This is a genomic window from Paenibacillus sp. sg306046 (assembly GCF_059821225.1).
Genome location: NZ_JCAMRT010000017.1, coordinates 1 through 115,343, shown reverse-complemented (window position 1 = coordinate 115,343; position 115,343 = coordinate 1). Strand labels below are relative to the sequence as shown.

The window sequence follows — 115,343 nt, the reverse complement described above, 5'->3', positions numbered from 1 at the left end:
TGATTTTGCTGCGCAATCTGATGAAGGAAGGCGAGCAAGGCAATCTGCGGGTGCGGATGAAGCCTAGAGGCAAGGATGAAATCGGTCAGCTCAGCGTCAGCTTCAATGAAATGATGGAGAAAATTACGCAGCTGGTGCAGCAGACGAACGTCTCGGCGCAGGAAGTGCTGTTGACGGCAGAGGAGCTGTCCGACGCTTCCAAGAAGACAGCGATGTCGGCGAAGGATATCGCGGTGGCGACCGAGGAAATTGCGATGGGCGCGAGCAGCCTGGCCGTCGAATCGGAGCGCGGCAACGAGCTGACGCAAGGCATCGGCGTACAGATGCAGCATGTCGTCTCCACCAATGTCGTGATGGGTACGGCCGCCAGCGATGTGCAGTCATCGAGTAAGCAAGGGATTACGTACATGAATGAGCTGATCGGCAAAACAAATGAAACCGAAGCGATGACCCGTTCGATGGTTGAGAAGGTTGATAATCTGAAGGACAGCACACGTTCGATTGTCAAAATTCTGGATGTACTGGGCAATATCTCGAAGCAAACGAATATTTTGTCGCTGAATGCGACGATTGAGGCGGCGCGGGCGGGCGCAGCCGGGAAAGGCTTCATGGTCGTTGCTGATGAAATTCGCAAGCTGGCCGATCAGTCGCGCCAATCCATTGATATCGTTGGACAAATTACCGAGAAAATTCAACGTGAGATCGAAGAGACGGTGCAGGTGCTGTCCAAGGCGTACCCGATCTTCCAGCAGCAAATCGGTTCGGTCAAAGAAGCCGATTCGATCTTCAAGCTGGTGGATGCGCAGATGGGCGGCTTTATCGAACGGTTGTCGGAGGTTACGGAATCCATCAGCCAGCTGGAAACGTCGCAAGTCGTCTTGAACGAGTCGATGACCAATGTCAGTGCGGTAGCGGAGCAATCGTCAGCCACGTCGCAGGAGGTTGCTTCCCTGAGCAATGAACAGTTGAACATTTCAAACAGTTTGGTCCGGCTGTCGGACAAGCTGGAGGAGCTGTCCACTTCCTTGAAACAATCGCTTTCCAAATTCCAGGTGTAACGGATACGCCGAATACGGACAGAGAAGACTCCATAACCACGTGACCTGTGGTGTGGGGTCTTCTTTGTTTACAGCGAACGCTGAAAACAGACGCTTGCGTGCAGCAGAGGTTTGGACGATTCCGGTTAGGCGCATACTGGTATGAACAGCCAGCGCAGGAGTCATCCGTCTTCAGACGGCATGGACCGGACGCTGCAGCATTTATCTGGAGACGGGGCGAAGCAGCGATGAAGGACATACGAGAGCGCGGACAAAGCCGGGTGCGGAAGCATCGCCTGTTCATGATGCTGATCGGGGTGATCGGGGTGCTGATCATCTGGAATTTGCGGTTATTCTGGATTCAGCTGGCCGCCAGCGGGAGCTGGACGTTCCGGCAGCTTGATTTGGTGGAAAATTCGGTGCTGCAGCGTGAGCAGGGAATGGTGCTGGATAGCGGCCGAGGGGATTTTGTCGACCGGCACGGCGTGCCGCTTACCGGTATTGCACAGCAGACGCTGACCGTGTTTCCTGTTCGCAGCGAACCGGAGCAGAGCGGGGAGCGGCAGCGGCTGCTTGCGGAGGCGGCTAGCGTGCTGGGCGTGCCGCTTGCAGGCTTGCGCCGCTTCCAGCAGGCGACCCTGGCTCCTCGCATGTGGCCGGGGGCGGATGGCAAGCCTTTGCCGCTGCAGCCGGATCAGGCCCGCAGGTTGACCGCGCTGGGGCTGGAGGACCTTCGAGTGACCGATTATCGGCAACGATACGGTCCGCAGCAGCCAGCCGCACAGCTGATCGGGTATATCGGGCAAAATCCGGAACGAATAACCCGTCAGTTCACCGACCAGGTGCACAGCGGCGAATTGCAGCTGACGAGCCGGATCGGCAATGCAGGCTTGGAGAAATCGTTTGAGCCTTGGCTGCGCGGAATTGGGCCGACCTCGGTGTCGCTGTTCACGGATGCGGAGAAGCGGCCGCTGCCCGGGCTTGATTTTCGCACGGTTCGACCGGCCAATCCTTATTATCCGCTGCGTATGATGACGACGCTGGATCGCGGCTTGCAGGAGCAGATTGAGCAGAAGCTGGAGCAGGCGGCTGTTCGCGACGGCGCAGTCGTTGTGCTGGATAGTGCGACGGCTGATGTGCTTGCGATGGCCAGCAGGCCGTATTTTCATCCGGAGCATGTAGACTTGTCCGGCAGCGGCTGGAGCAATCATGCGCTGCAGGCGGAGGCTCCGGGCTCCATCTTCAAGACGGTGACGGCCATTGCCGCGCTTGAGGAACAGGTGGTAAAGCCGGGAGAGAAATTTCATTGCGGAGGGGAGCTGGGCCATTACGGGTTCCGCTGCTGGAAGAAAGGGGGGCACGGAGCATTGACTGTGGAGGAGGCATACGCCGAATCCTGCAATCTGGTGTTTGCCCAATTGGCGCAGCGGCTTGGCGGGGCGAAGCTGGAGCAATATGCGCAAAGGCTTGGCGTGTCGAGTCCGGTTGGCTGGACCGGCCATACGATCGTCGATGAGCAGTTCAAGCAATGGGATGCCGAGCAATCCGGCCAAACGTATGCCGCAGCAGCTGACCGTTCCGACCCGGGAGCGCTGCTCCAGACGGCGATTGGTCAGCGCGATGTGCGGATGACGCCGCTGCAGGCAGCCAATCTGGTCGTTACGCTGCTGCATGGCGGTCAAGTGCTGTCTCCGCGCGTCGTCCAGGAGGTTCGGTTCGCCAATGGCCGATTGTATGAACGATTTGCTCCCCATGAAGCTCAGCTGGTACAGATGTCATCCGACCGCGATTCTGCGGTCCGGATTCATCCGGAAACAACGAAGCGGCTGCTTGACTGGATGAGCGGGGTCGTCAAGCACGGAACAGGCTCCGCCCTGCAATCGGCGTCCTGGCCGCTGGCCGGCAAATCCGGTACGGCTCAGGTTACGCTGGAGCAAGGCGGAGCCGGGGAAAATCACTGGTTTATCGGCTATGGACCGACGGATCAGCCGCAGGTCGCCGTCGCCGTGCTGATCCGCCATGTTCCTGCCGGAGGGGCGAATCAGTCGCTCCGGCTTTTCCGCGAGGTGATGAATGTGCTGGCGGCCCGCTCCCGCTAGTGGTAGCTGGATGGCTGCAGCATCGGCAGCAGCAGCGTGAAGCAGGTGCCTTTACCGCGCTCGCTCGTTACGTCAATCCGGCCTTGAATGTTCTGAATGACCCGGTAAGTCACCATCATGCCGAGTCCGGTGCCTTTGCCCCTTGTGGAGTAGTAGGGCGTTCCGAGCCGGCCGATTTCATCCGAGGTCATTCCGATGCCGGTGTCGATAATGTCGATGCTGACTGTAGAGCTTTGAATCGCGCCGATGATGCGCAGCGTGCCCCCTCCGGGCATGGACTCTATGCCGTTTTTGCACAGATGTACGATACATTGGGTAAATTTATCCGCATTGGCGCTGATCATCAGCTTGTCCTGCAAATCGGCGGAAATGGTTACATCACGAAGATTTGCAAACGTTTCCAGTGAATGAAGAGCATTCATAATAAGCTGTTTGGCGTCCAGCAGCTCGATGGATTCCATTTGCGGCTTGGCAAATGATAAATAATCGTTAATAATGCTCTGCGACCGGTCGATTTCCTCCAGCACCATCTGGACGTAAACCTGTCGTTTGCCTTCGGAAATTTCCCCTTGCTTGATCATCTGGACGAAGCCTCGCGCGACAGTTAGCGGATTGCGTACCTCATGAGCGAACGACGCGGCCAGCTCGCTCAGCATATGCATCTTTTCATGATGCTGAACCTGCTTGCGCGCATTGATATTGACGACGATTTGCTTGACCAGCCGAACCATCAGCATAGCCGTTATCATATGCGTTGCGGCGTAGACGGCATAGAAGCCCAGCAGCTGGAGCGTAAACGCATGACCGTTCAACAGGTAGTACGTAGTTGAAATGGAGCTGGGCAGCAGCGCCAAGGTCAGCGCGACCAGCGCGGCTGTCTGCGGCTCAAGAATGCGGTGCTGATCCAGCAGCTTGGAGCGGATGCCTTGCAGGTAAGCCAGAGCGAGCAGGAACGCGAGTGCTGTCAGGTAAACGCCCGGCCCCCAGCCCTCGGACAGCCGGTACGCTAACGTAACGGCGGCCACGATCAGAGCCGGAAACGCGCCTGCGTACATAAAGCATGCGCCAATGGCGAGGATGCGCAGATCAAACTGGAAGCCCTCCGCCAATTTAAACGGATACGTCATGCACAGGACGGACGACAAGCTGCTGACGGCTGCAGCGAGAAATTTGGACCGGTAATTGTCAGGGGAACGCAGCCGGTCGATCCAGAGTAATTGAACCAGCGCAATCGGTGTAATAATCAGGATCATGTTGAGCAGGAATTGGGCAATAAGAGTCACAGTTCATCACCTTTGTCTCGTTGAATCAACTCGCGTCGTCAAGCCTGGACAGGTACTGTCCACTCCGAGCCGGGAATCCAGCTTTTGGTTGTAAATTCTCTGCCCTTCACGACTACCTGATGCGGGAACACCTGGACATACATGCCTTGGATCGCCAGGGCGCTGCTGTTGGCGCTTGGCCGCGTTTTGCCGACGGAAGCATTGTTGAACCAATGAAACGTATTCTCGGTGTTGTAATGATTTTCACTGAGAAAATTGCGGTGGGTATGACCTGAGAAGACGAAGGTATTGCGGTACGGCTGCAATATTTCCCGGAACCGCTTCGCCCGGATCAACCGGTGGGTTCCTCCATCCGTGCCCGCAGCAGGCAAAGGCTGATGGATGAAAATATAAGCGGGCTTGCCGTCGGCATGCGCCTTCATTTGTGTCTCCAGCCACGCGAGCTGCTCGTCGGAATACCAGGCGCCTTCCCCGACATCGGGCTTCTCCTGCACGTACAATTCCTGCGACAGCAAAATCAGATGAACGCCGTTTATCCACACATCGGTGTAAGGCTTATCCTTATAGCCGAAAAATTTCATAAAGCGTTCCCGGCACATTGCATCGGTTTTGCCGTTGGGTACGGTTTCCGTCGAGAAGGCCCCCCGGCTCGTCAGCCAGATGTCGTAATAGTCGTGGTTGCCCATATTGGCGTAAATCGGCGGAAGCTTGTAGTCGTCAAGAATACCTTTGAGCTGCTTGTATTCGATGTCTCGCCCGAAGTCGGTCACATCGCCGCCGAACAGGATCGTGTCGACAGGTGATTCGAACTTGCTGATATCCTTCAGAGCTACATGCAGCTTATCGCCAATCGTCGTATCGGCTACGGAAATGTGCAGATCGCTGAGCAGGAAAAACGACAGCAGCGGCTGATCAGAGGGAATCGGCTCCGGCGGCGTTTGGGGGGCGGCGGCAGGCTCCACATCCGGAGCAGCGGCTTGCTCCTTGCCCAGGTAGCGATCGGATAAAGCCGCTCCGCCTGTGGCGAGGGCAATCAAGGCGAGCAATTGCTTGATGAATATACGTCTTGTAATCATGCTGAACTCCCTCCGGGAACGATCGAAAATATAGGAATGGTTATCGTATTAGCTTCATTATAATGGAATCCGTGGCAAAAAAAAATATGTGGCCGGAGGAAGCGCCAAAGTCAGGTACGCGCAGGACGAGAAGGGGTAAGGTACTAGGAGAAGTTAGTACTTACCCGTTGCGCAGCAGCTGGTATACTGAAAGTATCAGGACCTCCTAAGCGGGTTCAGGACAGAGGTGAATAAGCCATGAGCAACAAATGGGTCGAACGTGAAGCTCCGGCATGGGTAGAGAAAGGGATTATCACGCAGGAGCAGGCTGGCCGCATTCTGGATTTGTATGCCGATCGCAAGCAAGGCATGCCGATTCTCCCGCTGCTGGGCCGTATTTTGCTCGCCTTAGGGATATTAAGCTTTGTCGCTGCCAACTGGCAGGACATTCCGCAGCTGGCGCGGCTGTTATTAATCGTAGCGGTGATGTGCGGCTGCTACGCAGGCGGCGAAGCCTTGATCCGCCGCGGCGATGCGAGACTGGGCGTTGGGCTTGTCAGTCTTGGCGTCATCAGCTTCGGGGCTGGGATTATCCTGATCGGCCAGATGTTTCATCTGGTTGCCTACAACGCGGTTTCATTTATACTATGGGCCGGGGCAGGCATCGCGATGACGTATGTGTACCGCAGCCGCTATTTATATTTGATCGCGCTGCTGCTGGCGCATACGGCGCAGGTGTACAGCGTATCTTCGTTTGATACGTTCAGCTATACGGCTTTCGGACTGATGGCGGTCGGACTGGGCTACTATGCGTGGCACAGCCGCAGCTCGCTGTTAATCTGGAGCTTCGGTTTAAGCGTAACCTTCCATGCCTTGCTCTGGACATTATCCAGCGAGCTGCCGTTTATGTGGATGTTTATACCGGCGATGGCACTGTATGCGCTCGGTGATTGGCTGGGGGAGCGCCGCCTCGGATACGCGCTGCAGGCCGGCCCGCTTGCCGCCGCTTACGTATTCGGCGTATTTCTTGTATTATCCAGCGGAGAATGGTCGGAAACGATGCTGCGGGAGGAAATTCGCCCTGCAGGAGTCATGTACCTGGCGGCGCTGGCTGTGCTGTTTGTCTTGTCGGCAGCAGGTAAGCTGCGCGGCGGCAAGCTTTCCGGAATCGTGGAGTGGGTGCTGCTGATTCCGTTTGTGTATTTGTCCTCCGGCGTTGCGCTGCTGGTGCTGCTTGCTTTGTTTATGTTTTCGCTGTATGTGCTGTGGCGCGGATATGCGGAAAGCTGGCGGTTCAAAATTAATTTTGGGACGTTTTTGTTCATTTGCAGCACGCTGGTTGCTTATATCAAGCTGACGTGGGATTTCATGGACAAATCGCTGTTTTTTATTGTAGGCGGCGTACTGCTGATTGGATTGAGCTGGTTCCTGAATCGGAGAAATAAACGATTGCTGCAGGCAGCGGGGGAGGAAAACCGTCATGAATAATCGGGAAACCGGGAAAGCGGCTGGACTTCTGACGAAGCGGAGCCGCGGGAAGCTGGCCGCCGTGCTGATCGCCTTGCAGGTGCTTGTGCTGGCTGGCATCACCGTATCGTATTATGCCGTCAGCTGGTACGGACAAGATATCCGGGTCAAAACGGTTCCTGTTGATCCGCGGGATCTGCTGTACGGCGATTACGTGACGCTGAGCTACACGATTAGCGAGGTGTCGGCTTCCCAGTGGAAAGGCGCGGCAGTCGGGGCCAAGCAGGGGCAGGCGGTTTATGTGGTAGTTGCGCCAGGCGCTGACGGCAATTACGAGCCGGTCGGAGCTTATGCCGAGAAACCGGCGTTATTCGAGCAGCAGGTAGCGCTGAAGGGTCGAGTTGCGTATGACTGGCAGCCGGACAATTTCAACCCGCTTCGCGTCAAATACGGGATTGAGAAATATTACGTCCCAGAGAACACCGGCAAGGAGCTGGAGGATAAAGCTTCGCAGCTGGTCGTTCACCTGAAGGTTGCTCCTTGGGGCACGACAAAGATCGAAGGGCTGGAAGGGTAGCGGAGCGAGCCGGGAGCCAGGTCAATGGTATGGGATGATTGGGGCCGGGCCTAATCGTTCCCGGAGCACATTGGGTTTCGATGTATTCTTGATCGGAGTTGCTGCGGCAGCTCCTTTTTAGGTAAGATAGCGGTAGTCCAACGACCGCTTGTCAGCAGCCGGACTTCGCCTGATAGGGATGCGATGGCTTGCATCGTCTGATCGCATCGGCTTGCAGGCGGCGAGTGTGCTGAATGCGGGAGTCGAGAGGGGAAGCTAGTGTTGAATCAGGAGGATACCGTGCAGACAGACGGATTAGACGACCTGCTGCTGCTGGACCGGAGCTGTGATTTCAGCGAGCCGGACATTTTATACCCATTTGCGCTGGAGGAGCTGCTGTGCCGCTATGTCGGAGAGGGCGGTCCGCCGATGCTTCATATTTGGAGGCACCCGCGCGCTTTCGTGATGGGGCTGCGCGACAGCAGGCTGCCGCAGGCCCGAGCGGCCGGGCAGCGGCTGGAGCAGGACGGGTACAGCGTCGCGGTCCGTAATTCGGGAGGCGCCGCGGTGCCGCTTGATCTTGGCGTCGTAAATGTGTCTTTGATCGGGCGCAAGCCTGCGGGAGCGATTGATTTCCACGATGATTTCGAGCGGATGTATGCGCTGATTGCGCTGGCGCTGGAGCAAGCCGGACAAGGCGTGCGCAAAGGAGAAATTGCCGGCGCTTATTGTCCCGGTGATTTTGATCTCAGTATCGGAGGCCGCAAGTTTTGCGGAATTGCACAGCGCCGGCAGCAGCACGGCTATGTCGTGCAAGCCTTTATTGTCGCGGAAGGTCTGGGAGCCGAGAAAGCGGCGCTCGCCCGCCGCTTCTACGACCAGGCATCGGCAGGCACGCCGGGCGCCGCATATCCGCGCGTCAGCGAGGACAGCATGGCGAGCCTGAGCGAGCTGCTCGGTTCGGCTTTTGGAGGGGAGTCCGTTCAGCCGCAGGCGGGAACGGCGGGGTCGGAAGCTGCCGTTCCCGCTGCCTCGGCGCTTGACATACAAGCTGCCTCGGGCGGTCCGGCGCTAACCTTTATCGAAGCGGTCAAGCGCGTCGTACGCGACCGGCAGACAGCTGCCGGTCTGGCAGCAGCTTCGTCCAGGCTGTGGCTGCCGTCTCCGGCCGAGGTGCGGAGGATGGCGGATCAGATGCGGGAGCGCTACGGCTTTTCACAAAAACCGCTTTAGCATCAAGGGCAGCTCTTGCTGCCATAAGCCCCATACATGCTTGCCGGGCTTCTCTTCATAAACGACGTCGCAGCTCCTCTCCGTGAGGAGCTGTTTGCTGATTCGGTTTGCCTCAAGAAAGTTAAAGCTGCCCCGCTCTGTATCCACAGCCAGTTCATCAAGTCCGATGACCATCGACAGCTCCAGCCACGACAAATCGTCCTCAAGCCGCAGCCGCTCCTGGGTAGGCAGCAAAAAAGCGCCCGACAAGGATAGCACACGCGTAAATAGGCTAGGATAATCTAAGGCAAGATGCAGCGATACGGTGCCGCCAAGCGAGTCGCCGGCGAGCAGTCGCTCGTCGGGCTCGCGCCGCACAGGGTAATGGGCCTCCACGAAGGGCAGCAGCTCCCCGGCAAAAAATCGGCAGTAGGCGGAGAAGCGCTCACCGTCAGGCGAATATTCGCTTGTCCGTATACGTTTGTCCACATCAACGCCGACGATGATGGCGGGCTCCGCATTTTCATCATAAATCAGCCTGTTCATCGACGTCGCGATCCGCCCGAAGTTGAAAAAATCTTCGCCGTCCTGACAATAGACGACAGGATAAGACAGCAGCTCGTTGTAGCCTGGCGGCAAATAAATGCGCAGCGGCCGCGATTCGCCGAGGCTTGCAGAAGGGACAAGCTCCTTGACAATGGTCCGTTTGTAGTAAAGCTCCTGTTCCATAATAAGGGTTACCTCCGGATTGTATTATAATAGTTTTGTGAATTTTATGAATCTGTAATACTCATTTTTAGAAACTGTTATAGTTGATATTCAGCAACAAAAACGTATTTATCTAGATAGTTCTTGTGTTATTCCCGAAAACAGGTTTATAATACTACTATAACAGAAAGTTGTTTGTTGTTCATTGATTGTTCACAACAGCCTTGTATCTTTATTACCCAACTAACCGTAAGAGGTGACTTTTAAGATGAGTAAGCCGCATATTGTTGGCGCACAAGAAGTGAAGCCGCTAAGCGTTCTTTCGACAGACGGACAAATCGTCAATCCGGAGGAAATGCCGAATTTAACCGATGATCAATTACGCGAGCTGATGCGCCGCATGGTGTTCACGCGTACTTGGGACCAACGTGCTGTTAACCTGACGCGCCAAGGACGTCTTGGCTTCTATGCGCCGGTATCCGGTCAGGAAGCGACCATGATCGGCAGCGAGTTTGCTTTGAATAAAGATGATTTTATTTGCCCGGGCTACCGCGACATGCCGCAAATCGTGTGGCATGGTCTGCCGATGTACCAGGCGTTCCTGTATTCCCGCGGTCATCAGCATGGCGGACAAATTCCGGATGATGTGCATGTGCTTATGCCGCAAATCATCATCGGAGCGCAATACTTGCACGCGATGGGCGTTGCCATGGCCTTTAAGAAACGCGGAGAGAAACGTGTTGCGATTACGTATACCGGCGACGGGGGCTCCTCCGAGGGCGATTTCTACGAAGCGCTGAACTTTGCAGGCGCATTTAAGCTTGGCTCGATTTTCGTTGTGCAAAACAACGGCTATGCGATTACAACGCCATTCGAAAAGCAAACGGCCGCTTTGTCCGTAGCGCATAAAGCTGTTTCCGCGGGGATCGTTGGCGTACAAGTTGACGGCATGGACGTGCTGGCTGTCGTTAAGGCGGTACAGGATGCTGCTGAGCGCGGACGCAACGGCGAAGGCGCAACGCTGATTGAAGCTATCACCTACCGTTACCTGCCGCACTCGATGTCCGGCGACGACCCTTCGAAATATCGGACGAAGGAAGAAACGGCTGAATGGGAGCAAAAGGACCCGCTGAACCGTTTCCGCACCTATCTGGTAAGCAAAGGCCTCTGGACCGAGGAAGAAGAAGCCGCGATCGTAGAGGAAGCGAAAAACACGGTTGCCGAGCAGATCAAAAAGGCGGAAACCGTCGAGAAAATGACAGTGCCGGGCCTGATCGACAGCATGTTCGAAACGACCCCGCAGCATCTGGAAGAGCAAAAAGCGGACTACTTAGCGTAAGCGTAAAGGAGAGGAACATTCAGCCATGGCTCAAATGACAATGATTCAAGCGATAAAAGACGCAATGCGCGTCGAGCTGCAGCGCGACCCGAACGTCGTCATTTTCGGGGAAGACGTCGGTAAGGTAGGCGGCGTATTCCGGGCGACGGAAGGACTGCAAGGCGAATTTGGCGAAGAGCGCGTTTTTGATACGCCGCTGGCCGAGTCCGCAATTGGCGGTATGGCGGTCGGTATGGCTACGCAAGGCTTCCGTCCGATTATGGAAATTCAATTTATCGGCTTCATCTATGAAGCATTTGACCAAATCGCGGTACAGGCTGCGCGTCTCCGTTACCGCTCCGGCGGCCGCTACCAAGCGCCGATTACGATCCGTACGCCATTCGGCGGCGGCGTAAAGGCTGCTGAGCTGCACACCGATTCGCTCGAAGGCTTGATGGTGCAAACGCCGGGGATCAAGGTTGTTGTGCCTTCGAACCCGTACGATGCAAAAGGCTTGCTGATTTCGGCGATTCGCGACAATGATCCGGTATTTTTCATGGAGCATCTGAACTTGTACCGTTCGTTCCGCGCCGAAGTGCCAGAGGGCGAGTACACCGTGCCGATCGGCAAAGCAAACGTGGTTCGCGAAGGCTCGGATGCTACCATTATTACGTACGGCGCGATGGTTCATACGTCGCTGAAGGCTGCCGAGGAAATCGAAAAAACTCGCGGCGCGAAAGTCGAGGTTATCGACCTGCGTACGCTGATCCCGCTGGATATTGATACGATCGTCGAGTCGATCAAGAAAACGAATCGTGCGATTGTTGTGCAGGAAGCGCAAAAAACGTCGGGGATTGCCGCGGAAGTCATTGCGCAAATCAACGAAAAAGCGATTCTTCATCTTGAAGCGCCAGTTTTGCGCGTAACGCCGCCGGATACCGTGTATCCGTTCGCCCAGGTCGAGGATCAATGGCTGCCGAATCCGGCTCGCATCGTAGCCGGCTTGAACAAAGTGCTTGATTTTTAATTTGACGAAGCAACCAGGAGGGTGAGTTTTCGATGGCCATTTTTGAATACCGGTTTCCGGAGCTCGGCGAAGGCATCCACGAAGGCGAAATCGTCAAGTGGCATGTCAAGCCTGGCGATACTGTAAATGATGAAACGATCCTGATGGACGTTCAAAATGATAAATCGACGGTGGAGGTTCCTTCTCCGGTAGAAGGTAAAATCGTCGAGCTGAAGGTTAGCGAAGGTACGGTTTGCACGATCGGCGATGTGATCGCTGTGATAGATGTAGTTGGCGAGATTCCAGAGCAAGCGGGCGGCCATGGACATGGCGAGGCGGCAAGCTCGTCTGCAGCAGTGGAAAAGGACGCGGCTAAGGGCGGCGCTGACGTTCCGGCCAGCGGCGTTGAGCCGGTTGGCAGCGCGGTAGCGGCGAATGTTGCGGCTTCCAAGCTGGACACGCCGCTTGCAAACGGCGCAGCAGCGGGCGGAGCTTCCGCTCCGACTTCGTCGGCGGGCAGCGTATTGGCTACACCAAGCGTGCGCAAGCTGGCGCGTGACAAAGGTGTTAATATCGCGCAAGTAACGGCGACAGGGAAAAACGGACGTATTACGAAGGAAGACGTGCTTGGCTTCGCGGCAGGCGGCGGCGTTGCGGCTGCTCCGGCAGCAAGTGAGGACGCCGCAGCTGCGCCTGCGGAAACGGCTAAGGCAGCAGCATCCGCACCGGCGGCAGCTTCGGCTGCAGGCGCTGTCAGCGGCGAACGTATCGAAGAGCGCGTGCCGCTGAAGGGCATCCGCAAGGCGATTGCCAATGCGATGGTGAAGAGTGCTTATACGGCTCCACATGTAACGCTGATGGACGAGGTTGACGTAACCCGTCTGGTCGCTCTGCGCGAAAAAGCGAAGCCGGTTGCCGAGAAGAAGGGCGTCAAGCTGACGTACCTGCCTTTCATCGTCAAAGCGCTGGTTGCTGCCGCTCGTCAATTCCCGGCGATGAACGCGATGATCGACGAAGAAAAGCAGGAAATCGTCTACAAGAAATACTACAACATCGGGATCGCGACCGATACCGACAATGGCCTGATCGTGCCGGTTATTCAGGACGCGGACCGCAAAAACATCTGGACGATCGCTTCAGCCATCAAGGAACTGGCAGCACGCGGACGCGACGGCAAGCTTAGCGGCTCGGAGCTGCGCGGCTCGACGCTGACGATTACAAACATCGGTTCCGCTGGCGGTATGTTCTTTACGCCGATCATCAATTTCCCGGAAGTGGCGATCCTTGGAACAGGCCGCATCTCCGAGAAGCCGGTTGTTAAAAACGGTGAAATTGTAATTGCTCCGGTCATGGCATTGTCGCTCAGCTTCGACCATCGCATTATTGATGGCGCTACAGCTCAACACTTTATGAACTACATCAAACAACTGCTCTCTGATCCAGAGCTGCTTGTCATGGAGGTGTAATCCGCTATGGTAGTAGGTGACGCATCTGTAGAGATTGACGTATTGGTCATTGGCGCAGGCCCCGGCGGTTATGTTGCGGCGATTCGCGCTGCGCAGCTTGGCAAAAGCGTGCTAGTCGTGGACAAGGAAGAGGTTGGCGGCGTCTGCTTGAACCGCGGCTGCATTCCGTCCAAGGCGCTGATTTCGGCGGCCCATCAGTATGAGCTGGTAAGCCATTCCGAAGCGATCGGCATTACGGCTGACAACGTTCAGCTTGATTTCAGCAAGGTGCAGGCGTGGAAGGACGGCATCATCAAGAAGCAAACGGGCGGCGTCCAAATGCTGCTCAAAGGCAATAAAATTCAGTATTTCAATGGGGAAGCGCTGTTCATAAATGAGCATGAAGCGCGTCTCTTCAACGATAACGAAACGGCTCGCTACAAGTTCAATCATTGCATTATTGCAACAGGCTCCCGTCCGATCGAACTGAAAGCATTCCCTTACGGCGGCCGCATCTTGTCTTCGACCGAAGCTTTGTCGCTGCAGGAAGTGCCTAAGAGCCTGATCGTGATCGGCGGCGGCTACATCGGTATCGAGCTGGGTCAGACGTATGCGAAGCTTGGCTCGAAAGTAACGGTGCTGGAAGGCTCGGATTTCATCCTCCCGGGCTTCGAGAAAGAGCTGACCAAGCTGGTTGAGCGCAATCTCAAAAAGCTGAACGTCGAGATCGTAACGGAAGCGCTGGCGCAGTCTTGCGAAAAGACTGCCGACAACGTCACTGTAACGTATACGGTGAAAGGCGAAGAGAAGCAAGTAACCGCCGATTACGTGCTTGTTACGGTTGGCCGTCGTCCGAATACGGATGGCGAGCTGTCGCTCGAGCTGGCTGGCGTTGAGCTTGGCGAGCGCGGGCTGATCAAGGTTAACGAGCAGTGCCAGACGAATGTACCGCATATTTATGCAATTGGCGATATCGTCGCAGGTCCGGCGCTTGCGCATAAAGCTTCTTACGAAGCGAAAGTGGCTGCTGAAGCAATTGCCGGCTTGCCGAGCGTCGTTGATTACAAGGTCATTCCGGCTGTCGTGTTTGCTGATCCGGAAATTGCCGGCGTTGGCTTGAGCGAGGCGGAGGCAAAGGCGAAAGGAATCAATGTCGTGATCGGAAAATTCCCTTACGCTGCCAATGGACGCGCACAATCCATGAACGCAACCGAAGGCTTTGTGAAGCTTGTCGGCGACAAGGATAGCGGCCTGCTCGTCGGCGGATTTGTTGTCGGAGCGGAAGCTTCCAACCTGATTTCCGAGCTGACGCTTGCAATTGAAATGGGCGCAACGCTTGAGGATATCGCACTGACGATTCATGCTCACCCTACATTGGGCGAAATTACGATGGACGCTGCCGAAGGCGCGCTGGGTCATCCGATTCACCAATTGGGCAAATAAGCAATCAAGGCAATACCCTCGAAAACCCGCCGTCAGGCGGGTTTTTTGGCGTGGTGAAGCGTTGGTTCAGCCGGCAGAAACTGGTCGTATTTTTCTTAACTATGGTATACTTAATAGAAAAAAAGACCAGGAGCCTGATTTTCTATTGACCGAAGCTATGGAGTTGCATTTTATAGAATATCCCAAATTTAAAGCGGCCCCCAAGGACTTAGCTAATCCGCTGCATCGCTGGTTATTATTTCTTGATGAGAAGCTGCCTGAAGCCCAATTGGAGGAGTTGATCAGCATGGACCCCGATATTCGGAAGACGGAAGCAAGGCTGGAGTGGCTGAGCGGAGACGAGGAGACGCTGCGGTTGTATGAAGCGCGCGAGCATGCGCTGATTGAATTTAACAGCTTGATGGCTGAGGGCAGAGAAGCGGGGAGAGAAGAGGGTAGACTAGAGGGAAGACTAGAGGGTCAGGCGGAAATTGTACGCAAGCTGCATGCCAAGGGTCTGGACCGCGCCGCAATTCGTGAGCTGACAGAGCTGTCGGAAGACGAGCTGGACCGTCTGGCGGCCTACGACAATTAAGTGTCAAGCCTGTTCAAGCAAGGCTGCTTCTTGGAAAGCGTGCCTTTGCTTGAACAGGCTTGATGATCATGTCTATGTCAGGCCGATCAGGTAGGACTAGCGCCTATTGAGCTGCCTTGGCCCGGTCTTTGCCTTTATCGGACTCGCCTGCATTTTCATTGGCTGCAGATCGGTCTTTTTGCATGTCGGCCACTGATTTTACAGGCAGGCGGGCGGCGCCCTGGTAGCCTTCACGTGTGGCTATCCGCGGCTGTGTGGCCAGCCTTTGCTTGGCTGCTGTGATGGCTTCGGCATATTGCGGCAGCCAAGGCTCGCCAGCCACAAGCATTTCATCGACCATTTGCCAAATTTCCTTCGGATTGCAGACAGCGCCGACGAGCGGGTCCATCATAAATGCTTGACGCAGCAGGTTGATATCGCCATGTACAGCTGCTTCAACAGCCAGTCGCTGGACTGAAATGCTGACGTTGCAGACGGCAGCCGGGCCTAGCGGCAGATCGCCGACGGTTGGCATCGAAACCCCGTTATAATCGACATACCCTGGCGCTTCGATGATGGCATCGGCGGGCAGATTGGAAATGATTCCTTTATTCTCCACATTAAAATGTCCGCGGTATACACGTCCTGTTTCCAGCGCTTCGATGATGTACGAGCCATGCTCGTGACCGCGTTTCTCCGGCACAAACTCCATCGCAGGGTCCTTCATCCAGTTCGGAAAGTCCGTTTCAAACCAATTGCGTCCTTCGGTACACACGCGCAGGTAGCCGCCCGTCTCTCCGTTAATCCATTTGCTCAAGTCAATCCAGTCGTTGATTTCCTCCGGACGCTTGCGGTACCAGGGCACATATTCGCTCAAATGACCATTCGATTCGGTGCTATAGTATCCGAAGCGGCGCAGCATATCAATCCGCACCTTTTCGGTTCGGGCAAAATCCTCATGACGCTCGAATGCCTCCAGCAGTCCTTCAGTTAAATCCTTGCCTTTGTGCCGAATCTGGATATACCAGGTTTGGTGGTTAATGCCAGCGCAGATGATATCGATTTCTTGTTGCTCCAGGCCAAATACGTCCGCAATTTGCTTGTGCCCGTGCTGGACGCCATGGCAGAGACCGATCGTACGCACGCCGCCGTATTTGTTGCAGGCCCACGTCATCATCGCCATTGGATTGGCATAATTCAACAATAGGGCATCCGGCGCGGCCACTTCGCGAATGTCACGGCAAATGTCCAGCATCACGGAAATGCCGCGTTGCCCGTACATAATACCGCCTGCGCAGAGGGTATCGCCTACGCATTGATCGACGCCGTACTTCAAGGGAATGTCCACATCATGGGCGAAAGCTTCCAGCCCGCCTACACGAATCGTACACAAAATGTATTTCGCGCCGCGCAGAGCTTCCCGACGGTCGGTTGTCGCGTGGATGGGCACTGATAACCCATTTTCCGCGATATCCCGGCGGCAGAGCTGAGCGACCATATCGAGATTGTGCTCATTGATGTCTGTAAATGCAACTTCAATATTTTTAAATTCCGGCACGGTCAGCAGATCCCGCAAAATGCCCCGTGTAAATCCGATACTGCCTGCCCCGATAAAAGCAACCTTAAATGACATATCAAAATCCTCCATTTTCCTGGAACTGAGTCGATTTGGCTGTTCACAAGCTGATTGTAGCAGGGCGGCGGCAGCTCAGGTTACTAAGATCGTGACCAGCGTGGAGCGGTACTGTCAAAAATCCTCACTTGGTTCCTGGCGATACGCTTCGGCGCGGATGGATTTACGAAACTCGGTCGGAGTCAGGCCGGTCTGTTTTTTGAATAAAGAATGAAAATATTGCCGACTTCCCACACCGACATAATCAGCTACGTCCAAAATGGGAATGTCGGTACGCAGCAGCATTTTTGCTTTTTCCATCCGCAGCTTGGTTAGGTAGCCCATCGGCGATTGGCTGGTGTGCGCCCGGAAAATCCGGTGCAAATAACCCGGATGCAGGTTGACGGCGGCGGCGATGTCCTTGACTTGTATGTCCCGGTCATAGTTATGATGGATGTATTCGGTGGCCTGCCGGACATAATAATCGGCTTGCGGGTGCAGACTATCCTCCGTGCTGCGGTGCAGCCGCGCGATTCGGATCAGCAGCTCCGCGATCTGCAGGCGGATCAGCAGCTTGCTGCTTTTCGGACCTCCATCCAGCTCCAGCACCAACCCCTTCAAGAGATGATACATGTCATCGGGGTCACGCAGCACCAGATGGGTTTTAGCCGTGTGCAGCAGACCGCGCAGCAGCTCATCCTGGGCCGCAAGCACCCGAATCGAAGGGAAAAGGTCTCCGGGCTGGCAGCGGTTAAACCGGATTTCGACGTTCAGCATCCGGCAGGATGTGCCGGCTTCGATCATCAACCGATGCAAGATGCAGGCATTTAGCATAATAAATTCGCCTTTTTTGAGCGAAACGGCTTCAATGCCGTCTCCGCTCTGCAGATCGACCCGGCAGTGGCCGGAAATGATATACATAATTTCGGTATCGGGATGCCGGTGAAAGGGCATCTCGAATCCATCCCATTGCTTGAAATAGTAAGCGGATACATGCGGATGAAAATCATCCTGAAGCGGGTCGGCATGAAATAAAGCTGAATGCTGCAAGACCGTCACTCCCATCTGCGGTGGAGTTGTAGAGGTTCTCCCTAATGATGCAAAATATCGGGATAAAGCACAAGTCGTCTTCGAAAAATAGGCTTGGCAATTTTCGGTGAAATGGTAGAATGAGAGGAGAAGCTACGCGCGTGATTTAGCATCGGGCTTTTAGTTACCTGTTGCTTGTTTTGATGATCCATAGGAGGCAGCCGATGTCTGATTCATTAAATCGTATCGAAGCGTTACTTTCCACCCTTGTCCATGATTTTGCAGGCTTAAAGCAGGATGTCGCAGAGCTGAAGCAGGATGTCTCAACGTTAAAGCAGGACGTCGCCGGATTGAAGCAGGAAATGTCCGAGGTCAGGCAGCAGCTGGACCGCATTGAAGCCAACCAGAACGAAGATGTCATTGGCATGCTGGAGCTTGTTCATGTCAAGCTGGAAAGCTGCGCAACGAAGGAAGAAGTGGCTGCTCTGGCCAGACTGCAGGGCGAAGATCGCCTCAAGCTGGAAATGCTTAGAAAAGCCCAATAAAGGACAGCTGCAGCGTACCTTCGCCTCGCAGATTTGCCAGAAGCCTAAAAAAATGCTGCCTTGACCGGACTTGTCGCAATCGCTATTATTAAAGGAAATGAATAGAACCATGGGAGTCCGGGGGAAATCGGGCTGAGAGTACGGCTGAAGCTGCCGTTAACCATTTGAACCTGTTGGATCATGCCAGCGTAGGGAGAGTGCGGGAAACACACTTTGCTTAGGGCGGAGTGTGTTTTTTTTCAAGCTGCGACCAGGCGCGAAGTCAGGTGTCCGAATAGGACTTTCACCGGATGACACATGGACAACCACATGGCTACTGCCTAAATTCAAGGGGGACTACCAGAATGGAAATCGAAGCAAGAATCGACATGCTGCAACGGGTAAGGGCGCAAAGACCGCTCGTCCACAATATTACGAATGTCGTAGTCACAAACTTTACGGCTAACGGGCTGCTGGCGCTTGGCGCTTCGCCGGTGATGGCTTATGCGCATGAAGAGGTGGCTGATATGGCCAAAATTGCGGGGGCGCTGGTTGTCAATATCGGGACGCTGGATCAAAGCATCGTCGAGTCGATTCTGATTGCCGGACGTTCGGCCAACGCGCATGGCGTCCCGGTTATTTTCGATCCGGTCGGCGCGGGAGCGACTGCGTACCGGACTGAGGTATCGCGCCGTATTTTGCAGAAAATCAAAGTTTCCATACTTCGCGGCAATGCGGCGGAAATTGCCAATGTGCTTGGCGAGCAGGTGCAGATCAAGGGCGTTGATGCCGGCGAGGCGGCTGGCGATCAGGCAGCCGGGCTGGCGCGAAAGGCGGCACGCCAACTGGGTGCTGTTGTTGTTGTCACCGGTGCGGATGATTATGTAAGTGATGGAAGCGTGACGTACCGGATCAGCAACGGCACGCCGCTGCTGACAGCCGTGACGGGTACGGGGTGCCTGCTGACGAGTATAATCGGCGCTTTTGCCGCGGTCGAGCGTGACCTGGTTGCCGCGGCGACGACTGCGCTTGCCTTCTACGGTGTAGCCGCTGAGCTTGCAGTCGAAATTTCCGGCAGCAGCCATCCGGGTACGTTCCAGACGGAGCTGTTGAACCGGCTGCACACGACGACGGGCGAGGATTTGGCGAACCGTGCAAGGATCAAGCTGATGGAAGAATAGGAACGCGGATGGAACGTACTAGAAAGCCAGTGGGGAATCGAATGGAACAGCCGGACAATGGAGCTGAGCTGACGCGAAGCGATACGGAAATGATGGAAACGAAGCAACCTGAACGGCTGCATCCCTTTTTGGCCGAGCTGGTCCAGGTGGAGGAGCTTGCAGCCAACGCTTGGCCTGCCTTCACGCAGCAGTTGTATGGAGGCTGGAGGCTGCGTGCTACGTATGGCACGACCAGACGGGCGAACAGTGTCCACTCGATTGGACCGCTGCCGGCTTGCGCAGATTGGCTTGCGGACCTCGAAGACTTTTACCGGCGGCGCGGCTTGCCGGTCTGCTTTTATGTCAGCGACGCTTCGCCTGCCGGTTTGGATGCACTGCTGGCGGAGGCGGGGTATGTACGGGAGATGCCCTGCTTGCTGATGACAGGTGAGGCGGACGCCGTTGTTCGCTCTGTCGTGCTTGACAGCCGGTTTGATTACGAGTTCGCCGACGAAGCTGACGAGCAGTGGCTGGCCGATTTTTTGCGGCTGGAAGGGTTTGGCGAAGAGCGGCTGCCTGCGTATCGTCATATTTTTTCGGCGATTGGTCCGGTCAAGGCGTTTGTCCGCGTTATGAACGAAGGAGAAACAGCGGCGCTGGCGACGGTCGTCAGCGAACGCGGGTACACCGGCGTCAGCAATGTCATCGTAGCCGCCCGGCACCGCCGGAAAGGCATGGCGGGACAACTGCTCCGCAAGCTGGCGGACTGGTCGCTGCAGCAGGGAGCGCAGCGGCTGTACTTGCAGGTATTGCAGGACAATGCGCCTGCGAGGAGCCTGTACAGCAAGCTGGGGTTTACGGCGCTAGGCCGACATCACTACCGCAGCAAGCAGTTGTAGGCATGCCCTTGCAAGAAGGAGCGTGCGACTGCGTTCCAAAGGCGGGCTTTCTTGACTCTGTTTTCATAAACATGAAAATTAAGGGTGTTACGCAGTAGCCTGAGCTATTACGTAACACCCTTGATTTTTATCTACTGTGTTCTGCTAGCTAAGAAGCCGGCAAGCTGCTTGCCTGGGAGCGTTAGAATGACTGCTATTACTGGGAAAATCCATTCACGATTTGAGCGATGGCTTCCTGGACCGGAGTGACGGGGCGTCCCAGCAATGTCTCCAGATCATCGCTTGGGATATCCAGCTCGCCGTCACGTATGCCGCCCTGGATGGCAACCAGCAGAGCAATGACAGGCTCAGGCAGTCCTGCTCCTCTCAACATGCCGCCGTATGCTTCCTCATCCAGATGTACAACCTGAATATCGCGCTGGACCGCTTGGGCAAAGCTTGCTGCCAGCTCTTCTTGAGTGATGAGCGGACCGGACAATTCATAGATTTTATTTTCGTGCCCTGGCCCGGCAAGCACAGCTGCGGCTGCTTCGGCATAATCGCGGCGAGCAGCCCACCCGGCCCGGCCTGTGCCCGAGGCGATGCTCCATGGCGCACCGTTCAGTACAGCCTGGAAGGTTGCGATTTCATTTTCCAAGTACCAGTTGTTGCGAAGAATGGAATACGGAATCCCTGAATGCCGGATCGCCTGTTCCGTCTCGCGATGATCCGGGGCAAGCGCCAGCTTGCTTTCCGCTGCGTTTGGCGCGCTGGTGTACGCAATGAAGCCCACGTTCGCTTGCTGGGCCGCACGAACAGCGTCAGCTTGCTGTTTTCTACGATTGGGCATATCATCTGTTGAGATGATCAACAGTCGGTCAATTCCGCTGAACGCCGAAACCATGGACTCATACTCATTAAAATTCGCGTAACGCACATCAATGCCTTTTGCGCTCAGCTGCTCGGCCTTTTTCGGATCGCGTACACTGACCGCAATTTGTTCCGGCGCTACTTTTTTCAACAACGCTTCAACGACCAGCGACCCCAGATGTCCTGTTGCTCCAGTGACCAGTAATTTCATAGGAAATCCCTCCGTTTGAATATGAATGGATAGGTTGATCCTGCACATACGTAAGCGGCCAGTGCTGCGGCAGCAAATCGTCTAGGCTTTCATGACCTTCCTTTTCCCCAAAAACACAATCAAGCTTAACAGGAGCAGCACTAGAGGCATAGCGGCAACGCCAAACCCTTGTCCGGCTTTCAGATGCGTAAATACAGCTCCGGCCATCACAAGCGCCAAGGCTCCGCTGCTGGCCAGCACCAGCTTAGGGTTCCAGAAGCCTACTACTAATAACACCGCAGCAAGCACCTCAATCGCGCCAACTACATACATGAAGCCAGTGCCGTACCCGTAGATTTCATTAAATGCTTGAACCTGCATCGGATTTCCGCTTAACTTCATAAAGCCAAACAGGAGGAAGCCGACTCCCAGCAAGCCTTGCAAAATGCGAACAGCCCATTTCATGATGATGCATGTCCTCCTTGAAGTTTTGTTAGTTACAGAGTTATAATAACCGCAAGGAGCATTTACCGGAAGTAGGCACTTCAATTAAACCTGGTATACAAAAGGATACCTTGCGAAGCTCAAGCAACAATTCCACAGGAGTGGTTCAAATGGCTGAAAACTGTAAAGTTGAAACTGCGTTAGGAATCCTGATTGGAAAATGGAAGCCTGTCATCATGTTTCATTTGTTTTCGAGGGGGACGTTGAGATTCAGCGAGCTGCAGAAGGCAATCCCAGGCATCACGAAAAAGATGCTGACAGCGCAATTAAGGGAATTGGAATACCATGGAATTGTGTATCGTCAAATTTATCCGCAAATTCCCCCCAAGGTTGAATATTCCATTACGGCATACGGAATGAAAATTGCTCCGCTCCTGCAGGCGATGAATGAATGGGGCCTGGCGCATGTGCAGCATTTGCATGAGCTGTATGGGGAAGAACAAGCCGTTGAAGCACGTGACTAGCTCGAAAATCGGGCAAAAAGGATCGCAGGCTCCACCTGAAACGGCGGCTGCTGCGATCCTTTTTGATTTAACCTTCAGTCAGCACTCCCCACTTATCTGGTTACTTGCGGGCTCAGCCAAACGGCAGGGCCTTTTTTGCGTACAGCGGTTTTTCTGGCTGTTCGCTTCGGCGGCTTGAGGGTGTGTACCGAGGCGGAGGAGCCTGCTTTGGCCGGTCGGCCAGTCGGGGTCAAGAGCTGCTCGCCTCTCGCAGTAGCTGAACGCGTCCGGCGGTCAACGAGGGACCGCTCCTCGGCCGGTCGTGTCGGCTTGAGCCTGCCTGGGAAGCCTGGTCGCGCAGGCAGGACGCGATTGGCGTGGACGGCTTGAACTCCGGACTGGCTGCGCTCGCCGCCAGACAGCCCGGAGCTGGAGTGATTCGTGACTGCGCCGGAGGAGCCTGAGCCTGGGGCAGAGCTAGAGCCCGAGCCTGAGCCTGAGCCTGAGCTGCCATAGCTAGAGCCAGAGCGATGGCTCAGCTGTTCCGGTTGGTCGACCGCTGTCGGATACGACGGTACTACCGGGAGGTCAGTGGCTGCCGCTGCTGCAGAAGAGCTGAGCGTTAATGTTTTTGTTTTTTGATGATAGGCGAGCATCATGCGCGTACCTGGCACAAGTCCAAGCTTCTTGCAGAGCGGAGCGGTCAATTTAAGCTCATTGCTGATTTCGTTCGCAGGCACGCGGAGCTGCGCCTTCACGCTGCCCGCGCTTGTGCTGAGGGTCAGCACGGGCCGGGTCGTCCGGGGTATGCCAAGAGCGGCTGCGAGAGCCGCGCCGATCGTAATCCGATTTCCTTGGCTCCGATCGGTTTTCAGTACCCTGTGACTGCGGCTAACAAGCAGACGTGTCAGCGTCAGCGTATCCTGCATAGCGTTGTAGTCCATCAAGTACCGGTTCTGGTCCCGCAAGCCGAGCTGCTTGGCGGAAGCCGGATCAATCGCCAGGTACGGAAAGGCGCATTCGTCGCTGTCCCCCTTGAGCAGGCGGGTTGTGTGCGTATGGCTGCCGTTTTTGAGCGTGATGGACGCGTCGTTGGGCAGATCGCTCAAGCCATGGGCGATACTGCTATAGCATTCCAGCACAAGCGTGACGGTTCCGCTTGCCTGATGAGGGGTGATGACGATATCGACGACATCTCTTCCCATAGACGATCCGTTCCTTTCTGTCTTCAGAGTTTCACAGACAACATGCCGCTGAATGGCAGTCGCTCATCCTTAGACGGCCTCGATCAAGGTTTTTTACAAGATCGGCTTCGGTCAAAGGTTTTCTTGCACGTATATCAGTGTATGTCATCGGCCTTCACGGCGTCTGTACAGCTGTCCCGCCTTGCACAGGTTGGGCCTGCGTCTGCACGCCGGCTCTCGTGGAAGCGCCGGGGGCGGGCACTGACGGCTGATTTCTTCGTCAAATCGAGACAAGCTGCAGCAAATGTCTGCAGGAGCTATGTATGTTTTGCGGCAGGGCGCATAACTTGTAGAAGTAAGGTTTACAGGAAGCGGACGTAGTGTCTGACGACAGCTGCCAAAGGCCAAGCCAGATCCAGGCCGGCTGATCCTAGTTAAGATTATAGAATTTGTAAGCTTTCAGCGAAGCTGAACGATTCTATAATCGCAAGAAAAGCTACTGCTAAAACACCGATGTATCTTCATCGAAAGTGCTTCGATCCGAAGTTTTACTTATTTTCAGCAGGCAGTAGAAATTTCGATTTGTTTATGATACGATATGTATCAATTATAAGATTGGGGGCGGTGTCTGAAAGGCGCGTTATTGCAAGGTTTTAGCTCATTTTTATTGGATTTGAAGGTGATGAGTAATGCAACAAACGTTCAAAAGTATACAGAAAGGAGCAAAATCATGAAGCGAAAGGTCAAACCGGTATTTGTCCTCTGGATGAGCATCCTGCTTGCGCTTACCCTCGTTTATCCTGTTTTTGGATCGGCGGTGAGTCAGGTTCGCGCTTTCGGGGCGGAAGCTGCAGCCGAACCGGCGCCAACCGCCAGCCTTGATCAGGGCTCGCCGACGGTAGGGCAGGCTGTTTATGAAGGGGCTTGCGAACAATTGCTTTATAAATCGGAAAATGAACTTCAACAGCTTCTCAAGCCGGTCTTGAAAGCGACAGGCCAGGTGACGTTTGAAATTCCGGACGGCTCCTGTGATTTGCAGTTGTCCTTTACGAGTTACGCCTTCCCGGATAATATCCAACCGGACCGGTTCGGACGGCCGTATGAGAAGCAATATTCGTATTCAAATGTGACGAGAACGTACGGTCCCGGAGTGTATACCGTCGAAGTCGATATGCCGTGCGGCTACTGGCAGCTTGATTTGTACCGAGGGCCCGAGTTGAAGACATTGGGAGTCGGCGGACACACCTCCAAGCTGATGGTGAAAGCGCTTCTTAATTATCAGGTCAACGGATGCCCGCCGCCTGAGCCTAAGGTCGAGCTGGTGGAGGCAGGAGCGCTGTGCGTAAATACGACAGGCATTGTCCGCTTCCAGCTGACGAACCGCAATGAAACGGCAACGACGATTGACTACTCGCTGGGCGGAGCCCAAGGTCAAGTGACGTTGGCGGCTGGCGAGCAGCGGATCGTGGAGCTGGCCTCCGACAGTACGGAGCGTTTGATCGTGACCGTTCACGGCCAAAGCAAGGAGACGGTCGCAGCGGACCGAACGAGCTGCAATCCGCCGCCTGAGCCTAAGGTCGAGCTGGTGGAGGCAGGAGCGCTGTGCGTAAATACGACAGGCATTGTCCGCTTTCAACTGACCAACGGCAATACAACCGTAACTGAGGTGACCTACAGCTTGCACAACGTGAGCGGTCACGTCACTTTACCTGCTGGCGGATCAGCTATCATTCAACTGGCTGCTCCGGCTGACGGAGAGCTGCTCAAGGTAACTGTCGGCGAAGCGAGCAAATTGACCGTCGCAGCTAGTGCCGCGCTATGCGGCAATGGAGGAGATGGCGTCAATCCCGGCGGCGGCGATGATGACGACGATGACAACGACGGACCTCCGTCTACGCCGCCGCCAACCGTCACCATCCCGGATGAACCTGTGCCTGCCGGTCCTGGTATGACGCCTAAGCCGGGAGGAAGCGTCCCGACGCCGTCAGACGCCGTTGTACCAGATCCTGAGCCTGAACCGCTTCCTGAGGAGCAGCCGGAGCAATCGAGCCCGGAGCCGACGGAGATGAATCCGACGACGTTTGTTCCGGACGGAGATATTCCGCTTGGTTATCCGCAATTGCCTCAGACGGGCGAACAGGTGCCGTGGACGTATTACGGCATCGGGGTCTTGCTGATTGCAGCCGGGCTGGCAGCGGCTTTCAAACGACGCAGCTCCGGATCGTAAACGAATGCATGAGGGGACTCCGGTCCCCTTTTTCATTTGACGGCAGAGCACTCGATCAATGGACGGGAGGTGCGCGGATGCGCAAAAAAGGCATTGCCCTTGTTGTCGCCGGGTTATGCTTGATCGCTTACCCGCATGTGCAGCAGGCGCGGGAGGACCGGCAGCAGCAGGAGCTGCTGGCGTCCTTCCAGTCGTTGTCCGTTTGGGCGGACTCTGGCGAAGACGAAGGCTGGCCGCAGGGAACGCTGACCGACGAACGAATGGGGCTGGACAGCGCAGTAGAGATACCCATGGCCGCAGGCCAAGGGACAACGGGAGCGCCGGACAGGCCGGGCCTAACCGGAGCCGAAGCGGTCGGTCCGGGAGCTGGCGCAGGAAGCGCAGCGGACGGCACGGCCGCTCAAGCGGGAGACGGAGAGCCGACAACAGCCGGGCCTCCGTCCGGGCCTGCGGGTTCACCGTCAGCCCGAACCGCTGCGCCGGGGATAGCGCCGGAAGCGGGTGCAGCAGAAACGCCTCGCCAGCCGCCTCCGCAGCAGGCGAAGGCTAAGCTGACGGCAATGGGTGTCATTGAAATTCCGAAAATCGCGACGAAGCTGCCCGTGCTCGCTGGGGTGACCGAAGCCAATATGAAGCTGGGCGCTGTGCATTTCAAAGGAACGGCGCAGCCGGGAGCAACCGGAAATGCCGTCATTGCCGCTCACCGCAGTTTGAGCTACGGCCGTCTGTTTAACCGGCTTGTCGAGCTGACGGAGGGGGACGTTATTACGGTCCGGACAGGCAAGCAGCAAACCGCGTACACGGTGACGGCTACCGCTATTGTGGAGCCGGATGATCTGACGGTGCTGGGGCAGCCGCGCAGCGGAAAGTTTCTTACCTTGATTACCTGCGATCCGATCGACACCGGCACTCACCGGTTTATCGTCCATGCCGTCGCGACCTGACGGGAGCATCAACAGGCTTCCAGTACAACAGCGATCGTCCGGTTCCGGCCGCTTTCCTTGGCCTCATACAGTGCCTTATCGGCCGACCGAAGCAGCGTTTCCGGCGAGTGGCAAGGGGACAGCGAGGTAGCCACGCCGATGGACAATGTGATCGTCTGGCCTGTCGGGTTGGCGCTTGCCTCGAAGGCGGTGCGAATACGCTCGGCGGCCTTGTAGGCTTCTACGTTCTCCGGCTCGGGCAGCAGTACGACAAACTCCTCGCCGCCATAGCGGAAGCAAAGCTCCGGCTGCTGCACGACCGCGACCAGCAGCCGGGCCAGATGCTGCAGCACCTCGTCGCCGACCGGATGTCCGTACGTATCATTGATTAATTTGAACCGGTCAATATCCATGATCAGCAGCGAGAAGCCGGTCGGAGCGACAGCCCAGCCTTGCAGCAGCAGCTCCAGCGCCCGGCGGTTGCCCAGCTCGGTGAGCGGATCAATCTGCGCCTCGCGTGTCAGCTGATCCGTCTGCTTCTCCAGATTGCGCAGCGCTACACTCAGCGCTTTGGTCAGCAGATCGGCCTCCCGGTTCCAATGATGGCGGGCTTCCGGCAGCCGGATCGGCTTTTTGCCGAGCTGTCCTGCCAGATCAGCCAGCGCTACAAATGGCCGCGCCAGCCAATGGGCGAGCCAGCTGGCCACCGCCAGCAGCAGCAGAAACGGCAGCACCGCGTACAGCGCCATTTGCTTCGTCTGGTGCATCAGCTGCCGGGAAACTGCCGCCTCGGGCGACACGACAGCGACCCCCCAGCCGTTGGACGGGACATGGGCATATCCGGCCAGCAGCGGAACGCCTCGTGAGTTCACCTCCTGGACTTTGCCGCTTTCCCCGTGAATGACCTTTTGAATCAGCGGCTGTGCGCTCACGTCCTCGCCGATTCGGCTTCGATCCGGGTGAAACAGCAGGGAGCCTTTGGAGCTGACGACATAAAAATAAGAGCTGGAGCCTTCGGCGGGCTTATGACCGAAAATCCGGTTCAGGATGTTATTTTCCGTGAGGTAAATCGTTCCTCCGAGAAATCCCCGGTACTCTCCTATCGAGTCGATGATCGGGACGGTCATGAATACGATAAGCCGATCCGTATTTGTCGTCATATAAGGCTCGGATAAATAAGGCTTGCGAAAGTCAACGCCCGCATAGGCCGGACGCGAGAGCAGGTAGTTGCCTACGCCGCCGCTCAGCGACTGGGGAGCGACGCTTGTCACGAACCCTTGCTCGTTAATCAGCGCCACCGAGTTGAAATAAGTACTGCTTCGGCGAAACAGCTCCAGCTGCCGGGCGATGTCCGGCTCACTGGCCTGCGGATTGGCGGCAATCGTCTGGGCCGCGTACGTCAGGCTATCGTTCATCGACGTGAACAAGGAATCCATCGTCTGGCTCATATTAGCCGCTGACGCTTCATTAAGTGATAAAGTCGTTTGCAGCAGCGACTGTTTTTTGGATTGATAGGCAAGCACAAGCATCATCGTCATGGTGACGATCACGGACAAGCTCACAAGTCCGGTTAGCAGCACAGTCAGGCTGATTTTATGGTTTTGACCGGATTTGATTGCGATGAAATTAGGCATGGCGACCTCGCCTTCGGACATGAAATTTAGATGGACAGGCAATTGGCAATGCCTAAATATTCGACATTGGCATGGGATTTCCTGTCGAAAAATGTCCTTAAATCTAAAAATTATCCAAACCGATGGACGATCAACCCGATGAGCGGCCAACAAACCAAACCGACAGCGGATGAACCAAAGCTCCAACGCATGAACCAATGCGCCAGAACCGCCAAGCCAGCTCGCCAAATGCCAGCGGCGCCGGGGGGTTATGCCCGGCTTGACGGAACGTCGGCTTGTCCTGTCCACCAACCGATCCACTGCCTTCGTACGCGAATCGTCCAATCCGGATGCATTCGCGTTTTTGTGCATGCGCTGGACAAACGGACAATTGTCGAAGTAGGGGGGAGGGGGTAAGATGACGGTACACAAAGCGAAGGAGGTTCGTGCGGTGGCAAATGTTTCGACGGATTTAGAGCCGGGCGTTGCCGGACTGCGGTCAGGCAATGCCGGGGCTCGCGAGAATCGGTATCTCGCCAACATCCGCAAGCACTGGATTTTGTATCTCATGCTTTTGCCCGGCATTTTGTACTACCTTATTTTCAAGTACGTGCCACTGGCGGGAAGTGTAATCGCCTTCCAGAATTACCAGATCTTCAAGGGGATGCTGGGCAGCGAATGGGTGGGGCTTGCTAATTTCAAGTTTATTTTTACGTATCAGGATTTCTATCTTGTATTGAGAAACACGGCGACGATTGCCTTATACCAGCTTGTGTTTGGCTTCCCGGCTCCGATCATTCTCGCCCTGCTCTTTAATGAGGTAAGGTTGATGCTGATGAAGCGGGTGGTGCAAAGCATGTTTTACTTGCCGCATTTTCTGTCCTGGGTTGTCGTAGGCGGCATTGTGTTCGAGCTGCTGTCGAGCCAGGGGGCGGTGAACATGATCCGCGGCTGGTTGGGTATGGAGCCGATCCTGTTTATGCAGGAGCAGCAGCATTTCCGTACAATTGTTGTCATCTCCGGCATCTGGAAGGAAATCGGCTGGGGCACGATCATCTATTTGGCGGCGATCGCCGGCATCAATCCGAATTTGTACGAAGCGGCCGTCATGGACGGGGCCAATCGCTGGAAGCAAACGATTCATATTACGCTGCCGACGATGCTGCCGACGATTCTGGTGCTGTTCCTGCTGCATATCGGCAACTTCCTGGAGCTGGGCTTCGATCAAATTTTCAACCTGCTGACTCCGATGACGTATTCCGTCGGCGACATTATCGAAACCTACGTCTACCGGGCCGGGGTGCTGCAAGGGCAATACAGCGTCACGACGGCGATCGGCCTGTTCCAATCCGTCATCGGCTTTATCCTGCTGTGGATCTTCAACCGGCTGGCGAGAAAATCTGAACAGGGGCTGTGGTAAATGAAGCTGACTACCGGAGATAAGCTATTCCAGGCGATCAACTATTTATTTTTGGCTGCGGCCGCTGCGACGATGCTGATGCCGCTGGTGCATCTGCTGGCCGTTTCATTAAGCTCGCCGATTGCCGCCGATTCGAAGCAGGTGTTTTTGCTTCCGGTTGAATTTACAACCGCGTCCTGGGTGCATGTGCTGCAAAACAAAGGCTTGTGGACATCGTTTGGCGTTACCGTCTATATTACAGTGGTCGGCACGCTGCTGAGCATGCTGTTTTCGGTGCTGATGGCGTTTCCGCTTTCCCGCAAGGAATTGCTCATTCGCAAGCCGGTTATGCTGGGCATTATTATCACGATGATTTTTAATGCGCCGATGATTCCGTTTTTCTTGACGATCCGCGAGCTGGGGCTGATGAACTCCTTGTGGGCGCTTATTGTGCCGGGCTTGATCGGAACGTTTAATATGATCATTATCCGTACCTTTTTTATGGGCATTCCGTCAGAGCTGGACGATTCCGCGCGAATCGACGGCTGTAGCGACGCCGGTATCCTGTTCCGCATTTATTTGGCGCTGTCCAAGCCGGTGCTGGCTACCGTCAGCTTGTTTTACGCGGTCGGGTACTGGAATACGTTCAGCCGGGCCGTCCTGTTTATCCGCGATCCGTCCAAATGGCCGCTGCAAATGAAGCTGCGCGCTTATCTGCAATCGCCGGAGGAGCTGGCGGCCGTCAATCTGGTGCTGGGCGACTACGATTTCAATACGACGACGCTGAAGGCGGCCACCATTTTGTTCGCGACGATCCCGATTATTCTGGTGTACCCGTATTTGCAAAAATATTTCGTCAAAGGCTCGATGCTCGGCTCGCTGAAGGAGTAGCCGCAAGCGGCTCACCGGCGGGCACGGGCGCAAAGCGGCAAGGCGCGGCATCGGCTGCGCAAAGGCATGAAGTAGACAAAGCGATTGAAAAAAGGGAGGCATTTTGTATGACGAAACGATTATTGGCAACACCGGCCAAGCTGTCGGCGCTGGCTTCGCTGCTGGCGGCTACCGCACTCGCAGGCTGTTCATCCACATCGGGAACCACGTCAGGCGGCGATAACGGCAAGCCGGTTCAGGTAAACGTATTCAAAAGCCACATGGGCGTCGGCTCGATTCCTGACAGCTCCAATGCGCATGTGAAATACGTCGCCGAGAAAACCGGCGTGGAATACAAGCTGACGACGACCCCTCCGGGCTCGGAGCCGACGGAATTTCTGAATTTGATGATTGCGTCCAATGAGCTGCCGGACATTCTCCGGCCAATCGGGGGCATCGAGCAGACGCTGATCAAGCAGGGCGGTGCGCTGCCGCTCGACGACTTGCTGCCGAAGTACGCGCCGAATGTCTGGAAAAACATCCCGAAGGAAGCGTGGGATATTGTCCGCTCCGCGTCCCCGGACGGCCACATTTATTATGTGCCTAAAGTGTTCCTCGTTCCGGAGCGGGCGCCGATGATCCGCAAGGACTGGCTTGATAAGGTCGGTCTGCCTATGCCCAAAACGGCCGAGGACTACAAGGAAGTGCTCAAGGCATTCCGCGACAAGGACCCGAACGGCAACGGGAAAAAGGATGAGCTGCCGACTTCAGGCCGCGAGTTCGGCAAGTGGATGGATCATTTATTCGGCATCTACGGCGTGGCGATGTGGGAAGGCAGTCCGGAATGGGATGTGTATGACGGCAAAATTCAATACGCCGGCGTAACGCCGAATATGAAGGCGTCGATTGCTTTTATCCGCGATTTGTATAAGGAGAAGCTGCTGGATAACGAAACGTTCCTGAACAAGGGCGATGTCTGGCAAGCCAAAATCAACAACAATCTCGTAGGTAGCTGGTATCATCTTCCAGCCAACGTGCGCGACCGCTATACAGCGATGCTCAAAGGCGCGCCGGACGCTTACATCGTTGGCATGCCGGTACCGAAGGTCGAAGGCTTTCAAGGCTTCGTAACCCAGAAAAGCATGGGTGAGCCGGAGTGGATCATTCCGGCCACTGCCAAAAACAAAGCCGAAGCTTCGCTGAAGCTGCTTGATTTCTTCTATGATCAAAGCAATGACGAGTTCGTCCGCTTCGGGATCGAAGGGCTGCAGCATCAGGTTGTCAACGGCAAAAAGGTGCTGCTGCCGCCGGAGGACAGCCGTCCGCTTGCCCTCGGCATGCGTAACTTGACGACGAAGGAAGACATGGATACCCGGATCAAGGAAACGGTGCCGGAGAACATGCAGAAGATGGTGCAGGATATTTTTGTGGTCAGCACCGCTGATGCGCGCCGAATCGCCGGAGATGGCTTGCCGAATACCGTTTATGAAGGATACCCGGACATTCAGTCGCACAAGCTGTTCCAGGAGTACTTGACGAAAATCGTCATAGGCGAATATCCGATGGAGAAGTTCGATGAGTTTGTTGACCGCTGGAACAAAGCCGGGGGCGAGGCTGTAACCAAGCGGGTGCAGGAATGGTACGCGAAGGTGAAGAAATGATGCGGAAACGATACGCGATTTGCGGGGTAAGCGGCCGGGCGCTCGGAATGTTCGCCAAGCCGATTTTGACGACCTTCGCCGGCACCTGCGAGCTGGTCGGGCTGCTGGATCGCGACCCGGCGCGCTTCGAGCTGTACCGGACACGGTATCCGGAGCATGCGGCGACGCCGACCTACGGGGAGCATGAGTTCGACCGTATGGTGGACGAAACGCGTCCGGATGTCATTATTGTGGCGGGGCGGGATGATACGCATGCGCGGTATTTGATCGCCGCGCTGCGACGCGATCTGGACGTGATCACCGAGAAGCCGATGGTGACGACAGGCGAGGACAGCCGGCGTGTGATGGAGGCGGAGCAGGCGAGCAAAGGCACTGTGACGGTCACCTTTAATTACCGGTATGCGCCGATCCACACCCGGATCAAGGAGCTGGTGCTGGAAGGCAAGCTTGGACGCATTACGTCGATTGATTTGAACTGGTATTTGGACACGTACCACGGCTCCAGCTATTTCAAGCGCTGGAACCGGGTGCGCGAGCTGTCGGGCGGCTTGTCGATCCATAAAAGCACCCACCACTTCGACCTGGTCAATTGGTGGATCGGCCAGAAGCCGGTTGAGGTATTTGCATACGGGGCGTTGAATTATTACGGCGCCGAGGGCGAAGCAAATCCGAAGAAGGAGGACGGCCGTTTCTGTACGACCTGTGCGTACACGCGGGAGTGCGCCTACTACGCCCGCTGGAACTCCCGCAGCAAGCATATTCGCGTGCCCGACGATCATTTGGGAGCGCTGGATGCCGCAGGCGGCGGAAAGACGACGGAAAAAAGCGCCTTTCCATATTCGGATTACCGGCCGGATCAATGTATTTTCGATTCGCAGATTGATATTGAGGATACGTACACGGCAACGGTCAAATACAACGGCGGGGCGCTGCTCAGCTATTCGGTTAACTTTTCATTGCCGTACGAGGGCTATCGTCTGGCCATCAACGGGACGAAGGGACGGCTCGAATCGGTGGAGTACCATATGCCGGGGCGCACGCCGTTCCCGACCCCGGTGCAGACGATTGATTATTTCCCGCTGTTCGGCTCCAAGGAAACGATTCATGTCGTCCACCGCGAGGGCGGACACGGCGGCGGCGATCCGCTGCTGCTGGAGGATTTGTTTATGGGCGAGGACCCGACGCGTCCGTACCGCATATTGTCCGGCGCGGAGGACGGGGCGTATTCGGTCGCAACCGGCGAAGCGGTATGGCGCTCGGTGCAGGAGCACCGGCCGGTGCCGATTGCCGAGGTGCTTGGCCTGAGCCTGAGCGGACGGTCAACTGCCGCCGCCTCGCAGCAGCTGGCTGCGGTCGCTGCCGGCGGGCAAGCGGGCAGCGGGCCGGCAGACGCCGGGCACGCAGATCCAGCGGCTGAGCGGCGAAGCGGCGCAGGCGGCGCCAAAGGAGGAAGCGAAGCATGATCAGAGCGGCAGGCGCGTATTTCGATCCTGCGGACCGGATGGCCGGACAAACGGACGGCGCCAGCATTCCGCATGTGCTGGCCGTGATGGCCCAGCGTTATGTCGGCGAGCATCCGGCGCACGCTCCGGTGTACCGGGTGACGCGGGAGAGTGAAATTCGCAAGCAGGAGCACCATCTCTATAAGTTTCCGGTCGGCCGCATGTTTCCCGACATGAAAGCGGGCCAGCAGGTATACGCCTGGGCAAAGCTGTGGTCGGGCGCGCAGCAGGACGCCATGTTCCTGCTGCGCTGCCTGGGTCCGGTGCGGCTGTACCTGAACGGACAGCAGCGGTTCGGCTCCTCGCCCGAGGAGGAGGGCGAGCTGCCGCTGAAGCTCAAGCTGGCGCTGACGCCCGGCTGGAATTATTTCGTGCTGGAGCTGGGGAAACGTCCGGCAGGCGGCAGCGGCGCGGAGTTTGGCACCGGCAACCGCAAAAACCAGCCGTTTCATTTCCTCGTCCCTTCGTTTGACAGAGAGGGAGAAGAGGGCTGGCTGTATACGGCTGCGCTGGATCACCCGCTGGCGGTCATTCCGTCCGCCGTTCAGGCGGAGGCGGCTACCGGCGTGGCCTGGCTGCCCGAGCGGCAGCCGTCGGCGGCGGACCCGTACAGCCTGAGCCGGCTGTACGGGCAGCGGCCGGGCTGGTCGGCTTACGGGTGGACGACGGTCGCGGGCCGGACCGGGACCACGCAACAGGTCACGCTGACGGGGACGGCCAATGGCCCGCTGCGCCTGCTATGGCAGGGGCGGGAGCTGCTGGCCGTCAGCCAGCCGGGCGAATTCGCCGTCCCGCTGACAGTGCCGCCGTCCGGCGGCGAGCTGTTTGTGCAGGCAAGCTGCGGCGATGCGGACTCCGGCTCCGGCGCAGGCTGGGGCTTCCTCGTGGAGCAGCCGGATGGCGCGGAGCTGTCCGTTCCGCGCGGCGTACAGGGCGCGAACGGCGTGTGGCTGCTGCTCGGCCCGTTTCCGCCGGACAAGGCGGTTAATCCGGCCGACTATACGTCGCTGGACCGGGTGGCGGACGCCGGGGAAGCGGGCAGCGTCTTCTGGACGACGGGCGAGCCTGGCGCTCATGTGCGGCCATTTCTGGAAAATGAGCTGTTCGGCCGCTGGAATTACCCGCTGGGCGTGACGCTGAACGGCTTGCTGGAGACGAGCCGGCTGCTGCAGCGCGGCGATTGGGCCGATTATGTGACGCGCCATGTGGAATTTGCCACCGCGACCTATGCGTATTCGCGGTGGGATCGCGAGCAGTTCGGCGCGGCGGGACTGAACAACCAGCTGTCGGATATCGACAGCCTGGACGACTGCGGCTCCTTCGGCTCGCTGGCGATTATGGCCGGACAGGTGCGTCCGCTGCACGGCTTGCGCGAGGTGGCGGACGACATCGCCCGCTATATCATGGAGACGCAGGACCGGATGCCGGACGGGGCGCTGTATCGCCGGGTCGGCGTGTCGCCGAGCATGCACAACACGATGTGGTGCGACGATATGTACATGAGCGTGCCGTTTCTGTGCCGGTACGCCGAGCTGACCGGACAGCCCCGCTATGTGGATGAGGCCGCCCGCCAGCTGCTGCTGTACAAAACGTATTTGTACATGCCGGACCGGCAAATGATGGCGCATGTGTTTGATGTCGCGGCTGGAAAGCCGTCTCAGACGGTCTGGGGACGGGGCAATGGCTGGGTCTTTTTCTCCCTCGCGGTGCTGCTGGGCGTGCTGCCGCAGACGCATGAGCGATATGCGGACATCCTGGCGTTTTACCGCGAGCTGGCGGAAGGCTATCGCAGGCTGCAGGGCGAGGCGGGGCTTTGGCATCAAGTGTTGACCGATCCCGAATCCTACGAGGAGTCGTCCTGCACGTCGATGTTTATGTACGGCTTTGCGCTCGGCGTCCGCCATGGCTGGCTAGAGCAGCCGGAGCGGTATGCGGCGTCTGCGCTGGCCGGCTGGCGCGGACTGTGCGAACGGGCGATTGACAAGCGCGGCAACCTGTACGGCGTATGCAAGGGCTCCAGCTGGTCCTATTCGCATGCGTATTACAAGCATGATCTCGGCTGGAATTTGAATGACACGCACGGCATCGGCATCGTACTGCTGGCAGGCATCGAGGTGCAGCGGATGAGGGAGGCGCTGGAGGCCGTACCGGCGAATGTGGCGGGGTAAACGACAGGACGCGTGCCACGAGGGGCCGACTCACGGTATAATGAGAACATCCTTGGCATAAGGTGGGACTTTAACGTGACACAATCCCTCAAGACCTGGCTGAAGCTGCACCTGGCCCATGCGCAAACGCGGTTCGTGCTGATTCTGACCGTGTCGGTTTTTCTGATTATTCTTGCGGTTAGCCTGACCTCGTATTACACGTCCAAGTCGGTGCTGCAGCAGGAGCTGAGCGAGCCGCAGCGGCAAATGCTGCAGCTGAACATGAGCGTGATCGACGATTCGATCAGGGAAAGCGATCAGATCGCGATTCAGGTAGCGCTTAACAGCAACATTTACAAGTTTTTGACCGCAGAGGTGCAAAATTCGTACGCCAATATTTCCGAGCTGTACCAGCTGCTGGGCACGATGATCAGCAATGCGCGATATATCAAAAGCATCTACGTGTACGACATCGACCGCAGCAGCTTCGTCGCGCTTCCGCAAGGGTACAGCTCCAGCAAGCTGACCTTCGGCGATTCCGACTGGGTGAGCGTAGCCGATGAATTCGGCGACCGGATGACGGTGATCAAGAAACGGCAGGTGCCGGAAGGGGCCGGCGGCAAAGGCTCGAATGTGACGCTGTTTCGCAAAATTATGATTCAGGGCCAGTTCAAGGGCATTGTCGCCGTCAATCTGAAGGATGAGGAGCTGTTTGCGAAGCTGAATCCGCCTGCGCTCAACAATTTGGACCGGATGCGCTTTATTATCGACGAGCGCGATGAGGTGCTGTATGCGTTCTCAAACTACACGTTTGATAACAGCGTTGTCCAGCAGGCGCTGACGATTCTCAAGCGGGAGGGGCAGGGAGGCGGCGATGTGACCTACCAGGGCGGCCAGCTGCTGATGAATCAGCTGGAATCGCCTGTCACGGGCTGGCGTTACGTCTCGCTGGTCGTGCAGGACAGCCTGCTGGCCCAGTCCAAGAAGGTCCGCAATGTCGTGCTGGCCGTGTCGGTGGCCGCGCTGGCGCTGGGCGCCGCCACGATTTTCTATATTAATGCCGCGGCCTTCCGCCCGGTGCGCCGGCTGAAGCAGCTGTTCAGCGATTACGAGCAGCGGACGGACGGCGGCCCGGAAGGGGTCGATCTGGAGAAGCTGGCCGGGGAGCTGCTCAGCAACCACGCCCAGATGTCCCGGCTTGTCCGGGAGACGATGTCGGAGGCGTCCTCCAAGCTGCTGCAGGATATTTACGCCGGCAGCCTGACCGGCAGACGGGAGCTGGAGGAGAAATGGGGCCGCTACTTCGGCGATTGGGGGACTGCGCCAATCACGGCGGCTGTACTGTCCATTGACCGTTATGAGTCGTGGTCGCGAACGTTTTCCGGCGGCGACCAGTCGCTGCTGAAATTTGCGCTGGCGAACATCGTTGCCGAGCTGTTCGAGCCGCAGTGGCATATCGTCTGCGCCGACTTCGGCAAGGACAAGACGGCGATTTTGCTGCAGCCGCGGGACGGAGCCGCACCATCGCCCGACAGGAAGCTTGCCGAGGCGTTGGATGTCGCGGCTTTGCTGCTGAAATTCAGCGTGTCGGCCGGTCTGAGCACGCCGCAGACCGATATTGCGCGATTGAAGCAGGCGCTGATGGAGGCGGAAAACGCGCTGACGTACCGGCTGTACCAGAGCTACGGACAAGCGATTCCGTTTCAGACGGTGTCCGGGCATGAGGCGCGGGAGACGGTGGCCGATGAGGCGCTGCTGGAGGAGCTGACGCGGGCCATCCAGACAGGGGATGTCGCCGGTTCCGTGCAAGCGGTGGAGCGTATGCTGGCGCATCTTCGCGCCGCCTACGGCTACCCGTCCGCGGCTCTGTCCTTTCTGCAGGCGGCGCTGGAGCGGATCGACCGGATTCGTCCGGCTGACGAGGAAGAGGCGAGGCCGCTTTATGAGCGGCTGGATACGCTTAGTCTGGACGACATCGGCAGTGAGCTGAAGCGCCGCGTCATCCCGCTGGCCGAGCAGTTCCATCAGCTGATCGGGAGCAAGGACTTTCATTTGTGCCAGCGGATGATCGACTACATGAAGCAGCATCTGGGCGAGCCGATCGGCATTCCCGAAATTGCCGAGTCGATCGGCATCAGCAGCAGCCTGGCAAGCCAGGTGTTCAAGCAGGAGACGGGCGAGACGATCTACAATTACTTGACCCGGCTGCGAATGGAGCGGGCTGGCGAGCTGCTGGTGAAGACGGATAGCCGCATTTCGGATATTGCGCTGCTGGTCGGCTATCAGCATGAGAACAGCTTTATCCGCAGCTTTCGCAAATTCAAGGATATTACGCCCGGCAAATACCGGGATATGATGAGAACCCGGATGGATGCCGTGCGCGAATAACGCCGCGGGGCCGCATCCGTCTCACACTCAAGGAGGCGCTATGGACAGACGTAAAATTGTAGACCGGCACCAGCCGGAATTGACCAAATGGGACCCGCTGTCCCCGTTTACCGTCGGCAACGGCGAGTTTGCGTTTACCGCCGATCTGACCGGCTTGCAATCGTTTCCCGGCCAATACGAGGTGCCGCTTGGCACCCAGGCAGGCTGGGCGTGGCACAGCACCGGCGGACATCATCGGTACACCTTGCAGGACGCCTCCTATCAGCCGTTTGACACCCATGGCCGTGCGGTCGGCTATCCGATGAAGCCGGGCGACAAGCCGGATGCGTACCATTGGCTGCGGCAAAATCCGCATCGCCAGCAGCTGGGCCGGGTCGCCTTCCGGTTTCTGCTGTCCTCCGGAGCCGAGGCGGAAGCATCCGATCTGACGCCGGTGCGCCAGCGTCTTGACTTGTGGACGGGGCTGCTGGTCAGTGAATTTGAGGTGGAGGGCGTGCCCGTTCGCGTCACGACAGCCTGCCACCCGACACTGGATGCGATCGGAGTGCGCGCCGAGTCCGCGCTGGTCGCTCAGGGACGGCTGCAGCTGTTCGTTCGCTTCCCTGCGCCGGATATGCTGCATACCGCCTGGGCCAAGGCCGTATTTCCAGATTGGGAGCATGATGAACGGCATCAGACCCGGCTGAAGGAAGCGGAAGCCGGTCAAGGCCAGGCGGTGCTGGAGCGCCGGATGGACGACGATTCGTATGAGGTGCGCTGGACATGGAGCACGGCAGGGCAGCTGGAGCAGACGGGCACGCATGAATTTACGCTGCGCCCGCAGACGGCCGGCGATGTGCTGGAGTGCGCGGTCGCTTTTGCGCCGCGTGATCCGCAGACGGCTGCGGTCAGCGACATCTTGACGGCAAGCGCCGCGTTTTGGGAGTCGTTTTGGCTGAGCGGAGCTGCGGTTGATTTTGCCGGCAGCTCCGATCCGCGGGCGTATGAGCTGGAGCGCCGGGTGGTGCTGTCGCAGTTTTTGTGCGCGCTGCATAGCGCAGGCACGATGCCGCCGCAGGAAACGGGGCTGATGTACAACAGCTGGTTCGGCAAGTCGCATCTCGAAATGCACTGGTGGCACGGGGCGCATTTCCCGCTCTGGGGCCGCGCCGACATGCTGCTGCGCAGCATGGACTGGTACACGGACATTTTGCCTGTGGCCCGCGAGCTGGCCCGTTCGCAAGGCTATGAAGGCGCGCGCTGGCCGAAAATGGTCGGACCGGACGGCAGCCCGTGCCCGTCGCCGGTTGCGCCGGGGCTGATCTGGCAGCAGCCGCATCCGATTGCGCTGGCCGAGCTATGTTACCAGGCGGAGCCGTCCGACGCGATGCTGAAGCGCTTCCGCGATGTCGTATTTGGATCGGCGGACTTCATGGTGTCGTTCGCCCATCTGGACGAGGAACTGGGGGTGTACGATCTCGGACCGCCGCTCATTCCGGCACAGGAATGCCATCCGCTCGACGGAAGCAAAAATCCGCCATACGAGCTGGAATACTGGACCTATGCTCTGAACATCGCCACCCGCTGGGCGGAAAGGCTGCAGGTTGCGGCCAATCCGCGCTGGGCCGAGGTGGCTGGAGCGATGGCTCCGTCCCCGCAGGCGGACGGCGTTTACTTGGCCCATGCGCTGTGCCCGGATACATTTACGGCGAAAAATCACGATCACCCGTCCATGCTGGGCGCGCTTGGCCTGCTGCCGGGAGCGGCGATTGACCGTCAGGTGATGTTGAATACGCTGCTGAAGGTCAAGGACGTCTGGAGATGGGGCTCGGCATGGGGCTGGGACTTCCCGATGTGCGCGATGACGGCCGCAAGAGTCGGGGAGCCTGATTTGGCGGTCGATTTTCTGCTGATGGATGCGGCGAAAAACACGTACTTAACGAATGGACATAATTACCAGCGGGCAGGCTTGTCGGCGTATTTGCCCGGCAACGGCGGCCTGCTGACGGCGGTGGCGATGATGGCCGCAGGCTGGCAGGACCGGGAGGGCGGAAACGATTCGCCCAATCCGGGCTTCCCGCAGGACGGCAGCTGGTCGGTGAAATGGGAAGGGCTGAAGCCTTGGCTGTAAAGCAGGCAAGCGCGTGATATCGCGTGATATTCGCGCAAAGCGGACAGAGGGAGGCGTGAAGCATGGCAAAGGGCACGGTATGGCCGTCGGAGCGGAGGACGTACACCGACCGGCTGACGGGACTTGAAGTCACGCAGCTGACGGATTATAAGGCGCACAGCCATCATTTATATTTTACGGAAAGCGGCTGGTATGACGGGGGGCAGCGGCTGCTGCTGATCTCGGACCGCGGCAACAGCACAAATTTGTACAGCTTGCAGGTGGACAGCGGACTGCTGACCCAGCTGACAGATTACCCTGACAATGATTTTCTTGATGCATGCCTGCTGCCGGACGGCAGCGCGGCTTTCATCAAGCTGGGCCGCCGACTGATCCGGCTGGACCTTGGCTCGCTGGAGGAGCAGCTTTGTTACGAAGCGCCGGAGGGCTATCTGCTTGGCAACGCAAGCGTGGCGGCCGACGGGCTGTCTGTGCTGACCTGCGTGCAGGAGGACTTGTCGCATCGCATCCGGCTTGATCTGGGCAATGGCTACGTCGGCCACCGCGAGCTGATGGAAGCGGCGCCGCACAGCATGATCGTGCGCATCGACGCCCGGCTGGGCGGCGCGGAGCAGGTCTATGAAGCGCATCGCTTCATCACCCATATCAACGCTTCGCCGACGCAGCCCTGGCTGCTGACGTTCTGCCATGAAGGGCCGTGGCATCTGGTTGATCATCGAATCTGGGGGCTGGACCTGCGCACAGGCGAGGCGTGGAAAATCCGCGAGCGGCTGGAGCCGCGCGAAAAGGTCGGCCATGAATTTTTTTATCCGGACGGAGTGACGATCGGGTATCACGGCTTTCGTGAAGACGGCACGAACTTTTTCGGTAGCATTCAGTATGACAACACCGGCTGCGAGGAGACGGAGTTCGGGTTCGATACCTGGCACGGCTATGCGGACGGTCTCGGGCAGGCGGTTGTGGACGGCAAAGGCCATGTCAAAACGCTGAGCCTCTGGCGGCGCTGCAGCGATGGCCGGTACGACGGGCCGCGTATGCTGTGCGAGCTGCGCTGCAGCTTTCATTCGCAGAAGGTGCATGCACATCCGCGATTTGATGCGGAGGGCAAGCGGCTTGTATTTACGAGCGATAAAAACGGCTACGGCAACGTGTATCTGATCGACATTCCGGAAGATATAACGGGACTGCCGCTGTTTACCCCGTCATAAAGACTTGGGACGGCGCGAGCATCACCGGCGCGGCGGATGCCGCTGCCGGGCGGTTGGAGGAATCGAAAGGAGCTGAAGGAGCATGCAGGCAACGACGGCAGCAGCCGGAGCCGGGCAGATGTCAGGCAAGGTCGGCGCGGCAATCATGGCGAAAAGCGTGGACGGCTACCATCCGAATATCGCCAATAAATGGGGGTATGTCGCCGGCATGGCGCTAACGGCGCTTGGCCAACTGGGCGATTGGACCGGAGACGGCGCCTACCGGGCATTTGTGAAACGCCATATGGATGTATTTGTCCGTGAGGATGGCTCGATCCGGGGCTACACGCTGGAAGACTACAATCTTGATCATATCAACAAAGGCAAAAACCTGCTTGGTCTGTGGCGGGAAACGGGTGAAGCGAAATACGAGCAGGCGGCGCGTCTGCTGGCCGCTCAGCTGATCGGCCAGCCGCGTACGGAGGAAGGCGGCTTTTGGCACAAAAAGATTTACCCGTTCCAGATGTGGCTGGACGGCTTGTATATGTCGTCGCCGTTTATGGCGGAGTTTGCCCGGACGTTCGGCGAAAACGCCTGGTTTGACGAAGCTGCGCATCAGCTGCTGCTGGTCGAGCGGCAGACGCGCAATCCGCAGACGGGCTTGCTTTACCACGCGTGGGATGAGAGCCGCGAGCAGCGCTGGTGCGACGGCGGCACCGGACGCTCCCGGCATGTCTGGGGACGGGCGATGGGCTGGTACGCTATGGCGCTTGTGGATGCGCTGGAGCATTTCCCGGCGGCGCATCCGAAGCGCGGCCAGCTGATGGGCATTTTCGAGCGGATGGCAAATGCGGTCGTGCGCGTCCAGGATCAGGACAGCGGACTTTGGTACCAGGTCATGGACTGCAATGGCAGGGAAGGAAACTACCTGGAGTCATCCGGCTCGTGCATGCTTACCTATGCGCTGGCGAAAGGAATCCGGCTGCGGTATTTGGCCGAAATCGACCGGAAGGTTGTGGAGCGCGCTTACGAAGGCATCCTGAGCCGCTTTGTGACGGAGGATGAGCAGGGCGTGCATCTGCACCGGATCTGTCAGGGAGCGGGTCTCGGCGGACGCAAATACCGCGACGGCTCGTACGCGTACTACTTGAGCGAGCCGGTCGTCAGCGATATGCTGATGGGCGTCGCGCCTCTGCTGCTTGCCAGCCTGGAGCTGGAGCGGCTGCGGGCGGAGCAGCCTGCGGAATAAATCGGGCAGCCGGAGCCGGGCGCACATCGTAATCGTTTCATCAGGTTGATGGCTTGCGTATGTATGGTAAGGTTCGACTTGTATAGCTCCATGTTGAGTTTCTCACCACAGCATGCCTGTCTCCGGGTTGGAGACGGGTTATCTGTGATGCCTTGGCATGGACTGCTTGGGGGCAATGTCCGCCCGACAGAGAGAAGCTTGACGCGAAGCTGTGATTTTCTGATACAGGAAGGGAGCTTGGAGCTTATGCCGCAACAAACCGAATTATCGCCGCCCGCCTCGCTTGGCGAGCAGCTTGTGATGAACTATCCGGCCTCCTGGTGGCGGAATATGTGGCGGGAGGCGCTGCCTGCGGGCAACGGTGTCGTGGGGGCGTCCGTCTTTGGCGGCGTGCATGAGGAAACGGTGCTGCTGAACCACGCTGGGCTGTGGCACTGGGGGCAGCGCGATGAGCTGCCGGATGTCAGTGACGTACTGACAGTTACGCGTCAATTGATGGATGAGGAGCGGTACGCCGAGGCAAGCTGGAGGCTGGCCGACACGTTGAAGGAGCGGGGCTACGGCACAAGGCTGGCGTCGCGCTTCCCGCTGGCGGCGATTCGGCTGCTGATGCCTTGCGCGCAGGCGTTCCGCGCTTACAGCCGGACGCTGAACATGGCGACGGGTGAAATTACGGTTCGCTGGCAGTACGGTCAGGCTACGATCCGGCGCAAGCTGTTTGTGTCGCGCGCCGATGACGCGGTCGTTTGGGAGCTAAGCGCTGAGCGTACGCCAGCGGGGGCGGATCAAGCGGCACGCGGCGCAACGGAATTGGAATCGGAAGAGGAATCGAAGGCGGAATCGAAGGCGGAATCGGCTGATGCTGGCGGGGCTTCATCGGTCGCGGCTGAGGGTGTGAAGATTTCGTCGGCCCTTACTGATGCTGCCGCCATTCCAGCGGCTCCAGCCGAGGTACCCGGCTCTGTCGGCGTCGCAGGCGAGCTGAGCCTGCTGCTGTACCCAAGCGACCGTTGGGCCGATACGCCGGAGTACAAGGAGCTGGAGCAATCGGTCGAAACCGGCTGCGATGACCGCTTTATCTGGTATGCCGGGACCAATGATGACGGCACTGATTTCGGCGCAGTGCTGCTGGTGCAGCCAGCGGGCGTGGGGGATGCCCGGCTGGCGGGCGACGCCGGCACGATCCGGTTTGACACAGATGGCCCGCTGCTTGTGCTGGCCAAAGTATTTGTCGCCGGGAACCGGCAGCAGGATTGGCCCCGGCTCAAGCAGGAGCTTGCCGCGCTGGCCGTCGACACGTCCTATGAGGCGCTGCTGGAGCGGCATGAGGCGCTGCATCGGCCGCTGTACGAAGCCGCGTCGCTGGAGCTGGAGCCAGAGCCAGAGCCAGAGCCAGAGCCGGGGCTGGAGCAGAAGGCGGCGCAAAAGGTCCGCTCCAACGAACAGCTGCTGCTGGACGCGTATCAGGGGGAAGCGCCGACCGCGCTGATCCGCAGTATGTGGGCGTATGGCCGCTATTTATTTATTAGCGGTACAGCTGACCGGGAGGAAGCCGGGCCGTTTGGCTTGTACGGCTTGTGGGGCGGCGATTACCGGCTCGTCTGGAGTCATCATATGGCGAATGAAAATGTCCAGATGATGTATTGGCACGCCCATGTCGGCGGCTTGGGGGAGCTTGTTCCGCCGTTGTTCCGGTACTATAACGGTATGCTGGACGACTTCCGCGCCAATGCGCGCAAGCTGTACGGCTGCCGCGGCATTTATATTCCGGCAGGCACAACGCCGGGCATCGGGGTGCCGAATCAAATTGTGCCGGTGATTCTCAACTGGACAGGAGCGGCTGGCTGGCTGGCCCGGCATTACGCCGAGCATTTCCGGTTTACCGGGGACCTGGATTTTCTTCGTCGGACGGCGTTGCCTTTTATGCGCGAGGCACTGCAGTTTTACGAGGATTTTCTCGTGGTGGAGCCAGATGGGAGCTACCGGCTGTATCCGTCCGTCTCACCGGAAAATACGCCGCAAAACTATATGCCGACCGACGGCAAGCCGCTGGCTCATCCGATGCCGACCGCCATCAATGCGACAATGGACGTAGCGATTGTCAAGGAGCTGCTGCAGCAGTTGCTGGAAGCCAGCGAGGCGGCTGGCGGCGATCCGGAGGAGGAGCAGCGCTGGCGCGAGATGCAGCGGCTGCTGCCCGCGTACCGGATCAATGGGCACGGGGCGGTCAGCGAGTGGATTCATCCCGGCTTCGAGGACCGCTATGCTCATCGTCACCTGTCCCATGTCTACCCGCTGTTCCCTGGGAATGAGGTAACGGAGGAGCAAGCTCCGGAGCTGTTCGCAGCGTTTGCGGAGGCTGTCCGGCGGCGGGAGATCGGAGCGCAAAGCGGCTGGTCGCTGGCCCATATGGCGGCGATTTATGCCCGGCTGGGCGACGGGGATAGCTCGCTCGAAAGCCTTGATCTGCTGTCGCGCTCCAGCTTGCTGCCGAATTTGTTCACGCTGCATAATGACTGGCGCGGGATGGGGATCTCGATGACGATGCCTGCCGCTCCGATCCAGCTTGATGCGAATCTCGGCTGGGTCAATGCGGTGCAGGAGCTGCTGCTGCAGGTATCGCCGGGGCTGGTCAAGCTGCTGCCTGCCTTGCCGACACGCTTGCCGCGCGGACGGCTCGGCGGCTGGCGGTTTCCGGGCGGACGCGTGGATATCGAATGGAATCGTACAACCGGGTTATTCCGGGCCAGGCTGTCGGCAGAGCGCGCCGTGGAGCTGTCCGTCAAGCTGCCGGACTGGGCATCCGGCTGCCTGATTCATCCGGCTGGCGGGGCGGACGCGGCAGCCTTCGGGCCGGAAGCTGCATATGGCCGGATTAAGCTGCCAGCCGGGGCGTCGGTTTCCTTTTCCAGCGAGAAGACAACATAAGCCCGCTTGTCAAGCCCAAATATTGTCCAATATTCTCATGAATTTCTCATAATCCCCGTTTTGCCGAGCAATGAAAAGGGATTGCGACTTTTCTGGTAAATGGTGGGCATGGTGTTTGTGGTATGGTGATATTGGGTACAGTGACCAGCCGGTTTCAGCGGCGGCTCCCGCAATCCGGCATGGGCTGAACTCACCCAACAGCAAACCAGATCAACATCCTAGGAGGAAGTCATGAACAAAACCAAGAAAAGCTTGATCGGTAAAATCGTAGTAGGCGTCACACTGAGCCTCTCGGTCGCGTTTTCGGGCCATGTGCTGACCGCGCCTCAAACAGCTTACGCCGCTTCCGCTTCGACAACGGCTTCGAAAATTATCCAGACAGGCAAACAATATTTGGGAACCCCTTATCAATTTAGCGCTAAAGCGGGCATTTCCAGCGCTTTCGATTGCTCGTCATTTACCCAATATGTATTTAAAAAACATGGCATCGACCTGCCGCGTTCCTCTCGCGATCAGGCCAAGGTGGGCACCCGGGTCAGCAAAAGCCAGCTGAAGCCGGGCGATCTGATCTTCTCGGACACGAACCGCGACGGCACGATCAATCATGTGAGCATCTACATCGGCGACGGTAAAGTGCTGCATACGTATAGAGTTGGCATCGGCGTCACGATTTCCACGTTTAAGGACAGCACTTGGGACAAAACGTTTGTAACCGCGAGACGAGTGCTGTAACGGAGCAAACGCCAAGCAGCTTTATGTTCTGACAAAATGCGTGCTGTAATTGACCAAACGTCCAGCTTTGCGAAGGGTCTATGAACCGGCTCCTTGCGTGATGCTGCGACATTCGACAAAGGTCCGACCGGCTCTGTTCGCGCGCTTCGTTAGATAGGATGCAGATGGTCAAATAAACCGCCTCCCGGATCTATCCGGCGGCGGCTTATTTGCGTTTCCGGCTCGCCTCGGCCTGGGCGTCAGTACAGATGATGCGGCGCCCAGTCGCCTTGAACGAGTCCTTCGCCCGGCGTTGACTTATACACGTGTCCGCTGGCTTGTGGCGGAAGCGGCTGACGGCTCTAATGTGATGCCGCCTTCCGATTCATCGTAAAAATAAACGATGCCCGCAGGATTAACACGCAGCATCGAAGCATTAATCATACGATCATTAAGGTTATCGGTAACAAAAAATCGATGCGAAAATTTGCCCAGTATTCGATGCCGGATACGACGATAAACATATAAAAATACGATTTGGATGCACAAACATGCTCATTTTGTCGATTTTTTGCCCAATCAGGACGATAAGGCTTCGCTCATAACCTAAATTCTGATATGATAAATAAAGCTATCGGTAACATCGAGATCCCATTATAAACAGAAAAGGCGGGAATAACATGCAGGATATGATCTGGTTTAAGCAGCCGGCGGCGGATTGGAATGAAGCGCTGCCGGTCGGAAACGGCCGTTTGGGCGGTATGGTGTTTGGTCAGGCGGCCAATGAGCGGATTCAGCTGAACGAGGATACGGTCTGGTACGGCGGGCCGACTAACCGCAATAACCCGGATGCGCTCGCTCACCTGCAGGAGATGCGCGAGCTGCTGTTTGCCGGCAGGCTGAAGGAGGCGCATCAGCTGGCGGTGACGGCGTTCTCCGGTACGCCCTGCAACCAGCGGATGTATATGTCGGCAGGGGATTTGCTGCTGTTTTTTGATATACGCGAGACGGAAATCAGCAGGTACAGACGCGAGCTCGATTTGCAGCGCGCGCTGGCGCGGACGAGCTTCGAGCTGAACGGGTACAAGCATACCCGCGAGACGTTCTCCAGCTTCCCGGACGGCGTACTTGTTACCCGGCTGGAGACGGATGATCCGGCGGGTCTGACGTTCCACGCCCGGCTGGACCGCAAGCGCGGCAAATATGTGGATGAAACCGGCCGCGCAGGCGAAGCGGGCGAGGCGATTATTGCGATGCGCAACAGCTGCTTCGGCACAGGCGGCGCCGATTATGCCGTGCTGGTGAGAGCGGTTGCCGAAGGCGGAGAAGCCCGTGTCATCGGCGAGCATCTTGTCGTGAAGGGCGCACGCGCGGTGACGCTGCTGCTGGCGGCCGCTACGACCTTCCGGCATGCGGACCCGAAGGCGGCTTGCCTGGAGCTGCTGCGCCAGGCGGCGGCCAAGCCGTACGAGACGCTGCGGTCGGCTCATGAGCGCGACCACCGGCAGCTGTATGACCGGGTGACGCTGCAGCTCGGAGCCGCCGAGCCGGAGCTGTCCGAACGCTTCGACGCGGTCGAACGGCTGGAGCGGGTGAAGCAGGGCGCGGAGGATCCGGGCTTGCTGGCCTTGTATTTCCAGTTCGGCCGCTATCTGCTGATCGCCAGCAGCCGTCCCGGCTCGCTGCCTGCGAATCTGCAAGGCATCTGGAATGACCATATGTCGCCGCCGTGGGACAGTAAATACACGATTAATATTAATGCACAGATGAACTACTGGCTGGCGGAAACGTGCAACCTGTCGGAGTGCCATGAGCCGCTGTTTGACCTGATCGAGCGGATGCGCGAGCCCGGACGGCAGACGGCGGCGGTTATGTACGGCTGCCGGGGCTTCGTTGCGCATCATAATACAGATATTTGGGGCGATACGGCGCCGCAGGACATTTACCTGCCCGCCACGTACTGGACGCTGGGCGCGGCGTGGCTAAGCCTGCACCTGTGGGAGCATTACCGCTTTACGCAAAATCGTGAGTTTCTGGGCAAGGCGTACGAGACGATGAAGGAAGCGGCGCTGTTTTTTGTCGATTTTCTCGTGGAGGATGCCAACGGGCTGCTGGTGACCTCGCCTTCCGTTTCGCCGGAAAACACCTACAGGCTATCGAATGGCGAATCGGGCACGTTATGTTACGGTCCGGCGATGGACAATCAAATTTTGACCGAGCTGTTCGGCGCCTGCGTCGCCGCTTCGGAACTGCTTGGCATCGACGAGGCGTTCAGAGACGAGGCGGCTGCAGTGCTTGCGAAGCTTCCGCCGACGCAAATCGGCAAGCACGGGCAAATCCAGGAATGGCTGGAGGATTACGAGGAGCTGGAGCCGGGGCATCGCCATATCTCCCAGCTGTTCGCGCTGCATCCGGGAACGGGCATTAGTGTCGGCTCGACGCCGGAGCTGGCAGCGGCTGCCCGCAGCACGCTGGAGCGGCGGCTCGCGCATGGCGGCGGACATACGGGCTGGAGCCGTGCCTGGATTATTAACTTCTACGCGCGGCTGGAGGATGGCGAAGCAGCGGCATTCCACCTGCACGAGCTGCTGCGCCACTCGACGCTGCCGAATTTGTTCGACAATCATCCGCCATTCCAGATTGACGGCAATTTCGGCGGAACCGCCGGGCTGGCGGAGATGCTGGTGCAAAGCCATCTCGACCATATCCGGCTGCTGCCTGCGCTGCCGGCCGCCTGGAGCAGCGGCCGGGTCACCGGCTTGCGGGCGCGCGGCGGCTTCGAGCTGGACCTGGCGTGGGAGGACGGCCGCCTGCAGCAGGCCGAGCTGCGCTCGGCGCTGGGCGGCTCCTGCCGGATCACGACAGGCGGCGTTCGGCTGGAGGGCCGCGACGCAGCCGGCCTGTCGGTCGGGGAAGCGGCGGCAGACGGGTATATGGAGCTGACGCTGGAGCCTGGACAAGCGGTTACGCTGACCGCGCTGCGCAATGCGGCTCGGTAAGCCTGGAAGGAACGAAGGCTTCCGGTCCATCGACTCGGAAGGAAGGGCTGCTTGGGGTCAGACGCTGACTCGCGGGCAGCCCTGTTTGCTGTCTGCCGGGACAGCTGCCGCCGCCATTGCGCCGATCCGTTGACAATAGCTGCACCGGCATTGACAAAAGATGTACTGCGCTTGTGGCCGCGCGGGGGCGGAGCTACAAACGGCCCGCTCCGTGTTCGCCGGGAGGGATGTATGGCGGGAAAAGAAATGTTCCTTTACGCTGCCGGCGGCGATCGGCTACAGTATAGGCGGTAAGCGTTATCATCCGATCAAGGGAGGTCCTGCACATGTACGCATTTGGCTGGTGCAGCGCGATTGAGGAGGCGGACGAGCTGCGGCGGACAGGCTTCGATTATATCGAATGCCCGCTGATCGCCTTGCAGCCGGAGGATGCGGCAGCCAGTGCGGCGCTGCGTCACGTGAGGAGGGAGCTGAAGCAGGATGCGAATCGGAATAGCGGACTACGGGATGAACGTATGGGACGGCGGCTGCTTCGATCTGGAGGAGCGGGCGCTCCAACTGAAGGCGATTGGCTACGAGGGCATCGAGCGCATCACCGTCTACAGCGCGGATGAGGCGCTTCGCAAGGCGGCCGTGCTGCGCAAGCACGGGATCGGCTTTGCGACGGCGCGCGGACCGAGTACCGAGCTGTCGATCCAGTGGACGGCCGGATTGGGCCAAGCTTATGTATGGGCGGACGTAACAGGCAAGACGCTGGATGTGTTGTGCAGGCAGATCAATACGCTGGCCGCGCTCGCAGGACGGTGGGGTGTCCGGGTCGCGCTGCATAATCATATGGGCACGCCGGTTGAGGACCAGGACCAGCTGGAGCATATGCTGCGGCAATGTCCCGATGTCCAACTGGTCTTCGACACGGCGCATTTGGCGGCGATGGGCGGAGACGCGACGGACATCGCTCGGCGGTATGCGGGGCGGCTCCAAGTGCTGCATGTGAAGGATTGGCTGTCCACCGATCCGCAGCAGCCGTTATGGACGAACCGGGGGCGGTTTTGCGGACTTGGAGAGGGAAATATCGGGCTGGATAATTTGTCTGTGCTGCACGAAGCGGCCGGAGCGGGCTTCAACGGCTGGGTATTTGTGGAGCATGACGCGCATCTGAGAAACCCGCTGGAGGATTTGGCTGCCAGCCGGGAATATTTGCGAAGCGGAGGGTTTTGACTATGGCCGCGATTGCGGAAAACAATGCTGTGCCGCCGATCCGGCTCGGGATCGTCGGTCTCGGACGGGCAGGCTGGGATATGCATCTGTCCGAGCTGCAGCCTTACGGGCATTTGTTTCGCGTGACGGCAGCCTTCGATCTGCTGGCGGAGCGCCGGGAGCGGGCCGAGGCGCGCGGCATCCGGGCTTATGCGTCGCTGGAGCAAATGCTGTGCGACCCGGATATCGAGCTGATTGACATCGCCACAAGGTCGAGCGACCATGCTGCCCACGGCCGGTTGGCGCTGGAGGCGGGCAAAGATATTTTAGTCGAGAAGCCGCTCGCGCTGGACTATAACGAAGCGGTGGCCTTGTACGAGCTGGCTTACAAGCGGGGCAGACGTATTTTTGTTCGTCATAACCGCCGGTTTGACCCGGATTTTCTGCATGTGTGCGAGCTGATTCAGTCGGGCTTGCTGGGCGAGGTGTTCCAGATTCGTCTGAACCGCCACCACTACCAGCGGCGAAACGACTGGCAGACGGTCAAGGCGTACGGCGGCGGCCAGCTGCTGAACTGGGGACCGCATCTGGTTGACCATGCGCTGCAGCTGCTGGACAGTCCGGTCAAGTCGGTCTGGAGTCATCTGCGGCGTATTGCCGCTGCGGGAGATGCGGAGGATCACGTTCATTTGATACTGACCGGCTTTAACCGCCGGATTGTAGAGGTGGAGATCAGCGGCGGCATCGCGATTGCTTCGCCGACGTTTCTCGTCTATGGCTCACGGGGCGCGTTGTCGGTGACGGGCAAGACGATTCAGTTGAAAGTTTTGGACCCGGCGGTGCCGCTGCCGCCGCTTGAGGCGGATGTCGGCACGCCGGGCGAGGCTTTCGGCAGCTCGGGCACGTATTCGTCCGGCGAGCAGCTGCACTGGATTGAGCAGACGCTGCCTGTCCAGCCGGCGCAGACCTTTAACCTGTGGGAGGAGCTGCATGCGGCATATCGGCTCGGCTTGCCGTTTCCCATTCGTTCGGAGGAGGCGCTGGAGGTTGTCCGGCTTATTGATCAGGTGAGGAAGGAAGCGGCGCATCCATGAAGGATGAAGCGCGCTGAGCGATATGACCTGCCACTTTCTGGCTGGATGGGGAGCGGCATCCAAAAAAGTTTAAATCCAAGGAGGAGTCAGGCTATGACAGCACGAACCTACAAGTTGGGTGTAATTGGACTTGGCGAGGGGCGCAGCATCATTTCCGCAGCGCTGCAAAGCGACCGCTGGGAGCTGGTCAACGTCTGCGACCGCAATGAGGAAGTGTGCAGGCAGCGTGCGGAGGAGTTCGGGCTGACCCGTTATACGCTGGCGTACGACGACCTGCTGAACGATCCCGACATTGAGGTGATCGCGATTTACACGCCGGACCAACTGCATGGACTGCATATCCGGCAAGCGCTGGAGGCGGGTAAACACGTCATTGTGACCAAGCCGCTGCTGCCTTCGCTGGAGGAAGCCGCCGACCTGCTTCGCGTGCAGGAGGCGTCCGGCAAGCAAGTATTTGTCGGGCAAAGCTCGCGGTTTTTCGAGCCCATGCTGCACCAGCGAGCCGATTTTCTGGCAGGCCGCCACGGAGAGCTGGACACGGTGGAGACGTATTACATTGCGGATTCCCGCTGGTTTCTGCAGAAGGAATGGAGCCGGCAGCGCGGATTCAGCTGGATGTATAACTTTATGATCCATGCGGTTGATCTGGCGAAATGGTATTTGCCCGGCATCGAGGAGGTGTTCGGCTACGGCCACTCCAGCAGCAACAATACGGCGTACGGGCTGACGACGCCCGATACGATGCGCTTTCTGATGAAGGATGGGCAGGGTCGGATTGCCCAGGTGAGCGGCTCGTATACGAAGCCTTCGCTCAAGCAGGTCGATCCCGGCATCAGCTGCACGCTGCGGGGGACGCAAGGCACAAGCCGCGCTGTTTATTCCAAGCTGCTGTATCATACGCATTTTCTGCCGGATAAGCCGGTCACGCATTCGTTTGAGGACAAGTTTCCGTACTATTTCCGGTTCGAAGGGGCCAGCCATCATGCGGGGGAATACCAGAACTATATCGAATATTTCGCCGAATGTCTGGATCGTGGAGAGACGCCGAAGCCGGACCTGCACGAAGGCATTCATACGCTGGCGCTGATGGCGGCGATGGAGCGCAGCATGAAAATCGGCCGTCCCGTGAGGACGGATGAAGTACTCAAGGAATGCGCGCTGCCGCTGCGGGTGCAATTGAGCTGACAGGCGTTCGAACGCAGCGTTTAACGGAAAATGGTTGCGTTTACATGGAGCCGTGATGGGGCGAGACAAGGTGCCGCGATACGGGAGCGGACGATTGGCGCGGAATATAGGGATGAGCAGGCCAAGGTCTGATGACACTCAGCGCAACAAATCAAGCAGGATACGTACAGAAAGGGGAGGTTAAACGGTGTTATCGCAGTTGGAGCTTGAACAGGTTGAAGCGTTGATGATGAGGGGGACTGCGTCTTCTGCACAGAAGCAGGAGGCGGAGCGCAAGCTGCTGGACACGCTGTCGGATGAGCAGCTGGAGGAGTACGCAACGAAAATAAACCGCCATCAGAAAACGTTTGCCTCAAATGACCCGTATTGGTTTTCCTTGCAGGAGGTCAAAAAGCGGATTCATAATGAAAGCAACCGGCGGAAAATCGAAGCGCGGGGGTTGACTTATTCGAACGGCGAGCCGGCCGCGATGAGCGGGGCGGAGCTGGCCTCGATGCTGAAAAGCAATGTCCGCTTCAAAAGCACGGACGGCATCCGGTGCGCGGAGCTGAAGCTGTCCGAGGACGAGCTCGCCTGGTGGCGGGCGGCCAAGCTGGGGATGTTTATTCACTGGGGAGCCTACTCTATCATCGGACGCGGCGAATGGGTGATGAACAAGGAGCAGATTCCGGCGGATGAATACCGGCAGGTTGCGATGTCGTTTGATCCGCAGTCCTTTGACGCCGATAGCTGGGTATCGCTGGCGCGGTCTGCGGGCATGAACTACATGGTGATGGTAACCCGGCATCATGACGGCTTCGCCTTGTGGGACAGTCCGGGCAGCCACGAGCAATTTACAACGATGCAGGCGGCGGCCGGGCGCGATTTTGTCAAGGAGTATACGGACGCCGCGCATCGGCAGGACATGAAGGTCGGCGTCTACTATTCGCCGATGGACTGGCGGTTTCCGGGCTACTTCGAGCCGATCGAGCAATATGACAATGCGCTGCTGATGAAGCAGCAGGCGTACGACCAGCTTGGCGAGCTGATGACGCGTTACGGCGACATCGACATCGTCTGGTATGACGGTTCGTGGCTGGCGCATAAAGGCTCAGACGCTGGCGGAGCCTGGCTGTGGGAGCCGGTTGAGCTGAACCGGATGATCCGTTCGCATAACCCGAAGACCGTCATCAACGAGCGCTCCGGCTGGGAGGGCGACTTCAGCTGCGACGAAGGCCCGCATGATATTAACGGCGGCATTATTCCGTTTCCGTGGGAGAAAAATTTCAGCATCGCAGGCTCCTGGGCGTGGCAGCCGGACAACCGGGCGATGCCGTTCGACAAGGTGCTGGACCTGATCGTGAATGTGTTCGTGCGCGACGGCAACGCGCTGTTGAATGTGACGCCGGACAAGGACGGGATCATTCCGGACGATCAGGTGCAGCTGTTCCGCCAGCTTGGCGACTGGATGCAGGCTAATGGAGAAAGCGTTTACGGGACACGCGGCGGTCCGTTCCAGCCGGTAGACGGAGTATATGGAGCGACGTATCGCGACCAGAACGTCTATCTGCATATTTTTGATGCCGATGCTTTGGCCGGGCTTACCCTGCCCAAGCTGCCGCAGCGGATGATCGGCTGCAGCACGCTGGCGGGCGAGGCGATCCCGTTTGCCGAGCGGGAGGATGGCATCGTCTTGTCGGTGCCGGAGTCCAGCCGGACGCCGGTCGTGACGATTGTCAAGCTGACGCTGGATGCGCCGGTACAAGGCGTGCTGCAGCCGTAGGTCAGGCCGGAAGCAGGCCGGGCAGACGCGAGCCGCTGCTCGGATGGTGAACTTCGGGCGCCGGATATGGTGTCGGATACGGTGCGCCGAGTAGTCCTGAGACCGTTTAACGACATAGAACCTCTTGTCCACTGTGCATGCGCTCAAGTGGGAAAGGAGGTTCTATTTGTTTGCGACGCGCAGCGGACGGATACGGGAGTGGTCGAAATTTAAGACTGCCCGTCGGAGCGGAATAAAGGTATAATAAAGAAACGAGGCTGCGCTTCAACTCTTCACCATTCAATGAGAATCATGCTGTCAACTGTAGAACCTGCAAGGAGGCTGCCTATGTCAAGCTGCCGGGTACGCGGGCTTGCCGTCACAAGTACGCTTGCGCTAACCCTGATTGTCCCCGGATGTGTCCAGCTTCAGCCTGCGCGGCTGCCTGTAGAAGCTGCTTCAGGGGCGTCTTTACCCGATCAGGCGGACGTTCCGCCGGTCAAGGTTACGGTCGTTCAGCAGAGCAAATATGTGCTGCCGCCGAAGAAAAGCTTGTTTGTTACCGAAATTGAAAAGCGCTTTCATATGGACTGGGAGTATACCTCGATTCCGGTTGCTTCCGGCATGGATAAGTTTAATGTCATGTTTGCCTCCGGGCAAGTTCCCGACCTGGTGCTGACGATGAACCAGTTTTCGGCGGTGAAGAAATGGGCGGAAGCCGGGTATTTGCTGCCCGTCGGCGATTATATCGATAAGCTGCCCAATTACCGCAAGCTGTTCAGCGACCGGGAGTGGCAGGATGTGGAGGCGTATGCGGCTATTAACGGAAAGCTGTACATGCTGCCTTCGCGGAAGGATGTGCAGGACCCGATGGCGTGGATTTACCGCCGGGATGTGTTTGAGCGGGCGGGCATTGCCGAATTTCCCCGTACGACCGATGAGTTGTATGCTGCGCTGCTCCGGCTGAAGGAGCTGAATCCGACCTTTGATGGCATCGGCGTGCGCGGGGGTCCGAATACGACAGGCATTCATGCGCTGCTAGCCGGCTTTCAGCATGCGTTCCGGCTGCCGCCTGACTTTGGCGGGGCCGATGGCTGGATGGGCTTCTGGAATGATCCCGATGACGGAGAGCGGCTTGTTTTTGCTCCGGCGACCGCCAAGCAGCGCGACATGCTGGCGTACGCGGCCAAGCTGTATCGGGAGGGCTTGATCGAGAAGGAATTTGCGACGCTGTCGGAGGAGCAGTGGGCCGCGAAGCGCCGCAGCGGCCGCTACTTGATCGACTTCCAATGGGCCAGTCAGGCGGCGGATTTACAGCGGGAGACGGGAGCGGCGTCCGGTGCGCAGTGGGCGTATGCCCGTTACCATCCGCGGGCTTACGAGCAGCCGGGGCTGGAGTTTCGCTCCATCGGCATCAGCTTGTTCGGACCGCTGTTCAGCAGCCGGCTGGTCAGGGATGAAGCGAAGCTGGACCGCCTGCTCCAGTACATCGACTGGGCTGCGACGGATGAGGGCCGGTTGTTTCATATGATGGGACAGGAACAGGTATCCTATGTGCGGGAGCACGGGGAAATTCGCTACATGGAAGGCTACGACCGCAAAAAAGTGGCCCAGACGTTCGGCTTCGACTGGTTTCTGAGCAAAAGTCCGGCGGCGCTGGAGACAGACGCTCCGGCCCGGCATGCGGCGGAGGCGTGGCAAACGTACAGCAGGCTGCCGTATGTCGAGCCCCGGTCGGCTCCGTTGACGGCAGAGGATTGGGAGACGATTGCGATTTATTGGGGGACGGTTCAGGAAGTGGTCAACCGGTTTGCGACGAAGTCCGTCATGGGACTGGTCGATGTGTCGCGGGATGAGGTGTGGTCCGCTTATTTGGAGGAGCTTGAGCGGGCGGGCTTGTCGCATCTTATGCGCGTTTTCGGAAAATATTGGGGATAAGTTCTCTGAAAGGAGAATGCTCGCATGTGGAAGCGGAAGAAGGTCCCGGTCCGGAGGCCGTCGATGTTTGTGAAGTTTATGCTGTCCTATATGGTCATTTTGCTCATCCCGATCCTGATTGGCCTGCAGCAATATTACAAGACGCAGCAGGTGCTGGTCGAGGATGCGGCGGAGATGAATCTGCAGATTTTGAAGATGAGCCAGGATATCGTGGACCGGCTGTTTCTGGAGGTCGATGATGTGGTGTCTGCGCTGTCGGTGGATAACGAGGTGCTGAGCCTGATGCAAAATGTGAGCCCGTCGCCCGCGCCGGAGCACATCTACCAGTTTTCCCTGCTGCGCAACCGCTTGAATCAATATACGATGACGAATAAATTGTTTTTTGATATTTTCCTCACCTTCAACAACAGCAGCTCGGTTGTAACGTCAAAGACGTCGTTGGACCTGCGCGATAACGCGGTTCGGGTTGGCAGCCGGTCGCTGGCGGAATGGCTGGAGGAGGCGTCCAGACGAACCGACCAGAAGCAGTTTTTTAATCTGGACGCCGTTCACTTCGGCTCCGAGACATACAAGCTGATTGCGTATGTCAGTCCGCTGCCAAGCGGCTTTCAGGGGAAGGTGCAGGGCTCGATTGTTGTGTTTATCAACCAGAGCGATATTACGGGACTGTTCCAGCGGCTGGTTATCCAAAATGGCGGCTTCGCGTACATTCTCGATACGAAGGGCCAGATGATCGCGCCGACCTCGACGGCCGATACGGAGATCGGCACGCCGAGTCCGGAGAAGCTGCAGGCGGAGTCAGGCTCTTCCTTTGAAACGATCCACGGTACGGAAATGCTCGTTTCGCACGCCCGCTCCAGCCAGACCGGCTGGAATTACGTGGCTGCGCTGCCGTCCAGCGTTGTGCTCGCGAAGGCTGATTATATCAAACGGATGATTGCCGTCATCACGCTGATTACGCTGGTGCTGGGCGCGGTCGCTGCCCTGATCATGGCGCATCGGAACAGCAAGCCGCTGTCCGAGCTGATGGAGTCGATGAAGGATTTCATCGGGAGGGAGCCGGCCAAGCGGTCCAGCATCTATGACATTATGCAGCATACGGTTTCGGATATTATCGACAGCAACCGGCTGCTGCACAGACGGGTTGAGCAGCAATTGCCGCTTGTCCGGCTGTCGCTGCTGGATCGGCTGCTGAAAGGGTATTACAAGCAGGAGCCGGATATTCAGGCTGCGCTTGCCGAGGCGAAAATTACGCTCAAGGGCAATCGGTATGTAGCGGTGGCGGCCGCTGTATCCAGACGGGATAGCTACGTCGCATCGGCCAACGGGCCGAAGGAAGTGCAGGATGTGCTGCAGCAGCAGCTCCAGCGCATGTGGGAGGGCTGCGATTATATGATCTCGGTCCACGGGGATCACGCCGATCTGCTCGTCGCGCTGCCCGCCGGGCAGGCGGAAGCCCATATGGAGCGGCTGCGGCTGGCGTGGGGGCCGGAGCGCGATAATGAGCAGGACGCCGGGACAGTCCGGCTGTCGGCCGGGATCGGGCGGCTGTACGCTAATCTGCATGAGGTGTGGCGTTCCCACCATGAAGCGCGTCAGGCGCTCGATTACGATGTGTTTGACGACCGGAGCTTTGTGATCTGGTATGAGGATGTGGCCCAAGGCGCCAGCTACTATTATTATCCGCTTGATCTGGAGCTGAAGCTGATTCAGACAGTGAAAAACGGCGACAGCGACGGCTTGGAGACGATTCTGCAGCAGCTGGAGGAGCAAAATCATAACGAACGCCAGCTGAATGCCGCCACGCGCAAGCAGCTGGTGAATGATGTGCAGGGCACGCTGTTCAAGCTGCTGGAGCAGCTGCAATTTGGCTCGGAGACGTTTGCCGAGCTGCAGGCGAAGCTTGCCTTTGCCGATCCGGGCAAGGCGGAGCCGCAGTGGGCGACGGTCAAAAGCGCGCTGCAAATCGTCTGCCAGCATATGAAGCAAAGCAAGCGGCAAAAGCAGCACAAGCTGGGCGATGCGATGCTGGACCTTGTGCACGCCCGTTTTATGGACGCGAGCTTTGGCCTCGCTACGCTGGCCGGTCATTTTAATATGTCGGAAAGCTTGATTTCTCTCCAGTTCAAGGAAAGCGCGGGCGAAAGCTTCTCGGATTATGTGGAGAAGCTGCGTATGGACGCCGCCTGCCGTCTGCTCAAGGAAACGGGCCGGAGCATCCAGGAGATCGCGCTGGAGGTGGGCTACAACAGCGATAAAACGTTCAGGCGCGCGTTCAAGCGGGCGCTCGGCATCCAGCCGACCTCGTACCGGGACTCGGTGAACGCCTGAAGCATCAGAGGCTTACGGAAAGGCGCTGCGCGGCAGCGCCTTTTTGGCGCGGGCGCACAGCATCCCCGCCCGCGCAGCCGGTCTGAGGGACGAAGGGCGCGCGGTTAAGCGACGTTCCCCGGGCGCTGGCGCTCCGCCGCCGCAACAAATGTATGCTGCGAAACAATCGTTCCTGCAGAAAAGCGTGCCGCAAATGAACTGTACCTTTACGCAGAAGGACGGTATACGCTACATTCTAAAAAGTAAGCGCTATCATTTCGGGGCGAAACTGCAGAAGGGCTGGTGAGCGAAACCTATGAATGCAAGCGAACGCGCAACGATGACAATGAAAGCCGCAGCAAGGCGGACAACCGCCAGCGGCGCTTTCTGGTACAAGGTGAGGCAGCAAAGGATGCTGCTGCTGCTGCTGCTGCCAGGTTTGTTATATTTCTTTATTTTTTCGTACATTCCGATGTACGGGGTGCTGATCGCCTTCAAGAAATTTCAGATGCAGGCGGGCGAGTCATTTTTCATGAGTGTGCTGAACGCGCCCTGGGCGGGAGCCTTCGGGCTGGACCATTTCAAAACATTTATTCAGGGACCGTACTTTTGGATGCTGATGAAAAACACCTTTTTGCTCGGCGTTTATTCGATCGTGTTTGGCTTTCCGGTGCCGATCCTGTTCGCCCTGCTGCTCAATGAGCTGCGCAACCGGTATTACAAAAGCTTCGTGCAGACGGTCAGCTACCTGCCGTATTTCCTGTCCGTCGTTGCGATTGTCGGCATGATGAAGCTGATGCTGGCCCCGGAATCGGGGGTGGTCAATCTGGTGCTGACGCGCCTCGGGCTGGAGCCGGTTTATTTTTTCGGCATGCCGGAGTGGTTCCGCGCCTTGTTTGTATCGTCGCATATTTGGAAGGACCTCGGCATGGGGGCGGTCATTTACTTGGCGGCGCTTTCCAAGGTGGATGCGGAGCAATATGAATCGGCCGTGCTGGACGGGGCGTCCCGGATTCAGCAAATGTGGCATATTACACTGCCCGCCATCAAGCCGGTTATTGTCATTACGCTGATTTTGAGTTTGTCCGGCGTGCTGAGCGTGGGCGCGGAAAAAATATTGCTGATGTACTCCCCGCTTACTTATGATACGGCGGACGTCTTTTCCACCTATGTCTACCGTCAGGGGCTGATTGATATGAACTTCAGCTTCGGCGCGGCCGTTGACTTGTTCAACTCGGTCATCAATGTAGCGTTTCTGATTGCAGCCAACTATTTAGCCAGAAAAGTGTCCGGCGAAAGCCTGTGGTAAGCCGGGAAGGGATCGGAAGGGAAAGGAGACGACAAGATGGTAAAGGACAAAACACTAGGCTCCAGGCTGCTTGATACAGCCGTACATGTCGTGATGGCGGTCGTGGTCATTCTGACGTTGTTTCCAGTGCTGCATATTTTCGCCGTGTCGTTCAGCAGCCCGGAGGCGATTTCGGCAGGCAAGGTCGTGCTGCTGCCTCAGGAGTTTAATTTAAGCGCTTACTATGCGATTTTGTTCGAAGACGCGCATATTCCGAAGTCATTTCTCAATTCCGTGTTTATTACGGCGGTAGGCACGCTGGCTAATGTCGCGATCACGACAATTACCGCCTACTCCTTGTCCAAATCGTACCTGGTGCTGCGGGGAGCGTTTATGGCGTTTGTCGTCATTCCGATGTTTTTCGGCGGCGGCATCATTCCGCTGTTTCTGGTCGTCAAGTCGCTCGGCATGGTCAACAGCTACTCTGCGCTGATCATCCCCTATCTGATGAGTCCATGGTGGCTCATTATTATGATCTCGTTTTTCCGGTCGTTTCCGGTGGAAATCGAGGAGGCGGCCAAAATCGACGGCTGCAGCGACCTTGGCTCGCTGATCCGCATCGTGCTGCCGCTGTCCACGGCGGCGGTCGCGACGATCGCCTTGTTTTACGCGGTGTCCCACTGGAATTCGTTTTTTTCCGCCATGATGTTTCTCAACAGCTACAGCAAATACCCGCTCCAGCTCATTTTGCGGGATATCGTGCTGCAAAACTCGCTGGCCGAGCAGCTCGCTTCCTCCGGCAACGTCGCCCTGGCTAACGATGTGCAGTCCAGCCTGACGCCGCAAAGCGTGCAATATGCAACCTTGGTTGTCTCCATCATTCCGATGCTGATCATATATCCGTTTATTCAAAAATATTTCGTCAAAGGCATTATGATCGGTTCGCTCAAAGGGTAAGCGAAGAGACTTGCTTGTACTTCTGAACAGAAAAGGGGAATCGTGATGTCAAAAAAACGTTGGGCAGTTTCCGCTTTGGCCGTCGGGATGTCAGCAGCTGTTGCTTTGTCCGGTTGTTCCACGGCAAGCAGGGAGAACGGGAATGAACCCGGTGCGCCCTCCACGGGCTCCGACAGCAAGGACAGCATCGTCAATCTGAAGGTTGTCAGTCAGACGAAATATGCGCCAAACGCCGTTCCGAACGAATACACGAAGCGCACGGAGCAGAAGTTTAACATGAAATGGGATTACCAGGCCATTCCGCTGTCCGCCGGGATGGACAAGTATAATGTCATGTTTGCCTCCGGCGATTATCCCGATTATATCCCCAATATGAACCAGTGGAACGCAGTTAAAAAATGGGCGTCGTCCGGTTACCTGCTGCCGATCAGCGATTATGTGGATAAGCTGCCTAATTATCGCAAGCTGTACACCGATGAGCAATGGAAAATGCTGCAGGATTTCACCAACGTCAACGGCAAAATGTATATGCTTCCGTTTATTACGACGACGTACGACCCGATGGCGTGGATTTACCGCAAGGATGTGTTCGACAAGGCGGGCGTCACCTCCTTCCCCAAGACGACGGATGAGCTGCTGGAGGCGTTGGTGAAGGTCAAGGCGGCCAACCCGTCCTTTGTCGGCATCGGGGTGCGGGGCGGCTCCGGCAATACCGGCGTGAAGGCGCTGCTGAACAGCTTTGCGAATACGTTCCGCGTACCGGCGGACTTCAATGGCTCAACGGGCTGGACCAGCTTCTGGAAAGACCCGGACGCGGGCGGGCAGGTCGTATTTTCCCCGGCTACGGATAAGCAGCGCGCCATGCTGAAATATTTGGCAAAGTTGTATAAGGCCGGGCTTATTCAAAAGGACTTTGCCACCAGCACGGAGAATCAATTCAACGAGAACCGTCTGAATGGGAAAGATGTGATTGACTTCCAGTGGGTCAGCCAGATCGTATCGCTGAAGAAGCAGAACAAAAACGCCGACTGGGATTACGGCCGCCATTATATTCAGGACAGCGCAGGCAGCAAGCCTCCGCTGATGTTTAAGGGCCCCGATTTTTCCTTGTTCGGCTCCGTGTTCAGCAGCAAGCTGGCGAATGAACCGGCCAAGCTGAACCGGCTGCTTGAATACCTCGACTGGGCGTCCACGCCGGAGGGCCAGCTGTTTAATCAGATGGGCGTCGAAAATGTGACCTATGTGATGAAGGACGGCGTGCCGGTATACAAGGACGATCTGGACCGCAAGAAGGTGCTGGAGCAGTACGGCTTCGACTATTATATTACGAAAGCTGACGTGGCCCAGAAGGCGGACCCGGCGTTTTCGATCACCCAGGAGGCCGCTCCGTTTTTCCGGGAAATGCCGACCGTGCTCGCCCCGTATGCGGCGCTTGGCGAAGAGGAGAGCAACACCGTCAACTCCGTCATGACCGGCGTATGGAACGAGGTGTACCAGTTTGCGACGAAGGCGATCATCGGCGTTGTGAATATTGAAGACGACAAGGTGTGGAATGATCACTTGTCCAATCTGAACAAGGTCGGTCTGGATAAGGCGATGACGATTTACCAGAAAGCGGTTCAATAAAGCAGGTCGGAACGGTTCCGGTCTGTACAAATGGAGGACTGGCATGAGACTCAAGGACAAAGTGGCCGTTGTGACCGGCGCCGCATCTGGCATCGGTCAGGCGATCGCAGCCCGATTCGCCGCCGAAGGCGCGCGTGTCGTGATCAATGATGTATCCGCTTCCGGCGAAGAAACGGCAGCGGGCATTCGCTCCGCGGGCGGCGACGTGTTGTTTGTGCATGGCAATCTGCGCAGCGAGGAGTCGGTAGCCGAGCTGATGCGGGCGGCAAGGGAGCAATACGGAGCGCTGCATATTTTGGTGAACAATGCGGGCGTATCCGGTGGCAAATCGGTCGTCGCCGCCAGCGAGGACGATTGGGACCGGATTATGAATCTCAATCTGAAGGGCGCGTGGCTGTGCTGCAAATATGCGATTCCGCACATGACGGACAGCGGGGGAGGCAGCATCGTCAATATTGCCTCCACCCATGCGTTCCGTACGCAGCATAATCATTTTCCATATCATTCCTCCAAGGCAGGGATGCTGGCCATGGCGAACGGGATTTGCGTGGACTTCGGCTCCCAGGGCATCCGGGCGAACAGCATTTGCCCCGGCTTTATCGAAACGCCGCTGGCGGAAGCGTTTATGAGCAAGTTCCCGAACCGCGAGGAGAAAACCCGGTTTATGCTCGCCTCGCAGCCGCTGGGCCGGTTCGGCAAGCCGGAGGATGTGGCGGCGGCGGCCGTGTTTCTTGCCTCGGATGAGGCGGGATTTATTTCCGGCACGACGCTGGTCGTGGATGGCGGACGTTCGGCCTACCAGCAGGCGGAATAGCCTTGCGTTGAAGCCACGCGATGGCAGGCGAGCAGCGGCGTAGAGGGGCAGCAGTGGGAACAGCGTATGTTGGCCTAGCAGACGGGTAGTAGCGCCGAAGGGCTGGCAGACGAAAGCTGCGAGCAAAGTGGCGGCTAGAAGTGCGCCGGAAGGCGAAGTAAGCGCTTTAAAGTAAGCGTTCTCGGAACGAAATGATTCTGACAGGATAGAGGTGCGAATTTCCGGATGAAAATAATCGATGTAAAGCTGGATGTTGTATCCATTGCGCGGCATACGGGGTTTGTGTGCCAGCATGCGCTGATCCGGCTGTTGACGGATGAGGGAGTGACCGGCGTGGGGGAAATGTCCGATTTCTCCCATCTGCCCAAGTTTTCGATAGATGCCGCCGATCTGACCCGCACACTGAAGCTGCAGCTGGTTGGACGTGATCCGTTTGACCTCGTTGCGCTGAACCGGGATATCGGCGGATTGTTCCCGGAGATGATGCACTATTATGAGAAAGGCGCCTTCGTCCGCTGCGGCGTCGATATCGCCTTGCATGATCTTGTCGGCAAGGCGCTTGGCGTGAATGTCAGCCGGCTGCTTGGCGGTCCGGTCCGCGACCGGATCAAGGTGTGCTATCCGATCTTCCGCAGCCGGACGATGGAGGAGGTCGCCGCCAATGTGGACGTTGTCCGCACGCGTCTGGCTCAGGGCTTCGATGTGTTTCGGCTGTACGCAGGCGTAAATCCGGATGCGGACGAAGCTTTTCTGGATGCGGTCCGCAACGAATTTGGCCAGCGTGTGACGATCAAGTCGCTGGATTTCAGTCATTTGCTGGACTGGAAATCAGCGCTTCGTGTGACGAAGCGGTTGCTGCCGTATGGCTTCCAGCTGGTAGAAAGCCCTGCGCCGTTGAATGATGTCGAAGGGCTGCGCCACTTCCGGCTGGCTGTTGACCTGCCGGTCAGCGAGCATGTGTGGAGCTTCCGGCAGCTGCACCAGCTGATCCGTCACGATGCGGTGGACCTGTGCAACATCGCGCTTATTTTCATCGGCGGCTTCGGGGCGGCCCGCAAGGCGGCGGCGGTAGCCGAGGTAGCCGGCAAAGGGGTGCTGATCGGCACGACCCAGGAGCTGAGCTTTGGCACGGCGGCGCAAGCTATTTTTGGCGCGGGGCTGACGAATCTGAATGCGATCTCCGATCCGACCGGACCTGAGCTGTACGTGGATGACGTCACCGTGGAGAAGGTGAAATACGAGCAGGGCTTCCTGCTGGTACCCGACGCCTCGAAGCCGGGCATTGGACTGGACATCGACTGGGACAAGGTGGAGCGTCTGCGGGCCGACGGATTTACGTGGGGAGATCAGAAGCTGGCGAACCTGCAGGACCGCACCGGCGTCGTCAACTGAGCTTGCGGGAAGGGGAATATGGACCATATAGCAGCATGCCGACGGAGTGTCCACTGAGAAAGGACCTTTGACAAGGTTTTGTCTTTTGTAAAGTGGACATGAGGTAGAGGGTAGTCGGACCGAGCAGGGATGAATTTGAACGCTATATGTAGATGCTCCAGGTGCGACTGACCCTAAATATGGACATGTGGACGGCAGAAGAGAGGGAAGGGGAATGTCCACCTTTTAGAAGACACCTGTCTCTTGGAGGTGGACGTTTTGTTTCGAACAGCACTGGCTGCAGTGTGCTCAGGCCGCAGAAGGGTATGGGGTCGCAGGCCAAGGAAGGCCGTGCTCCCAGACGCCCAGTCTTCCTGACACCGGCGCGCCCGCGCAAGCAACGGCAAGCGCAGCCGAATAAATCAAGCTATACCGGGGAGGAATACACCGATGACTACGATTAGGATGGCGGTGCAGCCTGATGCTGCGCCGCGAATCGTCTTTGGAGCCGCGTTGTTGAAGCAGGCGCTGGAGGAGCAGGGCTATCAGGTGGAGACGGCCGGTCCGTGGTCTGCTTTCGATTACCGCCGCGAGCCGGGGATCAAGCTGTTCGTCGGCAACCGGAAGGAGGCGGAGCTGCTGCGCACGCTGGAGGGGCAGGAGGTACTCAATTACCATACGGCGGAACCGGCGGAGGAAGGCTTTTATTTGGCTGCGCTGCCGGGAGGCTTGACGGTTGTGGCGGGGGGCGGCGACACGGGGGCGCTGTACGGCTGCCAGGAGCTGGCTGCTCTTGTGCGCGAGGAGAAGCGGCTGCCGGACCGGCTCGCCTTCGGCGATTCGCCGGCATTCGTGCTGCGCGGCCCGGCGCTTGGCTTGCAGAAAACGAAGGTCGAGCCGCCCCGCCGCACCTATGAATATCCGGTGACTCCGGAGCGGTTCCCGTGGTTTTACGATAAGGCGCTTTGGCTGGATTTCCTGGATATGCTGCTGGAGCAGCGCTGCAACGTCATTTATATATGGACGGGGCATCCGTTCTCCTCCTTTGTAAAGCTGGACGATTATCCGGAGGCGCTTGAGGTAACGGAGGAGGAATACCGGCTGAATGTGGACACGTTCCGCTGGCTGGCCGAGGAAGGCGATAAACGCGGCATCTGGATCGTGTTGAATTTCTACAACATTCACCTTCCGCTGCCGTTCGCTGAAAAGCACGGACTGGAGCTGCATCAGCCGAAGCCGCTGCCGCTGACCCGCGATTATTACAAGCAATCCGTCGCTGCCTTCGTCCGCTCCTTTCCGAATGTCGGCCTGATGATTTGTCTCGGTGAGGCTTTGCAGGGGCAGCTGTACGGGGGGGAGTGGCTGACCGAAACGCTGCTGGAAGGCGTGAACGCCGGCTTACAGGATGCACAGGTGAAGGAGAAGCCGCCGATTATTATCCGTTCGCATGCGATAAACGCCGAGCGAGTGATGGAAGCGGCCCTGCCGCTGTATCCGAACCTGTATACGGAGGCCAAATATAACGGCGAGTCGCTGACGACCTTTACGCCGCGCGGGCGCTGGCAGGGCATTCACCGTCACCTTAGCTCGCTGGATACCGTGCATATGATCAACGTGCATATTTTAGCGAATCTGGAGCCGTTCCGCTGGGGCTCGACGTCCTTTATTCACAAATGCATGCAGGCGGCCAAATACCGGCTCGGCGCCAATGCACTCCATCTGTACCCGTTGTTTTACTGGGACTGGCCGTATGCGCCTGATCGGACGACTCCAAGCCTGCGGCAGTTCGACCGCGACTGGATCTGGTTCGCCGCCTGGTTCCGCTATGCGTGGAATCCGGATCGCGATCCGCGCCAGGAGCGCGGCTATTGGAGCGGACTGCTGGCGGACCGGTACGGAAGTCCGGAAGCGGGCGAAGCGATTCTGGCGGCGTATGAAGAAGCCGGGGAATGCGCGCCCAAGCTGCTCCGCCGCTTCGGCATTACCGAGGGCAACCGCCAGACGATGAGCCTGGGGATGACTCTTAGCCAGCTGACGAATCCGGAGCGGTACATGCCGTGGAAGGAGCTGTGGGAATGCCAGGCGCCGAACGGCGAGCGGCTGGAGGAGTACGTGCTGCGCGAGCTGAGCGGCGAGTCGCACATCGGGGAGACGCCCGCGGATATTGTGGCGGAGGTGGAGCGTGACGCGGACAAGGCGGTCGCGGCGATTAGCCGCGCGCGGGCGGGCGTTTGCCGCAACGCGGACGAGTTCGAGCGCATCGCGAGCGACGTCGAGGCGATCCGGCTGATGACGTTTGCTTATACGCATAAGGTGCGGGCGGCGATCGACATCTTGACCTACAAGCATACGGCGGCAGGCCGTTATACGGAGCAGGTCGGGCTGCTGGAGCAGGCGGTCGCTCACGCCGGGGAAGGGCTGCGCAGCTACCGCGAGCTTGCGGCATTGACGGACCGCACGTACAAGTACGCCAACAGCATGCAGACGCCGCAGCGCAAGGTTCCATTTCCCGACGGGGATGCATACAGCCATTGGCGTGCGTGCTTGCCCTTGTATGAGCAGGAGCTGGACCATTTGTCCGCGCATGTGCGGCGGCTGCAGACAGGTCAGCTTCCGGCGGCTCTTCGTCGGGTGGAGGGACGCATCGGCGCTTACCGCCCCGCTCCGTTTACGCTGCTGTCACCCAATGCCGAAATATACAAAATCGCCAAACAGCAGTATATTTTCAACGATGGCGACGTATTTATCCAAAGCTTCGCCGAGGAACTGGACGGGCTGACCGGTATCCGGTTCAGTCAGGTGGAGGCTTCGCGCAGTGGAATAAATATCGAGCTGGAGCTGACCGAGCCGTCGCGTATTTTGGTCGGGTACTTTAATTCCGCGGATTCCCAGTGGCTGCAGGCGCCGAATCTGGAAGAAAATACGCATGCAGACGAGCGCGGCGGCTTGATACCTGTGCTGAAAAACGGCGTCAAGGTATACTTTTATCCAAGTCTGAATGTACACGCTTACACCTATGAGCCGGGCACGCATACGCTGGTGCTCGGCAAGGGCGCCTACCTGATTCTCGGCGTCATTGCAGCCGACCAGCCGTTGACGCAGCGGATTGTCGAGCATGACGGGGCGGGAGCGGACACGATGGATTGGCTGTATGAGCCGGAGCCGGAAGCTGGCGAGGCATTGGCGTCGAGGGAAGCGGCGTCAGGGCAGGAGGCTGGCGAGGCGTCGGCGTCGAAGGAAGCTTTGGCGGGGCAGGAAGCAGGCGAATCAGTCCGCTTGGAGAACGCGGCATCAAGGGCGGCCCGTCCGGGAGGTGACGCTTTATGAGTGACAATCTACGAAAGCCGAGGCTGGGTCTGCAAGGTCCGGTGCTCGCTTGGCAGGACCCGTGGGCCGGGGATGCCTCAGACCGGGTGATGCGCACGGGAACCGGCATGATCACGCCTTCCCAGGACCCGACGCCGGAGCGTGCGGCGTATGTGGCTGTTTTGCAGGAGCTGGGTACGGAGTTTTATGTGCATCATCTGTTTCCCGGTCTGGAGGGACAGGCGGAGCTGCTGCATGATCTTCAACAGGCGGGCATGTATGTATGCCTGGGCAACGAGTACGGCAATATCAACGGTCCTTGGGTCGAGGGGACGAACCGTTATGATGTGCCGGATGCGGCGATTGTGGAAGCGGCCCGCACCGGAAGGCTGCTTGGGCTGCTGTATGACGAACCGGAGCATTTGCAGATCAATGCGGCGCAGTACCGGAAGGACGGCTGGTTTCCGCACTGGGCCGACACGCAGGGGCTGAGCCTGGCTGACGCCGAGGCGCGTGTCACCGGGGCTGTGGCCGAGCGGGTGAACCATGTGCGCCGTTTGCTTGACGCCAACGGTATGGACGGGGCGGCTGTTCCGCTGATCTCGGAGCATGTGTTTCCCGTGATGTTCCATCTGTCGGCGCGTGCGGGTATGGCCGTCTGTCCGAAAATTATGAAGGAGTCGTTCCAGTCCTTGCAGCTCGCGACGGCGCTTGGGGCGGCGAAGCAGTACGGGCGGCCGATGTGGATATGCGCAGACCTGTGGGGACCGGATACGGGCAGCTGGTTTACCCGCACTTCCGGGTTTCCCGGCCATTCCCCGGACGAATATGAATCGGCGCTGCAGATGGGGTACTGGATGGGGCCGACGCATTTGTTTACGGAAAATGTAGATGTGCTGCTGTCCTATGACGGAAGCCGGTTCCGGAAAACGGAATTCGGCGACCGCTGGGAGCAATTTGTAAAAGACTTTGTGCCGCGCCATCCGCTGCACTGGACCCATGCTGACGCGGAGGCGGATATTGCGCTTATTCATGCGGATGACAGCAATTACGGGCAGCATGCCCGTTTGTACGGGAACACGGACAGCGGCGCGCCGGAGTCGACAGGCAGCCTGTTCCAGGCCTGGCATTTGCTCAGTCACGGCACCATTCCGGCACATGGAAGCTGTCTGCACATCCCAGGCTACGATTTTCCAAGGCATGAGCTGAAACGAAAGGTGCCGTTCGAGCGCTTTCCGCTGCAGGCGGGTACGTCCGGCATAGAGCTGCAGTCTCCGCCGCCTGTACATCCGTTGTTCCATCCGGTGCGCAATGTGTTGGCGTATGATGAAACGGTGCGCGCCGCACAGCTTGGCAATCCCAGGCTGATTGTGGTTGCGGGCTCGCGGCTGTCGGCGGCGACACTGCAGCTCGTCCGTGACAAGGCGGAGCAGGGGACAGCCGTTGTGATCGGCAGCTGGCTTGTTCCGGCGAATTGGCGGGAAGCCCGGACGTTCGGGCAAGGCTTCTGGCTGCCGACCGATGATTTTAGAGATGACCGGGTACGTGAGGCGGTTCAGCCGTACATCGGCAGCCCGGATTGCTGGGTGCAGCGGTTCGGCGATACCGAAGTGAGCATGTACAGGCGGGATGCAGCCGGATTTACGCTGGATATTGAGGTTGTAAGGCGCAGCTGACTGACAGCCGGATTCTTGAAATGGCAAGGCTAAGCTGCAGCAGAGCGGGTCTGTAACGAAGGCAAGCTTAAGTCGTTCAACAGATGAAAGGAATGAGCCGAATGCTGGAATTTTTACCTTATGACGTACCGGAAAGCAAGAAAATCAGGCTGATTATAAATACCGATGCGAAAAATGAAGCGGATGATCAGTTCGCAATCGTGCATGCGCTGCTGACGCCGCGTTTCGTCCAAAGGGCATTATTGCCGCGCACTTCGGCACGGCACGCACGACAGCCTCGATGCAGGAAAGCTACGAGGAATGCGAGAAGCTGCTGTCGCTGATGGAGCTGACCGGCCAAATTCCGCTGTACCGCGGAGCGGAAGCGGCCATGCCCGATGAGCGGACGCCCGCCCCGTCCGAAGGGGCGGAGCTTATTGTACGCGAGGCGATGAAGGATGACCCGCTGCCGCTGTACGTCATTTTCCTCGGCACGATTACCGATCTGGCCAGCGCGTATTTGGCTGAGCCGGCGATCGCCTCCAGGCTGACGGCGGTTTGGATCGGCGGAGGCCAGTGGCCGCACGGCGAGCGTGAATTTAACCTGAGCAATGATATTGATGCGGCGAATGTCGTCATGCGTTCGGAAATTCCGCTGTGGGTCGTGCCGCGCGATGTGTACTCCACGATTCGGGTCAGCCTGGCGGAGCTGGCGCTCAAGGTGCGCCCTTGCGGTGAGCTGGGCCGCTATTTGTTTCAGCAAATGGCCGATTTCAATATGGCGCTGGCCGACAATCCCCGGTTCCCGAAGGGGGAGATGTGGTCGCTGGGCGACTCCCCGGCGGTCAGCCTGCTGCTGGATGCCCATGAATACGGGTATGAGCTGAAGCCTGCTCCGCGGATTGGCCGCGATATGCGGTATATTCACGAGCCGACGGAGCGGATGATTCGCTGGTACAGTCATGTGGATGCCCGATTTACGCTGGAGGATATGTACGCGAAGCTGGCGTTGTATGACGCGTTTAGACGGATGGAGGAAGGACGGCGCTGATTTGCGGCCGCCAGTACACCTATTTCGAAGCAAACGTAGCGGAACTACGAGCGTTTTGCCGCATTTTGCCTCCGACATTGGAGAGGAAAATACAGGGATAACGCTTGCGGTTCCGTTATTTGTTGATCCGCCGGAGTGGAAGGAGGGAGCGTATGGTTGTTCAACGGCTTTGGAACAAGCGCCACAGCGTGATGCTGACGTGGCTGCTGTCTTATTTGGCCGTCTTGCTGATGCCGATTGTCATCAGTATGTTTGTATACAAGCAGTCGAATCAGGCGCTGACGGCGGAAATCGAGCGGGCGAACGATTCGCTGCTTCAGCAGGCCCGCGATGTGCTGGATCATGAATTCAGCTCGGTGTTTCGCATGGATAAAGAAATCGCCTGGAGCATTCAGCTGCAGGATTTGCTCTATTCCCAGAAAGCGCCCAATGAGCGGAAATTCAGCGCCTACCAGGTCGTGCAGGAGCTGAAACGGTACCAGACGTCGTCCGGCTTCGACCATCCGTTTTACGTCTACAGCAGCCGGGACGATCTGGTGCTGCAGCCGGGCGCGGCGATGGACAGCAGGCTTGCCTACGAAACGGGCAGGCTGGGTCTGGACATCTCCTATGACAGCTGGCGGGAGCTGCTGCGCCGCAAGCATCCCCAAGGATTTGTACCCTTGACGGGCGGCGGCGGGAGGCCGGTGCTGGCGTACATTCGCTCGCTGCCGGAGGCGGCGGATGGACAGCCGTCCGGCAGCCTGCTTGTGCTGCTTGACGTGCAGCAGCTGCTCAAGACGACGTCGTACCTGGAGTTGTTTAACGGCGGAGACGTGTTTGTGCTGGACGGTCAGTCCACCGTGGTTGCGTCCAATACAGGCGAAACCGGTCAACGGCTGGATGCGGCCGGTCGGCTGATCGGTGATTCCGGACTGATCTATGCCGATTACCGCGGGATCGAGGCGGAATTTATGTACATTCGGTCGCGAACGGCTGAGCTGACGTATATTTCCGTTGTGCCGCGTACGCTGTTCTGGGAGAAAGCGGAGCAGATTCGGACGCTGACGCTGATCAGCGTAGCGCTCAGTCTCGGCGGCGGCGGGCTGCTCGCATTGTTTTTCCTGCATCGCAACTATTTGCCGCTTGGCCGCTTGATTCGCGGACTGGCTTCACGCACCCGGCAGCGGGAGCAGTCCTCGAACAACGAGTTCCGGTACCTGGAGGAAGTCATCTTCGACACGTTAAACGAAAAGGACGATATTCACGTCCAGCTGGATCGTCAAAACCGGCTGCTTCGCTCCAACACGCTGGTCCGGCTGCTCAAGGGCAGGCTGGATGAGCGAATTCCGCTGGCGGAAGCGCTCACGGCCTTCGATATTACATTTCATTCCGATGAATTTGCGGTGCTGCTGCTGTACGTGGAGGAGCCGGAAGCTTTTTTCGCGCGTCTGCCCGCGATGGAGACAGGCGCGAAGGAGCGGCTGCTGCCGTTTATTGTGGCCAACGTCTGCGAGGAGCTGATTGCGTCGCGCCATACGGGCTACGTGACCGAGATCGACGACCGGATGGCGTGTCTGGTCAATTTGCGTCCGGGCAGGCCGGGAGCCGAGGAGGCCGAAGCCGATCACAGCGCTGATGCACGGCTTGAGGAGCTGCTGGCCATCGCGGGCGAAGCGCAGCTGTTTCTGGCCGAGCGCTACCAGATCGGGCTGACGGTTGCCGTCAGCGGCATTCATTCGACGCCGCTTGGCATTGCGGGCGCTTACGGCGAGGCGCTGGACGCGCTGGAATACAAGATGGTGATCGGCCGCCGGGAAATTATCGCGTACCGGGACGTGCAGCCGGGCATGGCCGACGGGATGCGGCACGGCTATTATTATCCGCTGCAGGCGGAGCAGCAGCTGGTCAACTTTATGAAAGCAGGCGACTTCGCCAAAGCCCGGCATGTGCTGGATGAGGTGATGGAGCGCAACTTCAGCCAGCCGGTCGGCTCCGTGCAGCTTGCCAAATGCCTGATGGTGAATTTGATCAGCACGATGATCAAGACGATCAGCGACATCGGTCCGATGGAGGAAACACCGTTTCTGAACGAGCCGAGGCAGCTTGAGCAGCTTATGAAATGCGAAACAGCCGCTGAGCTGCATGCAAAGCTGACGCTGCTGCTCAGCGAGGTTTGCGACTATACGTCCCGGAAGCTGGAGCAAAAGCAATCGCACAGCCGGGATCGCGCGCAGCAGGAATGGATCGCACGGGTGATCCGCTTTGTGGAGGAGCGGCAGGGCGACGCCAATCTGAACATCTCGATGGTTGCCAGCTTTCTGGATATGAATCCGGCTTACGTATCGCGGACGTTCAAGGAATATACCGGGGAAGGGCTGCTGGATTACATTAACAAAGCCCGTATTGCCGAGGCGAAGCGGCTGCTGGCCGAGGAAGGGGACAGTGTCGGGGAGGCGGCCCGCAAGTCGGGGTTTGCCGAGACGGCTACGTTTATCCGGATGTTCAAGAAATATGAAGGCATCACGCCGGGCAAATACAAAGAAACCCGGTGAGGTACGGTTTTGCTTATGACAGCTGCGGTTCAGCGCGGTTCAAGCCATGTTTTGTTCATGGGATCTACGGTTTTGAGCATGTTCTCCGGAGGGCAGCCGTTTCATAATAAAAGGAGCAGGGCCTAGCCAGGCAAGCCATGACATTCAGGCAAAGGTGGGAATGAAATGAGGGAGAACATGACGGACAAAACGAATAAGGGCGGCCAGACAAGCTTAACAAGCATGCCGACACCATTAACAAGCATGCCGAAAACATTACCAAGCATGGGCGCGGGAAACCGCCGTGCACACGATTCGCAGCGCTTGCGCGCAAAACGCGGCTCCGTCCTGTCGACTGCACTGCTGGCGGCGTTAAGCTTGCTGGTCGGCTGCTCCGGCGTTCAGACAGGAACGGCTGACAGCGGCAAGCCGGCCGCCGGAGCTGGTCAGCCCGCTGTGGCGGGGAAGGCCGGATATCCGCTGCCAGGCGGCTCGCTGACGATGTGGGCTCCGTTTACGGCGAATCTGGTCGGGGTGAAAACGAAGTGGGACGAGGTGCCCTTTTTCCAGGAATGGCAGAAGCGAACCGGCGTTACGGTCAAGTTTTCACACCCGGCGGTCAATCAGGAGAAGGAAGCGCTGAACGTGATGCTTGCTTCGGGAGATTTGCCCGATGTGCTGGAATATGACTGGATTAATTTCCCCGGCGGTCCGGAGAAGGCGATTAGCGAAGGGTATATTACCCGCTTGAACGAGCTGATTGACAGCCATGCGCCGAATTTGAAGAAATACCTGAAGGAGCATCCCGAGGTCGATAAAATGGTCAAAACGGACAACGGCAGCTATTACGTATTTCCGTTTATTCGCGGCGACGACTACCTGATGGTGTACCAGGGGCCGATTATCCGCAAGGACTGGCTGGATGAGCTCGGCTTGCAGGTGCCGGAGACGATGGATGAATGGTATACCGTGCTGAAGGCGTTTAAGGAAAAGAAAGGGGCCGAAGCTCCACTCACTTTTGTAAGCGCTCCAACGGCGTTGTCCGCCCTGGATAATGGAGCCTTTACGGGTGCGTTTGGCGCGTTCCGCAAGTTTTTTATCGAGGAGGGCAAGGTGAAATACGGTCCGATGGAGCCGTCGTACAAGGAGTTCCTCGCGACGTTCCGCAAATGGTATGCCGAAGGGCTGATCGATAAAAATTTCGCCACCGTAGACGGAAAAACGCTGGATGCGAGCATGACGACCGGCCGGTCCGGAGCGGCCATCGGCAACTCGGGGGCAGGCATCGGCAAGTGGACGCCGGTGCTGCAGGCGAAGGACCCGAAAGCACAGCTCGTCGCCGCGCCTTATCCGGTGCTGAAGAAGGGCGACAAGCCAAAGTTCGGCCAGAAGGATTTTCCGTTTGGCGCAGGCATGAGCACGGCCATTTCCGGCAACTCCAAAAACAAGGAGCTGGCCGTCAAGCTGCTGGATTACGCGTACGGCGAGGAAGGCTCGCTGCTGTTTAACTTCGGGATCGAGGGCGTCAGCTACAAGCTGGATAGCGGTCAGCCGAAATATACGGAGCTGCTTATGAGCAATCCGGATAAGCTGTCTCCGGCCCAGGCGTTTTCGCTGTATACGCGGTCGAACTATTACGGGTCCTTCGTGCAGGATAAGCGCCATTCGGAGCAATATTTGGCTTTGCAGGCGCAGCGCGACGCGATCAACATCTGGCAGACGGAGGTCAGCCGGTATTACATGCCGCCGGTGACGGCGACGCCGGAGGAAAGCACCCTGCTTGCCTCGATTATGAACGATGTCAAAACCTTAACCGACGAAACGAGCCTCAAGGTGATTTTGGGCGCGGAGCCAGTAGAATCGTTTGATGCGTATGTGCAGAAGCTGAAGTCGCTTAAAATCGACAAAGCCATTGAAATTCAAGAGGCGGCGCTCAGCCGTTACAACAAAAGATAAACCGCTCCGGCTGGCGGGCGGAGGGAGCCTGTCCCTCTCCCGTCCGGCGTAGCCGCAGAAATGGAGGCGCTGCCTGTTGAATACGGCCGAGGTCCGCTTGCGAACGAAGCTGCGGAAGGACTTGCTCCGCAATAAATATTTGTATCTGATGATGCTGCCGGTGCTTGGCTACTACATCTGGTTTCACTATGCTCCGATGTACGGGGCCATTATCGCCTTCAAACACTACTCCCCGATGAAGGGAATTATCGGCAGCGAGTGGGCGGGATTTACCCATTTTGCCTCGCTGTTCGACAGCTACTATTTTATCCGGATTTTGAAAAATACGCTGGCGCTCAGCTTCCTGTCGCTTGCTTTCGAATTCCCGATGCCGATCCTGCTGGCGCTGCTGCTTAATGAGGTGAGAAGCCGCTGGTTCAAGCGATTCGCCCAGTCGGTGACGTATATGCCGTATTTCATCTCGATGGTTGTCATCTGCGGCATGATCAAGGATTTTACCGGCGGAGGCGGCATTGTCAATGCGATGGTGACCAGCCTGATCGGCGGCGACGGCCAGGCGCTGCTGCAGAAGCCGGACTGGTTCCGCCCGATCTACGTATTGTCCGAAATTTGGCAGCGGATCGGATGGGAGTCGATCATTTATTTGGCGGCGCTGGCCGGGATTGATCAGGAGCAATACGAGGCTGCGCGGATTGACGGGGCGACCAGGCTTCGGCAAATTTGGCATGTCACCCTGCCGGGCATTATGGGGGTCATTACCATTATGCTGATTTTGCGGATGGGCAATTTGCTGAACGTCGGGTTCGAGAAAATTATATTGCTTTACAACCCGGTCACGTATGAAACCGCTGATGTCATCTCGACCTTCGTGTACCGCAAGGGACTGCTTGAATCCAATTGGAGCTTCAGCACAGCGGTCGGTATTTTTAACTCGATCATTAATCTCGTCCTGCTGGTGCTGGCGAACCGGATCAGCCGGCGTGTCAGCGGCAACAGCTTATGGTAACCGCCTGGAGAAAGGAGCAGTGAACGTATGAAAGGAACGCATTCGGGGAGCCGGGCGGAGCACGGTCCGGGCGTCGGCCGGATCAGCGCGGTTTCCCGCCGAAGCCGCAGCCGGAGCGTCAGCTGGGGCGAGCGCTTGTTTGACACAGGCGTATATATGATGCTGGCGGTGCTGGTGGTCGTTACGTTATACCCGCTTATTCATGTGGCGGCCGCCTCGGTCAGCGATGCAGATCGGCTGATCAGCCATAGCGGACTGCTGGTGCTGCCGCTGGGCTTCAGCACCTCCGCTTACCGCAGCGTATTTCAGAACCCGTCGATTCTACTCGGCTATATGAATACGCTGTATGTGCTGGTCGCTGGGGTGGCGGTCAATTTGCTGGTGACGGCGCTGGGGGCATTTGTCCTGTCGCGCAAGCAGGTGTACTGGAACAATGTGTTTATGTTTGTGATTGTGTTTACAATGTTTTTCAGCGGCGGATTGATTCCGTTATATTTGGTGGTCAAGGGCGCAGGGCTGATCGACTCGTTATGGGCGCTCATTATTCCGTTTATGGTCAACACGTTTAACCTGATCATTATGCGGACGGCCTTTATGGCGATTCCCGATGCGCTGGAGGAGTCGGCCACGATCGACGGAGCGAATCACTTCGGCATCCTGTGGCGGATCGTGCTGCCGCTTTCCTTGCCGGTTCTTGCGGTGATGACGCTTTATTATGCGGTGGAAAAATGGAATGGCTGGTTTTACGCGTCGATTTTTCTCAAGGACCGGGAGCTGTTTCCGCTGCAGCTGGTGCTGCGGGAAATTTTGATTTCCAACTCGACGGAAAGCATGCTGGCCAACAGCTCGGGCGGCGGCGACTTGCTGCAGGTGGGCGAGACGATCAAATACGCGACGATTATGATCGCAACCGTACCGATTTTGTGCGTCTACCCGTTTTTGCAAAAATATTTCGCCAAGGGCGCGCTGATCGGGGCGATTAAGGGGTAAGAGGCAGCAAGGGTAGCCTTGCATGTTCCGCTTATTTCGGGTAAACTTATGTAGATAAACGCATACGTGTGACCCGGTGGAGCCTGTCAATACAGGTTCACTGCGTCTTTTTCCAGAGAACCTGTATCGAATCGGGTTCTTTTTTGCTGTGGCTGCACGTCATGAAGAGCCGCTCGCGGCTAAGGAAAGGGAGTGTACACATGGTATTTATTCTTAAACTTGTTATCATGATTTTGTCCACCAAATTGGCTGGCGATTTAGCTGTGAAGCTGCGTCAACCGGCTGTCCTCGGCAAGCTGCTTGCCGGGATCGTCGTAGGGCCAGCGGTGCTGAACTGGGTACAGCCGGATGAATTTATTCATGTTTTTGCCGAGATCGGCGTGCTGCTGCTGATGTTTATGGCCGGACTGGAAACGGATCTGGAGCAGCTTCGCAAAAACTGGAAAGCCTCATTTGCCGTCGCAACCGGAGGGGTCATCCTGCCGTTTATAGGCGGGTACAGCCTTTCCTTGACCTTGGGCTTGTCGCAAACCCCCGCGTTATTTTTAGGACTGCTGCTTTGCGCTACATCGGTCAGCATCACTGTGCAGGTGTTGAAGGAAATGAACCAGCTCAATTCCCGCGAAGGCACGACAATTTTAGGGGCGGCCGTTGTCGATGATGTCCTTGTTGTTGTGCTGCTGGCCGTCATGATGAGTATGCTTGGAACCGCAGAGGCTGTTTCGATCCCTGTCATGGCTCTAAAAAAAGTCGTGTTTTTTGCCGTCGTGGCTTTGGCCGGCTGGCTGCTCGTCCCGCCGCTGCTCAAGTTCATGTCCACGCGCAAGATCACGGAAGGACTCATGAGCGGCGCGCTGGCCGCTTGCTTCGGCTTTGCTTATTTCGCTGAGCTGATGGGGGTGGCCGGTATTATCGGCGCCTTCGCGGCGGGCCTTGCCGTTGCCCAAACGTCACACAAGCATAGCGTAGAACGGAAGGTAGAGCCGATCGCTTATACGCTGTTTGTCCCGGTGTTTTTTGTCAGTATCGGACTTCAGGTTTCATTCGCCGGGCTAGGCAGCCAGCTTGGATTTATCGTGCTGCTGACGCTGGTGGCGGTAATGACCAAATGGATCGGCGGCGGGCTGGGCGCCCGGCTGACGGGCTTTACGCTCCGCGAATCGGTGGCGATTGGCTCGGGGATGGTGTCGCGGGGAGAGGTGGCTTTAATTATCGCGGCGTCGGGATTGAGCGCAGGCTTGCTGCCTGCCTCGTATTTTACCGCTGTCGTGCTGGTCGTGATCTTAACGACGCTGGTCACTCCACCGTTGTTGAAGGCAGTATTCCAGGCCAAGCAGACGGCAGCTTCCGAATTACCGCGGGGTTCCTGAATAGGAACCGGCAGCTTGGCCTGAACGAGGATTGGGAGAAGTGGCGTTCAAGCAGGCAGAGGGGAGTTTCTGACGCATCTATGTTAACAACGAAAAATGCTTCGACCGGGCTGGCGACGGCCGTTATGGCATGTATGGGCGGAGCTGTGCTGGTCATCAATAGCGCCAACGCGCTGGGATTAAGCCGGGCGGAAGCCTTGTCCTGGTTGTTTGCCGTTTATGTCATTGGAGGTCTACTTAATTTATTCCTCATTTTACGCTACCGGATTCCATTTGCGGGCTGCCAGTCGCTGACCGCTGCCGCTTTTTTGAGCACTTCGGCTTTACATTACCCGATCGCCGAGCTGGCGGGCAGCTTTATGATGGCCGGGGCGCTGATTGCACTGCTTGGCATATCCGGCATGTTCGGGAAGGTGATGGATCTCATTCCGAAGCCAATGCTGGATGCGATGCTGGCCGGCATTGTGCTGCATTACGTGGTCGGCATTATTCCGGCGATTAAGGAATTTCCGTTGGTCGGACTGCTGTCCTTGCTCGGATTTCTACTTGTGCCCCGGCTATTCAAGTCGATTCCGCCCTTGCTGGGCATGCTGCTGTTTGGCGTAATCGGGTTAGGCATGGGTTATGAGTTTCCGGCCGCGGAGGCTGCGGAGTGGGGGATGCTAACCTGGATTAGCCCGGCGTTTACCGTGAACGGCTTTGTTTCCTTGTCGATTCCGATTGCCATCCTCATTGTCAGCAACGATATTGCGGTAGCGCTCGCCGCCTTGAAGAAAAACGGGTTCCAGCCGCCCGTGAACAAGGCGATTGTGTATTCGGGGCTCGGAACGCTGGTTGTCGGAATGTTTGGCGGCCATGCGGTCACGATCGGAGGGATGATGTCGACCTTGTGCAGCAGCGAGGAGGCCGGTGAGAAGCAGCATCGAATCTGGGCGGGAGTCGTGTGCAGCGTGCTTGTTATCACATTTGGCTTGTTCGCCGGAGCGATGCTGGTCGTGATCAACATGCTGCCGCCGGCGTTTATTGTGCTCGTATCCGGCTTTTCGCTGGCGGGAGTTTTGATCGGCACGCTCCAGTCTGTCTTTTCGGAGACCTCGTACCGGTATTCCGCTTTGTTTGCATTTGTGATCGCGATTGCGAACGTATCCTTTTTTGGCGTGTCGTCTCCGGTATGGTCGCTGCTGGTCGGCTGCCTCATCGCCAAGCTGCTCAAGGAAGGAAGGCCGAAGGAGCCCGCTAAGCTACGATCGTAAGTTGGCAGAGTATTATCGTCGGCTCCAATTAGGTCTTCATCACAATTATTATTTTGGGCGGAATGAGGCCGTATTAACTCCTTGGCTCGAGTTTTTTATCAACGGTCTCGCGGAGGTATTCCAAGTGGCTGCAGCCATTGTAACGGAGAAGTCAGCCCAAATGACGAGAATTGAACCGGAGTTGATTCGAAAATTAGACCCGCAGCAAAGGATGCCTTTCGCCCAATTGACTTTTAAGCAAGATACGATGACGACGAGTGAAATGAGGGAGCTTTTCCGATTATCGGATCGATCCATAAGGGAAAAGGTAAGCTACTGGAGGGAAGCGGGGTTTATCGAACCTCGTGACCTGGAAGCAAAGAGAGTACGCTCCGTCAAATTAACAGAGGCTTACGAGCAGCTTGCACAAGAAATTCGCCAGGCCCCTGACAAATTTTCGCATTTCCTTAAATGAATATAACAAAATAAGCTGACGCCCGGGATTCCCCGCCGTCAGCTTATTTGAGCTAGCGCTTCACAATTTGTTACGTTTCCTCGGCATGATTTCTGCCTGCGTTCATTCGATATTTCTCCTTAACATGTGCGAATGTTATGCGTTCCGTATTATTCATCGGCAGCAGACGCCTGTTCCCAGTAGTCTCCGGCCAGGCCTTCCAGGACGCTGCCGCTTGCCCATGGCATCAGGGCGAACCAGGTGCTGGCAATCGAGCCATCCTTATACGTTTGTGTCAGCAGTCCTTCCGAATGACAAAATCGTTCCGACATCCAGCCTTTTCTTCCGTAATCAAACTCATAGTCAGCTTGATTGTACGTTTGGCAGCCCCAGCCGATCGTATCCAGCATACGCTCGCGGACGTATTCATCCGCGCTTTGCTCGACGTAATAGAGCAGCTCGTCCACGAGATTGCTGGACATGGGATGGATATGCGGATTCGCGATGGAGGTGACGCTCCCTCCGCAGCTGGACCAGCCCAGTCGGCTGAGCGGAGGCGCCTTGACTGGCGAATTATAGGCGAACTTATACGTGAATTCGTAATGAATGGCATCCTGCATATGCGCCAGAAGCTGCTCATCCCCTGTAAGGGCATGCAAGTACCTGACCGCTTTGATATACGCGAGAATCCCTTCCGAGTCTGTGGCCTTGTCCGTATCGAGGGGGGCTCCGTAGCATTCGACCCGCTTCACGTATCGTTCGTAATAGTGCTGTTCACTTTGCTGTAAGCTGGTTAGATGCGACCGATCCCCAGTCAGATAGCTGTAGTAAGCCAAGGCTGCCATACACCAAGCCCCGCCGAAGGAATCGTATTCCAGGCCCGCACCTGTTTCTTCCGATAAAATGAACGGATATTCGCCGTCCGTATTTTTGGTTGGCTCAAGCTTCATCAGCACCTTGTTGACAAAAGGCAGCCAGTCCTCATGCGTGCAGGCATGCAGCCGCTGCTCAAATTCATAGGCCTTCAAGATATAAAATAGCGCTTGCCCTGCGAGGTAGGAGGAGTGGCCGCGCGTACGCATTCCGTCAAACCACCAGCCTTCGATGCTCCATTTGCCATCCCGATACGTTTCATACGGAAGCCCTGTTGCAGGGTTCAAGCAATTTTCCACGATGTTTGTGATGCAGGAAAGCGCTTGGCTCCGCATCGCTTCATCCCCGAGCCGCAGGGCCGCCATCAGCACGGGAGTGGCCACGGACAAGCCGTTGGTCCAACTGATCGAAGGAATGGGATTATACCGGAAGCTTCCGGAGCCCGGATTATCCTCAAAGACAAAGCCGGAGTAGCTCTTCGTTTCAGGAAGCCATGCATACTGATAGACAGCCGTGGCCAAATCGGCAACTGCTGTGCTTGCGCTGCTTGCCTTTCTGGGACTTTCGTGATAACGGTAGTAAACATCCTGGCACGCGTCGTGAATGCCCAGCTCGGATTCTGCCTCGTAATCATATAGGATCAATGAAAGCTTCACGCACTCTCCGGCTGCCAGCTCGAAGCAATTTTCCGTGAGCGGCGCTCGATCCGCCACCTGCTTCGACTTAATGAACAGCCACGGCGCATTCTCGTAGCCAAGCGTGTAACCGACGGTTCCCTTGGCAAGCGAGCAGGAATAGCCGCCATACTGGTAAAACGGCCCCTCCAGGCCAGGCTTCCATGGCTGCTTTCTTCCGTCTTTGAAAATAAAATACGGACTTGCACTAAGACCGCGTATATGTCCGCTATCGTAGACAAAGGCAGCCGGATGCGACAAGCGGTCGCTTCTTACCATCCACCAGGGCGAGGAGGGACGGGACGGGGTGCCGGCTCTCAGTCTGGGAAACTCGTTGGGCACATGCTGAGGACTTTCTCCGCGGTTTCGTCCGTACATGAAGGCGGGCAAAAAGAAGCGGGGATTTGTGCGGCCGCAGGGCAATTCCACGTGGATGACTCCCAGCCAGGCGGAGCTCCCTTCATTACGAATTTCTAGCGCGGCTTGAAATGGATCGCGGGGACCGCCAGTACCGCCGCTGATGTGCAGGGCAGCGCTTAATCCATGCGTTCCCAGCTCCGTGTAGGTCGTATCCTGCTGGGATTGGCTTCGTGCCGTCAGAACAAGTTCCATGATAATTTTCCTCCTGTATACGAGTCTGAGAGCAAGGCCGCCCCCCGCTGGTGACGGAGGGCGAGCTTGCGTTGACTTGCTGTGCTGTGCCGGGCTGGACTGGACGGGCTTACTTCTTGGCAGCTTCGAATGCTTTCCGCTTTTCGTCCATGACCTCTTGTCCACCGATTTTCATATAATCTTTCACCTGGCTGTCGTAAACCTTGTCGAAGTCAGCAGGCTTTGCCGTGACGACTTTGACGAATATTTCGTCAGTTTTCGCTTTAAGCGTAGCAGCATATTTGATTTCTGCCTGAATCGGGGTGTTGACGTTCGGCTTGATCACCCCGTCCGTACTGCCCAGCTTGATGCTCGAAATTGTAAAGTCCTTAAATTTGGGATCGGATGCGTTCGCCGCGATATTCAGATTTTCGTCTGTAGCGCTTACAAACTTGCCATTGAAAATAAGGCTGTAATCCGGATAATTGTAAAGCGTCTGCTTGGCTTCCTCGTTGTCCAGCGTTTGCGGGATGCCGTCCTTCGTTTCATAGGTTTTTCCTTCCGTTCCATTTTGCAGCGCGAGAATATTTTTCGGTTGAGCCATCCAATCCAAATATTTCACAACAGCTTCTGCATTTTTGCTCGCTTTGGGCACAAACAGATACAGGCCGTTCGGCGGATATAAGGCTTTCGGACGCTTGCCGTCCGGCGTCGTAAACGGGTCGATCGGAACAAGCTTCGCTTTAGGGTCTGCCTTGTACACCTCTGCCAGATAGTTCTGATAAACGGGCTCATTTGTGTTCGTTGTGCCAGCGCCTACCCGGCCGTTAATCAGGTCCTTTTGAAATTTCTGCGGATCTTTATTCATGGTAAGCGGGAAGTCCGGGTCAATAAGCCCTTCGTTGTACAGCTTGTTCAGAAAGCGATGGGCTTCCTTATTTCCGGGCAGCAGCCATTCCGGCATCGCGTTTAAGTCCGTATCAGAAATTTTGCTCCATTCCCAGAACGAATACTGCAGCGGCCTCATATGAAAGGGATCAATATTGCTGTAAGGCACAACTTTATCGCCGGATTTGCCGGGCTTTTTCTCTTTAAACGCTTTCAGCGTGTTGTAAAACTCTTCGGTTGTTTGAGGCACCTTCAGGCCAAGCTCATCGAGCCAGTCTTGCCGGATTACCGTCGTGCTCTGCGGGAGCAGCATCCGGCGCGCCGGGATGGCGTACTGCTTGCCTTCAAATACGCCATAGCTCAGCACGTCGTTGCCCAGCGCTTTTTTTAGGTTTGGTCCATGCTTCTCAAGAAGCGGGCCGAGATCGGTTAAGCCGCCGTCCTTTACATATTTCTGTACGGTGGGCGTATCGTAGGTATAGACAAGATCGGGCGCCTGGTTGGCGGCCATGAGCACATTCAGCTTCTCGACCTCCTGGGTTCGCGGAACCAATTCAAATTCAACCTTGATGTTGTTTGGGACACCGAAGTTTTCTTGAATGTACTTCGTCATGAAGTTGTTGGTAATAGGCGGCGCGCCTGTCGGCGTATTGTTGCGGTCGAAGAGCTCGATTCGCAGCGTCGTTGGCGCGGTGCTCGCTTCGGAGGGCTTGTCTAGCTTCTCTGCGCCCGTCCCGGAATTGTTGTCCCCGCAGCCTGCCAGAAGGAACGTAGTAGACATTACCGCCAACAGGCTCTTTGACCATGCGCTTGACATGACTTTCATTTGACCCTCTCCTTAGGTACATGGAATTTTTCATTATAGGAACTGCCGCCGTGTAAGGCGTCAGCAACCATCACGGATCGGAAAAACTGGTGAGCAGAAGTCAGCCCTTAACGGCGCCAATCATCATGCCGGATACAAAGTAACGCTGCAGCCACGGGTATACCAGCAAAATAGGAACCGTAGCAAACATAATGGACGCCGCTTTAAGGCTCTCCGGCACCGGAGGCGTAGACCCGAGTCCTTCTGTCATATCGTTTACTTTACTGTTCATGACCATCTCGTAAAGACGCAGCTGCAGCGGATACAGGTTCGAGTTCGTGATATAGAGGAGCGCGTCCATGAAACCGTTCCAGCGGCCCACGGCATAAAACAGGCTGATCGTAGCCAGAACGGGCAGGGACAGCGGCAGAATGACGCTAAGCAAAATACGGAATTGGCTCGCGCCGTCCATGCGTGCGGATTCCTCAAGCTCCGTTGGAATGGAAGAAAAGAAGGTTTTGATAATCAACAAATAAAAAGCGTTAATGGCCCCCGGTAAAATCAGCGCCCAGATGGAATCCAGCAGATTCAAGCTTTTGATGAGCAAGTATTCCGGAATCATGCCGCCGCTGAAGAACATGGTCACAACGATCACGAACAGGAAGACATCGCGGCCCGGCAGCTGTTTTTTGGTCAGCGAATAGGCGGCCATAATCGTCATCACCATGGAAATGACCGTAAACAGCGTGACGAGCATCATCGTGAACACAAGGGAACGAAGCATCTGCGCGTTGCCAAATACGGACTTGTAAGCGGTCAGGTCGATGTCCAATGGGAAAATCGTGATCTTGCCCGCCATGATGGCGCTGTTGCCGCTCAGGGATAGCGCCAGGATGTGCAGCATCGGTACCAGGCAGAGCACGCTGGCGATCGTAATGATTCCCATAATGGCCGCGTCCAGCAGCTTGGCTTGGCGATCGGTAATTGTTGTGCTGCGTTGGCTAGTCATGAAACATTCTCCTCCTTACCAAATCCCCTGGTCGTTGACCTTGCGGGAAATAATATCTGCAGACAACAGGAAGATCAGGCCGACGACTGCCTGGAATAATCCAATCGCCGTGGCAATCGTATACCGGGCTGACTGAATGCCAACCTTATATACATAGGTGCTGATCACCTCGGAGACATCTGTCACGAGCGGATTGCTGAGCACAAACGGCCGATCAAAGCCAATGCTCGCCATATGTCCAATATTGATGATAAGCAGGATGATGATCGTCGGCTTGATGCCCGGCAGCGTAATATGCCAAATTCTGCGTAGACGGCTCGCCCCGTCCACCTCTGCGGCTTCATAGAGTTCCTTATTAATGCTTGTCAGCGCGGCCAAATAAATGATGGTTCCCCATCCGGCGCTTTGCCAAATCCCGATTCCGAGATACGTCAGCACCCAATAGACCGGTTCCGTCAAGAAGGGGATGGCTTCCACATGGAAGGTTTTTAATATACCGTTCACGATACCTGTATTTGTCGCCAGCAGCTGGAGCGCCATGCCTCCTATAATGACCCACGAAATGAAATGCGGCAAATACAGAATCATCTGGGCGCCCTTCTTGAACCAGTGCACCCGCAATTCGTTCAGAAGTATAGCCAATAAAATAGGGATCGGAAAGCTGACGGTCAGGTCCAGCAGGTTCAGCATAAACGTATTGCGCAACGCGAGATAAAATCCTTGCATCTGAAATACTTCCTTGAACGTTTCAAAGCCGATCCAGGGACTCCCCAAAACTCCCTTAAAAATGTTGTAGTCCTTAAACGCGATGATGACGCCAAGCATAGGGGCATACTTAAAGGTTAGAAAATACATCATTGGGAGCAAGAGCAGGATGTAAAGCTGCCACTCTCGGATCAGGGCTTTAGCCTGCCAGCGTGTCGCTGTCTGCGTCCTCGTCCTCGTCTTTGTTGTTACTGCCATAAGTCTGCCCTCCTTCAGAATTTCGCCATTCAACCCATGCATGGTTAGGCCGGCCTCACAGCTCATACTGTATCATCCGCCTGGCAGCTTTGAACATTGACAATAATTCGAGACTTAACTTCCTCCTTGCGGGCCAGGAATGAGGCGTACTTTACCTTTCTTTGAGGCCTAACCTTTCTTTTCAGACTACGTTTCGGGCTTTTTTTAGGCAAAAGAAAAGCCTGCTGAAGGGCAGCAGACCTGGAGCTTTAGCGTTGCGTTCGATAGATGGCACGGTACTCGCCCGGCGGAAACCCGAACACCTTTTTAAAGGCGCGGTGAAAGGAAAGCACATGGGAATATCCGACCTTCTCCGCGATGGATTGAATGGGATCGTCGCTTTCCATCAGGATGTCCCGGGCATGCTCAAGCCGAACCTTTAACACATAATCAATAAACTTCTCGCCGGTCTCTTTCTTGAACAGCGTGCTGGCATGACTGGCAGGCAGATGGAATGCCTCGCTGACGCCCATCAGCGACAGCCCGGGGTCAGCAAAATTTGCATCAATATACGCTTTCATTTGCATGGCGATCGACGTGTTGCTCGTCAACTCCCGTTCCTTGTCCACCTCAACCGCCAGATTGTCCATGACGGCTTCCAATTCCCGATGCAGCTCTCCGATGGTTTCTGATCGCTCCGCGAGCGCAGCAAACTGGTTGCGATACCGTTCGTGCCAGGCATTTGCCAGCTCCAGCGACATAGCTGTCATTTCCTTTTCCAGGTGCCGGGCCAGACTCATGGTGAAGGAGGCGACTTCGGCTTTGCCTACTCTTCGATTTTTTAAGTCGTTGATGAGCTGTGCCAGCTTATCGCGCCACTGCCAGTCCCCTTTGCGAAAAAGATGCGCCATCTCCGGCATCGTGCCGAATAACACGTAGGAATCGCTGTCGGACTTGGATTCGGCCATCCGGGTGTCGATCACGGCGTTGGTTCCGAACACGGCCTTGTAGGAGACGTTAATGCCTGCCTGGCGGTACGACTGCGCGATGGTGTCCATATCGTTCGCCACCGTACCGATCCCGACGGATACGGTGATTTGGAGATTGGCCTGGATCCAGCTTCGATACTCCTCACACAGGCGGAACAGGGTTTCCTCATAAGGATGGTGCGGCTCCATAAGAAACAGCACAAAGGTCACCTGCTGCGGCTCTGTCCATAAGGAGCATCGCGGTATGCCTCGCTCATTGGCCAGCTCGGAAAAGGCGCTTTCCAAAATATATTTCAGCAGATGCTGGTCTCCGGGTTTGTAGGAATCCGTAAACAGACGATACCGATCAAGCTCGACGGTGATGACGCAGAGCCTCTCGTAGTACATCGGCAGTTCTAACGTCAGTGCTTCGTCCCTCCATTGGGCGCCGTCGATCACACGATGACCGACAAGCAGCTCGTGGAGCAGAATCCGCTTGCGGTGCAGCGCCTCCGCCTCCTGCAGCGTATTGTAATCGACAGCTTTTTTCAACAGCTTGTCGATGGCGGATTCGATGAATTTGAATTCATTGAGCTGTGATTTGCTGCCCCGGCCGCCGCTTTTTCTTGCCGTCACCGTATTGATTTTTTCGACTAGATTTTGAATCGGTCTATAGTGGATATGGGTGATGAATGTAAACCAGATCAACGCCAATACAATGATGATCAGCACTGCGATGATCCAGACATTGGATAATAGCGATAAGGCGGAATATCCTGCTGCGTTGACGCTGTCCGCGTAATAGGTCCAGCCCGTATAGTCCGAAACAGCCTGGAGACGCGGGGCAGCAGCCGAATTCTCTGTTTCGACAGCCTGGAACTGCCGGCCATCCGTACCGAGCATGTGAACCGTTTCGCGATCTTCCTGGCTGTATTTATTCAGAAATTCCATCATCGAGCTGACGTAAATATTAATGACAAGGGTCCCTTTTTGAAGGGATGGGTAGGTGTAGTTTTTCACGATGGATACGACCTTTTGTTTGTTGCGGTCGAGGGTCGATAACGAATAGTCCCGCGGTCCTGTCCAACCGGCCTGGGCTGTCTCGTTCTTGGCCTCCAACATAAAGCCCAGGTCGGCAAAATTGTCCATATCATAGATGCTCGAATCGGAAAGAATGCGCTTGTTGGCTTCGTCGTAGAGGTAAATGGAACTCGTAAACGGAAACGAGGACTTTAATTCGATTAAGCTTTGCTGAATGATGAAATAATCGTAGATGGCCATATCCTCAACGGAAAAAAAGTTGATAATCGTCGGATCGGTAATCAAAGCACTGACCGCGTTTCGCTCGATCAGCTTCAGGTTCGCTTCCGTATTTTGCATCATTTGCTCGACAATTGCTTTGTTCGTTTCGATGTAGCGCTTCTCGGACGCATGATTCAACGTGGTGAACAACACAAAGATGACGGAAGATATGACAACAAAAAAAATCGGTGTATAGGATAACATCATACGGTAATACCAGTTCATTCTCATGTCATTCCGACCTCCTATCGTTCAATCTTATCATTATTTTCTTGAACTGAATACGGTTTCACCAAGAAAAACGACGGTTCAGCTCGCGCACGGATGCTGTCGATCGCTGCGCTGGTGTCAATTTTCATCTGAGAAAATAGGCTAATCTTTCGAAAATAGTACAAATAGCAACTAGTTTAGCCATTTAGTTTGTCAAATTTCAAGGGTAAGATGGTGAGGTAATGAACCTATTAAGAGGAGTTCTCCAGTCAAAAAGAAAGCTAAGGAGGAATGCATGGTATGGGTAATTTTAGTTGGCGCAAGACACTTGCGGCTAAGCTGATGGGCGCATTGATGCTGTCAAGCATTGCCCCTGTGCTGTTTTCCATCCAGGTTCAGGAAGTCAAGGCTGCCATCGAGGCAGCTCCGGTAACGGCCAAGTGGTACTCAACCTATCAAACGATGGATGGCGTAGGCGCGGCCTATGCTTACACGGATTCCATCCATATGCTGCAGCTTGCTTCGGCTGGGCATCAGGACACCGTCAGACATTTGCTAAATCTCACATTCAGCGAGAAAGATGGAACAGGGCATGATATTGTACGTGTGATCATTGGGGATAACGGCGGCTTAACCGCTTCCGGCGCTACTGCTGCAAGCCCAGGCTTTAATCCTGTAACAGGCTTGCTGGCCGATACCGCGAAACCCGGCTTCGACATGGAGGGGAATCCTATTCCCATGAGAGGAACGGCTGGGCAGTACGGCTATAAAATTGAAGCGGAAAATCGTTATGCCGACGGCAATACGGACAGTATCTGGCCTAATGAGCCGGAGCATGCCCCAGGTACGTTAGTGCCGGTTGAGGGCTTCGTCTGGGATTATCCGTCCTGGAATCAACCGATTGCAAATGACGATGGAGGTCCCACCAACCTCCTGAGCGCTCCCGATCAAGCTCCTGTCGTGATCAAGAACGGCCCGCGTACCCGAAAAGAATTGTTCGATTTTGACCAGGTATGGACGATGCGCCAGGCGATGCAGTATGGTGTCAAGCAGTTTTACGCTTGTACATGGACAGTCCCTTATTGGATGAGCAATTCCTCAACGAACTCCCCCAGCAAAATCATCCGAGGCGACACGGCAACCATTGATGGCAAAGTCGTAAAGATTTACTACCAGGCTTACGCCGATTATCTCGTCCATTATATTCGCGGCATGTGGGAGCAGTGGGGGATTCCCATTACCCAGATCAACCCCTTTAATGAAGTTGATCTTGCCGGCGGGACCGCTGACTATGTTCGAGAGCTGATAAACGGCTACATCGGTCCTACCTTGAAAAAGTCCATGCAGCCCGGCGGAGCCCTCTATGATATCAAAAATCCAGACGGCAAGCTCATTGATTTTATACCGCAGCTTGCAGCCGTCGACGGTACGAATCTGAGTGCGTCTTTAAGCAGAGGCGGTCTGGTGTTCCAAGATACCGATCCGGATAATGCATTGGATAAAAATCCGTACCTCGATGTGTTTACGACCCACTTGTATGGAACGGTAGGCATCGGTACGGATGAAACGAAGCTGTACCATACAGGTGATTTTTCCCAAAGCCCGCTAGATTATATGAAGGACGGGTCCAAGTATCCGGAATATTTGACTAAATATAAGCTCTGGCAAACCGAGTTCATGAATCAGGATACAGCCGACGGTTCTGCAGGCGCGTATACGCAGCGGTACGGTAATCAAAATATTAATGACGCCGTGCGCTGGTCCAACCTGCTGACCAACATGTTCACCAGCAATCCGGGCTTTAACGGCTTCGTTTGGTGGAGCATGTGGGATAGCAACGGCGCAGACGGCTCCGACTTGATACGATTTGTAACAACAAACTCGCAGCAGGAGCCCGGGCGCATCAGTACGTTGACAGGCGAATACCGTGCATTCAAGCGTTTTTACGGCTATGGCCATTTCTCACGCTTTATGAAGCCCGGCGATGTACGCTTTGATGTAACAAAAAAACCTGCTGATGATATTCATGTTGTCGGCTTCAAAAATCCGAACACGAATGATTTTGCCATCACGGTTTCCAATGCCAAAAATGATGACAGCATCCAGCCCTTGGCGTTTACAGTGCAGGATTTCCCGGCAGGTACAACGAGTGTAACCGTCTTTCGTACCTCAGGCAGCGAGAATCAAAAGAAGTTAGCCACAATTCCAGTTCGTAACGGCAAATTCGTTATCGACATCCCGTCAGCCAGCATCGTTACGATTGTACCGTCACAGGGGACTTATGCCACGTATAACGGTCTTGATCGTGAGCGGGATATTTTCTCTTCGCTTGAGGCGGAGGGAAATGACAACGGTGTGGCTGGAGACACTGCCGGGAGCGCGGGTCGTAACAATGAAGCTGTCACCTTGAATGAGGAAAAATACCTTTCCTACAAAAACGTCAACTTTGCGGATGGCTCCGCTAACGGCGGTGTGGTCCGCAGGCACTTGTTATACTTGACAGCACAAGCCAAATCGGCAAAAGGCGGCAAGCTTCAAGCCTACGTTCTGCCGGTGGGGACAGTTGTGAGCAGTACTGCCGATATTGTAGCCAAAGGTACGCGGGTAGCCGAAATCCTCGTTCCTGCTAATGATAAATACGGCAGTTATCAGGATAGGGTCGATACAGGCGACCTTAGCGCGTATGGCCATAAAGATTTCTATATCGTGTCTAAGGGTACAAATACGGTTGACCGCTTCTTATTCGGCGCTAATGACTCCGACTGGAGTGCATATGCCAATAACTCGACGGTGTCCATTCCGGGCAATATGTTACAAAATGGTGACTTTGATACTGAAAACGCCTCCAATACAAACCATTGGTCAGCAGGTCGTTATAATAAAGGGATGTTTGAACAATCAGTCTCCGGGCCAGTTTTAACTGCGGATACGATCCAAAGCTACTCCGGTATTTCGCGATACCTGAAAAACAATGCGACATCAAGGGTTGCCGGGTCCGGGAAACTTGCAAACCGCATTGACGCCCCGGAGCAGTACGACGGAATGTGGCAGGATGTCACGGGCAAGCTGACGAAGGGTGACGCCTACAACTTCAAGGGTTACTTCCTCTCAATGAAGAGTCGTCCGGAGAGCTATGATATGGCTGCTGAACATCCGGGGGATGTGGAAGCCGCGCTGGTGTATTACGACAGCAGCGGGAATCAGTTGGGGATGACCTCGATTAATAACCGGGACATGCCTGAACCGTACCCCGCTCGTGAAGCCGGAGATCCTGCTTATTGGAGCAACGGCAAGCTGATCGGCCGCATTCTTGAGGGCGGACCGGTCGGTTTAAGCTCATTCCAGCCTGTTGACGTGAAGGTGGCTGATTGGCACGAAACACCGAACCGACCGTTCACTTATCATGAGCCAGAGGGGACGGCTAAAGTAGTTTTGGCCGTGTATGCGAACGATTCCAATATCCTCTATGCAGATCAGCTTTCGCTTACACCTGAAATGACATCAAGCTATAGTCTTTTTATTGATGGAATTCAGCCTTCCAATTTTGATGCAAGCAAGTCGGAGTATACGTACTTGGTAGCCGGTAATTCCATACCGGTCGTCACCGCTTCTTCCAGTGATAAGCATGAAATCGTAAGCATCTCCCAAGCGGATAGCGCTCAAGGCACGGCTGTTGTACGGTTTATCAAAGGTCCCAACGTGAAGACATTTAAAATTGCTTTTCGTACAAATGAAGGCATCAGCTTCGCGAATGGTCTTCCAACCGGGTGGCAGGTAGCAAATCCGGCGGAGCCTCAAGCTGCGATCACTTATGGTACGGCCGGAGACGTAACGATTGCTACCACGAAGGCGGATGCCGATTATCCGAATAGCCGGAATGTGCTGCAATTCCCGGGTTCGGCGAGTGGCAACTGGACGCTTACAGCGAGACTTACCGTGAATAAAGCACTGAATGATTCCACGATAGCAGAGCTTTCACAAGTAGGGCTTGGTCTTAATCGTCCTTCAACTGGCGAGTTTTATAGAATCAATGCGAGGAAAGTCGGATCTAATATCAAGGTGAATTATTCAGGTAAAACAGGTACCAGCACGTATTCGGGCAATACGAACCAAACGAACCTAACAGGCACCGTTTATGATCTTCGTATCGTGAAGGAAAGCGGCATTGTTCAGGGGTATTTCTCCACGAATGGGGGTTCAAGCTGGCTTGCTATGGGGAATACGACAACATTTACTCCAGCTTTCTTTGATGATGCCAAATTAGAACTGTATGGGGCCAACTTTAGTGCAGCAACCGATCTAAACGTGAAGTTTTCCAATGTTACCTTAGTGAAGACTTTAGCGGAGGCCGGGGAGGTTGACGCGGATCAACAAGCTGTGGAGCAAGCAGCGGCATGGATTGGCGCCCAACTGGCTGTTCCGAATGCAACCGGTGATGACGCAGCCACATTGAAAGCAAAAGCACAAGCCTTGCTGGACCAAGCTGCAAATCTGAGCGCCCTTGGGGTTACCAGCACAATTCTCTATGAGGATGGTCAATACGCATTGCGTATTTCCAAAGGAGCTGCAAGTGTAAGTGTCAATTCGTTTACGGTGGTCGCCGGTGAGAAAACCACGCGAGACTTTGAGGATCAAACGGTGCAAGGCTTCACCCCGAAGGGGAGTGGGACGGTAACATTGACTCCAACTAATGAAGCTAACCACACGGCTGGCGGAGCATACGCTTTAAAAGTTACCGGCAGAAATGCAACTAGCGACGGGCCATCCGTCCATGTGAAGAACGCCATCAAGGTTGGTCATGAATACAAAGCCACCGTATGGGTCAAGCTGATTAGCCCGGCAAGCGCTCAATTGAAGCTTACCGCAATGGTCAATGGGCCAACACCGTACTATGTCAGCCTTCAGCAGCAAACGGTAAGCAGCACGGCTGGCTGGGTCAAGCTGGAAGGGACGTATCGTTATCTGAGCGACGATGTAACCTTATATGTAGAAAGCCCGAATAGCGCTACAGCCTCTTATTATCTAGATGACTTCAGCTTCGAGGACACCGGTTTGCAAACTATTGTTCCGCTCAAAGAGGTTTACAAAACTAACTTCTTGTTAGGAAATGTACCGGGAAATAATGATCTGACACCGGGCAACGGTCAACATGCTTTTTTTAATTATCATTTCAACAGCGTGACCTTCGGCAATGAGATGAAGCCCGATGCTCTGCAGAAAAACAAAGGTGTCTTTACATTCAACACCTCGGACAGCATGGTTACGAAATCCTTGAATATGGGGCAAAAGATTCATGGACATGTGTTGGTATGGCATAGCCAATCCCCGACGTGGTTTACGCAAAAGGTAGATGCTTCAGGAAACGCATTGAAGGATGCAGCTGGAAATCCGCTCTACCTTGACCGTGATGAGGCGCTCGCGAATATGAAAACGCATATCAAAACGGTCATGGAGCATTTCGGAGACAAAGTGATATCGTGGGATGTTGTCAATGAAGCTATGCAAGACGGCCCACCGGCGGTGTCCGATTGGAAAGATGCGCTGCGTCAATCGCCCTGGTACTATTCTGTGGGGCCTGACTTTGTAGAGCAAGCCTTCCTTGCGGCCAGAGCTGTGCTGGATGAACATCCGGAGTGGAATATTAAGCTGTATTACAATGATTTCAACGATGACTATCCGGCGAAGAGAGACGCAATCTATGATATGGTCAAAGAAATGAATGAACGCTATGCGTTGACCCATCCCGGAAAGCTCCTCGTTGACGGCATTGGTCTGCAAGCTCACTACGATATGAGAACAAGTCCGGCAAATGTGGAAGCGGCGATTGTTAAATATGCTTCTTTAGGCGTTGAGCTTAGCATAAGCGAGCTTGACGTTCTGGCCGGCATGAATTCCTCGTTATCTGCGGAGTGGTCGCAAAAACAGGCCAGTTTATATGCTCAATTGTTTCAGATTTATAAAAAGCACGCCGATAAAATCGCACGAGTCACGATCTGGGGCTATACAGACAGCTCAAGCTGGAGAGCCAGCCAAAATCCGCTGCCGTTTGTTAGCTCTCTGGCGCCGAAGCCAGCCTATTATGCGATCATTCAGCCGGAAACCTACATGGCAGAGCATCCGACGTACACGCCTCCCGAGACGAAAAGCTCGACGGCTCTGTATGGCACGCCAGTAATTGACGGGACGATTGATGCAGCCTGGAGCAATGCTCCTGTTATTGAAATAAACAATCATTTAATGGCGGCGGCAGGAGCAACCGGTACTGCAAAAGCGCTGTGGGATGAAGATAATCTGTATGTTTTGTTCGAGGTGAAGGATACGCAGCTTAGCAAATCGAGCACGAATAAGGCGAACCAGGATTCCGTCGAAGCCTATGTGGATGAAGACAGGGTGAATGCGTGGCCTTATCGCGAAGATGACGGGGAATATAGAGTAAACTTTGCTAACGAGCAATCGTTTAAATTTCTTAGCAACTCTACTCCAGCTACATCGCCGGGCTTTGAATCGGCTGCGGCTGTAGATGGAACAAATTACAGGGTTGAGATGAAGATACCGTTTAAAACGATTACTCCGCAAAACGGTACGCAGATTCGGTTCGACGCACAGGTGAATGATGCCACAGGCGCTAATCTGGTGAGCGTGGCTACCTGGAATGATATTCTGGGAAGAGCGACGAAGTCCACGGAGGTGTTTGGAAATCTGACACTCACCGGCAAGGAGGGGGCAGACACGACGCCGCCTTCCTGGGCTCCGGGAAGCGTGCTCGAAGAGAGCGGCGTAACAAGCACTGGACTGACATTAAAGTGGCCAGCGGCTGAAGATGCCGGCGGGGTAGCGGGTTACAGGATATTTAATGGGATTGATGAAGCGCCTGTTACTGTAGCTGGACATGTATATAGCCACACGATTTCCGGATTAACGCCGAATACGACCTATACCTTCAGGGTTGAGGCGGGGGATCATGCCGGGAACTGGAGCACAAGCGGATTGTCAAAATCAGTAACGACGTCTTCGGCAACCGCAACTACGGCGACAGTAACTGGCACAAGCAGTGTTGCTCCAGGCCAATCCTTTAACGTAAACTATGGTCTGGTACATGTAGCAAATGACCTGTACGCCCAGGATATCACCGTAAACTATAATGCCTCGCAGCTTGAGCTGCAAAGCGTTCAATCCTTGAAGCCAGGTCTAGTTGTCATTAACAGACATGAAGTGGCGCCGGGCAAAGTGCGTATTCTAGCGTACTCTCAAGGGGAGGAGAACGCCGTGAGCGGAAGCGGCGACCTGCTTCAGCTGCAGTTTAAGGCGCTTCCTGCAACAAGTACGTTAACGAGCACCGTAGCCTTGTCGAATGTGAAGGTTTCGGACGGCAGCGGAACGGTCATCTCAGTGAGCAGCGGTTCCGTGTATACGGTCGTCATTAGCGTAAACGAAGTCGATAAAGCTGCCTTGAATCAGGCGATTCAAACGGCAGTCGCGAGTCTGGGCGATGCGATGGAAGGCTTGCTATGGGGACAATATACAGTCGGTTCCAAGGCTGTATGGCAAGCGGCGATCAGCGCTGCCCAAGCGACAGCGGCGAACAGCTCAGCTACGCAAGAGCAGGTAGATCAAGCGGTTTTGCAGCTAAACGCTGCGCGGCAAATTTTTAATAGCTCCCTGCAAACGCAAGCTACAATAGGTGATTTGGGCGTTTTGGCTAAGTACTACAATCAAACCTCCGATTCATCAGACTGGCATCTTATTAAGCGTTACGATACAAATCAAAGCGGCGGGATTGATATCGCCGACCTTGCGTACATCGCAAGACTTATTTTGAATGACTAAAGAATAGGTAAACGAATACGAAAACAGCCCTTTGTTGCTCCAGACGAGCGCAATAGGGCTGTTTGCTTATTTATGCAGCTAGCGAAACACTTGAGTAGGCCGAGGGAACGAAGAAATCAAAGCTTCATTTTTGGTAACATGTCCCTATATTTTTCAATGCAGAGTTCCTTGAATCTAGATACGCATCATCATATAATAGATTCAATCTTCAGGTATTGGGTTAATTGTATAATTTTACACTTAGAAAGGATAATTTCTATGGAATATGTTGAAATTAATCCTCAAATTGAACTATTCATCAACAGACACTCCACACCTACTTGGATTATTGAAGAGGCTACAACCGATTTTATTGATTTAACCTATATTTTTAAGGGACGGGCTTACTACTCCATTAATGGCACTGTACATGAAGTTAATCAAGGGGATCTTATCTGCATTCCTAAAGGCAGCCGCCGAAGCGCGACCACTGACCCCGCAAATTTGATGACCAGTTATGCGCTGAACATTCATCTCTATGATCTGAACGGCCAGGACGTAGCTTTGCCATTTCCTTTAATATCGCGGATCGGGGAGCCGGAGGAATTGCATTCCTTGTACAATGAATTGACATTTGAATGGCTGAAGAAAAATAAAGGTCATGAATTGAAAGCGCGTGCATTGCTGCTTCTGATTCTTCACTACTATTTCAAGTCTCTGTACTATAAAGGCAATAATGAAAATATAGACAAACGTATTCAGAAAGCGATCAGATACATATTAAGCAACCTGCAAAATCAAATTGAAGTTGAAGAGCTGGCGTCTATTGCCGGCCTGACTACCGCCTATTTTGGCACGCTTTTTAAGAAATACATGGGGGCATCCGTTAAAGAATATATCAATCGCATGAAAATCAATAATGCTGAAAATATTCTCCTTAGCGGTGAGTTTACCGTTCAGGAGGCTGCTTATAAATGCGGCTTTGAAGACATTTATTATTTCAGCAAGCTATTTAAAAAAATAAAAGGGTTCCCTCCCTCCCGAATTTTAATCGAAAATAGCAGGTTTGATCGTCAGGAATATAAGATGCTGAACTAGTCGCATAAATTGTACTTATCGCCGGAAATAGCGATAGGTCTTTTTTTGCGGATGCCAGCTGTCAGCTGAATAACATGTTATCCATAATTAATACAAAAGGTAAAAGATTTGTCCATGGACTTTGAAAACGCTTAAAATTACAATTTAAGTATAAAAAGTATTCGAAAGCTCAGGATTGGCATGATCTGATGCATCTGAGATGGGGAGGAGCGATGTAATGAAAACAGAAGCTAGTGCTGCAGCCTCCAGGCTTGCAGTCAAAGGAGGCAGCCTCGCCTACTTGAAGCGACAATGGCCGCTTTATGTCATGATGGTCGTACCGATGGCATTTTTCATCATGTTTAGGTACATCCCGATGGCCGGCGTTGTGGTTGCTTTCAAAGATTACAACATTTTTAAAGGGGTTTGGGCCAGTCCATGGATAGGCCTCGAGGTCTTTAAGGAAATTTTTGCCATGCCCGAGTTTTACAAGGCGCTTCGCAACACGCTGATGTTGAACGTGCTTGGATTGCTGACCTTTCCGGTTCCGATTATTTTAGCGCTTCTTCTTAATGAGCTTCGGGTGCAATGGTACAAGAAGGTAAGCCAGACCTTGATGTATTTGCCCCATTTTATTTCGTGGGTCATCGTAGGGGGCATGACCATCGAGCTGCTCTCAACCAATAATGGTTCGATTAATCACATGCTGATGGCCATCGGCGCTTCTCCCATTCCATTTCTGGAAGAACCGGCGCTATGGATTGCAACTTATGTTGGGACAGGGGTTTGGCGCAATGCCGGATGGGGAACGATTCTATATTTGGCAGCGCTTACAGGCATCAATAAGGAATTGTATGAAGCGGCCGAAGTGGACGGTGCAACCCGGATGCGCAAAATCTGGCATATTACTTTACCAGGCATTAAGCCGACCATCGTCGTCCTGTTCATTCTTCAGATCGGGAATATGGCCAATATCAGCTTCGAGCAGCCTTATGTGTTGAAGAACTCTTATGTAATGGATTACGCTCAAGTCATCAGCACTTATGTGTATTCGGTAGGGATTCAGTCCGCAAGATTCGCACTTGCAACTGCTGTCGGCTTGTTCCAATCCGTAGTCGGATTAATTCTCCTGCTGTCGGCAGAGTTGATTTCGAGAAAAATCAATAATCAGGGCATTTTTTAATGGGGGTACATGTATGATTCAAAATCCGGCTGAGAAAGTAGGCAATACCGTTATTATGGTTATGCTGGGCATCTTCTGTTTGTTCTGCGTGGTGCCCATGATCCATATTTTCGCATTATCGCTCAGCGGCAATCGGGCAATCATGTCCGGCGAAGTGACATTATGGCCGATCGATTTAAATTTCGAGCCGTACAGGAGCGTATTTGGCGACGTAAGCATGATTCGCTCGCTGTTGTTTACGATCTGGCTTGTTGTCGGCTACACAATTGTAAGCTTGATCGCCACGGTTCTGGCCGCTTATCCGCTGAGCCGGCGGAATTTTAAGGGGAAAAACATCATGTTCGCCCTGATCATCATAACCATGTTTTTTAATCCGGGTATTATCCCAAACTACTTGTTGATTAAAGAGCTTCATTTGTTGAATAGTGTATGGTCACTGGTCTTGCCGCTGCTCATCAACGCGTTTTTGCTGATTATTCTGAAAACCTCATTCACCCAGCTTCCCGCTGAGCTGGAGGATTCCGCCTGGATGGACGGATGTGGTCATTTCCGCTATTTAGTGCGAATCGTGCTGCCGCTGTCCTTACCGATTTTAGCCACCTTGGCTCTGTATTCCGCGGTCGATCGATGGAACATGTTTCAGGATGCGCTGTTTTATATTAACGATTCAAGCCTGTATCCGATTCAGCAGAAGCTTTACGAAATCGTAATTAACAGCCAGGTGAACGACGCCACGGCACAGGAAGGATTTGGAGGCTCCGCTCCGGTGCCGGAGAGCTTACAGGCTGCAAGCATCATGTTCGCAACGGTGCCAATTTTACTGGTATACCCTTGGCTTCAACGGTTTTTTATCTCAGGGATGCTTGCGGGCGCGGTCAAAGGCTGATAGCTGTCTCTACCGTTTCAAGCGGTTGAATTCACTATACATTCAGCAGATTAAAGGGAGGATTCACACATGCAAGTAAAATTTCGCAAAACCATTAACGTCTCCATGGCAGTTATAGCGACGACTGCGATCGTGGTTGCAGGCTGCAGCAGCTCACAAACCAGCCCCAATAACTCAGCCGCTCCGGGAAGTTCAACAGGGGCGAGCGAGACTCCGAAAGGGGAACCGATCACTTTAACGGTCGAGCTGTTTGATCGAAGCAATGCACCGGCCGGCGCTCCGCCAATCACAAACAATTTCATGACGCAGTACGTTCAGAAAAATTTCGGAGATCCGAACAATATCACGGTCAAGTTTGTCACCATTCCTCGCTCCGAGGAAATCAAGAAGCTGAATGTATTAATGGCGTCTGGAACTGCACCCGATCTCGTCTTTACATACGACAAGCCAACTGTTCAAAGTTACGTGCAAAGCGGCGGAATTGCGGATCTTGGGCCAGCGATTGAGAAGTACGGACCCCAGTTGAAGAAAGTGCTTGAACCGACACTGAAGGACGGCGTTTTTAACGGCAAACAATATACGATTCCGGCGCTCCGGGTTATCCAGTCACAAACGACAAGCATCATCCGTAAAGATTGGCTTGATAAATTGAATCTGCCTTTGCCGACGACGACAGATGAGTGGTATCAAGCATTAAAAGCGTTCAAGGAGAAGGACCCGGGCAATACGGGCGGAAAAGTCATTCCTTTTTCATTGATAGACATGTTCCATATCAAACCGCTGACCAACTCCTTCTGGGATTGGGATAAAATCACGGAGGAGGATCGGTTCGCTGATCCAGACGGGTGGACGCTGCCTGGTAACAAGGAAGCCTTCAAGTTCTTAAACAAGCTATACAATGAAGGCCTGCTCGATAAAGACTTCCCGCTAGCGGCTGACTTCAGTCAAACCTTCAATAGGCAAGTCGTCAACGGCCTTGCAGGGTCTGCAACACCGAACACAAACGATCCAATTTACAGCGGCTACTATGCAAACCTGAAGAAAAACAATCCGGAGGCTGTTCTCGCCACGATAGACCCGTTCAAAGCAGCGAATGGAAAGTATCCTAAACCGATGTATTCCCCGAGCGGTATTTATTTGATGGTTCCAGCAGCGAGTAAAAACGTTGATTCGGTTATCAAATATTTGAACTGGATGGCGGAACCGAAAAATCTTATCGCGCTGCAATTCGGACAAGAAGGCGTTTCTTACAAAATAGGAGACGACGGCATTCCATTTGCCTTGACAACGCCTGAAGCCAATCAAATTCTGTTTAATAATCAGGATTACGCGATGATTATGAACGGTAAATATGTGAGTACGGACGCACCTGAAAAAAACATGGCAGCTAATGCGACCGACCCGCAATTTAAAGACTTTACCATCAGCAGCATTAAGACCGGTGCGCGTGACGGCTATACAGGGCCGCGCGTCGACATTCCAATTGAAGCGGAAATCAAGTATTTACAGATTCTGAACGAAAAGGTCAAGCAGATGCTGGCAAAAATTATTACGGCCAAGCCTACCGACGTCGACAGCATGTATGATCAGCAGCTTAAGGAATGGAAGGATGCCGGGGGCGAAGCCGTTATGAAAGAAAGAAGACAGGCGTATCAGCAAACCTACAAGAAATAATTGCAATCCGGCCTAACGAACTCGGTTCTCTCTCCATGGGGGAACCGAGTTTCATTATTTCCGAGATTGCCAATTAAAATGTGTAACCTTTGAAAACAAATCTAGCAACTGCGAAGCCGCAGCTTGACCTGGAGCCTCTGGCGGGTCCGGTGCTCCCGCGATGGGCGAAGCGGCTAAAGGGCCTGTTTCGCACCGGAAATCAGCCTACCAGACCCGCCCCCTCCATTGTTGCTGTAAATAAAGGAAATACAGCTGTGAGTCAACAGTTTGTGCTGCAGAACGAGACCGCAACGAACGTAGCTTCGTGGTTAACGGACAGCACTCGCAAGCTTATGGCCGGAGCCCCCATTAAGGTGACCAACGGTTCCTTTACGGCTGAACTGCCTGCCCAAGGCGTTACGACTTTTGTCGCTGACAGGAAGACGGGCAGCCTGGTCCCAACAGCTGCGCTTTCAGCAGACAACGCGGTGATGCCCGGGAGCAGCTTTACAGTGGGAGTTAGCTTGAACAACTTGGCGAAAAGCGTTTATGCCGAAGACCTTACCTTGACGTATGATGCCGCTAAATTTGACTACGTAAATGCGGCAGGGGCCGCCACTAACATCGGGATCGTCGGAGAGGAACAGGCAACACCGGGTAAAGTCAGGCTTATTGCCGCTAACATTGGAGGTATAACAGGTGCAAGCACGCTGGCTCGGAATGTGAATTTTAAAGTGAAAACCGGCGTTCAGGATACGATTGGCACGATCGAAGCCTCTAAGGCCGAACTTGCTGATTCCGAAGGAGCAGTGATCCAGGCGGCGCTTCGCAGCAAAAGCATTTCAATCGGCAGCTTGGCTTCTCCTGACCTTAATAAAGATGGATGCATAGATGTAGGTGACCTTGCCATTGTGGCTTATCATTACGGCAAAGATTCCAACAGTGCAGATTGGGCAGTCGCCAAGTTAGCTGATTTGGATGGAGATCATAAGGTCGATATTATGGATATCGCGTATATAGCATCCATAATACTTGACTAGAAATGATTACGCTTACAAAATGACAACGACAGGTAAGTAAAGTAAAGAGTTGCACATTGTTCGCTGCATTTATGGATTTTATAATGAATACATGACGAAGCAACCTTGCTGCGAGCGCATCTAAAACCAAGAATTGGGGGGATGTTCATGAACCAAAAGAAGTCTAAATTGAAAGCGTTAACGATTCCGTTCTTGGTAATTTCTACGTTTTTAGCTGCGTGTACGAATCAAAATGAACCGGAGGCTGGACAGAAAGAAGCGGTAAGCGCTGCTGAAGTTACAAACGCAGACCCTCTTGGCAAGTATGATCCGCCAATCGAAGTGTCGTTTGTGCGAAATCTGAGTGATGTTGTAGAAAACAATGTGCTTGGCGTGCTTAAAGGCGAAACGTTCGAGGATAACCGATGGAGCCGTTTATATAAGGACCAGTTGGGCATCACGATTAAAAACAATTGGATTGTTAAGGGGAGCGACACCTCGGAGCAATATTTACAGAAGTTAAATGTAACCTTGGCTTCCGGTGATCTGCCTGACGTTATTCCGGTCAACGCCACGCAATTGAAGCAATTAGCCGATTCCGAGCAGATTGAAGAGATGACCGCCTTGTATGAGAAATATGCGTCTCCGTTCACCAAACAAATTTTATCGCAAGAGGGGAGCAGTCCATTTGACGCGGCTACGATTGACGGCAAGCTGATGGCGATCCCCCAGGTCGATTCTTCGATCGAACGCGCTATGTTTCTTTGGATTCGTACGGATTGGCTTCAGAAATTAGGCTTGCAGCCTCCGAAGACCATGGCCGACGTGCAGGCAATATCGAAAGCCTTTGCGGAAAATGATCCGGATGGCAATGGAAAAAAAGATACATTTGGACTTGGTTTAACCAAGATCTTATGGGGTGGAGCCATGGGATTGGAGGGATTCATGGCCGGCTATAAAGCTTATCCGAATATGTGGCTGGCCGATGCCTCTGGTAATCTGATTTTTGGCGGCATTCAGCCGGAAGTCAAGAAAGCGCTCCAAGCCCTTCAGAGCATGTTCAAAAACGGTGAGCTGGATCAGGAGTTCGGTATTAAAGATGGCGGCAAAGTGTCCGAGCAAATCGCTGCCGGAAAAATCGGGATGGAATACGGCGAACAGTGGAACTCCATTTGGCCATTACAATTAAGCAAGAACAATGAACCCCATGCACAATGGCGCGCATTTCCGATTGTATCGGAATCCGGAGATACTCCGAAGGTTCCTCTGAAATTCAGCACGACTAAATTTTTTGCGGTTAAAAAGGGCGTCAAGCATCCTGAAGCGGTTATCAAATTGTTTAATCTTCACTTGGAGAAAAACTTCGGCGCAACGGCGGAGTTTGACAAGTACTACGCACCGCCGGATGCGGAAAGCGTGTGGCAGCTGTCCCCAGTCACGCCGGCTCCGGTAAAAAAGAACGTAGAGGCCTATAGAGCGATTGATGCAGCCCGTAAAGCCGGTAACTTCTCGACTTTGAAAGGAGAAGCCAAAACCATTCAAAGTAAAATAGACGCTTATAACTCAGCAACGAAGGAAGGATTCGCCTTATGGGGATGGGAGCGGATTTATGGACCGGAAGGCTCCGAGGGGATCGTTGATCAGTACGATAAAAACAATCAGTTTCTGATGGACAAGTTTGTTGGCGCACCTACGCCTACCATGGTTGAGCGTAAATCGACGCTGGAAAAGCTGATGAATGAGACATACGGCAGAATTATTATGGGTGGGTCTGTCGATGAATTCGATAAATTTGTGAAGGATTGGGCGAAATTAGGCGGAGATCAGATTACGAAAGAAGTAAATGACTGGTATGCGAAAACGAAAAAGTAGCAATGGGCAGAGGAGGGGTCGCCTTCCTTCCTCTGCTTATTTTGCTTCAAATGATGGAGGATGGATATGGGAACCAGGAAACTATGGAGAGAGCTTCCGCTGCATCTCATGATATTACCGGGACTGGTGCTGATTATTCTGTTCTCCTACGTCCCTATGGCAGGAATCATTATCGCATTTCAGAAGTTCATTCCTGCAAGAGGTCTTTTTGGCGATCAGCGGTGGATCGGTTTGGATAATTTCAAATACGTCATGAACCTGCCCAGCTTTAATCAGGTCTTGTGGAACACCCTTTTTATTTCGAGTCTAAAGCTTGTTCTAGGCTTAATCGTACCTATTGTTTTTGCCATTCTTCTCAATGAATTGAAAAATGAAGTGATTAAAAGAAGTGTACAAACGACAATTTATTTACCTTATTTTCTCTCATGGGTCGTTCTTGGCGGTATACTCATTGATATTTTATCGCCCTCAAGCGGTATTGTTAATCAATTGCTGGATGCGTTTGGCCTTGAGCGAATCTTTTTTCTCGGGGACAATCATTGGTTTCCCTTTACTCTGGTTTCATCCGATATTTGGAAAAACTTTGGCTATGGAACCATCATTTATTTAGCGGCAATAACCGGCATTGATCCCGGTTTGTACGAGTCGGCTACAATTGATGGCGCTAACCGTTGGCATAAGATTTGGTATATCACCATTCCCGGAATGCGCATGGTCATCGTGCTGCTGTCTGTTTTAAGTCTGGGACAGCTGTTAAATGCGGGATTCGATCAGGTGTTTAACTTGTATAGCCCGCAGGTGTATGAAAGCGGCGATATTTTGGATACGTTTGTATATCGGATCGGCTTGCTGGATGCCCAATACGGTGTTGCGACAGCAGTCGGACTATTCAAGTCGCTGGTTTCACTCATCTTGATCGCGGGTTCCTATTTTGTTGCTTATCGCTTTGCGAATTATCGAATTTTCTAGGAGGAGCGGGAGGGAAACCTTATGGCACAGCAATCAGCAAAATCAGCGTCTGACGCATACATGCGGGTATCGACGAGTCGCAAGCGACCTGAATGGTTTTCCGTTCTGAATACTACCTTCCTTATCTTGGTATCGTTACTATGTGTACTGCCGCTCGTTCATATCGTCGCCGTTTCATTTAGCTCAAGTACGGCTGCAGCGGCAGGTCATGTGAAATTGTGGCCGGTTGATTTTACATGGGCCTCCTATACGTATGCAGCTAGCCGGGAGGCGTTCTGGCAATCCATGCTGGTGTCTCTGAAGCGTATTGCGATCGGTACGCCGCTAAATTTAGTTTTAACGATCCTGGTTGCTTTTCCTTTATCCAAAGAAACAAGGACGTTTCGCCCGCGTGTTGTGTACGCGTGGATTTTCTTCTTAACGATGCTTTTCCATGGGGGGTTAATTCCTTGGTACTCTACGCTTAAAGCGTACAATCTCCTGGATACGATTTGGGCGCTTGTCCTGCCCGGCGCCGTTCCTGTTTTCAGTGTTGTATTATTGCTGAATTTTTTTCGCGAGGTGCCGAAAGAGCTTGAGGAGGCGGCTGTCATGGACGGCGCCGGCTACTGGACAGCGCTTTGGAAAATTTATGTTCCGATCTCCAAGCCCGCACTTGCGACGCTTGCTCTATTTTCCATGGTAGAGCATTGGAACAGTTGGTTTGACGGACTTCTTCTTATGGGGGACCCTAGTCATTACCCGCTGCAAAGCTATATTCAGACGATTGTCATTCAACACAATTTAACGAATTTGTCTCGCGACGAGGCGATGAATTTGGCGCTTATTTCCGACCGGACACTGAAAGCATCGCAAATATTTCTTGGCTCCCTTCCCATCATTTTGGCGTACCCATTTCTGCAAAAGTATTTTGTAAAAGGGATTGTACTTGGCAGCGTTAAGGGGTAACGGCAGCAGGATACAAGACGAAAATGCGTAAGGCGGCTTTCCATCATTCAAGCTATAATGGAAGAAAAAGTTGGAGGCTTGCGCCTTGATTAAACGCCAATCCCTGTCCTTGCAAAACACGATTTTCCTTCGGCTGCTCGGTACTTTTTTATTGATCATGCTCCCCATTATTTTATTCGGCATCTATCTGTATAACTGGATCGTTCAAACGGCAAGCGAAGACATGTCCAAAACAGCGATATCCCAGATCACCTTCTATCTGAACGATCTTGAGAACGAGGTTGAGCGGATGAAGCTGCTGCAGTACAGCGTTCTTGAGGATGAGGATCTCAACGAGATGACGTTGACCTGGAGTACAATGGATTTGTTCAAGCGCACTGAAAAAGTCAACACCGTATGGAAGCGGCTCTACGCTGTTGCAAACAGCAGTCCGTATATTAAAAATGTGAGCGCCCATATTTACCCGATCTCCAAAACCATATCGTCGGTTAATGGGCCACATGAATTTGATAGTAATCATTATTATGGCCTTCTCTCGACGATGGGCAGCCGCAGCAATCGGATTATGGAGTGGCAGGGCGGACTTTTTTTAAGCGCCTTGAAGCAAAGTGGGAACTATGGAAATCCGCCGCTGTTTATCATTGAAATCGAGCTTGACCAACTGAAGCTACAGGAGGCGTTAAACCATATCAACACTTATCCTGGTAGCGGAACGCTGATGAGCTTGGAGAAATCCGATGTTAGGTTGATGAGCAAATCGGTAGAGCAGCTGGGTCTGGAGGCTGTCGTTCAACACCTAAGGGAATCTTCAATTATTAACTCAGGAGCCTTTATCATCTCTGGTAGCCGCTATTATATTGCTGTTGCAAGCTCTGATGATTTGAACATGACGATTTACCGTTTTATTCCGGAGCAATTGTTCAAGAAGCCGCTGGACAAGTTTTACATGTGGGCCTGGTTGTTTATTTTTGCCGCCACCGTCATCATAGGCGTTTATGCATATTATACCTATAAATTTATTCATAAGCCGCTGCTAACACTTGTAAAAAGTTTTCGGAGAATGGAGAACGGAGACCTTGACGTTAATATCCAGCATGAATCAAAGGATGAATTTGGATACTTGTATGGCCGATTTAACCTAATGGTGGTGAAGCTTCGTTCCTTGATTGATCAGGTCTATAAACAGAAAATCATGACGCAACGGGCGGAATTGAAGCAGCTTCAATCGCAAATCAATCCCCATTTTCTATACAACAGTTTCTTTATATTGAAAACGATGGCGAGGACGGGTGACGTTGAACGTATTGGACATTTCACAACACAGCTCGGCGAATATTTCCAATTTGTAACTCGCAATGCATCTGATGAGGTTTTGCTCAGGCAAGAGATTCATCATGCCAGGATGTACACAGAAATTCAGGAGCTACGCTTTTCGCGGCGCATTGGGGTACAATTCGAATCCCTACCGCCAGAAATGGAACAGGTGTTAGTGCCACGTTTGGTCATCCAGCCGATTATTGAAAATGCATTTGAACACAGCTTGGAACACATGAAACAGGGCGGAACGATTGTGATCCGGTTCGAGCTTGGAGAGACGAAGGCTTGTGTCGTGGTGGAGGATAACGGAAAAAGCTTAACGAACGAAGGCTTGCAGCGGATTTCAGATTCGCTAAACAACGGTGATGATTATATGGAGACGACTGGATTGGTGAATATTCACCGCCGCATGAAGATGACATTCGGTGAAATATACGGTGTGCGAGTGAATCGAAGCGAGCTTGGAGGATTAAAAGTAAACATTTGTTTTCCCATCAAGGGGGCGGATGCCAGTGATTAGAATGCTGATCGTCGATGATGAGGAGATCATAACGGACGGGCTATTTGATGTATTTAGCCAATTGAACCTCGATCTTGATTTGTATAAAGCCTATTCCGGCGAAGAAGCGCTGGATTTGATGAACAAAACCAGAGTTGACATCGTGTTATCGGATATCCGTATGCCTGAAATGAATGGTTTGGAGCTCATGAGGAGCATTCGGAGCAGCTGGCTTCATTGCAGAATCATTTTTCTCACAGGGTATCATGACTTCGATTATATTTATGAAGCCATTCAAACACAGGGAGTGAGCTATCTCCTTAAAAGTGAAGGGTATGACAAGATTATTGAAGTCGTGTCCGAGGCCATTCAGGAGCTGGAGGAAAGTCTTAAATTCCATCAACTCATCCAGCAGTCAAGGGAAAAGCTTAGCACGCTTGAGACACTTGCCCAGGGAGACTATTTCCAGCATTTGCTGCGCGGGGCGCGAACGGTGGAGGAATTGGAGGTCGATTTGCGCAAATTGGGCATCTCGCTTGATTCCTCTCAGCCTGTTCTTGTGTCGGTAGGCGACCTGCAGCACACGGGCATGCACCATTCGTTTGCCGAAGGTCAGGAAAAAGTGCTTGCCGTGAAATTTCTCGCAGAGAAGTTTCTTGCGGAACGTACGAATAGCCTGGGGATCATTGACCGTTACGGCGGACTCGTGTGGCTGATTCAGCCGAAGCATGACAATGGAATAAAGTCGGGCGAAGACTACGTCCGCCTAGTCAAGTTTCTGGAAGGACAATTTGAGCTCATGCAGCAAGCATGTATGGAATCGTTGGGAGTCACGTATTCCATTACACTTTGCTCTGACCCGTGTGAATGGATTCAGCTTGGCGAGGTGTATGATCGGGTAAGAAGCCAACAGTATTGGCGCGCGGGCGACGGCGTACAGATGGTACAGACGGTTAACTTTGAGCTGGCCGAAACGGCTGCTCATTCACGAGCTTTGAGAGAAAAGGCACACTCCTTGGCCGCTTATTTGGAAGGAGGAAGCAGAGAAGGATTTTTCTATCTGTTTCATGAGCTGAAGGACACGGCTTTCGATGAACGCAGAAACAGGGTACCGTTTCGATTAGAACTGTATTACACGATCGCGCTGCTCCTTTTATCGTATATAAACCGCTGGGAGCTGCACGATAAGGTTGGAGCGGCAGGTCTTATGCAAAGAGATATGCATAGCTCTTGGCAAGAGAGCTTCATGTCTTTGCATACGATTGCAGAGTCTTTGTTTGATCTCCGTTTGAGTGTTGAACGCAACAGGGCCGCTGATGTGATTAACAAGGTTCGTTCGTATATTGATGAACATATTGGCGAAGACTTGTCTCTCATACGTTTAGCCAGTGTCATTCATTTCAACCCCTCCTATTTATCACGGCTATTCAAACAGGAAAGCGGAGTCAATTTATCGGAGTACATAGATGAAGTCAGAGTGGGAAAAGCAAAAGAACTGCTAAAGCAAGACGGGCTAAAGATTGCAGAAGTAGGTGCTCAGGTGGGATACGAGGCCCCGCATTCGTTCACTCGATTTTTTAAGAAGTCAACTGGCGTAACACCTTTGGAATACCGTGAAATGTTAAATTGCCGCGAGTAATTGAGCGAGCATAGGGGGAGAATTGCCCATGAATAAGACGATGTTCACGAATCCAGTCATCTGGGCGGACGTTCCAGACCCAAGCGTGATCCGGGTAGAACACGTTTTTTATATGGTCAGCACGAGCATGCATATGATGCCAGGCTGTCCGATCATGAAGTCGGAAAATCTGAAGGATTGGGAGCTTGTAAATTACGTCTTCGATACCTTCGAAGATAACGACGCCCATAATTTGCTGGATGGCAAAGGCATCTACGGAAAAGGCTCGTGGGCAGCAAGCTTGCGCTATCATAATGGGCTGTATTACGTAAGCTTTTCAAGCAATGATAGGAACACCTTTTTTGTGTATCGGACAACAGACATTGAACACGGGCCATGGGAACGATTCAGCATCCCGGGTCTTCACCATGATCCGAGCTTGCTGTTCGACGACGGCCGCGTGTTTGTGTTTCATGGAAATGGCGATATCCGTATTACGGAGCTGACTGCCGATGCAACGGCGCATAAGCCTGACGGTATTAACCAGTTGTTGCTGGAGACAGAACGCAGCGGAATTGGACTTCGGTGTGAGGGCTGCCATGCGTACAAATTGAACGGATATTATTATTTGTTTTTCATTGAATGGCCGAATACGGGCAATCGCCGCCGCAGACAGTTGGTTTATCGTTCGCGTGAGCTGTTAGGACCCTACGATCGCAAGCTGCTGCTCGACGATGACATGGGGTATCGGAATCATGGCGTCGCTCAAGGGGGGATCGTCAGCACGCTTGCGGGCGAATGGTATGCCGTATTATTTCAGGACCACGATGCTGTGGGCCGGGTTCCTTGTGTGCTTCCCGTTTCCTGGGAGCACGATTGGCCTGTCATCGGCGCGAAGGGTCAAGCGACGGTATTCGTTGAAGCGGCACTCCCGGCTTCAACGCCAAAAGCTCTCGTAGTCAGCGATGAGTTTGAGTACGAAGACAATAGGTTAGTTCTGAATTGGCAGTGGAATCATAACCCGAATCACTTTCTGTGGTCCGTGACGGAGCGGCGAGGCTGGTTGCGTTTGAAGACCGGACAGCTGGCCGACAGCGTTGAATATGCCCGTAATACGTTGACCCAGCGTACGGAGGGGCCTAGATGCACGGGTTCGACGATGGTCGATTCGGAGGGAATGAAGCCGGGAGACCGGGCCGGTCTTGTCGTATTGGCCTCTGATTTCGGCGCCGTAGGTATTCAGGTTGCTGAGGATGGCAAGCTTCTAGTCGCTATGAGCGTTAAAGGAGAGAATGCTCGGGAGGAAACGGTAGCGTGCGCAGCGTATGCAAGCAGCCGGATTTATTTGAAAATTGATTGTAATTTTGAAGCGAGCGCCGACATGGCTCATTTCTATTATTCAACGGACGGGGAAGCTTGGATGCCGATCGGCCAGCCGCTTCAGATGAACTATACGCTCCATCATTTCATGGGATATCGGTTCGGACTATTCAACTATGCAACAAAGGAAGGTGGCGGATATGCCGACTTTGCCTATTTCCGTTATACGAAGCAAATCCGATAAAAGTGCAAAAGATCGGAAGTTTGTTCATTATAATTTGGGATATAGGCTGTTAAAATAGGGTTATGTAAAATTGAAAACGTTTTCTAAATGCGATAGTCACCCTTCTCATTCCAATGGAAAAAGGTGAGCTGAAATGAAAAAGGTCATGCTCGTAGACGATGAATTTCTGATCAGGGAAGCGATACGGGAGTGCATCCAGTGGGAGCAAGAGGGCTTTATTTATTGCGGAGATGCCCCCGATGGGGAAATGGCGCTGACTTTGATCGAGCAATTACGACCTGACATAGTCATTACGGATATTATGATGCCCTTGATGAACGGACTGGATTTAAGCGCAATCGTTCGAGAACGGAAGCCGGAAGTGAAAATTATTATTTTGACGGGACACGAGGATTTCGGCTATGCAAGAGCGGCTTTACGGATGGGGGTCCACGATTACTGTTTGAAGCCGATCCGGGCCTCTGATCTCATCCAGCTGCTGCGTAATGCAAGCGAATTGATAGATAAGGAGCGTGAAGCAAAGGCCAGCATTAACAAATTGAGGCAGAGTGAGCTTGAGAAACTGGAAATTACGCGCGAGAAGCTGCTTAATGATCTGTGCAGCGGTTTTGTCACAACGGTTGAAGCGATTCAACTCGGTGCGTCTTTGTCGCTTGATTTCCAAGCGCGGTATTATGTTGTGGTGATCTCAGATGTTCGTACTCTGGAGGACAAGCCAATAGCGGATATTTGTGTAGGGAGTCAAGTCGAACATAATTTGCTTCGGAAATTTCAACAAGCTCTTGATCGTAAGCAATTGTTAACATTCAAGCGAAGCCGCACCGAGCTCTGCTGGCTGATCAAGGGAGAGACGCTGGAACAAATCCAGCATGAATTGGAAATCTTCAAGGAAATCCTGCATCTAAATACCGAACAACTTCCCGCTGCATCGGTTTCGATCGCTATGGGGATCGGCAGCGTACAGGAACGTCTTATGAATATTCACCTCTCCTTCCTGGAAGCTGTTGAGGATATGCACTGGAGGCGGTTGTCCAGCCAAAACCGGGCTACGCTTTGGGAATCAATCTCAGGAACGATGGAACAGTACGTTTTCCTGGACCGTGCCTGGTTTATGAATTTCCAGAAGATGGGATCCCCTTCCCAATTATCTTCGTTCATTGAGGAATACGCCTCCGCATTGAATCGAATTGACTGGACTGCATCCCCCATCGGCCATTACATTCTTAATGATTTGACATTGGAGGTTTTTCGTTCGGCTAAGGAAATGTATCGGCATTGGGATGCGCCTGAAGATACGCTCCAGCAGCTGCAGCAAATGCTTAAAACGGTCCGTTCTACAGAGGAGGCTATTCAATATTTGACCTGCCTCACCAATCAATTCTGGTCATGGCGTTCTCAAACGAAGGACAAATACGGCGAGATGCTCCGGAGTGTTAAGGAGTATATTCATGCTAATTACAACAAAGACACGTTTTCTCTTCAGGATGCAGCGGAGCATGTCAAGGTGAGCTCCAGTCATCTAAGCAAAGTGTTCAGTCAGGAAACAGGCCGCACTTTTATTGAGTACTTGACGCATTATCGCATAAGCAAAGCGATGGAGCTGTTTAAGACGACATCGTTCAAGTCCTTTGAAATTGCGTTTCTCGTCGGCTATAACGATTCTCATTATTTCTCGACTCTTTTTAAACGCATAACCGGGATGACCACCAAGGATTTTAAGAAAAGTGGACATTTAGACAGCGCTCTCTTGGTCATGGAGCGGAGCGAGGCCGGTGAGCAGATGATGAAACGTAAGCGTAAAACGTAGCTCACCTGTTCAATCGGAAGACGCTGCCGCGTTTGATACAAGCATCGTTCAGATTTGCCCTCATCTTTAGGTGGGGGCTGTTTGACGTTCACTTTGCTTTGAGCCTGGATTCAGTTAAAAATATGAACTTTTATAAAAAGAAATTACATCGTGCTTTAAAAGTCGCACAGTTATAATGAGGGCAATATGATCCAAGGGGGGGATCGGCGGTATGTTTCCGGTTAACTGATCATCTGCCAAATGTAAAGCGCTATCAATTTCTGCCGACAACATGATGGAGCACAGTCATTCGTCAAAGTGGTCAAAAATCAGCTTTTAAACTGAGCGAGAATGGGAGGACATTCAAAACCATGTACAAAAAAATGTTTGCATGCTTATTAATTTTTACATTGGTAATGAGTTGGTTGCCGGGCAACAACACGACACACGCAGCAGAAAGCACTGCAAAAAATCCGATTATTTGGGCCGATGTACCGGATGTTGATGTGATCAGGGTCAACGATACTTATTATATGACCAGCACTACGATGCACATGAACCCGGGAGTTCCAATTATGAAATCGAAGGATCTCGTCAATTGGGAAATTGTCAATTATGTATACGATATTTTGGCTGCCACTGACAAGCAAACGCTTTCCAATGGCCAAAATTTGTACGGGCAAGGCTCATGGGCAAGCAGCATCAGATACAATAACGGCAAGTTTTATGTAGTGTTTGCTTCCAATGATATCGGCAAAACCTATATTTTTCAGACCATGGATATAGAAAAAGGGCCGTGGGAGAAATATGAGCTTGCCGGTGGCGTTTATCATGACATGTCCTTGCTGTTTGATGATGACGGACGTGTATACATGGTTTATGGAAATGGAGCTATTAAACTAATTGAGCTTACTGCAGATGCCACGGCGATCAAAGCAGGTGGAATGAATAAAACAATCATTCAAAATGCAAGCGCTCCCGGAGGCTCGGGCGGTCTTGGAGCTGAAGGCTCGCACATTCATAAAATTAACGGCAAATACTACATCTTCAACATTTCATGGCCTACAGGGAATATTCGCACGGAGCTAGTCCACAGAGCGGATACGATCGACGGCACATACGAAGGGAAAATTGCGCTGAGATCCGGCAGTAATTCGAGCAGTGCCGGCGTAGCGCAAGGGGGTGTTGTTCAGTCTCCTGACGGGAAGTGGTATGGCATGTTGTTCCAGGATTACGGGTCGGTGGGTCGTATCCCCTACATTGTACCAATGACATGGAGTCCGGCTGGATGGCCTGTATTCGGGGATGTCAATGACACCGGGATTCCAGCAGAACTTTCGAAATCGTGGGTTTCTTCAGATGATTTCGACCAGCGAACAGACAAGGCTGCAGCCTATCATACAGAGGTCGAAAGCGGGGAAAATGACGACAATGGTTCCAATCTCTCACTAGTATGGCAATGGAATCATAATCCTGATCATAGATTTTGGTCTTTAACTGACCGCCCCGGATATCTGAGGCTTAAAAACGGCAGAACGAGCACAGACATTCTGAATGCACGAAACTCGCTGACACAGAGAACCTTCGGGCCGGAAAGCTCAGGCACGGTTGCTTTAGATGTTAGCCAGATGAAAGACGGGGATTATGCCGGACTTGCGGCATTCCAAAAAAATTATGGATTTGTTGGCGTTAAAATGTCCGGCAATACGAAGTCTGTCATCATGATGAATGGCAGTTCGGGAGCGCCGGTGGAATTGGCGAGTATCCCTCTTCATCAAAATACGGTTTACTTGAGGACTGAACTGGATTTTAAAAATAGGACGGATAAAGCCTATTTCTATTTCAGTCTTGACGGTCAGCGTTGGGCTTCTATAGGAAATACACTCCAAATGTCGTATACACTTCCGCATTTTATGGGTTACCGTTTTGCGTTATTTAATTTTGCTACCAAAACAACAGGCGGTTACGTTGACTTTGATTATTTTAAATTAGATGACAAGTTGTCAGGATCAAATTTCGATACGAATTTAAAATCGCTTCAGGTGAATGGCGTGCAGCTGACCGGATTCAATCCAAGTGTGTACACCTATTCCGTAGACCTTCCTGCAGGCTCAGCACCGCCGCAAGTCTCAGCTGTCTCAAATGACGCTGACGCAAATGTTACGGTTACACAAGCAACAGCCCTACCAGGAAAGGCTACAGTGACTGTAACCAGGGATGGTTTGCAAACCGTGGTCTATACCATTAACTTTAACACGCCAACCATCGTGGCCATCGAAGCAGAAACAGCTGCGGAAAACTCAGCCACTGCTTACGTACAGGGTGTTGCCAACGGCCATA

General features: G+C 54.9%; 78 protein-coding genes and 1 riboswitch (1 of these 79 running past the window's edge). Of the genes, 64 read left to right on the top strand and 14 right to left on the bottom strand.

The genetic code is table 11. The annotated features are described in order from the left end of the window. On the top strand, positions 1–1,058 hold the final stretch of the coding sequence (locus AC6ROY_RS17745; protein WP_500101910.1) for a methyl-accepting chemotaxis protein. The gene continues 1,126 nt to the left of window position 1, outside the view; the window shows 1,058 of its 2,184 coding nt (coding positions 1,127–2,184); the start codon falls outside the window, past its left edge; it ends in the stop codon at positions 1,056–1,058. A 227-nt stretch (positions 1,059–1,285) separates the two neighbouring features. After that, positions 1,286–3,136 carry a peptidoglycan D,D-transpeptidase FtsI family protein gene (locus AC6ROY_RS17740; protein ID WP_500101909.1) on the top strand — a complete coding sequence of 617 codons (1,851 nt, stop codon included), beginning with the start codon at positions 1,286–1,288 and terminating at the stop codon, positions 3,134–3,136. Here the strand turns inward: AC6ROY_RS17740 and AC6ROY_RS17735 are convergent. After that, positions 3,133–4,419 carry an ATP-binding protein gene (locus AC6ROY_RS17735; RefSeq protein ID WP_500101908.1) on the bottom strand — a complete coding sequence of 429 codons (1,287 nt, stop codon included), beginning with the start codon at positions 4,417–4,419 and terminating at the stop codon, positions 3,133–3,135. The genes AC6ROY_RS17740 and AC6ROY_RS17735 overlap by 4 nt on opposite strands. A 38-nt stretch (positions 4,420–4,457) precedes the next feature. Further along, positions 4,458–5,495 (bottom strand): metallophosphoesterase family protein, encoded by a 1,038-nt coding sequence (locus AC6ROY_RS17730; protein WP_500101907.1) that lies wholly within the window; start codon positions 5,493–5,495, stop codon positions 4,458–4,460. Between the two features lie 237 nt (positions 5,496–5,732). On the opposite strand from AC6ROY_RS17730, the gene AC6ROY_RS17725 reads away from it, so the two are divergent. The 3 genes from AC6ROY_RS17725 to AC6ROY_RS17715 all read left to right on the top strand — a co-directional run bounded on the left by AC6ROY_RS17725 (position 5,733) and on the right by AC6ROY_RS17715 (position 8,730). Next, a complete protein-coding gene (locus tag AC6ROY_RS17725) occupies positions 5,733–6,962 on the top strand; it encodes a DUF2157 domain-containing protein (RefSeq protein ID WP_500101906.1) in 1,230 nt (409 codons plus the stop codon). Then, entirely contained in the window at positions 6,955–7,518 is a 564-nt protein-coding gene (locus AC6ROY_RS17720) for a GDYXXLXY domain-containing protein (RefSeq protein WP_500101905.1), read from the top strand. The genes AC6ROY_RS17725 and AC6ROY_RS17720 overlap by 8 nt, the downstream gene beginning before the upstream one ends. Positions 7,519–7,779: 261 nt before the next feature. Further along, complete coding sequence (locus AC6ROY_RS17715; RefSeq protein ID WP_500101904.1) at positions 7,780–8,730, top strand: lipoate--protein ligase family protein; 951 nt, start codon at positions 7,780–7,782, stop codon at positions 8,728–8,730. Here the strand turns inward: AC6ROY_RS17715 and AC6ROY_RS17710 are convergent. After that, on the bottom strand, positions 8,713–9,438 hold the full coding sequence (locus AC6ROY_RS17710) for an alpha/beta hydrolase (protein ID WP_500101903.1): 726 nt from the start codon (positions 9,436–9,438) through the stop codon (positions 8,713–8,715). The genes AC6ROY_RS17715 and AC6ROY_RS17710 overlap by 18 nt on opposite strands. A gap of 247 nt (positions 9,439–9,685) precedes the next feature. Here AC6ROY_RS17710 and pdhA point away from each other — a divergent pair, with 247 nt between their 5' ends. The 5 genes from pdhA to AC6ROY_RS17685 are packed head-to-tail and all read left to right on the top strand — an operon-like array spanning position 9,686 to position 15,203. Further along, positions 9,686–10,756: a pyruvate dehydrogenase (acetyl-transferring) E1 component subunit alpha gene (pdhA, locus tag AC6ROY_RS17705; protein WP_500101902.1), complete on the top strand. Its 1,071-nt coding sequence runs from the start codon at positions 9,686–9,688 to the stop codon at positions 10,754–10,756. Positions 10,757–10,781: 25 nt separating this feature from the next. Then, a complete protein-coding gene (locus AC6ROY_RS17700; protein WP_500101901.1) occupies positions 10,782–11,762 on the top strand; it encodes an alpha-ketoacid dehydrogenase subunit beta in 981 nt (326 codons plus the stop codon). A 32-nt stretch (positions 11,763–11,794) separates the two neighbouring features. Then, complete coding sequence (locus AC6ROY_RS17695) at positions 11,795–13,207, top strand: dihydrolipoamide acetyltransferase family protein (protein ID WP_500101900.1); 1,413 nt, start codon at positions 11,795–11,797, stop codon at positions 13,205–13,207. 6 nt (positions 13,208–13,213) lie between these two features. Next, on the top strand, positions 13,214–14,629 hold the full coding sequence (gene lpdA / locus AC6ROY_RS17690) for a dihydrolipoyl dehydrogenase (protein ID WP_500101899.1): 1,416 nt from the start codon (positions 13,214–13,216) through the stop codon (positions 14,627–14,629). Continuing rightward, a complete protein-coding gene (locus AC6ROY_RS17685; RefSeq protein WP_500101898.1) occupies positions 14,547–15,203 on the top strand; it encodes an Rpn family recombination-promoting nuclease/putative transposase in 657 nt (218 codons plus the stop codon). The genes lpdA and AC6ROY_RS17685 overlap by 83 nt, the downstream gene beginning before the upstream one ends. 103 nt (positions 15,204–15,306) lie before the next feature. Here AC6ROY_RS17685 and AC6ROY_RS17680 read toward each other — a convergent pair whose 3' ends face one another. Together AC6ROY_RS17680 and AC6ROY_RS17675 are read right to left on the bottom strand one after the other, a co-directional pair. Next, positions 15,307–16,815 (bottom strand): alpha-glucosidase/alpha-galactosidase, encoded by a 1,509-nt coding sequence (locus AC6ROY_RS17680; protein ID WP_500101897.1) that lies wholly within the window; start codon positions 16,813–16,815, stop codon positions 15,307–15,309. Positions 16,816–16,929: 114 nt separating this feature from the next. Beyond that, entirely contained in the window at positions 16,930–17,853 is a 924-nt protein-coding gene (locus tag AC6ROY_RS17675) for an AraC family transcriptional regulator (RefSeq protein ID WP_500101896.1), read from the bottom strand. 194 nt (positions 17,854–18,047) lie between these two features. Here AC6ROY_RS17675 and AC6ROY_RS17670 point away from each other — a divergent pair, with 194 nt between their 5' ends. The 3 genes from AC6ROY_RS17670 to AC6ROY_RS17660 all read left to right on the top strand — a co-directional run bounded on the left by AC6ROY_RS17670 (position 18,048) and on the right by AC6ROY_RS17660 (position 20,406). Continuing rightward, the gene (locus AC6ROY_RS17670) at positions 18,048–18,368 is read left to right on the top strand and encodes a hypothetical protein (RefSeq protein WP_500101895.1); all 321 of its coding nucleotides are present in this window, start codon (positions 18,048–18,050) and stop codon (positions 18,366–18,368) included. Between the two features lie 99 nt (positions 18,369–18,467). Next, a riboswitch (TPP riboswitch) is annotated at positions 18,468–18,581 on the top strand. A gap of 131 nt (positions 18,582–18,712) precedes the next feature. Then, positions 18,713–19,528 (top strand): hydroxyethylthiazole kinase, encoded by an 816-nt coding sequence (thiM, locus tag AC6ROY_RS17665; protein WP_500101894.1) that lies wholly within the window; start codon positions 18,713–18,715, stop codon positions 19,526–19,528. A 41-nt stretch (positions 19,529–19,569) separates the two neighbouring features. After that, positions 19,570–20,406 carry a GNAT family N-acetyltransferase gene (locus tag AC6ROY_RS17660; protein WP_500101893.1) on the top strand — a complete coding sequence of 279 codons (837 nt, stop codon included), beginning with the start codon at positions 19,570–19,572 and terminating at the stop codon, positions 20,404–20,406. Between the two features lie 196 nt (positions 20,407–20,602). Here the strand turns inward: AC6ROY_RS17660 and AC6ROY_RS17655 are convergent, their stop codons facing one another. Beyond that, entirely contained in the window at positions 20,603–21,466 is an 864-nt protein-coding gene (locus AC6ROY_RS17655; RefSeq protein WP_500101892.1) for an SDR family oxidoreductase, read from the bottom strand. Between the two features lie 81 nt (positions 21,467–21,547). After that, positions 21,548–21,910 (bottom strand): DoxX family protein, encoded by a 363-nt coding sequence (locus tag AC6ROY_RS17650; RefSeq protein WP_500101891.1) that lies wholly within the window; start codon positions 21,908–21,910, stop codon positions 21,548–21,550. A 149-nt stretch (positions 21,911–22,059) separates the two neighbouring features. Between AC6ROY_RS17650 and AC6ROY_RS17645 the strand changes: the two genes are divergently transcribed. Beyond that, positions 22,060–22,413 carry a winged helix-turn-helix transcriptional regulator gene (locus AC6ROY_RS17645; protein WP_500101890.1) on the top strand — a complete coding sequence of 118 codons (354 nt, stop codon included), beginning with the start codon at positions 22,060–22,062 and terminating at the stop codon, positions 22,411–22,413. A 92-nt stretch (positions 22,414–22,505) separates the two neighbouring features. Here AC6ROY_RS17645 and AC6ROY_RS17640 read toward each other — a convergent pair whose 3' ends face one another. Next, positions 22,506–23,597 (bottom strand): hypothetical protein, encoded by a 1,092-nt coding sequence (locus AC6ROY_RS17640; protein ID WP_500101889.1) that lies wholly within the window; start codon positions 23,595–23,597, stop codon positions 22,506–22,508. 709 nt (positions 23,598–24,306) lie between these two features. On the opposite strand from AC6ROY_RS17640, the gene AC6ROY_RS17635 reads away from it, so the two are divergent. Both AC6ROY_RS17635 and AC6ROY_RS17630 read left to right on the top strand, forming a co-directional pair. Next, positions 24,307–25,803 carry an LPXTG cell wall anchor domain-containing protein gene (locus AC6ROY_RS17635; protein WP_500101888.1) on the top strand — a complete coding sequence of 499 codons (1,497 nt, stop codon included), beginning with the start codon at positions 24,307–24,309 and terminating at the stop codon, positions 25,801–25,803. 77 nt (positions 25,804–25,880) lie between these two features. Next, positions 25,881–26,747: a class D sortase gene (locus AC6ROY_RS17630; protein ID WP_500101887.1), complete on the top strand. Its 867-nt coding sequence runs from the start codon at positions 25,881–25,883 to the stop codon at positions 26,745–26,747. 8 nt (positions 26,748–26,755) lie between these two features. On the opposite strand, the gene AC6ROY_RS17625 is transcribed toward AC6ROY_RS17630, so the two are convergent. Next, positions 26,756–28,360 (bottom strand): sensor domain-containing diguanylate cyclase, encoded by a 1,605-nt coding sequence (locus AC6ROY_RS17625; protein ID WP_500101886.1) that lies wholly within the window; start codon positions 28,358–28,360, stop codon positions 26,756–26,758. Positions 28,361–28,907: 547 nt separating this feature from the next. Between AC6ROY_RS17625 and AC6ROY_RS17620 the strand changes: the two genes are divergently transcribed. From AC6ROY_RS17620 to AC6ROY_RS17455, 34 genes are all read left to right on the top strand, one after another. Further along, positions 28,908–29,759 carry an ABC transporter permease gene (locus AC6ROY_RS17620; protein ID WP_500101938.1) on the top strand — a complete coding sequence of 284 codons (852 nt, stop codon included), beginning with the start codon at positions 28,908–28,910 and terminating at the stop codon, positions 29,757–29,759. Then, complete coding sequence (locus AC6ROY_RS17615; protein WP_500101885.1) at positions 29,760–30,629, top strand: carbohydrate ABC transporter permease; 870 nt, start codon at positions 29,760–29,762, stop codon at positions 30,627–30,629. Positions 30,630–30,736: 107 nt separating this feature from the next. Continuing rightward, positions 30,737–32,269 carry an extracellular solute-binding protein gene (locus tag AC6ROY_RS17610; RefSeq protein ID WP_500101884.1) on the top strand — a complete coding sequence of 511 codons (1,533 nt, stop codon included), beginning with the start codon at positions 30,737–30,739 and terminating at the stop codon, positions 32,267–32,269. Beyond that, the gene (locus AC6ROY_RS17605; RefSeq protein WP_500101883.1) at positions 32,266–33,732 is read left to right on the top strand and encodes a Gfo/Idh/MocA family protein; all 1,467 of its coding nucleotides are present in this window, start codon (positions 32,266–32,268) and stop codon (positions 33,730–33,732) included. The genes AC6ROY_RS17610 and AC6ROY_RS17605 overlap by 4 nt, the downstream gene beginning before the upstream one ends. Beyond that, positions 33,729–35,939: a glycoside hydrolase family 88/105 protein gene (locus AC6ROY_RS17600; protein ID WP_500101882.1), complete on the top strand. Its 2,211-nt coding sequence runs from the start codon at positions 33,729–33,731 to the stop codon at positions 35,937–35,939. Before AC6ROY_RS17605 ends, AC6ROY_RS17600 begins: the two co-directional genes overlap by 4 nt. Before the next feature lie 75 nt (positions 35,940–36,014). Then, a complete protein-coding gene (locus AC6ROY_RS17595) occupies positions 36,015–38,306 on the top strand; it encodes a helix-turn-helix domain-containing protein (protein ID WP_500101881.1) in 2,292 nt (763 codons plus the stop codon). 40 nt (positions 38,307–38,346) lie between these two features. After that, the gene (locus AC6ROY_RS17590) at positions 38,347–40,416 is read left to right on the top strand and encodes a glycoside hydrolase family 65 (protein ID WP_500101880.1); all 2,070 of its coding nucleotides are present in this window, start codon (positions 38,347–38,349) and stop codon (positions 40,414–40,416) included. A 62-nt stretch (positions 40,417–40,478) separates the two neighbouring features. Beyond that, the gene (locus AC6ROY_RS17585) at positions 40,479–41,624 is read left to right on the top strand and encodes an oligogalacturonate lyase family protein (protein WP_500101879.1); all 1,146 of its coding nucleotides are present in this window, start codon (positions 40,479–40,481) and stop codon (positions 41,622–41,624) included. 118 nt (positions 41,625–41,742) lie between these two features. Further along, a complete protein-coding gene (locus tag AC6ROY_RS17580; RefSeq protein WP_500101937.1) occupies positions 41,743–42,852 on the top strand; it encodes a glycoside hydrolase family 88/105 protein in 1,110 nt (369 codons plus the stop codon). 246 nt (positions 42,853–43,098) lie between these two features. Then, positions 43,099–45,780 carry a glycosyl hydrolase family 95 catalytic domain-containing protein gene (locus tag AC6ROY_RS17575; protein ID WP_500101878.1) on the top strand — a complete coding sequence of 894 codons (2,682 nt, stop codon included), beginning with the start codon at positions 43,099–43,101 and terminating at the stop codon, positions 45,778–45,780. 231 nt (positions 45,781–46,011) lie between these two features. Then, positions 46,012–46,512 (top strand): C40 family peptidase, encoded by a 501-nt coding sequence (locus AC6ROY_RS17570; RefSeq protein WP_500101877.1) that lies wholly within the window; start codon positions 46,012–46,014, stop codon positions 46,510–46,512. Positions 46,513–47,171: 659 nt separating this feature from the next. Beyond that, positions 47,172–49,490, top strand: coding sequence for a glycoside hydrolase family 95 protein (locus AC6ROY_RS17565; RefSeq protein WP_500101876.1), 2,319 nt, complete (start codon positions 47,172–47,174; stop codon positions 49,488–49,490). Between the two features lie 326 nt (positions 49,491–49,816). Further along, on the top strand, positions 49,817–50,104 hold the full coding sequence (locus AC6ROY_RS17560; RefSeq protein WP_500101875.1) for a hypothetical protein: 288 nt from the start codon (positions 49,817–49,819) through the stop codon (positions 50,102–50,104). Then, positions 49,998–50,708, top strand: a complete 711-nt coding sequence (locus tag AC6ROY_RS17555) for a sugar phosphate isomerase/epimerase family protein (protein WP_500101936.1) — start codon at positions 49,998–50,000, stop codon at positions 50,706–50,708. The genes AC6ROY_RS17560 and AC6ROY_RS17555 overlap by 107 nt, the downstream gene beginning before the upstream one ends. 2 nt (positions 50,709–50,710) lie before the next feature. Next, a complete protein-coding gene (locus AC6ROY_RS17550; protein WP_500101874.1) occupies positions 50,711–51,781 on the top strand; it encodes a Gfo/Idh/MocA family protein in 1,071 nt (356 codons plus the stop codon). A 93-nt stretch (positions 51,782–51,874) separates the two neighbouring features. Next, complete coding sequence (locus AC6ROY_RS17545) at positions 51,875–52,966, top strand: Gfo/Idh/MocA family protein (RefSeq protein WP_500101873.1); 1,092 nt, start codon at positions 51,875–51,877, stop codon at positions 52,964–52,966. Positions 52,967–53,153: 187 nt separating this feature from the next. After that, positions 53,154–54,728, top strand: a complete 1,575-nt coding sequence (locus AC6ROY_RS17540) for an alpha-L-fucosidase (RefSeq protein ID WP_500101872.1) — start codon at positions 53,154–53,156, stop codon at positions 54,726–54,728. A gap of 327 nt (positions 54,729–55,055) precedes the next feature. Further along, on the top strand, positions 55,056–56,645 hold the full coding sequence (locus tag AC6ROY_RS17535) for an extracellular solute-binding protein (RefSeq protein ID WP_500101871.1): 1,590 nt from the start codon (positions 55,056–55,058) through the stop codon (positions 56,643–56,645). A gap of 24 nt (positions 56,646–56,669) precedes the next feature. After that, positions 56,670–58,976 (top strand): helix-turn-helix domain-containing protein, encoded by a 2,307-nt coding sequence (locus AC6ROY_RS17530; protein ID WP_500101870.1) that lies wholly within the window; start codon positions 56,670–56,672, stop codon positions 58,974–58,976. Positions 58,977–59,271: 295 nt separating this feature from the next. Continuing rightward, positions 59,272–60,264, top strand: coding sequence for an ABC transporter permease (locus AC6ROY_RS17525; RefSeq protein ID WP_500101869.1), 993 nt, complete (start codon positions 59,272–59,274; stop codon positions 60,262–60,264). A gap of 36 nt (positions 60,265–60,300) precedes the next feature. Continuing rightward, a complete protein-coding gene (locus AC6ROY_RS17520; protein WP_500101868.1) occupies positions 60,301–61,200 on the top strand; it encodes a carbohydrate ABC transporter permease in 900 nt (299 codons plus the stop codon). 45 nt (positions 61,201–61,245) lie between these two features. Then, positions 61,246–62,826 (top strand): extracellular solute-binding protein, encoded by a 1,581-nt coding sequence (locus AC6ROY_RS17515; protein ID WP_500101867.1) that lies wholly within the window; start codon positions 61,246–61,248, stop codon positions 62,824–62,826. Positions 62,827–62,869: 43 nt separating this feature from the next. Continuing rightward, on the top strand, positions 62,870–63,640 hold the full coding sequence (locus AC6ROY_RS17510; RefSeq protein WP_500101866.1) for an SDR family NAD(P)-dependent oxidoreductase: 771 nt from the start codon (positions 62,870–62,872) through the stop codon (positions 63,638–63,640). A gap of 225 nt (positions 63,641–63,865) precedes the next feature. Continuing rightward, complete coding sequence (locus tag AC6ROY_RS17505; RefSeq protein WP_500101865.1) at positions 63,866–65,032, top strand: mandelate racemase/muconate lactonizing enzyme family protein; 1,167 nt, start codon at positions 63,866–63,868, stop codon at positions 65,030–65,032. 429 nt (positions 65,033–65,461) lie between these two features. Beyond that, a complete protein-coding gene (locus AC6ROY_RS17500; RefSeq protein WP_500101864.1) occupies positions 65,462–68,338 on the top strand; it encodes a hypothetical protein in 2,877 nt (958 codons plus the stop codon). Further along, entirely contained in the window at positions 68,335–69,993 is a 1,659-nt protein-coding gene (locus AC6ROY_RS17495) for a hypothetical protein (RefSeq protein ID WP_500101863.1), read from the top strand. The genes AC6ROY_RS17500 and AC6ROY_RS17495 overlap by 4 nt, the downstream gene beginning before the upstream one ends. Positions 69,994–70,273: 280 nt before the next feature. After that, positions 70,274–71,023 carry a nucleoside hydrolase gene (locus tag AC6ROY_RS17490; protein WP_500101862.1) on the top strand — a complete coding sequence of 250 codons (750 nt, stop codon included), beginning with the start codon at positions 70,274–70,276 and terminating at the stop codon, positions 71,021–71,023. 152 nt (positions 71,024–71,175) lie between these two features. Further along, positions 71,176–73,557, top strand: coding sequence for a helix-turn-helix transcriptional regulator (locus AC6ROY_RS17485; RefSeq protein WP_500101861.1), 2,382 nt, complete (start codon positions 71,176–71,178; stop codon positions 73,555–73,557). Positions 73,558–73,722: 165 nt separating this feature from the next. After that, the gene (locus tag AC6ROY_RS17480) at positions 73,723–75,492 is read left to right on the top strand and encodes an extracellular solute-binding protein (RefSeq protein WP_500101860.1); all 1,770 of its coding nucleotides are present in this window, start codon (positions 73,723–73,725) and stop codon (positions 75,490–75,492) included. A gap of 148 nt (positions 75,493–75,640) precedes the next feature. Continuing rightward, positions 75,641–76,498 carry an ABC transporter permease gene (locus tag AC6ROY_RS17475; protein WP_500101935.1) on the top strand — a complete coding sequence of 286 codons (858 nt, stop codon included), beginning with the start codon at positions 75,641–75,643 and terminating at the stop codon, positions 76,496–76,498. Positions 76,499–76,654: 156 nt separating this feature from the next. Beyond that, a complete protein-coding gene (locus AC6ROY_RS17470) occupies positions 76,655–77,488 on the top strand; it encodes a carbohydrate ABC transporter permease (RefSeq protein ID WP_500101934.1) in 834 nt (277 codons plus the stop codon). 200 nt (positions 77,489–77,688) lie between these two features. Next, the gene (locus AC6ROY_RS17465) at positions 77,689–78,858 is read left to right on the top strand and encodes a cation:proton antiporter (protein ID WP_500101859.1); all 1,170 of its coding nucleotides are present in this window, start codon (positions 77,689–77,691) and stop codon (positions 78,856–78,858) included. Positions 78,859–78,938: 80 nt separating this feature from the next. Continuing rightward, positions 78,939–80,111: a benzoate/H(+) symporter BenE family transporter gene (locus AC6ROY_RS17460; RefSeq protein WP_500101858.1), complete on the top strand. Its 1,173-nt coding sequence runs from the start codon at positions 78,939–78,941 to the stop codon at positions 80,109–80,111. 124 nt (positions 80,112–80,235) lie between these two features. Further along, entirely contained in the window at positions 80,236–80,565 is a 330-nt protein-coding gene (locus AC6ROY_RS17455) for a hypothetical protein (RefSeq protein ID WP_500101857.1), read from the top strand. 149 nt (positions 80,566–80,714) lie between these two features. On the opposite strand, the gene AC6ROY_RS17450 is transcribed toward AC6ROY_RS17455, so the two are convergent. The 5 genes from AC6ROY_RS17450 to AC6ROY_RS17430 form a co-directional block, all read right to left on the bottom strand. Continuing rightward, a complete protein-coding gene (locus AC6ROY_RS17450; protein ID WP_500101856.1) occupies positions 80,715–82,703 on the bottom strand; it encodes a hypothetical protein in 1,989 nt (662 codons plus the stop codon). 109 nt (positions 82,704–82,812) lie between these two features. Then, entirely contained in the window at positions 82,813–84,351 is a 1,539-nt protein-coding gene (locus tag AC6ROY_RS17445; protein WP_500101855.1) for an extracellular solute-binding protein, read from the bottom strand. A gap of 145 nt (positions 84,352–84,496) precedes the next feature. Further along, positions 84,497–85,384 carry a carbohydrate ABC transporter permease gene (locus AC6ROY_RS17440; protein ID WP_500101854.1) on the bottom strand — a complete coding sequence of 296 codons (888 nt, stop codon included), beginning with the start codon at positions 85,382–85,384 and terminating at the stop codon, positions 84,497–84,499. Positions 85,385–85,399: 15 nt separating this feature from the next. Continuing rightward, entirely contained in the window at positions 85,400–86,347 is a 948-nt protein-coding gene (locus tag AC6ROY_RS17435) for an ABC transporter permease (RefSeq protein WP_500101853.1), read from the bottom strand. 248 nt (positions 86,348–86,595) lie between these two features. Beyond that, complete coding sequence (locus AC6ROY_RS17430; protein ID WP_500101852.1) at positions 86,596–88,827, bottom strand: helix-turn-helix domain-containing protein; 2,232 nt, start codon at positions 88,825–88,827, stop codon at positions 86,596–86,598. A 279-nt stretch (positions 88,828–89,106) separates the two neighbouring features. Here AC6ROY_RS17430 and AC6ROY_RS17425 point away from each other — a divergent pair, with 279 nt between their 5' ends. The 14 genes from AC6ROY_RS17425 to AC6ROY_RS17360 all read left to right on the top strand — a co-directional run. Further along, a complete protein-coding gene (locus AC6ROY_RS17425) occupies positions 89,107–96,633 on the top strand; it encodes an endo-1,4-beta-xylanase (protein ID WP_500101851.1) in 7,527 nt (2,508 codons plus the stop codon). 258 nt (positions 96,634–96,891) lie between these two features. Next, on the top strand, positions 96,892–97,710 hold the full coding sequence (locus AC6ROY_RS17420; RefSeq protein ID WP_500101850.1) for an AraC family transcriptional regulator: 819 nt from the start codon (positions 96,892–96,894) through the stop codon (positions 97,708–97,710). 307 nt (positions 97,711–98,017) lie between these two features. Further along, on the top strand, positions 98,018–98,872 hold the full coding sequence (locus AC6ROY_RS17415) for an ABC transporter permease (protein WP_500101933.1): 855 nt from the start codon (positions 98,018–98,020) through the stop codon (positions 98,870–98,872). 13 nt (positions 98,873–98,885) lie between these two features. After that, positions 98,886–99,758 (top strand): carbohydrate ABC transporter permease, encoded by an 873-nt coding sequence (locus tag AC6ROY_RS17410; RefSeq protein ID WP_500101849.1) that lies wholly within the window; start codon positions 98,886–98,888, stop codon positions 99,756–99,758. Between the two features lie 69 nt (positions 99,759–99,827). After that, complete coding sequence (locus AC6ROY_RS17405) at positions 99,828–101,432, top strand: extracellular solute-binding protein (protein ID WP_500101848.1); 1,605 nt, start codon at positions 99,828–99,830, stop codon at positions 101,430–101,432. A gap of 254 nt (positions 101,433–101,686) precedes the next feature. After that, complete coding sequence (locus tag AC6ROY_RS17400; RefSeq protein WP_500101847.1) at positions 101,687–102,451, top strand: cohesin domain-containing protein; 765 nt, start codon at positions 101,687–101,689, stop codon at positions 102,449–102,451. Positions 102,452–102,598: 147 nt separating this feature from the next. Further along, positions 102,599–104,302, top strand: a complete 1,704-nt coding sequence (locus AC6ROY_RS17395; protein ID WP_500101846.1) for an extracellular solute-binding protein — start codon at positions 102,599–102,601, stop codon at positions 104,300–104,302. 66 nt (positions 104,303–104,368) lie between these two features. Further along, on the top strand, positions 104,369–105,271 hold the full coding sequence (locus AC6ROY_RS17390) for an ABC transporter permease (RefSeq protein WP_500101845.1): 903 nt from the start codon (positions 104,369–104,371) through the stop codon (positions 105,269–105,271). A gap of 21 nt (positions 105,272–105,292) precedes the next feature. Then, positions 105,293–106,219: a carbohydrate ABC transporter permease gene (locus AC6ROY_RS17385; protein WP_500101844.1), complete on the top strand. Its 927-nt coding sequence runs from the start codon at positions 105,293–105,295 to the stop codon at positions 106,217–106,219. A gap of 85 nt (positions 106,220–106,304) precedes the next feature. Continuing rightward, a complete protein-coding gene (locus AC6ROY_RS17380) occupies positions 106,305–108,056 on the top strand; it encodes a sensor histidine kinase (RefSeq protein ID WP_500101843.1) in 1,752 nt (583 codons plus the stop codon). Next, entirely contained in the window at positions 108,043–109,674 is a 1,632-nt protein-coding gene (locus AC6ROY_RS17375; protein ID WP_500101842.1) for a response regulator transcription factor, read from the top strand. Before AC6ROY_RS17380 ends, AC6ROY_RS17375 begins: the two co-directional genes overlap by 14 nt. Before the next feature lie 28 nt (positions 109,675–109,702). After that, a complete protein-coding gene (locus AC6ROY_RS17370) occupies positions 109,703–111,217 on the top strand; it encodes a glycoside hydrolase family 43 protein (protein ID WP_500101841.1) in 1,515 nt (504 codons plus the stop codon). Positions 111,218–111,350: 133 nt separating this feature from the next. Beyond that, on the top strand, positions 111,351–113,024 hold the full coding sequence (locus AC6ROY_RS17365) for a response regulator (RefSeq protein WP_500101840.1): 1,674 nt from the start codon (positions 111,351–111,353) through the stop codon (positions 113,022–113,024). 350 nt (positions 113,025–113,374) lie between these two features. Beyond that, a partial coding sequence (locus AC6ROY_RS17360; protein ID WP_500101839.1) for a glycoside hydrolase family 43 protein occupies positions 113,375–115,343 on the top strand: 1,969 nt, incomplete at its 3' end.

Excerpts from the sequence above, each read along its gene's own strand:
- AC6ROY_RS17740 (WP_500101909.1), top strand. The coding sequence starts at position 1,286 with ATGAAGGACATACGAGAGCGCGGACAAAGCCGGGTGCGGAAGCATCGC.
- AC6ROY_RS17730 (WP_500101907.1), bottom strand. The coding sequence starts at position 5,495 with ATGATTACAAGACGTATATTCATCAAGCAATTGCTCGCCTTGATTGCC.
- AC6ROY_RS17725 (WP_500101906.1), top strand. The coding sequence starts at position 5,733 with ATGAGCAACAAATGGGTCGAACGTGAAGCTCCGGCATGGGTAGAGAAA.
- AC6ROY_RS17720 (WP_500101905.1), top strand. The coding sequence starts at position 6,955 with ATGAATAATCGGGAAACCGGGAAAGCGGCTGGACTTCTGACGAAGCGG.
- AC6ROY_RS17710 (WP_500101903.1), bottom strand. The coding sequence starts at position 9,438 with ATGGAACAGGAGCTTTACTACAAACGGACCATTGTCAAGGAGCTTGTC.
- pdhA (WP_500101902.1), top strand. The coding sequence starts at position 9,686 with ATGAGTAAGCCGCATATTGTTGGCGCACAAGAAGTGAAGCCGCTAAGC.
- AC6ROY_RS17700 (WP_500101901.1), top strand. The coding sequence starts at position 10,782 with ATGGCTCAAATGACAATGATTCAAGCGATAAAAGACGCAATGCGCGTC.
- AC6ROY_RS17695 (WP_500101900.1), top strand. The coding sequence starts at position 11,795 with ATGGCCATTTTTGAATACCGGTTTCCGGAGCTCGGCGAAGGCATCCAC.
- lpdA (WP_500101899.1), top strand. The coding sequence starts at position 13,214 with ATGGTAGTAGGTGACGCATCTGTAGAGATTGACGTATTGGTCATTGGC.
- AC6ROY_RS17685 (WP_500101898.1), top strand. The coding sequence starts at position 14,547 with ATGCTCACCCTACATTGGGCGAAATTACGATGGACGCTGCCGAAGGCG.
- AC6ROY_RS17680 (WP_500101897.1), bottom strand. The coding sequence starts at position 16,815 with ATGTCATTTAAGGTTGCTTTTATCGGGGCAGGCAGTATCGGATTTACA.
- AC6ROY_RS17670 (WP_500101895.1), top strand. The coding sequence starts at position 18,048 with ATGTCTGATTCATTAAATCGTATCGAAGCGTTACTTTCCACCCTTGTC.
- thiM (WP_500101894.1), top strand. The coding sequence starts at position 18,713 with ATGGAAATCGAAGCAAGAATCGACATGCTGCAACGGGTAAGGGCGCAA.
- AC6ROY_RS17660 (WP_500101893.1), top strand. The coding sequence starts at position 19,570 with ATGGAACAGCCGGACAATGGAGCTGAGCTGACGCGAAGCGATACGGAA.
- AC6ROY_RS17655 (WP_500101892.1), bottom strand. The coding sequence starts at position 21,466 with ATGAAATTACTGGTCACTGGAGCAACAGGACATCTGGGGTCGCTGGTC.
- AC6ROY_RS17650 (WP_500101891.1), bottom strand. The coding sequence starts at position 21,910 with ATGAAATGGGCTGTTCGCATTTTGCAAGGCTTGCTGGGAGTCGGCTTC.
- AC6ROY_RS17645 (WP_500101890.1), top strand. The coding sequence starts at position 22,060 with ATGGCTGAAAACTGTAAAGTTGAAACTGCGTTAGGAATCCTGATTGGA.
- AC6ROY_RS17640 (WP_500101889.1), bottom strand. The coding sequence starts at position 23,597 with ATGGGAAGAGATGTCGTCGATATCGTCATCACCCCTCATCAGGCAAGC.
- AC6ROY_RS17635 (WP_500101888.1), top strand. The coding sequence starts at position 24,307 with ATGAAGCGAAAGGTCAAACCGGTATTTGTCCTCTGGATGAGCATCCTG.
- AC6ROY_RS17630 (WP_500101887.1), top strand. The coding sequence starts at position 25,881 with ATGCGCAAAAAAGGCATTGCCCTTGTTGTCGCCGGGTTATGCTTGATC.
- AC6ROY_RS17625 (WP_500101886.1), bottom strand. The coding sequence starts at position 28,360 with ATGCCTAATTTCATCGCAATCAAATCCGGTCAAAACCATAAAATCAGC.
- AC6ROY_RS17620 (WP_500101938.1), top strand. The coding sequence starts at position 28,908 with ATGCTTTTGCCCGGCATTTTGTACTACCTTATTTTCAAGTACGTGCCA.
- AC6ROY_RS17615 (WP_500101885.1), top strand. The coding sequence starts at position 29,760 with ATGAAGCTGACTACCGGAGATAAGCTATTCCAGGCGATCAACTATTTA.
- AC6ROY_RS17610 (WP_500101884.1), top strand. The coding sequence starts at position 30,737 with ATGACGAAACGATTATTGGCAACACCGGCCAAGCTGTCGGCGCTGGCT.
- AC6ROY_RS17605 (WP_500101883.1), top strand. The coding sequence starts at position 32,266 with ATGATGCGGAAACGATACGCGATTTGCGGGGTAAGCGGCCGGGCGCTC.
- AC6ROY_RS17600 (WP_500101882.1), top strand. The coding sequence starts at position 33,729 with ATGATCAGAGCGGCAGGCGCGTATTTCGATCCTGCGGACCGGATGGCC.
- AC6ROY_RS17590 (WP_500101880.1), top strand. The coding sequence starts at position 38,347 with ATGGACAGACGTAAAATTGTAGACCGGCACCAGCCGGAATTGACCAAA.
- AC6ROY_RS17585 (WP_500101879.1), top strand. The coding sequence starts at position 40,479 with ATGGCAAAGGGCACGGTATGGCCGTCGGAGCGGAGGACGTACACCGAC.
- AC6ROY_RS17580 (WP_500101937.1), top strand. The coding sequence starts at position 41,743 with ATGTCAGGCAAGGTCGGCGCGGCAATCATGGCGAAAAGCGTGGACGGC.
- AC6ROY_RS17575 (WP_500101878.1), top strand. The coding sequence starts at position 43,099 with ATGCCGCAACAAACCGAATTATCGCCGCCCGCCTCGCTTGGCGAGCAG.
- AC6ROY_RS17570 (WP_500101877.1), top strand. The coding sequence starts at position 46,012 with ATGAACAAAACCAAGAAAAGCTTGATCGGTAAAATCGTAGTAGGCGTC.
- AC6ROY_RS17565 (WP_500101876.1), top strand. The coding sequence starts at position 47,172 with ATGCAGGATATGATCTGGTTTAAGCAGCCGGCGGCGGATTGGAATGAA.
- AC6ROY_RS17560 (WP_500101875.1), top strand. The coding sequence starts at position 49,817 with ATGTACGCATTTGGCTGGTGCAGCGCGATTGAGGAGGCGGACGAGCTG.
- AC6ROY_RS17555 (WP_500101936.1), top strand. The coding sequence starts at position 49,998 with ATGAACGTATGGGACGGCGGCTGCTTCGATCTGGAGGAGCGGGCGCTC.
- AC6ROY_RS17550 (WP_500101874.1), top strand. The coding sequence starts at position 50,711 with ATGGCCGCGATTGCGGAAAACAATGCTGTGCCGCCGATCCGGCTCGGG.
- AC6ROY_RS17545 (WP_500101873.1), top strand. The coding sequence starts at position 51,875 with ATGACAGCACGAACCTACAAGTTGGGTGTAATTGGACTTGGCGAGGGG.
- AC6ROY_RS17535 (WP_500101871.1), top strand. The coding sequence starts at position 55,056 with ATGTCAAGCTGCCGGGTACGCGGGCTTGCCGTCACAAGTACGCTTGCG.
- AC6ROY_RS17530 (WP_500101870.1), top strand. The coding sequence starts at position 56,670 with ATGTGGAAGCGGAAGAAGGTCCCGGTCCGGAGGCCGTCGATGTTTGTG.
- AC6ROY_RS17525 (WP_500101869.1), top strand. The coding sequence starts at position 59,272 with ATGAATGCAAGCGAACGCGCAACGATGACAATGAAAGCCGCAGCAAGG.
- AC6ROY_RS17520 (WP_500101868.1), top strand. The coding sequence starts at position 60,301 with ATGGTAAAGGACAAAACACTAGGCTCCAGGCTGCTTGATACAGCCGTA.
- AC6ROY_RS17515 (WP_500101867.1), top strand. The coding sequence starts at position 61,246 with ATGTCAAAAAAACGTTGGGCAGTTTCCGCTTTGGCCGTCGGGATGTCA.
- AC6ROY_RS17510 (WP_500101866.1), top strand. The coding sequence starts at position 62,870 with ATGAGACTCAAGGACAAAGTGGCCGTTGTGACCGGCGCCGCATCTGGC.
- AC6ROY_RS17505 (WP_500101865.1), top strand. The coding sequence starts at position 63,866 with ATGAAAATAATCGATGTAAAGCTGGATGTTGTATCCATTGCGCGGCAT.
- AC6ROY_RS17500 (WP_500101864.1), top strand. The coding sequence starts at position 65,462 with ATGACTACGATTAGGATGGCGGTGCAGCCTGATGCTGCGCCGCGAATC.
- AC6ROY_RS17495 (WP_500101863.1), top strand. The coding sequence starts at position 68,335 with ATGAGTGACAATCTACGAAAGCCGAGGCTGGGTCTGCAAGGTCCGGTG.
- AC6ROY_RS17490 (WP_500101862.1), top strand. The coding sequence starts at position 70,274 with ATGCAGGAAAGCTACGAGGAATGCGAGAAGCTGCTGTCGCTGATGGAG.
- AC6ROY_RS17485 (WP_500101861.1), top strand. The coding sequence starts at position 71,176 with ATGGTTGTTCAACGGCTTTGGAACAAGCGCCACAGCGTGATGCTGACG.
- AC6ROY_RS17480 (WP_500101860.1), top strand. The coding sequence starts at position 73,723 with ATGAGGGAGAACATGACGGACAAAACGAATAAGGGCGGCCAGACAAGC.
- AC6ROY_RS17475 (WP_500101935.1), top strand. The coding sequence starts at position 75,641 with ATGATGCTGCCGGTGCTTGGCTACTACATCTGGTTTCACTATGCTCCG.
- AC6ROY_RS17470 (WP_500101934.1), top strand. The coding sequence starts at position 76,655 with ATGATGCTGGCGGTGCTGGTGGTCGTTACGTTATACCCGCTTATTCAT.
- AC6ROY_RS17465 (WP_500101859.1), top strand. The coding sequence starts at position 77,689 with ATGGTATTTATTCTTAAACTTGTTATCATGATTTTGTCCACCAAATTG.
- AC6ROY_RS17460 (WP_500101858.1), top strand. The coding sequence starts at position 78,939 with ATGTTAACAACGAAAAATGCTTCGACCGGGCTGGCGACGGCCGTTATG.
- AC6ROY_RS17450 (WP_500101856.1), bottom strand. The coding sequence starts at position 82,703 with ATGGAACTTGTTCTGACGGCACGAAGCCAATCCCAGCAGGATACGACC.
- AC6ROY_RS17445 (WP_500101855.1), bottom strand. The coding sequence starts at position 84,351 with ATGTCTACTACGTTCCTTCTGGCAGGCTGCGGGGACAACAATTCCGGG.
- AC6ROY_RS17440 (WP_500101854.1), bottom strand. The coding sequence starts at position 85,384 with ATGACTAGCCAACGCAGCACAACAATTACCGATCGCCAAGCCAAGCTG.
- AC6ROY_RS17435 (WP_500101853.1), bottom strand. The coding sequence starts at position 86,347 with ATGGCAGTAACAACAAAGACGAGGACGAGGACGCAGACAGCGACACGC.
- AC6ROY_RS17430 (WP_500101852.1), bottom strand. The coding sequence starts at position 88,827 with ATGAGAATGAACTGGTATTACCGTATGATGTTATCCTATACACCGATT.
- AC6ROY_RS17425 (WP_500101851.1), top strand. The coding sequence starts at position 89,107 with ATGGGTAATTTTAGTTGGCGCAAGACACTTGCGGCTAAGCTGATGGGC.
- AC6ROY_RS17420 (WP_500101850.1), top strand. The coding sequence starts at position 96,892 with ATGGAATATGTTGAAATTAATCCTCAAATTGAACTATTCATCAACAGA.
- AC6ROY_RS17415 (WP_500101933.1), top strand. The coding sequence starts at position 98,018 with ATGATGGTCGTACCGATGGCATTTTTCATCATGTTTAGGTACATCCCG.
- AC6ROY_RS17410 (WP_500101849.1), top strand. The coding sequence starts at position 98,886 with ATGATTCAAAATCCGGCTGAGAAAGTAGGCAATACCGTTATTATGGTT.
- AC6ROY_RS17405 (WP_500101848.1), top strand. The coding sequence starts at position 99,828 with ATGCAAGTAAAATTTCGCAAAACCATTAACGTCTCCATGGCAGTTATA.
- AC6ROY_RS17395 (WP_500101846.1), top strand. The coding sequence starts at position 102,599 with ATGAACCAAAAGAAGTCTAAATTGAAAGCGTTAACGATTCCGTTCTTG.
- AC6ROY_RS17390 (WP_500101845.1), top strand. The coding sequence starts at position 104,369 with ATGGGAACCAGGAAACTATGGAGAGAGCTTCCGCTGCATCTCATGATA.
- AC6ROY_RS17385 (WP_500101844.1), top strand. The coding sequence starts at position 105,293 with ATGGCACAGCAATCAGCAAAATCAGCGTCTGACGCATACATGCGGGTA.
- AC6ROY_RS17375 (WP_500101842.1), top strand. The coding sequence starts at position 108,043 with ATGCCAGTGATTAGAATGCTGATCGTCGATGATGAGGAGATCATAACG.
- AC6ROY_RS17370 (WP_500101841.1), top strand. The coding sequence starts at position 109,703 with ATGAATAAGACGATGTTCACGAATCCAGTCATCTGGGCGGACGTTCCA.
- AC6ROY_RS17365 (WP_500101840.1), top strand. The coding sequence starts at position 111,351 with ATGAAAAAGGTCATGCTCGTAGACGATGAATTTCTGATCAGGGAAGCG.